Origin of the sequence: Micromonospora sp. NPDC048169 (assembly GCF_040652815.1) — a bacterium.
Lineage (GTDB): Bacteria > Actinomycetota > Actinomycetes > Mycobacteriales > Micromonosporaceae > Micromonospora.
Genome location: NZ_JBEZMS010000004.1, coordinates 1 through 113,019, shown reverse-complemented (window position 1 = coordinate 113,019; position 113,019 = coordinate 1). Strand labels below are relative to the sequence as shown.

General features: G+C 73.3%; 107 protein-coding genes, 1 pseudogene and 1 riboswitch (1 of these 109 only partly in view). Of the genes and pseudogenes, 31 read left to right on the top strand and 77 right to left on the bottom strand.

The window, feature by feature from the left end; genetic code table 11:
• The 5 genes from AB0D28_RS05490 to AB0D28_RS05470 all read right to left on the bottom strand — a co-directional run.
• Window positions 1–298, bottom strand: partial view of a helix-turn-helix transcriptional regulator gene (locus AB0D28_RS05490; protein WP_357382517.1) — the 5' portion only. Its footprint begins 152 nt before the window's first position; 298 of the gene's 450 nt are visible here — the first part of the coding sequence; the start codon lies at window positions 296–298; its stop codon lies off the left edge, out of view.
• Between the two features lie 207 nt (window positions 299–505).
• Window positions 506–1,051, bottom strand: coding sequence for a CinA family protein (locus AB0D28_RS05485; protein ID WP_357382515.1), 546 nt, complete (start codon window positions 1,049–1,051; stop codon window positions 506–508).
• Window positions 1,052–1,152: 101 nt separating this feature from the next.
• Complete coding sequence (gene pgsA, locus AB0D28_RS05480; RefSeq protein WP_357382770.1) at window positions 1,153–1,734, bottom strand: CDP-diacylglycerol--glycerol-3-phosphate 3-phosphatidyltransferase; 582 nt, start codon at window positions 1,732–1,734, stop codon at window positions 1,153–1,155.
• 47 nt (window positions 1,735–1,781) lie between these two features.
• Window positions 1,782–3,284: a 30S ribosomal protein S12 methylthiotransferase RimO gene (gene rimO, locus AB0D28_RS05475; protein WP_357382513.1), complete on the bottom strand. Its 1,503-nt coding sequence runs from the start codon at window positions 3,282–3,284 to the stop codon at window positions 1,782–1,784.
• A gap of 49 nt (window positions 3,285–3,333) precedes the next feature.
• Window positions 3,334–4,257, bottom strand: a complete 924-nt coding sequence (locus AB0D28_RS05470) for an ornithine cyclodeaminase family protein (protein ID WP_357382511.1) — start codon at window positions 4,255–4,257, stop codon at window positions 3,334–3,336.
• Between the two features lie 96 nt (window positions 4,258–4,353).
• A riboswitch (guanidine-III (ykkC-III) riboswitch) is annotated at window positions 4,354–4,419 on the top strand.
• 59 nt (window positions 4,420–4,478) lie between these two features.
• Here AB0D28_RS05470 and AB0D28_RS05465 point away from each other — a divergent pair.
• Window positions 4,479–4,793, top strand: a complete 315-nt coding sequence (locus tag AB0D28_RS05465) for a multidrug efflux SMR transporter (protein WP_357382509.1) — start codon at window positions 4,479–4,481, stop codon at window positions 4,791–4,793.
• A gap of 88 nt (window positions 4,794–4,881) precedes the next feature.
• Complete coding sequence (locus tag AB0D28_RS05460) at window positions 4,882–5,124, top strand: hypothetical protein (protein WP_357382507.1); 243 nt, start codon at window positions 4,882–4,884, stop codon at window positions 5,122–5,124.
• A gap of 84 nt (window positions 5,125–5,208) precedes the next feature.
• On the opposite strand, the gene AB0D28_RS05455 is transcribed toward AB0D28_RS05460, so the two are convergent.
• A complete protein-coding gene (locus AB0D28_RS05455; RefSeq protein WP_357382505.1) occupies window positions 5,209–7,665 on the bottom strand; it encodes a DNA translocase FtsK 4TM domain-containing protein in 2,457 nt (818 codons plus the stop codon).
• Between the two features lie 113 nt (window positions 7,666–7,778).
• Between AB0D28_RS05455 and AB0D28_RS05450 the strand changes: the two genes are divergently transcribed.
• Both AB0D28_RS05450 and AB0D28_RS05445 read left to right on the top strand, forming a co-directional pair.
• Window positions 7,779–8,258 (top strand): YbjN domain-containing protein, encoded by a 480-nt coding sequence (locus AB0D28_RS05450; RefSeq protein ID WP_357382504.1) that lies wholly within the window; start codon window positions 7,779–7,781, stop codon window positions 8,256–8,258.
• Window positions 8,255–9,901, top strand: coding sequence for a YbjN domain-containing protein (locus tag AB0D28_RS05445; RefSeq protein WP_357382502.1), 1,647 nt, complete (start codon window positions 8,255–8,257; stop codon window positions 9,899–9,901). The genes AB0D28_RS05450 and AB0D28_RS05445 overlap by 4 nt, the downstream gene beginning before the upstream one ends.
• Window positions 9,902–9,974: 73 nt before the next feature.
• On the opposite strand, the gene AB0D28_RS05440 is transcribed toward AB0D28_RS05445, so the two are convergent.
• The 6 genes from AB0D28_RS05440 to AB0D28_RS05415 form a co-directional block, all read right to left on the bottom strand.
• On the bottom strand, window positions 9,975–11,525 hold the full coding sequence (locus tag AB0D28_RS05440; RefSeq protein WP_357382500.1) for a S1 family peptidase: 1,551 nt from the start codon (window positions 11,523–11,525) through the stop codon (window positions 9,975–9,977).
• 174 nt (window positions 11,526–11,699) lie between these two features.
• On the bottom strand, window positions 11,700–13,388 hold the full coding sequence (locus AB0D28_RS05435) for a ribonuclease J (protein WP_357382498.1): 1,689 nt from the start codon (window positions 13,386–13,388) through the stop codon (window positions 11,700–11,702).
• 51 nt (window positions 13,389–13,439) lie between these two features.
• On the bottom strand, window positions 13,440–14,366 hold the full coding sequence (gene dapA / locus AB0D28_RS05430) for a 4-hydroxy-tetrahydrodipicolinate synthase (protein WP_357382496.1): 927 nt from the start codon (window positions 14,364–14,366) through the stop codon (window positions 13,440–13,442).
• A gap of 52 nt (window positions 14,367–14,418) precedes the next feature.
• Window positions 14,419–15,156, bottom strand: coding sequence for an FAD-dependent thymidylate synthase (thyX, locus tag AB0D28_RS05425; protein ID WP_357382768.1), 738 nt, complete (start codon window positions 15,154–15,156; stop codon window positions 14,419–14,421).
• Between the two features lie 124 nt (window positions 15,157–15,280).
• Entirely contained in the window at window positions 15,281–15,886 is a 606-nt protein-coding gene (locus AB0D28_RS05420; protein WP_357382494.1) for a DUF2752 domain-containing protein, read from the bottom strand.
• Complete coding sequence (locus AB0D28_RS05415; protein ID WP_357382492.1) at window positions 15,876–17,105, bottom strand: crosslink repair DNA glycosylase YcaQ family protein; 1,230 nt, start codon at window positions 17,103–17,105, stop codon at window positions 15,876–15,878. The genes AB0D28_RS05420 and AB0D28_RS05415 overlap by 11 nt, the downstream gene beginning before the upstream one ends.
• Window positions 17,106–17,200: 95 nt before the next feature.
• On the opposite strand from AB0D28_RS05415, the gene AB0D28_RS05410 reads away from it, so the two are divergent.
• Entirely contained in the window at window positions 17,201–17,746 is a 546-nt protein-coding gene (locus AB0D28_RS05410) for a GNAT family N-acetyltransferase (protein WP_357382490.1), read from the top strand.
• Here the strand turns inward: AB0D28_RS05410 and AB0D28_RS05405 are convergent.
• Window positions 17,651–18,955, bottom strand: a complete 1,305-nt coding sequence (locus AB0D28_RS05405; protein ID WP_357382488.1) for a glycosyltransferase family 87 protein — start codon at window positions 18,953–18,955, stop codon at window positions 17,651–17,653. The two genes, AB0D28_RS05410 and AB0D28_RS05405, sit on opposite strands and share 96 nt — an antisense overlap.
• A gap of 35 nt (window positions 18,956–18,990) precedes the next feature.
• On the opposite strand from AB0D28_RS05405, the gene AB0D28_RS05400 reads away from it, so the two are divergent.
• Window positions 18,991–19,569, top strand: coding sequence for a GNAT family N-acetyltransferase (locus AB0D28_RS05400; protein ID WP_357382486.1), 579 nt, complete (start codon window positions 18,991–18,993; stop codon window positions 19,567–19,569).
• A gap of 113 nt (window positions 19,570–19,682) precedes the next feature.
• On the opposite strand, the gene AB0D28_RS05395 is transcribed toward AB0D28_RS05400, so the two are convergent.
• The 9 genes from AB0D28_RS05395 to AB0D28_RS05355 all read right to left on the bottom strand — a co-directional run bounded on the left by AB0D28_RS05395 (window position 19,683) and on the right by AB0D28_RS05355 (window position 29,731).
• On the bottom strand, window positions 19,683–20,150 hold the full coding sequence (locus AB0D28_RS05395; RefSeq protein ID WP_357382484.1) for a GNAT family N-acetyltransferase: 468 nt from the start codon (window positions 20,148–20,150) through the stop codon (window positions 19,683–19,685).
• A 74-nt stretch (window positions 20,151–20,224) separates the two neighbouring features.
• Window positions 20,225–20,986, bottom strand: a complete 762-nt coding sequence (gene dapB, locus AB0D28_RS05390; protein WP_357382482.1) for a 4-hydroxy-tetrahydrodipicolinate reductase — start codon at window positions 20,984–20,986, stop codon at window positions 20,225–20,227.
• Between the two features lie 52 nt (window positions 20,987–21,038).
• Window positions 21,039–22,379: a pitrilysin family protein gene (locus AB0D28_RS05385; RefSeq protein WP_357382479.1), complete on the bottom strand. Its 1,341-nt coding sequence runs from the start codon at window positions 22,377–22,379 to the stop codon at window positions 21,039–21,041.
• Between the two features lie 154 nt (window positions 22,380–22,533).
• A complete protein-coding gene (locus tag AB0D28_RS05380) occupies window positions 22,534–24,897 on the bottom strand; it encodes a polyribonucleotide nucleotidyltransferase (RefSeq protein WP_357382477.1) in 2,364 nt (787 codons plus the stop codon).
• Window positions 24,898–25,117: 220 nt separating this feature from the next.
• Window positions 25,118–25,387 (bottom strand): 30S ribosomal protein S15, encoded by a 270-nt coding sequence (rpsO, locus tag AB0D28_RS05375; protein ID WP_013284678.1) that lies wholly within the window; start codon window positions 25,385–25,387, stop codon window positions 25,118–25,120.
• A gap of 181 nt (window positions 25,388–25,568) precedes the next feature.
• Entirely contained in the window at window positions 25,569–26,495 is a 927-nt protein-coding gene (locus tag AB0D28_RS05370) for a bifunctional riboflavin kinase/FAD synthetase (RefSeq protein ID WP_357382475.1), read from the bottom strand.
• Window positions 26,496–26,526: 31 nt separating this feature from the next.
• Window positions 26,527–27,411 (bottom strand): tRNA pseudouridine(55) synthase TruB, encoded by an 885-nt coding sequence (gene truB, locus AB0D28_RS05365; protein WP_357382473.1) that lies wholly within the window; start codon window positions 27,409–27,411, stop codon window positions 26,527–26,529.
• 138 nt (window positions 27,412–27,549) lie between these two features.
• Window positions 27,550–28,872: an MATE family efflux transporter gene (locus AB0D28_RS05360; protein WP_357382471.1), complete on the bottom strand. Its 1,323-nt coding sequence runs from the start codon at window positions 28,870–28,872 to the stop codon at window positions 27,550–27,552.
• 244 nt (window positions 28,873–29,116) lie between these two features.
• Window positions 29,117–29,731: a class I SAM-dependent methyltransferase gene (locus tag AB0D28_RS05355; RefSeq protein WP_357382469.1), complete on the bottom strand. Its 615-nt coding sequence runs from the start codon at window positions 29,729–29,731 to the stop codon at window positions 29,117–29,119.
• Between AB0D28_RS05355 and AB0D28_RS05350 the strand changes: the two are divergent.
• Window positions 29,618–30,241 (top strand): annotated as a pseudogene (locus tag AB0D28_RS05350) (TnsA-like heteromeric transposase endonuclease subunit); the annotation flags it as partial. The gene AB0D28_RS05355 and the pseudogene AB0D28_RS05350 sit on opposite strands and share 114 nt — an antisense overlap.
• 576 nt (window positions 30,242–30,817) lie before the next feature.
• Here AB0D28_RS05350 and AB0D28_RS05345 read toward each other — a convergent pair.
• The 10 genes from AB0D28_RS05345 to rimP form a co-directional block, all read right to left on the bottom strand.
• Window positions 30,818–31,027: a DUF6186 family protein gene (locus AB0D28_RS05345; RefSeq protein WP_357382766.1), complete on the bottom strand. Its 210-nt coding sequence runs from the start codon at window positions 31,025–31,027 to the stop codon at window positions 30,818–30,820.
• A complete protein-coding gene (locus AB0D28_RS05340; protein ID WP_357382467.1) occupies window positions 31,027–31,434 on the bottom strand; it encodes a hypothetical protein in 408 nt (135 codons plus the stop codon). Before AB0D28_RS05340 ends, AB0D28_RS05345 begins: the two co-directional genes overlap by 1 nt.
• Window positions 31,435–31,506: 72 nt before the next feature.
• Window positions 31,507–32,526 carry a bifunctional oligoribonuclease/PAP phosphatase NrnA gene (locus AB0D28_RS05335; RefSeq protein ID WP_357382465.1) on the bottom strand — a complete coding sequence of 340 codons (1,020 nt, stop codon included), beginning with the start codon at window positions 32,524–32,526 and terminating at the stop codon, window positions 31,507–31,509.
• The gene (gene rbfA, locus AB0D28_RS05330; RefSeq protein ID WP_357382463.1) at window positions 32,523–33,011 is read right to left on the bottom strand and encodes a 30S ribosome-binding factor RbfA; all 489 of its coding nucleotides are present in this window, start codon (window positions 33,009–33,011) and stop codon (window positions 32,523–32,525) included. The genes AB0D28_RS05335 and rbfA overlap by 4 nt, the downstream gene beginning before the upstream one ends.
• A gap of 172 nt (window positions 33,012–33,183) precedes the next feature.
• Entirely contained in the window at window positions 33,184–33,477 is a 294-nt protein-coding gene (locus AB0D28_RS05325; protein ID WP_099164721.1) for a DUF503 domain-containing protein, read from the bottom strand.
• A 41-nt stretch (window positions 33,478–33,518) separates the two neighbouring features.
• A complete protein-coding gene (locus AB0D28_RS05320) occupies window positions 33,519–34,562 on the bottom strand; it encodes an SAM-dependent methyltransferase (protein ID WP_357382461.1) in 1,044 nt (347 codons plus the stop codon).
• An 82-nt stretch (window positions 34,563–34,644) separates the two neighbouring features.
• Window positions 34,645–37,650 (bottom strand): translation initiation factor IF-2, encoded by a 3,006-nt coding sequence (gene infB / locus AB0D28_RS05315; protein ID WP_357382459.1) that lies wholly within the window; start codon window positions 37,648–37,650, stop codon window positions 34,645–34,647.
• 93 nt (window positions 37,651–37,743) lie between these two features.
• On the bottom strand, window positions 37,744–38,079 hold the full coding sequence (locus tag AB0D28_RS05310) for a YlxR family protein (protein WP_357382457.1): 336 nt from the start codon (window positions 38,077–38,079) through the stop codon (window positions 37,744–37,746).
• Window positions 38,080–38,094: 15 nt separating this feature from the next.
• Window positions 38,095–39,141, bottom strand: a complete 1,047-nt coding sequence (nusA, locus tag AB0D28_RS05305; protein WP_357382455.1) for a transcription termination factor NusA — start codon at window positions 39,139–39,141, stop codon at window positions 38,095–38,097.
• A complete protein-coding gene (rimP, locus tag AB0D28_RS05300; protein ID WP_357382453.1) occupies window positions 39,138–39,788 on the bottom strand; it encodes a ribosome maturation factor RimP in 651 nt (216 codons plus the stop codon). The genes nusA and rimP overlap by 4 nt, the downstream gene beginning before the upstream one ends.
• Window positions 39,789–40,050: 262 nt before the next feature.
• Here rimP and AB0D28_RS05295 point away from each other — a divergent pair, with 262 nt between their 5' ends.
• From AB0D28_RS05295 to AB0D28_RS05270, 6 genes are all read left to right on the top strand, one after another.
• The gene (locus AB0D28_RS05295) at window positions 40,051–40,500 is read left to right on the top strand and encodes a hypothetical protein (RefSeq protein WP_357382764.1); all 450 of its coding nucleotides are present in this window, start codon (window positions 40,051–40,053) and stop codon (window positions 40,498–40,500) included.
• Window positions 40,501–40,553: 53 nt separating this feature from the next.
• Window positions 40,554–40,994 carry a ferritin-like domain-containing protein gene (locus tag AB0D28_RS05290; RefSeq protein ID WP_357382762.1) on the top strand — a complete coding sequence of 147 codons (441 nt, stop codon included), beginning with the start codon at window positions 40,554–40,556 and terminating at the stop codon, window positions 40,992–40,994.
• Window positions 40,995–41,063: 69 nt separating this feature from the next.
• Complete coding sequence (locus AB0D28_RS05285) at window positions 41,064–41,645, top strand: PadR family transcriptional regulator (protein WP_357382451.1); 582 nt, start codon at window positions 41,064–41,066, stop codon at window positions 41,643–41,645.
• A 19-nt stretch (window positions 41,646–41,664) separates the two neighbouring features.
• Entirely contained in the window at window positions 41,665–42,396 is a 732-nt protein-coding gene (locus AB0D28_RS05280) for an ABC transporter ATP-binding protein (protein WP_357382449.1), read from the top strand.
• Window positions 42,393–45,071, top strand: coding sequence for an ABC transporter permease (locus tag AB0D28_RS05275; protein ID WP_357382447.1), 2,679 nt, complete (start codon window positions 42,393–42,395; stop codon window positions 45,069–45,071). The genes AB0D28_RS05280 and AB0D28_RS05275 overlap by 4 nt, the downstream gene beginning before the upstream one ends.
• A gap of 50 nt (window positions 45,072–45,121) precedes the next feature.
• The gene (locus AB0D28_RS05270) at window positions 45,122–45,589 is read left to right on the top strand and encodes a nitroreductase family deazaflavin-dependent oxidoreductase (RefSeq protein WP_357382445.1); all 468 of its coding nucleotides are present in this window, start codon (window positions 45,122–45,124) and stop codon (window positions 45,587–45,589) included.
• 8 nt (window positions 45,590–45,597) lie between these two features.
• Here AB0D28_RS05270 and AB0D28_RS05265 read toward each other — a convergent pair whose 3' ends face one another.
• Window positions 45,598–45,852: a hypothetical protein gene (locus AB0D28_RS05265; RefSeq protein ID WP_357382443.1), complete on the bottom strand. Its 255-nt coding sequence runs from the start codon at window positions 45,850–45,852 to the stop codon at window positions 45,598–45,600.
• Window positions 45,849–46,169 (bottom strand): DivIVA domain-containing protein, encoded by a 321-nt coding sequence (locus AB0D28_RS05260; RefSeq protein WP_357382441.1) that lies wholly within the window; start codon window positions 46,167–46,169, stop codon window positions 45,849–45,851. The genes AB0D28_RS05265 and AB0D28_RS05260 overlap by 4 nt, the downstream gene beginning before the upstream one ends.
• A gap of 214 nt (window positions 46,170–46,383) precedes the next feature.
• Here AB0D28_RS05260 and AB0D28_RS05255 point away from each other — a divergent pair, with 214 nt between their 5' ends.
• Window positions 46,384–47,454 (top strand): helix-turn-helix transcriptional regulator, encoded by a 1,071-nt coding sequence (locus AB0D28_RS05255; protein WP_357382439.1) that lies wholly within the window; start codon window positions 46,384–46,386, stop codon window positions 47,452–47,454.
• On the top strand, window positions 47,439–47,933 hold the full coding sequence (locus AB0D28_RS05250; RefSeq protein WP_357382437.1) for a hypothetical protein: 495 nt from the start codon (window positions 47,439–47,441) through the stop codon (window positions 47,931–47,933). The genes AB0D28_RS05255 and AB0D28_RS05250 overlap by 16 nt, the downstream gene beginning before the upstream one ends.
• A gap of 19 nt (window positions 47,934–47,952) precedes the next feature.
• On the opposite strand, the gene AB0D28_RS05245 is transcribed toward AB0D28_RS05250, so the two are convergent.
• Entirely contained in the window at window positions 47,953–48,669 is a 717-nt protein-coding gene (locus tag AB0D28_RS05245) for a VIT1/CCC1 transporter family protein (protein WP_357382435.1), read from the bottom strand.
• Window positions 48,666–49,523 (bottom strand): type I methionyl aminopeptidase, encoded by an 858-nt coding sequence (gene map / locus AB0D28_RS05240; protein WP_357382433.1) that lies wholly within the window; start codon window positions 49,521–49,523, stop codon window positions 48,666–48,668. Before map ends, AB0D28_RS05245 begins: the two co-directional genes overlap by 4 nt.
• Window positions 49,524–49,617: 94 nt before the next feature.
• On the opposite strand from map, the gene AB0D28_RS05235 reads away from it, so the two are divergent.
• Both AB0D28_RS05235 and AB0D28_RS05230 read left to right on the top strand, forming a co-directional pair.
• A complete protein-coding gene (locus tag AB0D28_RS05235) occupies window positions 49,618–49,932 on the top strand; it encodes an STAS domain-containing protein (protein WP_357382431.1) in 315 nt (104 codons plus the stop codon).
• Window positions 49,933–50,306: 374 nt separating this feature from the next.
• Window positions 50,307–50,930 carry a DUF4352 domain-containing protein gene (locus AB0D28_RS05230; RefSeq protein ID WP_357382429.1) on the top strand — a complete coding sequence of 208 codons (624 nt, stop codon included), beginning with the start codon at window positions 50,307–50,309 and terminating at the stop codon, window positions 50,928–50,930.
• 107 nt (window positions 50,931–51,037) lie between these two features.
• On the opposite strand, the gene AB0D28_RS05225 is transcribed toward AB0D28_RS05230, so the two are convergent.
• The 8 genes from AB0D28_RS05225 to AB0D28_RS05190 all read right to left on the bottom strand — a co-directional run bounded on the left by AB0D28_RS05225 (window position 51,038) and on the right by AB0D28_RS05190 (window position 61,299).
• The gene (locus tag AB0D28_RS05225) at window positions 51,038–52,285 is read right to left on the bottom strand and encodes an FUSC family protein (protein ID WP_357382427.1); all 1,248 of its coding nucleotides are present in this window, start codon (window positions 52,283–52,285) and stop codon (window positions 51,038–51,040) included.
• Between the two features lie 54 nt (window positions 52,286–52,339).
• Complete coding sequence (locus tag AB0D28_RS05220; protein ID WP_357382425.1) at window positions 52,340–56,008, bottom strand: SpoIIE family protein phosphatase; 3,669 nt, start codon at window positions 56,006–56,008, stop codon at window positions 52,340–52,342.
• Between the two features lie 205 nt (window positions 56,009–56,213).
• Window positions 56,214–56,933, bottom strand: a complete 720-nt coding sequence (locus AB0D28_RS05215) for a gamma-glutamyl-gamma-aminobutyrate hydrolase family protein (RefSeq protein ID WP_357382423.1) — start codon at window positions 56,931–56,933, stop codon at window positions 56,214–56,216.
• Between the two features lie 11 nt (window positions 56,934–56,944).
• Entirely contained in the window at window positions 56,945–57,712 is a 768-nt protein-coding gene (locus AB0D28_RS05210; RefSeq protein ID WP_357382421.1) for a 3-oxoacyl-ACP reductase, read from the bottom strand.
• Between the two features lie 5 nt (window positions 57,713–57,717).
• Complete coding sequence (locus AB0D28_RS05205; protein ID WP_357382419.1) at window positions 57,718–59,073, bottom strand: aldehyde dehydrogenase family protein; 1,356 nt, start codon at window positions 59,071–59,073, stop codon at window positions 57,718–57,720.
• Between the two features lie 119 nt (window positions 59,074–59,192).
• Complete coding sequence (locus AB0D28_RS05200) at window positions 59,193–60,557, bottom strand: glutamine synthetase family protein (RefSeq protein ID WP_357382416.1); 1,365 nt, start codon at window positions 60,555–60,557, stop codon at window positions 59,193–59,195.
• Window positions 60,558–60,757: 200 nt separating this feature from the next.
• A complete protein-coding gene (locus AB0D28_RS05195) occupies window positions 60,758–61,006 on the bottom strand; it encodes a flavin reductase (RefSeq protein WP_357382414.1) in 249 nt (82 codons plus the stop codon).
• On the bottom strand, window positions 61,006–61,299 hold the full coding sequence (locus AB0D28_RS05190) for a hypothetical protein (RefSeq protein ID WP_225980672.1): 294 nt from the start codon (window positions 61,297–61,299) through the stop codon (window positions 61,006–61,008). The genes AB0D28_RS05195 and AB0D28_RS05190 overlap by 1 nt, the downstream gene beginning before the upstream one ends.
• A gap of 408 nt (window positions 61,300–61,707) precedes the next feature.
• Here AB0D28_RS05190 and AB0D28_RS05185 point away from each other — a divergent pair, with 408 nt between their 5' ends.
• Window positions 61,708–62,508: a helix-turn-helix transcriptional regulator gene (locus AB0D28_RS05185; RefSeq protein ID WP_357382412.1), complete on the top strand. Its 801-nt coding sequence runs from the start codon at window positions 61,708–61,710 to the stop codon at window positions 62,506–62,508.
• A complete protein-coding gene (locus AB0D28_RS05180) occupies window positions 62,499–62,693 on the top strand; it encodes a DUF397 domain-containing protein (protein ID WP_357382410.1) in 195 nt (64 codons plus the stop codon). The genes AB0D28_RS05185 and AB0D28_RS05180 overlap by 10 nt, the downstream gene beginning before the upstream one ends.
• A 40-nt stretch (window positions 62,694–62,733) precedes the next feature.
• Here AB0D28_RS05180 and AB0D28_RS05175 read toward each other — a convergent pair whose 3' ends face one another.
• From AB0D28_RS05175 to pcaF, 6 genes are all read right to left on the bottom strand, one after another.
• Entirely contained in the window at window positions 62,734–63,111 is a 378-nt protein-coding gene (locus tag AB0D28_RS05175; protein ID WP_357382407.1) for a nuclear transport factor 2 family protein, read from the bottom strand.
• A 30-nt stretch (window positions 63,112–63,141) separates the two neighbouring features.
• A complete protein-coding gene (locus AB0D28_RS05170; RefSeq protein ID WP_357382405.1) occupies window positions 63,142–64,716 on the bottom strand; it encodes an amino acid permease in 1,575 nt (524 codons plus the stop codon).
• A 262-nt stretch (window positions 64,717–64,978) separates the two neighbouring features.
• Window positions 64,979–65,479 carry a DUF456 domain-containing protein gene (locus tag AB0D28_RS05165; protein WP_357382403.1) on the bottom strand — a complete coding sequence of 167 codons (501 nt, stop codon included), beginning with the start codon at window positions 65,477–65,479 and terminating at the stop codon, window positions 64,979–64,981.
• Window positions 65,480–65,567: 88 nt separating this feature from the next.
• Entirely contained in the window at window positions 65,568–67,718 is a 2,151-nt protein-coding gene (locus AB0D28_RS05160) for an EAL domain-containing protein (RefSeq protein ID WP_357382401.1), read from the bottom strand.
• Between the two features lie 4 nt (window positions 67,719–67,722).
• A complete protein-coding gene (locus tag AB0D28_RS05155) occupies window positions 67,723–68,541 on the bottom strand; it encodes an SAM-dependent methyltransferase (RefSeq protein ID WP_357382399.1) in 819 nt (272 codons plus the stop codon).
• Window positions 68,542–68,656: 115 nt separating this feature from the next.
• Window positions 68,657–69,862, bottom strand: coding sequence for a 3-oxoadipyl-CoA thiolase (pcaF, locus tag AB0D28_RS05150; protein ID WP_357382397.1), 1,206 nt, complete (start codon window positions 69,860–69,862; stop codon window positions 68,657–68,659).
• A 99-nt stretch (window positions 69,863–69,961) separates the two neighbouring features.
• Here pcaF and AB0D28_RS05145 point away from each other — a divergent pair, with 99 nt between their 5' ends.
• The 4 genes from AB0D28_RS05145 to AB0D28_RS05130 all read left to right on the top strand — a co-directional run bounded on the left by AB0D28_RS05145 (window position 69,962) and on the right by AB0D28_RS05130 (window position 74,140).
• Entirely contained in the window at window positions 69,962–70,927 is a 966-nt protein-coding gene (locus tag AB0D28_RS05145) for a glutathione S-transferase C-terminal domain-containing protein (RefSeq protein ID WP_357382395.1), read from the top strand.
• A complete protein-coding gene (locus tag AB0D28_RS05140) occupies window positions 70,920–71,588 on the top strand; it encodes a DUF998 domain-containing protein (protein ID WP_357382393.1) in 669 nt (222 codons plus the stop codon). The genes AB0D28_RS05145 and AB0D28_RS05140 overlap by 8 nt, the downstream gene beginning before the upstream one ends.
• A gap of 137 nt (window positions 71,589–71,725) precedes the next feature.
• On the top strand, window positions 71,726–73,006 hold the full coding sequence (locus AB0D28_RS05135) for a dicarboxylate/amino acid:cation symporter (RefSeq protein WP_357382760.1): 1,281 nt from the start codon (window positions 71,726–71,728) through the stop codon (window positions 73,004–73,006).
• 66 nt (window positions 73,007–73,072) lie between these two features.
• Window positions 73,073–74,140: an NADH:flavin oxidoreductase/NADH oxidase gene (locus AB0D28_RS05130; RefSeq protein ID WP_357382391.1), complete on the top strand. Its 1,068-nt coding sequence runs from the start codon at window positions 73,073–73,075 to the stop codon at window positions 74,138–74,140.
• An 88-nt stretch (window positions 74,141–74,228) separates the two neighbouring features.
• Here AB0D28_RS05130 and AB0D28_RS05125 read toward each other — a convergent pair whose 3' ends face one another.
• The 7 genes from AB0D28_RS05125 to AB0D28_RS05095 all read right to left on the bottom strand — a co-directional run bounded on the left by AB0D28_RS05125 (window position 74,229) and on the right by AB0D28_RS05095 (window position 84,435).
• Window positions 74,229–77,714 (bottom strand): ABC transporter ATP-binding protein, encoded by a 3,486-nt coding sequence (locus tag AB0D28_RS05125; protein WP_357382389.1) that lies wholly within the window; start codon window positions 77,712–77,714, stop codon window positions 74,229–74,231.
• 90 nt (window positions 77,715–77,804) lie between these two features.
• On the bottom strand, window positions 77,805–78,398 hold the full coding sequence (locus AB0D28_RS05120) for a TetR/AcrR family transcriptional regulator (protein WP_357382387.1): 594 nt from the start codon (window positions 78,396–78,398) through the stop codon (window positions 77,805–77,807).
• A 10-nt stretch (window positions 78,399–78,408) separates the two neighbouring features.
• On the bottom strand, window positions 78,409–80,559 hold the full coding sequence (locus AB0D28_RS05115) for a YhgE/Pip domain-containing protein (RefSeq protein WP_357382385.1): 2,151 nt from the start codon (window positions 80,557–80,559) through the stop codon (window positions 78,409–78,411).
• Window positions 80,556–81,263 (bottom strand): ATP-binding cassette domain-containing protein, encoded by a 708-nt coding sequence (locus tag AB0D28_RS05110; protein ID WP_357382383.1) that lies wholly within the window; start codon window positions 81,261–81,263, stop codon window positions 80,556–80,558. The genes AB0D28_RS05115 and AB0D28_RS05110 overlap by 4 nt, the downstream gene beginning before the upstream one ends.
• Window positions 81,264–81,356: 93 nt before the next feature.
• Entirely contained in the window at window positions 81,357–82,196 is an 840-nt protein-coding gene (locus AB0D28_RS05105) for a GNAT family N-acetyltransferase (protein WP_357382381.1), read from the bottom strand.
• A gap of 55 nt (window positions 82,197–82,251) precedes the next feature.
• Window positions 82,252–83,478: an MFS transporter gene (locus AB0D28_RS05100; protein ID WP_357382379.1), complete on the bottom strand. Its 1,227-nt coding sequence runs from the start codon at window positions 83,476–83,478 to the stop codon at window positions 82,252–82,254.
• A gap of 138 nt (window positions 83,479–83,616) precedes the next feature.
• Window positions 83,617–84,435 (bottom strand): methyltransferase domain-containing protein, encoded by an 819-nt coding sequence (locus AB0D28_RS05095; protein WP_357382377.1) that lies wholly within the window; start codon window positions 84,433–84,435, stop codon window positions 83,617–83,619.
• A 129-nt stretch (window positions 84,436–84,564) separates the two neighbouring features.
• Between AB0D28_RS05095 and AB0D28_RS05090 the strand changes: the two genes are divergently transcribed.
• Window positions 84,565–85,239 carry a helix-turn-helix domain-containing protein gene (locus AB0D28_RS05090; RefSeq protein ID WP_357382375.1) on the top strand — a complete coding sequence of 225 codons (675 nt, stop codon included), beginning with the start codon at window positions 84,565–84,567 and terminating at the stop codon, window positions 85,237–85,239.
• A gap of 57 nt (window positions 85,240–85,296) precedes the next feature.
• Here AB0D28_RS05090 and ispG read toward each other — a convergent pair whose 3' ends face one another.
• The 6 genes from ispG to AB0D28_RS05060 form a co-directional block, all read right to left on the bottom strand.
• A complete protein-coding gene (gene ispG, locus AB0D28_RS05085) occupies window positions 85,297–86,472 on the bottom strand; it encodes a flavodoxin-dependent (E)-4-hydroxy-3-methylbut-2-enyl-diphosphate synthase (protein WP_216932527.1) in 1,176 nt (391 codons plus the stop codon).
• A 9-nt stretch (window positions 86,473–86,481) separates the two neighbouring features.
• Window positions 86,482–87,726 carry a site-2 protease family protein gene (locus tag AB0D28_RS05080; RefSeq protein ID WP_357382372.1) on the bottom strand — a complete coding sequence of 415 codons (1,245 nt, stop codon included), beginning with the start codon at window positions 87,724–87,726 and terminating at the stop codon, window positions 86,482–86,484.
• Window positions 87,723–88,946 carry a 1-deoxy-D-xylulose-5-phosphate reductoisomerase gene (dxr, locus tag AB0D28_RS05075; RefSeq protein ID WP_357382370.1) on the bottom strand — a complete coding sequence of 408 codons (1,224 nt, stop codon included), beginning with the start codon at window positions 88,944–88,946 and terminating at the stop codon, window positions 87,723–87,725. The genes AB0D28_RS05080 and dxr overlap by 4 nt, the downstream gene beginning before the upstream one ends.
• A gap of 129 nt (window positions 88,947–89,075) precedes the next feature.
• The gene (locus AB0D28_RS05070) at window positions 89,076–89,702 is read right to left on the bottom strand and encodes a Uma2 family endonuclease (protein WP_357382368.1); all 627 of its coding nucleotides are present in this window, start codon (window positions 89,700–89,702) and stop codon (window positions 89,076–89,078) included.
• 269 nt (window positions 89,703–89,971) lie between these two features.
• The gene (locus AB0D28_RS05065) at window positions 89,972–91,201 is read right to left on the bottom strand and encodes a PP2C family protein-serine/threonine phosphatase (protein ID WP_357382366.1); all 1,230 of its coding nucleotides are present in this window, start codon (window positions 91,199–91,201) and stop codon (window positions 89,972–89,974) included.
• A 62-nt stretch (window positions 91,202–91,263) separates the two neighbouring features.
• Window positions 91,264–91,809, bottom strand: a complete 546-nt coding sequence (locus AB0D28_RS05060; RefSeq protein WP_357382364.1) for a GNAT family N-acetyltransferase — start codon at window positions 91,807–91,809, stop codon at window positions 91,264–91,266.
• Between the two features lie 51 nt (window positions 91,810–91,860).
• Between AB0D28_RS05060 and AB0D28_RS05055 the strand changes: the two genes are divergently transcribed.
• Entirely contained in the window at window positions 91,861–92,703 is an 843-nt protein-coding gene (locus tag AB0D28_RS05055) for a YhjD/YihY/BrkB family envelope integrity protein (RefSeq protein WP_357382362.1), read from the top strand.
• Window positions 92,704–92,712: 9 nt separating this feature from the next.
• On the opposite strand, the gene AB0D28_RS05050 is transcribed toward AB0D28_RS05055, so the two are convergent.
• Window positions 92,713–93,882: an alkaline phosphatase PhoX gene (locus tag AB0D28_RS05050; RefSeq protein ID WP_357382360.1), complete on the bottom strand. Its 1,170-nt coding sequence runs from the start codon at window positions 93,880–93,882 to the stop codon at window positions 92,713–92,715.
• 106 nt (window positions 93,883–93,988) lie between these two features.
• Window positions 93,989–94,405: a 50S ribosomal protein L7/L12 gene (locus AB0D28_RS05045; protein WP_357382358.1), complete on the bottom strand. Its 417-nt coding sequence runs from the start codon at window positions 94,403–94,405 to the stop codon at window positions 93,989–93,991.
• Window positions 94,406–94,473: 68 nt separating this feature from the next.
• Here AB0D28_RS05045 and AB0D28_RS05040 point away from each other — a divergent pair, with 68 nt between their 5' ends.
• Window positions 94,474–96,072 carry an NAD(P)/FAD-dependent oxidoreductase gene (locus AB0D28_RS05040; protein WP_357382356.1) on the top strand — a complete coding sequence of 533 codons (1,599 nt, stop codon included), beginning with the start codon at window positions 94,474–94,476 and terminating at the stop codon, window positions 96,070–96,072.
• Between the two features lie 54 nt (window positions 96,073–96,126).
• Here the strand turns inward: AB0D28_RS05040 and AB0D28_RS05035 are convergent, their stop codons facing one another.
• Window positions 96,127–97,716 (bottom strand): Rieske 2Fe-2S domain-containing protein, encoded by a 1,590-nt coding sequence (locus AB0D28_RS05035; RefSeq protein WP_357382354.1) that lies wholly within the window; start codon window positions 97,714–97,716, stop codon window positions 96,127–96,129.
• A gap of 247 nt (window positions 97,717–97,963) precedes the next feature.
• Here AB0D28_RS05035 and AB0D28_RS05030 point away from each other — a divergent pair, with 247 nt between their 5' ends.
• Window positions 97,964–98,188 (top strand): hypothetical protein, encoded by a 225-nt coding sequence (locus AB0D28_RS05030; RefSeq protein WP_081635946.1) that lies wholly within the window; start codon window positions 97,964–97,966, stop codon window positions 98,186–98,188.
• A 78-nt stretch (window positions 98,189–98,266) separates the two neighbouring features.
• Here the strand turns inward: AB0D28_RS05030 and AB0D28_RS05025 are convergent, their stop codons facing one another.
• The 10 genes from AB0D28_RS05025 to AB0D28_RS04980 form a co-directional block, all read right to left on the bottom strand.
• Window positions 98,267–99,517, bottom strand: a complete 1,251-nt coding sequence (locus AB0D28_RS05025) for a DivIVA domain-containing protein (RefSeq protein WP_357382351.1) — start codon at window positions 99,515–99,517, stop codon at window positions 98,267–98,269.
• A 22-nt stretch (window positions 99,518–99,539) separates the two neighbouring features.
• A complete protein-coding gene (rlmN, locus tag AB0D28_RS05020; protein ID WP_357382349.1) occupies window positions 99,540–100,685 on the bottom strand; it encodes a 23S rRNA (adenine(2503)-C(2))-methyltransferase RlmN in 1,146 nt (381 codons plus the stop codon).
• A 104-nt stretch (window positions 100,686–100,789) separates the two neighbouring features.
• Window positions 100,790–102,097, bottom strand: a complete 1,308-nt coding sequence (locus AB0D28_RS05015) for a phosphatidate cytidylyltransferase (protein ID WP_357382347.1) — start codon at window positions 102,095–102,097, stop codon at window positions 100,790–100,792.
• A gap of 254 nt (window positions 102,098–102,351) precedes the next feature.
• Window positions 102,352–102,909 (bottom strand): ribosome recycling factor, encoded by a 558-nt coding sequence (gene frr, locus AB0D28_RS05010; protein ID WP_030504243.1) that lies wholly within the window; start codon window positions 102,907–102,909, stop codon window positions 102,352–102,354.
• Window positions 102,910–102,997: 88 nt separating this feature from the next.
• Window positions 102,998–103,765, bottom strand: coding sequence for a UMP kinase (gene pyrH / locus AB0D28_RS05005; protein ID WP_357382344.1), 768 nt, complete (start codon window positions 103,763–103,765; stop codon window positions 102,998–103,000).
• A 155-nt stretch (window positions 103,766–103,920) separates the two neighbouring features.
• Window positions 103,921–104,748, bottom strand: coding sequence for a translation elongation factor Ts (tsf, locus tag AB0D28_RS05000; RefSeq protein ID WP_357382342.1), 828 nt, complete (start codon window positions 104,746–104,748; stop codon window positions 103,921–103,923).
• 128 nt (window positions 104,749–104,876) lie between these two features.
• Window positions 104,877–105,752 carry a 30S ribosomal protein S2 gene (gene rpsB / locus AB0D28_RS04995; protein WP_357382340.1) on the bottom strand — a complete coding sequence of 292 codons (876 nt, stop codon included), beginning with the start codon at window positions 105,750–105,752 and terminating at the stop codon, window positions 104,877–104,879.
• Between the two features lie 236 nt (window positions 105,753–105,988).
• Window positions 105,989–107,032, bottom strand: a complete 1,044-nt coding sequence (locus tag AB0D28_RS04990) for a hypothetical protein (protein ID WP_357382338.1) — start codon at window positions 107,030–107,032, stop codon at window positions 105,989–105,991.
• Between the two features lie 95 nt (window positions 107,033–107,127).
• On the bottom strand, window positions 107,128–107,667 hold the full coding sequence (locus AB0D28_RS04985; protein WP_357382336.1) for a hypothetical protein: 540 nt from the start codon (window positions 107,665–107,667) through the stop codon (window positions 107,128–107,130).
• Entirely contained in the window at window positions 107,664–107,879 is a 216-nt protein-coding gene (locus AB0D28_RS04980) for a hypothetical protein (protein ID WP_357382334.1), read from the bottom strand. The genes AB0D28_RS04985 and AB0D28_RS04980 overlap by 4 nt, the downstream gene beginning before the upstream one ends.
• Before the next feature lie 152 nt (window positions 107,880–108,031).
• Between AB0D28_RS04980 and AB0D28_RS04975 the strand changes: the two genes are divergently transcribed.
• Genes AB0D28_RS04975 through AB0D28_RS04965 form a run of 3 tightly spaced genes read left to right on the top strand, consistent with a single transcriptional unit; the run spans window position 108,032 to window position 111,088 of the window.
• Window positions 108,032–108,391 carry a YraN family protein gene (locus AB0D28_RS04975; RefSeq protein WP_357382332.1) on the top strand — a complete coding sequence of 120 codons (360 nt, stop codon included), beginning with the start codon at window positions 108,032–108,034 and terminating at the stop codon, window positions 108,389–108,391.
• Window position 108,392: 1 nt separating this feature from the next.
• Entirely contained in the window at window positions 108,393–109,913 is a 1,521-nt protein-coding gene (locus AB0D28_RS04970; RefSeq protein ID WP_357382330.1) for a YifB family Mg chelatase-like AAA ATPase, read from the top strand.
• Window positions 109,910–111,088: a DNA-processing protein DprA gene (locus AB0D28_RS04965; RefSeq protein ID WP_357382328.1), complete on the top strand. Its 1,179-nt coding sequence runs from the start codon at window positions 109,910–109,912 to the stop codon at window positions 111,086–111,088. Before AB0D28_RS04970 ends, AB0D28_RS04965 begins: the two co-directional genes overlap by 4 nt.
• A gap of 5 nt (window positions 111,089–111,093) precedes the next feature.
• On the opposite strand, the gene AB0D28_RS04960 is transcribed toward AB0D28_RS04965, so the two are convergent.
• A complete protein-coding gene (locus AB0D28_RS04960; RefSeq protein WP_357382326.1) occupies window positions 111,094–111,435 on the bottom strand; it encodes a hypothetical protein in 342 nt (113 codons plus the stop codon).
• A gap of 398 nt (window positions 111,436–111,833) precedes the next feature.
• Between AB0D28_RS04960 and AB0D28_RS04955 the strand changes: the two genes are divergently transcribed.
• Window positions 111,834–112,814 (top strand): tyrosine recombinase XerC, encoded by a 981-nt coding sequence (locus AB0D28_RS04955; RefSeq protein ID WP_357382324.1) that lies wholly within the window; start codon window positions 111,834–111,836, stop codon window positions 112,812–112,814.
• The last annotated feature ends 205 nt before the right edge of the window (window positions 112,815–113,019 follow it).

Below are 113,019 nucleotides of genomic sequence, written 5' to 3'. Positions count from 1 at the left end.
GCCCGGCCACCGCTGCCGGCTCGACCCGCTCGTCGGCCACCGGCACCAGCACGCCGGGCATCTGCTCGGCCAGGGCGACCGTGTCGCTCACCTCGCGCAGCAGCTCGGACAGGCGGGCGCCGAGCGCGTCGCAGATCGCCGCCAGCAGCTCGCTGGAGGGTTCCTTCTGGCCGCGTTCGATCTCGGAGAGGTAGCCGAGGCTGACGTTGGCGGCGGAGGAGACCTCGCGGAGGGTGCGGTGCTGCCCTTGCCTGCGCGCCCGCAGCGCGTCACCGATCACCCGGCGTAGCAGGACCATCGCACCTCCCCCTGAACGGGACCACCATGCCCGGCGACCGTGCCGGGCCGGACGCGGCGGACCGCTCCGGCGCCGACGGCGACCGCCGAAGCCTTCCCGCAACCGTACCCGTTGGTCGCCACGACGACATCCCACCCCGCCTCTGAAATCCGGGCGGACCGGCCCGCCCGGCGGTCCCGCCGCCGGGTGTGTCGGCACCTCGCCGGCTCACCGGCGGCCGGCCCCCGCCGCCTGCGCGGCGTCGGTGCCCTCGGGGAGGTCGATACGGTCGGCGAGCAGGCGCAGCGCCTCGATCACCGCGGCCGAGCGGATGTGGTCGCGGCCGCCGTCGATGTCGAGCCGGCGCACCTCGGTGCCGTCCGGCCCGGCGACCGCCACGTAGACCAGGCCGACCGGCTTGCCGTCCTGCGGCTCAGGCCCGGCCACACCGGTGGTGGCCAGGCCCCAGTCCGCACCGCACCGCCGCCGTCCGCCCTCGGCGAGGGCCACCGCCACGTCCGGGTCGACCGGGCCGCGGTCGGCCAGCAGGTCCTCCGGTACGCCGGCGAGCGTCGCCTTGAGTTCGGTGGCGTAGACCACCATGCCGCCCCGGTAGATCGAGCTGACGCCGGCGATCTCCACGATCGCGGCGGCCAGCAGCCCGCCGGTCAGCGACTCGACGGTGGCCAGGGTCTGGCCGCACTCGTGCAGGCGGTGCACCACGGCGGCCGCCGGGCTGCCGGCGGGCCGCTGGTCTCTCGCGTCGGTGTCCATGCCCGCCCCCATTTCCCGCCCCACGCCGGCTTACTCGCCCGCCGCCCGGATCGACGGATCGGTCACCCGGATCGACGGATCCGCCGACCGGTTCGAACGGATCAACGGGCCGGGCGACGCAGCCGCAACGCCTGGGCGATGTAGTCGAACCCGGTGACCACGGTGACCACCACCGCCGCTCCCATGATCCACGGCCCGATCGCGGCCGCCGCCTCCGGCATCGGCCAGAGGTACCAGGTGATGGCCAGGATCTGCAGCGCGGTCTTGACCTTGCCGCCCCGGCTGGCCGCGATCACCCCGTGCCGGATCACCCAGAACCGCAGGCCGGTGATGCCCAGCTCGCGGGCCAGGATCACCACAGTCACCCACCACGGCAGCCGGTCGTAGAAGGAGAGCAGCACCAGCGCGGCGCCGGTGAGCGCCTTGTCGGCGATCGGGTCGGCGACCTTGCCCAGCGAGGTGACCAGGTCGTACCGGCGGGCGATCCAGCCGTCGACCAGGTCGGTCGCGGAGGCCACCACGAAGATCAGGCAGGCCGTCATCCGCCAGCCCGCGTGACTCATGCCGGAGGCGATCACGGTGGCCGTGAAGACCGGCACCAGCATCAGTCGCGCGCCGGTGAGCACGTTCGCCGCGTTGAGCAGCGGTACGGGGGCAGCCGCCGTCGACTCCGCCCCCGTCATGTCCCGCATCGCCCCACGTGGCTTCCCCGCTCCATCAGGGCCCGCCGTCACCGTACCGCGCCGGGCGCCGCCGAGATCATCTCATCCGGCACGGCGACCAGGTCGACGCCCTCGGTCGCCGTCACCGTGGCACGGACCAGGTCACCGGGGCGCAGCGCGGCCAGATCGACGCCGCCGCCGACCGGCGCGACGAGCGTGGTCGAGCCGTCGACCTCGGGCGCCTGGTGGGCGGCCCGGCCCTCCACCACGCCGTCGGCGGTGGAGTCGACGAGCACCTCCACCGTCGCGCCGAGGCGCTCCTCGGCGCGCTGCGAGCAGAGTTCGTCGGCCAGGGCGCTGAGCTTGTCGTACCGCCGTTTGATCGTGGCGGCGGAGACCTTGCCGGTCAGCCCGGCGGCCTCGGTGCCGTCCTCGTCGCTGTAGTCGAACATGCCGATCGCGTCCAGCCGCGCCTCGGTCAGGAACCGGACCAGCTCGGCCACGTCCGGCTTGGTCTCGCCGGGGAACCCGACGATGAAGTTGCTGCGCGCGCCCGCGTCCGGCGCCAGCGCGCGGGCCGAGGCCAGCAGCTCCAGGAACCGGTCGGTGGAGCCGAAACGCCGCATCCGGCGCAACACCGGCTCGCTGGAGTGCTGGAACGACAGGTCGAAGTACGCGGCCACGCCGGGCGTGGTGGCGATCACCTCGACCAGGCCGGGCCGGGTCTCGGCGGGCTGGAGGTAGCTGGCCCGCACCCGCACGATCCCGTCGATCGCGGCGAGCTGCGGCAGCAGCTTCTCCAGCGCGCGGGGGTCACCCAGGTCCTTGCCGTACGAGGTGGAGTTCTCGCTGACCAGCACCAGCTCCCGTACGCCGGTCTTGGCCAGCCACTCGGCCTCGGCGAGCAGCTCGTCCGGGGTACGCGAGACGAACGCCCCACGGAACGCCGGGATGGCGCAGAAGGCGCACCGCCTGTCGCAGCCGCTGGCGAGCTTCAGCGAGGCCACCGGGCCGGTGTCGAGCCGGTGCCGCAGCACCTGCCGCAGGTGCGCCGGGGTGTGCGCGTCGGTCTCCGGTGCGACCCGGGCCGGGGTGCCGTGCCCGGGTAGCGACACCGCCGCGGCGCGGCGCTTCACCGGGGTCAGCGGCAGCAGTTCCCGCCGGTCGCGCGGGGTGTGCGCGCCGATCGCCTCACCGGCGAGCACCGAGTCGAGCCGGGACGCGATGTCCGGGTAGTCGTCGAAGCTGAGCACGGCCTGCGCCTCGGGGAGACTGTCGGCCAGCTCACGGCCGTACCGCTCGGCCATGCACCCGGCGGCGACCACCTTGGCGCCGGTGTCGGCGGCGGCCAGCAGCGTCTGGATCGAGTCCTGCTTGGCCTTCTCGACGAACCCGCAGGTGTTCACCACCACCACGTCGGCGCCCTCGCCGTCGGTGGTGACCTGCCAGCCGTCGGCGTGCAGCCGGGCGGCCAGCTCCTCCGAGTCGACCTCGTTGCGGGCGCAGCCGAGGGTCAGCAGGGCGACGCGGCGCCCGTCGGATCGCGGGGTGGAGGAGGAGGCAGACACCATCCGAGGGTACCGGGCCGGTTCCGGTCCGCCGCGCACCCGTCCGGCCGGGTCAGCGAGCGGGAACCGCCACCCGGGCCAGCCGGTCCAGGAGGAACACCTCGGTGCCGGCCAGGCCGGTGGAGCAGAAGACCGAGATCTGGTCCGCGGTGGTCCGGCCGGGGACCGCGCCGGCCAGCACCGCGCCCAGGTCGCGCAACCGCCCGGCGTAGGGCTCGACGGCGGCGAGCATCGGCGGCACGTACGCGGTGGCCTGGCCGGGTGAGTCGGTGACCAGCAGGTCGGCGGCGTCGAGCAGGTCGGGCCCGAACTCGTGCCGGTCGACCTGCTTGAAGCCGACTGTGTTGACGTGGGTGCCGGGGGCCAGGTCGGCGGCGTCGACCACCGGGACGGTGCTGGTGGTGGCGAGCACCACGACGTCCCGGTCGCGTACCGCGGCGGCGGCCGAGCCGACCGCGCGGGCGGGCACGCCCAGCTCGGCGCGGACCCGTGTGGCGAACGCCTCCCGCCGGGCCGCCGAGCGGCTGTACACGGTCACCTCGCGCAGCGGCCGGACCGCCGCCGCGGCCCAGACCTGGGTCCACGCCTGCCGCCCGGACCCCACCACGCCGACGGTGGCGGCGTCCGCGCGGGCCAGGGCGTCCACCGCCACGCCGCCCAGTCCTCCGGTACGCCGGGAGCCCAGCTCCTCGCCGACGGCGATGGCGCGTACCGCACCGGTGGTGGCGTCGTGCAGCACGACGAGCTGACCGCTCTCCGGGTGGCCGAACGTGTCGTACGAGCGGAAGCCGTACCACTGCCCGGTGAGGTGCCCGGCGGTCAGCACCATCCGGCCTCCGCCCAGCGGCGCGGACGCCCGGGGCGGGGCGATGAGCCGCCCGGCGTGCGCGGCCAGCAGCGCGTCCCGCATGGCCGCCACGGTGAGCGGGGCGTCCACGGCGGCCGCGACGTCGTCGTCGGAGAAGAGCAGGGTCATGCCCTCAATCGTGCAACCTGAAGTTGACGTCAACTCCACTCATGGTGGGCTTTCTCACCCCGCCGCCGGTCCGGCCCGCCCGGTGCTACCGTCGGCCACGACGGCCCGCGGGCCGTCCCGGACGAGTGGTGGGCGTACCCGGTCAGGCCAAGACGCCCCGCGTGACCCGACCGTCGCCCGGCCCGCTGCGCGCCGGGCCCGCCCGTCAGAGGTGATTCACCATGGCCTGGATCGTGCTGGTGCTCTCCGGACTGCTGGAGACCGCGTGGGCGATCGCGCTCGATCGCAGCGCCGGCTTCACCCGTCCCCTCCCCTCCGCCGTCTTCGCCGTCACGCTCGTCGGGAGCATGGCCGGCCTGGCGTACGCGCTGCGCGACATCCCGGTCGGCACCGGCTACGCGGTGTGGGTCGGCATCGGCGCGGTCGGCACCGCGCTGGTCGGGATGCTGGCGCTCGGCGAACCGGTCAACCTCCCGCGCGTGGCCTGCCTGCTGCTGGTGGTGGCCGGCGTGATCGGCCTGAAGTTGTTCGCCTGATCGATACCGCATCCGGTTTGGACGGTGTGGCGGCGGGGGTACCGAATCCTCCGTAGCCACACAGCGAGACCACTCACGGAGGAACCCCATGGCCAACATGCACGCCACCGCCCGCCCGCGCACCAACGCCGCCCGCATCTGCACCATTGTCGCGTTCGTGTTCGCGGCCCTCGCGATCTTCGTGTCCCCGCTGATCTTCGGGGTCCTCGGCCTGGTCCTCGGCATCGTCGGCGCCGTCCTCGGTGACAAGCCGCTGGGCTGGTACGCCGCCGCCGCCAGCGTGGTCGGCGCGATCATCGGCGCCGTGCTCGTCGCCGCGCTGCTCAACTGACCCGGAACCGCCGACGGCGGCCGCCACCCGAGGGTGGTGGCCGCCGTCGGCGTCGTGGGCCCCCGTCGTCCGTGGCGCGGGCCGTCAGTCCTCGCCGCCGCGCAGGCCGGCCAGGACCTCCTCCAGCTCGTCCGGCTTGACCAGCACGTCGCGGGCCTTGGAGCCCTCGGACGGGCCGACCACGCCCCGGGTCTCCATCAGGTCCATCAGCCGGCCCGCCTTGGCGAAGCCGACCCGCAGCTTGCGCTGAAGCATCGAGGTCGACCCGAACTGCGAGGTGACCACCAGCTCGACCGCCTGCACGAGCAGGTCCAGGTCGTCGCCGATGTCCTCGTCGATCTTCTTCTTGCTGTCCTGCGCCGGGGCGAGCACGTCCGGCCGGAACTCCGGCTCCCGCTGGTCCTTGCAGAACTTCACCACGTCGGCGATCTCGCGCTCGGTCACCCAGGCGCCCTGTATGCGCTGCGGCTTCGACGCGCCCATCGGCAGGAACAGGCCGTCGCCGCGGCCGAGCAGCTTCTCCGCGCCGGGCTGGTCCAGGATGACCCGCGAGTCGGCGAGCGACGAGGTGGCGAACGCGAGCCGGGACGGCACGTTCGCCTTGATCAGGCCGGTGACCACGTCCACCGAGGGCCGCTGCGTCGCGAGCACCAGGTGGATGCCGGCGGCCCGGGCGAGCTGGGTGATCCGGACGATGGAGTCCTCCACGTCGCGCGGCGCGACCATCATCAGGTCGGCCAGCTCGTCCACGATCACCAGCAGGTACGGGTACGGCCGCATCTCCCGCTCGCTGCCCGGCGGCGCCGTGATCTCGCCGTTGCGCACCTTGCGGTTGAAGTCGTCGATGTGCCGGACCCCGTTGGCCGCGAGGTCGTCGTACCGCATGTCCATCTCACGGACGACCCACTCCAGCGAGTCGGCCGCCTTCTTGGGGTTGGTCACGATCGGCGTGACCAGGTGCGGGATGCCCTCGTAGCCGGTCATCTCGACGCGCTTCGGGTCGATCAGCAGCAGCCGCACCTCGTCCGGCGTGGCCCTGGTCAGGATGGACACCAGCAGCGAATTGAGGCAGGAGGACTTGCCCGCACCGGTGGCCCCCGCAATGAGAATGTGAGGCATCTTCGCGAGGTTGGCCACCACGTAGCCGCCCTCGATGTCCTTGCCGAGCGCCACCACCATCGGGTGGTGGTCGCTCGTCGCCTCGCGGGAGCGCAGCACGTCGCCGAGCGACACGTTCTCCGGGTCGGTGTTCGGGATCTCCACGCCCACAGCGCTCTTGCCCGGGATCGGGCTGAGGATGCGGACGTCCGGCGACTTCACCGCGTACGCGATGTTGCGGGACAGCTGGGTGATCCGCTCGACCTTGACGCCCGGGCCCAGCTCCACCTCGTACCGGGTGACTGTCGGGCCGCGGGTGAAGCCGGTGACCGCGGCGTCCACGTCGAACTGCTCGAAGACGCCGGTCAGCGCCGCGATCACCTCGTCGTTGGCCTTGCTGCGGCTCTTCGGCTTGGCGCCGGTGCCGAGCAGGTTCGCGGGTGGCAGCGTGTAGTCGCCGGCCAGCCCGGTGAGCGCGAGCTGCTCGGCGCGGGTGGGCAGCGGCGAGTGCTCCGGCGGCTCCACCGACTTGCGGTTGGCCGGCACCTTCGGCGGCTTGCGCGGCAGCACCAGGGTCTCCTGGAGGTCCACGCCGGCGAGCTCGTCGTCCGGGTCCAGCGGCTCCAGCGGCGGCGGCATCCGCTTCGCCGGCCGCTTGCGGGCCGGTTTCACCGGCGCCTCGTCCTCGGCGAACTCCTCGTCGTCGTCCACCCCGGCCGGATCCGCGCGCAGGCCGAGCCGCTCCGGGATCTTGTTGATCGGCGTCGCGGTGACCACGAGCAGGCCGAACACCAGCAGCAGGAGCAGCAGCGGCATGGCCACCCAGGCGGTCACCGCCGACTTCAGCAGGTCGCCGACGCCCGCGCCGATGAGGCCACCGGCGAAGTCGCGCTGGACCTCGTCGACCGGGTTCTGCCCGATGTGCAGCATCGAGGCGGTGGCCAGCATCATCGAACCCCAGCCGACCAGGCCGCGACCGCGATGCTCGGGGTCGGCCGGAGTCCGCATCAGCCGCCACGCGCCGACCATGAACAGCACCGGCAGGATTATCGAGATGGCGCCGACGAAGAGGCGTACGGTGTCGGCCAGGTGCCGGCCCACCGGCCCGGCGCCGCCGCCCCAGATGCCCACCGCGCTGAGGATGGCCAGGCCGAACAGCAGCAGCCCCGCACCGTCGCGGCGGTGCTCCGGATCCAGCTCCCGGGTGGACGCGGCCTGCCGCCCGGCGGCCCGGAACGTCCAGCCGACAGTGTGGGCCAGCCCCATCCAGACAGCACCCACCGCCCGGCCGACGAACGCAGCCGGGCTCGGCCCGGGGGCCGGTCGCCGCCGTGCCGGTTTCCGCGCCGCCGCCTTCTTCGCCGGCTGACGGGCGCGGTTGTTCGTGTTGCCACGCGGCGACGCGCCGCGCCGCCGGCTCGCCTGAGAGGTACGGCCCGCCATAGAGTCACGGTAACGGCGGTACCCGGTGGATCGCCGCTTTTCCGGGTCGTGTCCGCGCGTCGCAGCACGGGTCGGACCGTCGTTTGTGTTATTCGCCTCAGAAGGGATGCCCGATGGCGTCGCCGGAGATCGAGGACGGTCCGGACGGTCCGCTGACCGGACACCCGCAGGAACTGCGCCCGCTGACCGGTGAGCTGATCGCCGCCGTGCTCGGCCACCGGGGGTACGCGGTGGCCGAGGAGCCGGACGGCGCGCTCGTGGGCCGCTGGGAGCGGAACCTGATCTGGTTCCACCGCCGGGGCGAGGCCGGGGAGCTGCTTCAGGTACGCACCGTCGTGGCGCACCACTTCGGCATCGAGCGGGTGCCCGAGCTGCACGCCTTCTGCAACGCCTGGAACCACGACCGGCTCTGGCCGAAGGCGTACGTGCACGTCGCCGACGACGGCTCGGCTCAGGTGTGCGGCGAGGTCACCGCCGACCTGGAGCGCGGGGTGACACCGCACCAGCTCGATCGGCTCGTCGACTGTGGCGTGACCACCGGGTGTCAGCTCGCCGCCGCCGTCAACGAGCTGGCCGGCGGGGCGCTGCGGTGACCACGGCACGCGACAGGGGGCTCGCCGCCGCGCTCGACGACGCCCGGGACCGGCCCGACGGCGCGGAGCGCCGCGCCGAGCTGGAGCGGATCGCGTCGCGGGCGGACGCCACAGGTGATCCGCGTACCGCCCTGTCGGCGCGCTTCGCGCTGGTCGAGGCGTACCTGCACCGGGGCGAGCGGTGGCGCGCGGTGGAGCCGGTCCGGCGGATGCGGGCCACGCTGGCCCGGCACCCCGGGCTGCTGGACGCCCGCCCGGACGAGCTGACCCGGTTGCGCCGGCACCAGCGGCACGCGGTGGAGGCGTCGTTCGGCACGCCCCGGGTGGGCCTGGACCAGTCCCGGTCCCTGTTGGACGCGCTCGCCGACGAGCTGGGCGAGGACGCCGCGCCGGTGGCGGAGCTGCGCTGCCGGCTCGCCGACCACCTCGGCGACGAGCCGGCGGCCCGCCGCGCGTACGAGCGCTGGTCGGCGGCGGACGCCACGGACCCGGTGGGCGGCTGTCCGGGATGCGCACCGGCCCGGCGGGCCGACCTGCTGGCCGGCTGGGGCGAGCCGGAGGCGGCGCTGGCCGCGCTGGCGCCGGCGCTGGCCGGCTGGGTCGAGCCACAGACGCCACCGACCCGGCGGGGCGAGCGGCAGGCGGCCACGGCGGGCGCGGCGGCCTGCACCGACCAGCCCGAACGGGCGCTCGCCGTGGGGCTGCTGCCGTGGCTGCGTACCGGGGCGGTGACGCGGGCGGCCCGGGCACACGTACGCGCGTACCGCCGGCACCGGGGCGAGCGGAGCGCGTTCCCGCTGCTCGCCGCGCATCTGCGCTTCTGCGCGCTGGGCGGCTACCCGCATCGCGGGCTGGAGATCCTGACCGAGCAACTGCCCGAGCTGGACCGGCCGGCCGACGACCTGTCCGCGATGGAGTTCGCCGCGGCGGGCGCGCTGCTGTGCGGCCTGGCCGCCGAAGCCGGGCTGGGCGGGCGGCGGATCCACCGCCCCGGGCACGGCTCCCGGCCCGCCGCCGAGGTGGACGTGGCGACGCTGGGTACGCAGTTGCAGGCGCTGGCGACGGCGCTGGCCGGCAGCTTCGACGCCCGCAACGGCACCGGGCACCAGTCCGGCCGGATCGCCTCCTGGCTCGCCGAGCGGCCACTCGCCGCGCCGGTGTCGCTGGCCGCCGAGAGCGAGTTCGACGAGGAGCCCGACGCCGATCCGGCCGAGCCCGGCCCGCCCGGCCCGGAGGAACCGGCCCCGCTGGACGCGACGCTGCTCGCCGCCGCGCTCGACGCCCGGGGCGAGCCGTACACGCCTGAGCCGGACGGCACGCTCGCCGGGCGGTGGGGCGAGGCCACGATCCAGTTCCGCCGGCTGGGGCGGCGGGGCGACGTGCTGCACGCCCGGGTGGTGGCGGAGCGGCGGCTGCCGGCCGAGCGGCGCGCGGAGGCGTACGCGTTCTGCAACGCCTGGAACCACGACCGGCTGCTGCCCGCCGCGTACGTGCACGAGCCCGGCGACGGAACGCTGGTGCTGGCCGCCGGTGTCTCCACCGACCTGTCCTGCGGGGTGGCCCCGGCTCAGCTCGCCGTGCTGGTGGCAGCCGCGATCCGCACCGGCACCGCGTACGCCGAAGCGGTCGCCGCGCTGCCCTGAGCCTGCCGCAGACGCGGCGCGGCCCCCGACCACAGGGCGGTGGTGGGCGGGGGCCGCGGTCTGGGTGCGGCGGTCAGCGGGCGGAGAACGCCAGCGTGTACTCGCCGGAGCCGGACAACCCGACGACGCGGTACCGGTAGGCGCCGGCAGGGGTCTCGGCGGTCAGCCGGGCCGCGCCGTCGGCGGTGGCCGCGCGGGCCACGGTGCGGAACGCGCCGCCGGTGAAGCGTTGCAGTTCCAGCGCCACCCGGGCGCCGTCCGGCGCGGCCAGGCACGCCTCCTGGGTGCCGCCTGACACCCGGAAGAAGCGCCCGTCCGGCTGGATCTGGGTCCGTCCGGCGGCGATCCGGCCGGTCCGGCTGACCTGGCCGGAGCAGTCGGTGTCGCCGGCCGGCGGGGTGGGCTCGGCGGTCACCGGCGGGGTGGTCTCGCCGCCGCCCGCCGGCGGCTGTGTGGGCGCGGGCTGGTCACCGGCGGTGACCAGGGTCAGGTTGTTGCGCTGGAGGATCTCGTTGACCGGCTGGAAGAACGTGGTGCCGCCCCGGGTGCAGTCGCCGGAGCCGCCGGAGGTGACGCCCTGCGCCTGGTCACCGGAGAGCCACGCACCGCCCGAGTCACCCGGCTCGGCGCAGACGTTCGTACGGGTCAGCCCGGTGACAGTCCCCTGGGGGTAGTTGACTGTGGCGTTCTTCGCCTGGATCAGGCCGCAACGGGTGCCGGTGGTGGAGCCGGACCGGCAGATCGACGCGCCGACCGGCGCCTCGGTGGAGCCGTTCACCGCCACCGTGCCGCCGTCGTTGAAGTCGGTCACCACGCCCTGCGGCGTCCAGTCGGCGTTGACGCGGACGAACGCCCAGTCGTCACCGGGGAACGAGGAGGCGGCGAACGTGCCCTGGGCGACCCGGTTGGACCCGGTGGTGCGGTCCCCCGGCTGCCCGCAGTGCCCGGCGGTGACGAACCCGCCGACCACGGAGAAGCCGACCGAGCAGCGGCCCGCGTTGTTGATCAGGTAGGCGTCGCCGCCGCGCACGTCGAACAGCGGACGCGGGGCCTCGTCAGCGGTACGCACCCGGACCATGGCGGCCTTCGATCCGGCGGCGGCGGCGAACCGGCGACCGTCGGCCTCCGCGCCCGGCCGGGCGATCACCACCACCGCGTTGTCGGTGACGTCGACGTACCAGCCGGCCACGTCGGGGCTGGCGTCGTCGCCCGCCGCGTCCAGCCGGGTCTTCACCGCGTCCAGCTCGGCGACCCCCCGGGCGACCCGCTTCGGGACCGCGCCCGCGGCCCGTACCCGCGCCTCGCCGGCCGCGTCGGCCACCGCCACGGTGAGCGTGGCGCCGTCCGCGCTGAGCCAGCTCCCGCCGTACCCGGCGCCGAGTTCCCCGCGCAGCCGGGTGACGGTGCCGGCCGCCCACCGCTCGGTCCGCAGCCGCTTCACCGCCTGGTCGCGGGTCAGCGCGAGGTCGCGGCCCATCGCGTCCAGGACCTCCGGCGCGACGCCGTCGGCCGCCGGGGTGGCCCGCCGGGGTTCCTCACCGGCGAACGAGGGCAGGGTCACCGCCGCCGTCAACCCGGCCGCCGCCACCACTACGCCGATGGCTGTCATCCGTCTGCGGTCCATCCGCCACGCTCCTCCCGACCGGCGCAGGGGCACGCCGGCCGTCGGGAGGTACGGAGACGGACGCCGATCGGATGAGGGTTACCGGAGGGTTTCGACGCGCCGTGTCGGGGCGTACCCGGAAAGCGACGGCGCCGGCCCACCGCGAAGGGTGGACCGGCGCGCGGCGCGGTCGGGTCAGACCTCGACGACGGTCGGGACGATCATGGGCCGACGGCGGTACGCGTCGTTGACCCAGCGTCCCACGGTGCGGCGGACGATCTGCTGGAGCTGGTGCGGGTCGGTGATGCCGTCCGCGGCGGCCCGGTTCAGCGCCTCTGTGACAAGCGGGACCACCGGGTTGAACGCGGCCGGGTCCTCGGAGAAGCCCTTCGCCGAGACGGTCGGCCCGGCGACCACCTTGCCGGTGACCGAGTCGACCACGACAGTCGCGGCGATGAACCCGCCGTCGCCGAGAATCCGGCGCTCGGTGAGCAGCGACTCGCTGACGTCGCCGACGGCGAGACCGTCGACGTAGACGTACCGGCTCTTCACCCGCCCGACCAGGCTGGCGCGGCCCTCGACCAGGTCGACCACGTCGCCGTCCTCGCAGAGCACGACCCGGTCCGGCGCGACGCCGGACTCGATGCCGAGCCGGGCGTGCGCCCGCAGGTGCCGCCACTCGCCGTGCACCGGCATCAGGTTGCTCGGGCGTACGACGTTCAGCAGGTAGAGCAGCTCACCGGCCGGGGCGTGCCCGGAGACGTGCACCTTCGCCACGTCCTTGTGCACCACCACGGCGCCGGCCCGGGCCAGCCGGTTGATCACCCGGTAGACCGAGGTCTCGTTGCCGGGGACCAGCGAGGACGCCAGCACCACGGTGTCGCCGGGCGCGATGGTGATGTGCCGGTGGTCGCCGCTGGCCATCCGGCCCAGCGCGCTCATCGGCTCGCCCTGCGAACCGGTGGACATCAGCACGATCTGCTCGGGCGGCAGGTTCGTGGCCTCCTCGATCCCGACCACCAGGCCGGGCGGGATGTTCAGCAGGCCCAGGTCGCGGGCGATGCCCATGTTGCGGACCATGGACCGGCCGATCAGCGCCACCTTACGGCAGTGCTCGACGGCCGAGTCGAAGACCTGCTGCACCCGGTGCACGTGCGAGGCGAACGAGGCGACGATGATCCGCCCCTTGGCCTTCGCGAAGATCGAGTCGAGGACCGGGCCGATCTCCCGCTCCGGCGTGACGAACCCGGGGATCTCCGCGTTCGTCGAGTCGGACAGCAGCAGGTCGACGCCCTCGGCGCCGAGCCGGGCGAACCCGGCCAGGTCGGTGATCCGCCCGTCCAGCGGAAGCTGGTCCATCTTGAAGTCGCCGGTGTGCAGCACCAGGCCGGCCGGGGTACGGATGGCCACCGCGAGCGCGTCCGGGATCGAGTGGTTCACCGCGAAGAACTCGCACTCGAACGGGCCCAGCCGTTCCCGGCCGCCCTCCCGCACGGTCAGCGTGTACGGCTGGATCCGCCGCTCGGCCAGCTTCGCCTCGACCAGCGCGAGCGTGAACTGGGAACCGACCAGCGGGATGTCCGGCTTGTGGGCGAGCAGGTACGGCACCGCGCCGATGTGGTCCTCGTGGCCGTGCGTGAGCACGATCGCCTGCACGTCGGCCAGCCGGTCCAGGATCGGGCCGAAGTCGGGCAGGATCAGGTCCACGCCCGGCTGCTCGACGTCGGGGAACAGCACCCCGCAGTCGACGATGAGCAGCTTGCCGTCGTACTCGAAGACGGTCATGTTCCGGCCGATGGCGCCGAGTCCGCCGAGCGGGATGATCCGCAGGCCGCCCTCGGGCAGCGGCGGGGGCAGCTCACCCTCGATGTGCGCCTCGGTCACGCGTCACCTCATTCTGCGACGCCGTCGCGCGGCGTCCGTCGTGTCGTTTGTTCATTCGGGCAGGGGCAGGCCCGCGGCGGCGCAGTCGGCGCGCAGCTGGGCCAGTTCGTCACCGGTGGCGTCGACGAGCGGCGACCGCACCGGACCGGCCGGGCGGCCCTGCGCCGCCAGGCCCGCCTTGACCAGGATCGTGCCCTGGGTGCGGAAGATGCCGGTGTAGAGCGGCAGCAACTGCCGGTGCAGGGTGAGCGCCCGGGCGTTGTCGCCCGCCTCGAACGCCTCGATCATCTGCTTGGTCAGCGCGCCGGTGAAGTGGGTGGAGGTGCCGACCACGCCGACCGCGCCGACCGACAGCATCGGCAGGGTCAGCGCGTCCTCGCCGCTGTAGTAGGCCAGGTCCGTGCGGCTGAGCACCTCCGAGGTGGCGAACAGGTCGCCCTTGGCGTCCTTCACCGCGACGATCCGGCCGTGCTCGGCCAGCTTCACCAGCGTCTCGGTGGCGATCGCCACACCCGCGCGGTGCGGGATGTCGTAGAGCATGACCGGCAGGCCGGTGGCGTCCGCGACGGTGGTGAAGTGACTCAGCAGCCCGGCCTGCGGCGGCTTGTTGTAGTACGGCGTGACCACCAGCAGGCCGTGCGCGCCGGCCTTCTCGGCCTGCGCGGCCAGCTCGACCGTGTGCCTGGTGTCGTTGGTGCCCACCCCGGCGACGATCCGGGCCCGGTCACCGACCGCCTCGACCACCGCGCGGATCAGCGACTCCTTCTCCGCCTCCGTGGTGGTCGGCGACTCGCCGGTGGTGCCGTTCAGGACCAGCGCGTCGTTGCCCTGCTCGTCGACGAGGTATTCGGCCAGCCGGGCGGCGCCGTCGAGATCCAGGCCGCCGTCCGGCGTGAACGGGGTCACCATGGCCGTCATCACTCGCCCGAACGGGCGCGACGCGCCCCGGCTCGGGGCGGCGGAGTGGTCGTGCGTCATGCTCACAACCTAGCGGACGGCCGCCGGTGGCCCGGCGGCGAAGGGCGACGAGTCACTCGGCGTGCGGCGACGCTGCCACCTCGGTGCCGTCGGGCAGGGTGGAGATCTCGAAGTCGGCGAAGACGTTCGGCGCGACACCCTTGAGCTGGCGCAGGCACTCCACGGCCAGCTCGCGGATCTCCACGTCGGCGTGCTCGGTGGCGCGCATCTTCACGAAGTGCCGCCAGGCCCGGTAGTTGCCGGTCACCACGATCCGCGTCTCGGTGGCGTTCGGCAGCACCGCCCGGGCCGCCTGGCGGGCCTGCTTGCGGCGCAGCGTCGGGTTGGGCTCGTCGGTGAAGCGGGCCTCCAGCCCCTCCAGCAACTCGGTGTACGCCCGCACCGCCGCGTCGGTGGCCTCGACGAACCTCTTGTGCAGCTCCGGGTCGTCGGCGATCACCGACGGCTCGACCATCGCCGCGTCCCGCTCGGGCACGTAGCGCTGGGACAGCTGCGAGTAGGAGAAGTGCCGGTGCCGGATCAGCTCGTGCGTGAACGACCGGGAGACGCCGCTGAAGTAGAAGCTCACCGAGCCGTGCTCCAGCACGCTCAGGTGGCCGACCTCGAGGATGTGCGCCAGGTAACCGGCGTTGGTGGCGGTGGCCGGGTTCGGCTTCTTCCAGCTCTGGTAGCAGGCCCGGCCGGCGAACTCGGCGAGCGCCTGCCCGCCGTCGGCGTCGGTGGACCAGGGCACCTCTTCCGGCGCCTGGAACTGGGTCCACGCGATCAACTTGACCTGGGGCTGAACCATCTCCGGCATTCCTGCGACTGTAGTTGGCCCGCGCCCGGCGCGGAAATCGGGCACGCGGCCGGCCAGCGGGCGCTCCGCCCAGGTGTCCAAGATCCCGGACAGCGGAGCGCTCCGGCGGAGAAGGCTAGACGTAGAGCGAGGTGAAGGGAGCCCACGGCAGGTTACGGGCGACCGAGAAGACCGCCCAGGCGGCCAGGAACACGCCGACGACCTTGGGGCTGAACTGCGCCTCGGGCAGCTTCCAGCCGAACGCCCGGTTGCCGGCCCAGGCCACGAAGAGCCAGGTCAGGAACGGCAGCGCGAAGACGAACAGGAAGTGGTGCCGGGCCGCGGCGGGCAGGTCGCCGTGCAGCACGTACCAGAGGGCGCGGGTGCCGCCGCAGCCCGGGCAGTCCAGCCCGGTGGTGAGCTTGAGCAGGCAGGACGGCGGGGCGTCCGGGTCGCTGCGGGTCGGGTCGCTGATCATCGCGTACGCGATGCCGACGCCGACACAGCCGAGCGCGGCGAGCGGCACCGCCCAGCGCGGGGCGCGGGCGTGCAGGCGCAGCACCATCCGGGTGAACCGGTCGGTCTCGACCGGCTGGTACGCCACCGGGTAGGGCCACGACCCGTCGGGAGCCTGCGGCCCGTGCGGGTACGACAGGTGCGGGTGCGGCTCGGTGTCCGGGCGCGTGTGCGGGTCGGTCGCGGTGGCAGGCCGGTCAACGCTCGTCACGCGCTCACCGTACACCCGCCACGCCCACCAGCGCGGCGGCCAGCGGCCCCGCCAGGTCGCCCGCGACGGGCGGGGCGACCGCGTCCAGGCCGAGCCAGCCGGCCAGCCGGTACAGCTCGGCGGCGAGCGCCACGGCGGTCTCCCCCGGATCGGCGCCCGGCTCGACCCAGGCGGCGGGCACCAGCAGCACCCCGGCCTTCCGGTCGGCCTTGAGGTCGACCCGGGCGGTGAAGCGCTCGCCCTGGCGGAACGGCAGCACGTAGTAGCCGTAGACCCGCTGGGGCGCCGGCACGTAGATCTCGATCCGGTAGGTGAAGCCGAACAGCCGCTCGGTGCGCGCCCGCTCCCAGACCAGCGGGTCGAACGGGCTCACCAGCGTGTTGCCGCGGACCCAGCGGGGCAGCCGCGCGTCGGCGTGCAGGTAGGCCTGATGCCGCCAGCCCTGCACCGTGACCGGGGTCAGCTCGCCCGCCTCGACCAGCTCGGCCACCGCCCGCCGCGCCCCGGCGACCGGCAGCCGGAAGTAGTCGCGCAGCTCCGGCTCGGCGGCCACGCCGAGCGAGCGGGCGGCCATCAACACGAGCGTGCGGTGTGCCTCGGCGTCGGCCGGGGTGGGCGCGTCCAGCACGGCGGCCGGCAGCACCCGCTCGGGCAGGTCGTAGCGGCGGGCGAACGAGTTGGTGCGGTCGGCGGCGGTGACCTCGCCGGCCCAGAACAGGAACTCCAGCGCCCGCTTCACCGCCGACCAGTTCCAGCCCCAGTTGCCGGTCTCCCGGGGCGCGTCGTGCTCGATCTCGGCGGCGGTCAGCGGACCCCGGGCGGCCACCTCGTCGCGGACCCAGGCGACCAGCTCGGGCTGCTCCTGCGCGATCCGGCGCATCCCGCCCCACGCGTCGTCGCGAGCCTTCGCCATTCGCCAGCGCAGCACCGGGTGCAGCCCGACCGGCACCAGCGAGGCCTCGTGCGCCCAGTATTCGAACAGCTCGCGGGGGCTGCGGTAGGCGGCGGAGTCGAGCAGGGCCGTCGGGTAGGGCCCGAGACGGCTGTAGAGCGGCAGGTAGTGCGCCCGCTGGAGCACGTTCACCGAGTCCATCTGGATCAGCCCGACCCGGTCGAGGACCCGGCGCAGGTGCCGCCGGGTGGGCACGCCGGTGGGCGCCGGGTCGGCGAAGCCCTGGGCGGCCAGGGCGATCCGGCGGGCCTGGGCAAGGGAGAGCGATTCCGGTGCGGCCATCGTCGGCGACCCTAATCCAGACCTCCGACACGACGGGTCCAGGTCGCCGGGAGCGGCGGCTGGACCGATCGCCCGTCGGGGCATAGAACGGACAGGTGCTCACCATCCGCCGGGAGGAACCGGACGACGCCGAGGCGGTCGCCCGGGTGCACGTCCACGGCTGGCAGGCCGGTTACGCCGGGATCATGCCCGCAGAGGTGCTGAACCGGCTGAACCCCCGCGCCTGGGCGCAGCGCCGGCGCGACCTCGGCACCGCCGACCCGGAGCACCCGTTCACCACGCTGGTCGCCGAGGACGACGGGGTAGTCGTCGGGTTCACCACGTTCGGGCCGTACCGGAACAACCAGGACCGCGGCGACCTCGACCCGGCGCACGGCGAACTGGTGGCCATCTACCTGGAGCCGGCGCACTGGGGCTCGGGGGCCGCCCGGACGCTGCTCGCGGCGGCCCGCGACGGCCTGGCCGAGCGCGGCTGGACCGGGTACCGGCTGTGGGTGCTGGCCGACAACGCCCGGGCCCGCCGCTTCTACGAGCGGGCCGGGCACTCACCTGACGGGGAGGAGTCCACCTACGCGGTGCCGTTGCACGGTGGACGCGCCCCGATCCTGCTCCGCGAGCTGCGGTACACCGCCGGAGGCTGACCCGGCCGGGACGTCCACGCCGTGCCGCTCACCGCCGGCCGGTGTGAGCCAGCGGCGAATCGGCAGCCCCAGCAGCAGCGCCAGGCTGATCCACACGTATGTGTTGCTGCCGAGGAACCCGTCCACGCCGGAGAAGTCCTTCTCCCAGGACCAGACGATCCGGCTGCACAGGAGCGCGTACCCGATAAACGCGGCGGCCAGCAGCAGACGGCGCCGGCGGCTGCGCGCGGGCGCCGCCATGCCGTTGTCGACCAGCAGGATCAGACCCGGCAGCAGCCAGACCAGGTGGTGCACCCAGGTCACCGGGCTGACCAGGCACATCACCGCGCCGGTGAGGGCCAGGCCGGTGGCCTCGTCGCCGGCGGCGACCGCCGCCCGCGACCGCCACGCCCACACCACGAGCGTCAGGAGTACGAGCACCAGCCACGCGATCGTGCTGGGGTGCTGCGGGTCGAGCCGGGCCACCACCCCGCGCAGCGACTGGTTGGAGACGAACGCCAGCTCACCGACCCGGTCGGTGTTCCACAGCGCCTCGGTCCAGAACTCCCGGGAGGCGTCGGGGAACAGCCCGGCCGCCACCAGCGTGGCCACGGCGGCCGTGCCGACTGTCGTCAACGCGGCCCGCCAGCGGCCGGTGACCAGCAGGTAGACGATGAAGATGCCGGGCGTCAGCTTGATCGCGGTGGCCAGGCCGATGCCCACACCCGCCCAGCGGCTGCGCGCCGGCAGCAGCCACAGCAGGTCCACCGCCACCAGGAACAGCAGCAGCATGTTGACCTGACCGAAGTTGACCGTCTCGCGCATCGGCTCGTACGCGGCGGCCAGGCAGAGCGCGACCGCGAGCGCGAACCAGCGGGTCCAGCCGGACCGGCGGGCCACCGGGTCCAGCAGCCGCCAGATCACCACGGCGCTGGCCAGCACCGTCGCGGTCACGCTGACCGTGATCGCCGCGATCCACGGCAGGTACGCCATGGGCAGCATCACCAGCGCGGCGAACGGCGGATAGGTGAAGCCGTACTGGGTGCCGGGGCGCAGGAAGTCGTAGATCTCCCCACCGTCACGAGCCCAGAAAGTCAATGCGCCGTAGTAGACCTGGAGGTCGAAGAAGCCGTGCCGGACCGCCGCCACGGAGAGGAACACGGTGACCGCCGCGGCGAGCGCCGCCACGGCGACGACCTGCGTGATCGTCCGCCCGGCACCCTGCGCCACAGTCACCCTCCTCGCCCTGCGTAGGCTCACGTGCCATGGCTGCAGGCTACGTCCGGCCCGCGCGTCCCGAGGACGCCGGCGAGATCGCACGCATCCAGCTCGCGACCTGGCGGGTCGCGTACCGCCGGATCCTGCCACGGCACGTGCTCGACAACCTCGACGAGGCGTACCTCGCGCGGCGGTGGAGCGCGGCGGTGCAGGAGCCGCCCTCGGGCGCGCACCGGGTGCTGGTCGCCGTCGAACAGGCGGCGCAATCCTATCTGGTGGGGTTCGTCGCCTCCGGTCCGGCCGATGCCGACGCGCTCGCCCCGGACGAGCCGGCCGAGGCGCTCGGCTCGGGCGTCGCGGCGGTGACCGACCTGCTGGTCGAGCCCCGGTGGGGGCGGCGCGGGCACGGCAGCCGGCTGCTCGCCTCGGCCGTGGAGCACTGGCGGGAGGACGGGCTGACCCGGGCGGTGGCGTGGGCGTTCGACGCCGACGCGGCGACCCGCGACTTCCTCGGCTCGACCGGCTGGGAGCCGGACGGCGCGACCCGCGCGCTGGACGTGGACGACATGCTGGTCCCCCAGCTCCGCTTCCACGTGGCGACCGCGGAGGAAGACCCGACCGCGTAGCGATGAGTTCCGCTCGTCTCGCCGGTCCACCCTCACGTGGTGGGCCGGCGGTCCCGGCACGGGGCAGGACCGCCGTCACCCCCGCCCGCACGCGGGCGAGCCCGGGTGACGGGTCAGGCCGGGCGGAGTTCGGCCACCAGCTCGTCGTCCTCGAACGCGCCCGTGGGGCGGAACCCCAGGGCCGTGTAGAGGGCGGCGGCGGGCCTGTTGTCGGGGTGGTAGCTCAGGCGGATCGGCTCGCCCGCCTCGGCGAGCCAGCCGGTGAGCGTCCGCACCGTGGCACCGCCCAGCCCCCGGCCCTGCTCGGCGGCGTCGATCACCATGCCGCCGATCCAGCGCGACCCGTCGTCGTCCACGCCCCACATGACGTGGCCGACGACCGTCTCGTCGGCGTAGACCGCGAGCGAGTTCCAGACGTCCGAGCGCTCGGTCAGCAGCAGGTAGCGGGCGGCGAGCGCGGCCACGAAGGCACGCTGGTCGTCGCGCGGCGCGACGTCCGCCACGGCCCGCCAGTTGTCGTCGTCCACCGGCCGCAGCGTCACCCGGCGGCCGGTGCGGTCGGAGTGTCCGGAATCGATCATGAAAGCAGCCTAGGTCGGCGGCCCCGACCAGGCAAAACGTTTTCCCGCACCGCGCCGGGGGCAGCCGTGACGGGTCAGTCGAGCAGGGCGTCCAGGCCGACCGTCAGGCCGGGCCGGCGACCCACCTCCCGGACCGCGAGCAGCACGCCGGGCATGAACGACACCCGGTCGTACGAGTCGTGCCGGATGGTCAGCGTCTCGCCCGTGGTGCCGAACAGCACCTCCTGGTGGGCGACCAGGCCGGTGGCGCGTACCGCGTGCACGCGTACCCCGTCGATGTCGGCGCCCCGCGCGCCCGCCACCTCGTCGCGGGTGGCGTCCGGCGCGGGCCCCAGGCCGGCGTCGGCGCGGGCGGCGGCGATCAGCCGGGCCGTGTGGGTGGCGGTGCCGCTCGGCGCGTCCAGCTTGCGCGGGTGGTGCTGCTCGACGATCTCGACCGACTCGAAGTAGCGGGCAGCGCGCGCGGCGAACTGCATCATCAGCACCGCGCCGATGCCGAAGTTGGGGGCGATCACCACGCCCACGCCGGGACGGCCGGCGAGCCACTCGCGTACCTGGTCGAGCCGCTGCTCGGTGAAGCCGGTGGTGCCGACCACCGCGTGCACGCCGTGCTCGACACACCAGCGCAGGTTGTCCATGACCGCGTCGGGGGTGGTGAAGTCGACGACCACCCCGGCACCCGCCTGCGCCACCGCGTCCAGGTCGTCGCCCTGGTCGACCGCGGCCACCAGTTCCAGGTCCGCCGCGGAGTCGACCGCCTTGCAGACCTCCATGCCCATCCGGCCCCGGGCGCCCAGCACACCGACCCGGGCCACCGTGTTCTGCTGCTCAGTCACGGGCCACAACCTATCCCAGCGCGCGGCGCGCGGTCCGGCGGACCGGTACGGCTCAGCCCGTGACCGTGAAGCTGCCGGAGTCGAACGGGCCGACCACCGCGAGGGACATCGGCCGGCCGAGCAGCTCGGCGGCGAGTGTGTTCACGTCCGCGAGCGTCACCGCGTCCACCCGGGCCAGCAGGTCGTCCACCGGCATCAGGTTGCCGTAGAGCAGTTCGCCCTTGGCGAGCCGGCTCATCCGCGAGCCGGTGTCCTCCAGCCCCAGCACGAACGAGCCCTTGCTCATCCCCTTGCCCCGGGCCAGTTCCGCCTCGGTGATCCCCTCGGCGGCCACCCGTGCCAGCTCGGCGCGGATCAGGTCCAGCACCTCGTCCACCTTGCCCGGCGCACAGCCGGCGTAGACGGCGAACACGCCGCTGTCGGCGTACTGGCTGGCGTAGGAGTAGACCGAGTACGCCAGCCCTCGCTGCTCCCGGATCTCCTGGAACAGCCGGCTGGACATGCCGCCGCCGAGCACGTTGTTCAGCACGCCGAGGGCGAACCGCCGGTCGTCGGTGCGGTCGATCCCCGGGCAGCCGAGGATGACGTGCGCCTGCTCGGTCTCCTTCGGCTCGACGAGCGTGGCGGCCGGCTTGGTGCGTACCGCCGGGGTGGCCGCCCGGTGCGGCGCCGGCGCGGCCGGGTCGGTGTCCAGCGGGGTGCCGCGCAGCGCCTGCCGGACCAGCTTGACCACTGCGGCGTGGTCGAGGTTGCCGGCGGCGGCGATCACGATCTGCGGGGCGGTGTAGCGGCGGCGGTAGAAGCCCTGGATCTGCCGCCGCGTCATCGGCGTGACCGTCTCCTCGGTGCCGGAGATGAGCCGCCCCAGCGGGTGGTCGCCGTAGACCGCGCGGGCGAACAGGTCGTGCACCTCGTCGCCCGGCTCGTCGTCGTGCATGGCGATCTCTTCGAGGATGACGCCGCGCTCGGTCTCCACGTCGGCGGCGGCCAGCACCGAGTCGGCGACCGCGTCACACATCACGTCGATGGCCAGCGGCAGGTCCTCGTCCAGCACCCGCGCGTAGTAGCAGGTGTATTCCTTCGTGGTGAAGGCGTTCGTCTCGCCGCCCACCGCCTCGATCTCGGCGGAGATATCCAGCGCGCTGCGCTTGTTTGTGCCCTTGAACAGCAGGTGCTCCAGGAAGTGCGCGGCGCCGGCCTGCGAGCCGGTCTCGTCACGCGAGCCGACCGCAACCCAGATGCCGAACGACACGCTGCGCATCGCCGGGATCGCCTCGGTGAGCACCCGCAGCCCGCTGGGCAGCACGGTACGGCGGACGGTGCCGCCGAGCGGGTCGTCGCTGAGCGTGCGGGTGACCGCGCGGGACGCCGAACCCGGCCCGGTCGACGTCACCCCCCGTCCCGTCGAGGCGGCTGACGAACTCACGAGCACCTGCTCTCCGGAGGACGAGGAACGGCGGGACGTACGACGGCTCCAGCTCGCGCGGGCGACCTGGAGCCGTGGGCCGGCCCGGGTGACGCGGAGGTCACCCGGGCCGGTCGGTGGATCAGCTGTGCCGGGTCCGGCGACGCGGACGGGACTCGCCGCCGCCCTCGCCACCCTCGGAGCGACCCTCGCCGCCCTCGGAACGGCGCTCCCGGTCACCCCGGTCACGCGGGCCACGGTCGCCGCCGCGGTCCCGGCCGGACGGACGGTCGCCGCCGGCGGCCCCACCCGCGGCCGGCGCCTCGGCGCCCTCCGGGCGGATCTTGTCCAGGTAGATCTTGCCGCGGGCGTCGATGTCCGCGATCTCCACCTCGACCTTGTCGCCGACGTTGAGGAAGTCCTCGACCTTCTCGACCCGCTTGCCGTCGCCGACCTTGGAGATGTGCAGCAGGCCGTCGCGGCCCGGCAGCAGCGAGATGAAGGCGCCGAAGGCGGCGGTCTTCACCACGGTGCCGAGGAACCGCTCGCCGACCTTGGGCAGCGTCGGGTTGGCGATCCCGTTGATCCGCTCGACCGCCGCCTGGGCGGCCGGGCCGTTCGTCGCGCCGACGTAGATCGTGCCGTCGTCCTCGATCGAGATCTCGGCGCCGGTCTCGTCCTGGATCGCGTTGATGGTCTGGCCCTTCGGGCCGATCACCATGCCGATCTTGTCGACCGGGATCTTGACGGTGGTCACCCGCGGCGCGTAGTCCGACATCTCGGCCGGCGCCTCGATGGCCCGCTGCATCACGTCGAGGATGGTCTGCCGGGCCTCGTGCGCCTGCTGCAGCGCGGCGGCCAGCACGTCCGACGGGATGCCGTCCAGCTTGGTGTCGAGCTGGAGCGCGGTGACGAAGTCCCGGGTGCCGGCGACCTTGAAGTCCATGTCGCCGAACGCGTCCTCGGCGCCGAGGATGTCGGTGAGCGTCACGTACTGGGTCTTGCCGTCGACCTCGTCGGAGATGAGGCCCATGGCGATGCCGGCGACCGGCGCCTTCAGCGGCACACCGGCCGAGAGCAGGCCCAGCGTCGAGGCGCAGACCGAACCCATCGAGGTGGAGCCGTTGGAGCCCAGCGCCTCGGAGACCTGCCGGATGGCGTAGGGGAACTCCTCGCGCGAGGGCAGCACCGGGATCAGCGCCCGCTCGGCGAGCGCGCCGTGGCCGATCTCGCGCCGCTTCGGCGAGCCGACCCGGCCGGTCTCACCGGTCGAGTACGGCGGGAAGTTGTAGTTGTGCATGTAGCGCTTGCGGTTCTCCGGGGACAGCGTGTCCACCATCTGCTCCATGCGCAGCATGTTCAGCGTGGTGACGCCCAGGATCTGGGTCTCGCCGCGCTCGAACAGCGCCGAGCCGTGCACCCGCGGCAGCACGCCGACCTCGGCGGTCAGCGGACGGATGTCACGCGGGCCGCGGCCGTCGATGCGGACCTGCTCGCGCAGCACCCGGTTGCGGACCTCGGACTTGGTCAGCGAACGGAACGCGGCGGAGAGCTCCTTCTCGCGGCCCTCGAACCGGCCGGTCAGCTCCTCGGCGACCTTGGCCTTGATGCGGTCCAGGGCCTCCTCGCGGTCGGCCTTGCCGGCGATCTTCAGCGCCTCGGCGACGTCGGCGCGCGCCACACCGGCCACCGCGTCGTACACGTCGTCCTGGTAGTCCAGGAAGATCGGGAACTCGGCGACCGGCTTGGCGGCCACCTCGGCCAGCTCGCTCTGCGCCCGGCACAGCTCACGGATGGCCGGCTTGGCGGCCTCCAGGCCACTGGCCACGATCTCCTCGGTCGGCGCGGTGGCGCCGCCCGAGATCAGGGCCACGGCGTTCGGGGTGGCCTCGGCCTCGACCATCATGATCGCGACCTCGCCGTCGGCCAGGGTGCGGCCGGCCACGACCATGTCGAAGGTGGCCCGCTCCAGCTCCTCCAGGGTCGGGAAGGCGACCCACTGGCCGTCGACGTTCGCGACCCGGGTCGCGCCGATCGGGCCGGAGAACGGCAGGCCGGAGAGCTTGGTCGACATCGACGCGGCGTTGATCGCCACGACGTCGTACGGGTGCTGCGGGTCGAGCGCGAGGATGGTCTCGACGACCTGGACCTCGTTGCGCAGGCCCTTGACGAACGACGGGCGCAGCGGCCGGTCGATCAGCCGGCAGGTGAGGATGGCGTCCTCGCTGGGCCGGCCCTCGCGGCGGAAGAACGAGCCGGGGATGCGGCCCGCGGCGTACATCCGCTCCTCGACGTCCACGGTCAGCGGGAAGAAGTCGAACGACTCGCGCGGCTGCTTGCCGGCCGTGGTGGCGGAGAGGACGACCGTCTCGCCGAGCTGGGCGACGACGGAGCCGGCGGCCTGGCGGGCCAGACGGCCGGTGGAGAAGGTGATCTCGCGGGTGCCGAAGGCCCCGTTGTCGATCACCGCGGTGCGGGATTCGGTGCCGAGGTTGGTCTCGGTCATGTGCTGTGGTGCTCCTTCGCGTCGTCGGCCGACGACACGGGAACTGCTCAGGCGGCCGGTCTTCGATCGAAGCGCCCGGGATGGCCGGCGTCGTGCCGGGATTCCCGGGGGCCACTACCGGAGACCGGTGCTGACCGGCTCCCTCTTCGGGTGTCGCGCGGCCGGGTTCTTCGGTGGTACCGCAACGGGGGAGCGGCCAGGCGGCCACTCCCCCGTCAGGTCATCGGCGCAGGCCGAGCCGCTCGATGAGCGACCGGTAGCGGTTGATGTCCTTCTTCTGGACGTAGTTCAGCAGCCGGCGGCGCCGGCCGACCAGCAGCAGCAGCCCACGGCGGCTGTGGTGGTCGTGCTTGTGCACCTTCAGGTGCTCGGTGAGCTCCGCGATCCGCTTGGTCAGGACCGCGACCTGCACCTCGGGCGAGCCGGTGTCGCCCTCGGCGGTCGCGTACTCCTGGCGGATCTTGGCCTTGGCTTCCTGGTCGAGCGCCATGTTCTCCCTGTTTCGTGGGTCATTCGATGAGGTCCGGAGCGGTCGTGGTGACCGGTGCAACGGACCGGTTCCTCGCACCCGCGGCGTCGTGCAGGCACGCGAGGCCCCCGTCGGTCAGCCGACGTCTCCGCCAGCCTACCAGCCCTCGCGCCGGACGGCCGGTCAAGGTGGCCCAGGCGGGTCAGAGCACCGCCCGGCGGGTGCGCTCCACGTCCTCGGCGATCTGGGCCACCAGCGGCTCGATCGCGTCGTACGTCCGCTGTTCACGCAGGTGCGCCACGAAGTCCAGGGCCAGCCGCTCGCCGTACAGGTCGCCGGCGAAGTCCAGCGCGTACGCCTCCACCCGCCGCTCCCGCCCGGAGAACGTCGGGTTGGTGCCGATCGACACCGCCGCGGCCAGCGGCTCGCCGTCGCGGCGCACCAGCCGGGCCGCGTACACGCCGTCGGCCGGCACCGCCGCGTACCTGTGGGTCAGCAGGTTGGCCGTCGGGTAACCCAGCTCACGTCCGCGCTGGTCACCACGGACCACCACGCCCTCGACCCGGTGCGGGCGGCCCAGCGCCGCCGCCGCCGCGCCCACGTCGCCCGCGTCGACGCAGGACCTGATGTACGTGGAGGAGAAGACCGTCCCCCGCTCGGCGACCAGCGGCGCCCCCTCGACGGCGAACCCGAAGGTGCTGCCCAGCCGCTCCAGCAGCGGAACGTCGCCCGCGGCCCGGTGCCCGAACCGGAAGTTGTCGCCGACCACCACCAGCGCGGCGTGCAGGTGCTCGACCAGGACGTCGTGCACGAACGCCTCGGGTGGCAGCCGGGAGAACTCGACTGTGAACGGCACCACGCAGAGCACGTCCACGCCGAGCGCCTCGATCAGCTCGGCCTTGCGGGCCGGCTCGGTCAGCACCGCCGGATGCGAGCCGGGGCGCACCACCTCGGCCGGGTGCGGGTCGAACGTCACCACCACCGACTTGACGCCCAGCTCCCGGGCCCGCGCCACGGTGTGCCCGATGGTGGCCTGGTGCCCCCGGTGCACGCCGTCGAAGACGCCGATGGTGACCACCGAGCGGCCCCAGCCGCCGGGTGCCGCCTCGTACCCCCGCCACCGCTGCATGCCGTTCCTCCCCTGTCCGCCCGCGTGCCGTTCAGGCCGGGGCCAGCACGATCTCCGCGCGGGCCCGACCGTCCCGCTCGCTGACGATAGCGATCAACCCGCCCGCCGGGTCGAAGACGGCGTACGGCCCGGTGATCCCGGCCGGCGTCAGCGGCCCGCCGTGGGACAGCACCCGGGCCTCGTCGGCGGTGGCGTCCCGGCGCGGGAAGAACCGCTCGGCGGCGGCGTCAAGCGGCAGGTTCACCACGTCCGGCGCGCGTGCTTCGAGCTGGTCGAGCGTGGCCGCCTCGGCGAGCGTGAACCCGCCCACGGCGGTCCGGCGCAGCGCGGTGAGGTGGCCGCCGACGCCGAGCGCGGCCCCCGCGTCGCGGGCCAGCGCCCGGATGTACGTCCCGGACGAGCAGGTCACGTCCACGTCCACGTCCACCACGTCCGGGGTGTCCCGGCGGATCGCGCGCACCTCCAGCCGGGACACGGTGACGCGCCGGGCGGGCAGGTCGACCGCCTCGCCGTCGCGGACCCGCTTGTACGCCCGCTGTCCGTTGATCTTGATGGCGCTCACCGCGCTCGGCACCTGGTCGATCTCGCCGGTGAGGGCGGCCAGCGCGGCGCGTACCCCGTCGTCGGTGACCGCGCCGGCCGGGGTGGTCGCGACCACCTCGCCCTCGGCGTCGTCGGTGACTGTGGACTGCCCCAGCCGGATCGTCGCGGCGTAGCTCTTGCCGGCGCCGATCACATAGGTGAGCAGCCGGGTCGCCCGCCCCACGCCGATCACCAGGACGCCGGTGGCCATCGGGTCGAGCGTGCCGCCGTGACCGACGCGGCGGGTACGGGCCAGCCGCCGGATGCGGGCCACCACGTCGTGCGACGTCATGCCGCCGGGCTTGTCGACCACGATCAGACCGTCTGTGCTCACGACCGCCAAGCCTGCCAGACGCCGGTGATCGGCCCTGCGGGGGATACCGCCGGCCGCCGGGGCCACCGACGCGGACCGACGCCCTGTACGACCTGGACCGCCCGATCAAGGGCCCCAACCCGTGCTGAGGCCGGGTGGTCAGCGCACCGCGCCGACCACCGCCCACGCGCCCGAGCGCATCCGCAGCAGCAGGCCGGCCAGCCGCAGCACCACGAACAGCGTCAGCCCGGCCCAGATCCCGCCCAGCCCGAGGTCGAACCCGTAGGCCAGCCAGATCGCCGGCAGGAACCCGCCGAACGCGCAGACGATGGTGAGGTTGCGCAGGTAGCGCACGTCGCCCGCGCCGATCAGCACCCCGTCCAGCGCGAACACCACGCCGCCGATCGGCTGGAGCGCGACGAACCAGGGCCAGGCCGTCATGGCCTGCTCGCGTACCTGCGGATCCGAGCTGAACCACGCCGGCACCACGCCGGCGCCGGCGGCGATCAGCACCGCGAAGGCCACGCCGCACAGCCCGCCGAGCAGCGCGACGCGGCGGGCCAGGAACCGCGCGCCGGCCGCGTCGCCGCCGCCGAGCGCGGCGCCGACGAGCGACTGCGCGGCGATGGCCAGGGCGTCGAGCACCAGCACGGTGAAGAACCACAGTTGGACGGCGATCTGGTGCGCGCCCACCGCGGCGGCGCCGAAGCGGGCCGCGACGGCGGTGGCGGACAGGAAGCTGGCCTGGAACGCGACGCCCCGCACGAGCAGGTCCCGGCTGAGCACGAGTTGCTGCCCGATCACCCGGGGCCGGGGACGCAGCGAGACCCGCTCGCGCACCAGCGCCGCCGCGAACAGGACACCGGAGAGCGTCTGCGCGATCGCGTTCGCCACCGCCGAGCCGACCAGGCCGAGCCCGGCCGGATAGACCAGCAGCGGGCAGAGCAGCGCGGAGAGCAGGTTCGGGCCGAGCACGAACAGCAGCGGGCGGCGGGTGTCCTGGATGCCGCGCAGCCAGCCGTTGCCGGCGGCGGCGAGCAGCAGGCCGGGCGCGCCGAGCGCCGCGACCCGCAGCCATCCGGCGGCGGCGTCGGCCACCTCGCCGGGGCCGCCGACGAGGGTACGCGCCAGCGCGCCACCACCGATCCCGATGGCGATCGCCACCAGCACTCCGGTGGCCAGCGCGAGCCACGACGCCTGCACGCCCTCGGCCACCGCGGCGGCCCGGTCCCCCGCACCGAAGCGGCGGGCCGATCGCCCGGTGGTGCCGTACGCGACGACGGTGCCGACCCAGGCGGTGAGCGTCATGACGGTGCCGCCGACGGCGAGCGCGGCCAGCGGCACCCGGCCGAGGTGACCGACCACCGCGGTGTCGACCAGGACGTAGAGCGGCTCGGCGGCCAGCACCACGAGGGCGGGCAGCGCGAGCGCGGCGATCCGCCGGGGTGTGGCGGCGGTGGCGGGGGCGGCGGTCGTGCTCATCGCCGCCGATCCTGGCACGCGCTCAGTAAGGTCCGCAAGCAGGGTGGCTACTTACTGATCGCGGCCAGGAGTCGAGCGGTGTCTCGCTGTCCCGTCCGCGTTGAGTTGGCACCGTCCGGTATGACCTGGCACGGGGTTGGCACTGTCCGGGTTGAGGTGGCACGTCCGGTACGGTGCTGTCCGGTCCCGACGAGTGTGCGTGTGTTTGGTCTCGACCGGCAGTCAGCTGTGTGCCGATCGGGCACTACGGCGCGCCGACTGTCGCGGCAATGGCCGCGTACTTGCGGTCCGGGCGGTCCGGGGACTGCTGCTGCAAGCGCTGAAGTTCGGTGAAACCAGCCTTTGCCAGGCGGGCAGAGAATGTGTCTACGGGCCAGCGGTATGCCGTGTGGACCTTGTGATCGAACGCGGCCACATCGTCGTCGCTGTCGAAGAAGCCGATCACCAGGTTCCCGGAAGGAGGCAGCATCCGGCGGAACTCGGCGAGTACCGCATCCAGTTCCGATGGCGGTAGGTGGATGGTCGAGTACCAGGAGAGGATGCCGGCCACCGAGTGGTCGGGAAGGTCCAGGTCCGTCATTGATCCGAGCTGGAACGCCGGCCCGGGAAAGTGGGTCCGGGCGTAGCCGATGAACTCAGGTACCAAGTCGACGCCGGTCACGTTGGCGCCGAGCGAATGCAGGTAGGCGCTCCAATGCCCGGGGCCGCAACCGAGATCGAGCACGGCGCCGTCCAAGCCGACGAGGTGGTCTCGGACAAGGGCCGTGTCATCCACGTGGGCCTGCCAGTCACCATCGAACAGGGCGATGTACTGCTCGGACATGTGCGAGTAGGCGTCGCGGACCGGCTGGTTGCTCACGGCGCCACTCTAAAGTCTGCCCGCGTTCCGCCCCGAACCCAGTACGCGTCCGGATTGAGGTGGCACGTCCGGTACGGTGCCGGGGTGCTGCGCGCGGTGCCGGGCCTGTGTGGGCCGCTGACGGCTGAGTTCGAGGTCGGCTACGTCGGCGCCGAGGGATCGGAGGTCCGCACCTCCTTGATCGACTCGACGGGGGTGCTGTTCGAGCTGGTCAAGCCGGTACGCGGCTTCCCGTCGTACAAGCGGCAGCGCAACTTCCCGGGCTTGTGGTGGTCGTCGACGACCGGCGCTCACGTCGGGTACGAGTCGTGGCTGGAGCGCGATCACCTGATGCTGCTCGACTTCGACCCGGCGGTGGCCGGGATCGCGTCGCAGCCGTTCTGGCTGTTCTGGGATGACGAGGCTTCCGGCCGGCGCCGTTCGCACGCGCCGGACTACTTCGCCCGGCTGGCCGACGGGCGGGGCCTGGTGGTGGACTGCCGACCAGTCGACCGGATCAAGCCGCGTGACGCCGCGGCGCGCGGAAGTCGTCGGCGCAAGAGGCGGTCCATCCGGGGCGACGGTAGCGCGGGCGGGTTCCCGCGCGGCGGTGACGTCGGCGGCGGGCTGCGGGTGCGGCCCGGCCGGCGTCACCGCCGGACGGCGTACGTCACTGACGGGTGTCCATCGAGGTCTGCAGCGCGCGGCGCATCTGCTCGCGCGCCTCGTCGGTGGTGGTCTCGGTCCGCGGCTTGCGCTTGCTGGGCATCTGAAGGTCCTTCCAGGGTGCGGACCGCCGGGACATGGCGGTCCTACGGGCGCCCGGCGCTCCGGGTCGGCGCGACGACACATCGCGCCACGACCGGGAGTCGTCGGCGGCTGAACGCCCGGCAGCGGTCCGGGATCACCGGAGCGGCTCGCCTGGCAGCGGGAGCCCGGGTCGGTCTGACCCTGGAGGGAGGCGAGGCCGGGTGCGGCACCACCGCCCGTGACCAGCGCCGCGAAGCGCCGGTCCCGCACCCAAATTAACGTTCACTTTCCAGATGCTGCCCACTGTTCCCGAAATGCGGAAAGATCAATGTCGTCGTCCCGCCCCGGCGAGGGCGGTCAGCGGGCCAGGAAGTGCCAGCCCAGCCACCACCAGAACCCGAACAGGCCGATCCGGCCGACCGGCACCGGGCCCACCTCGTAGCGCATCACGAACGCGCAGACGTCTGCCATCGACGGGATCCGCGAACCCTCCCGGCGCGCGGCCCACTCGACGACCGCGAACAGCACGATCGAGACTCCGAACCCGCCGATCGCCAGTGCCCGCATCATCGGCGCACCAGTCCCCAGAACGTGGACAGCCACGCGAACCAGGCCGCCGAACGGACCAGGCTGTCCTCCAGCAGCGGATCGGCCAGCCGGGAGAAGGTGGGGAAGTCGTCGCCCGCCGCCATCACGAACGTCGCCCCCTCGAAGACCCCGAAGACGGTCACCGGCACCAGCCACCAGAGCGCGACCGACGGCAACCGGCGCGGCGCCGGACGCCGGGGCACCCGGTTGCTCAGGCCGACCCAGATCAGCCCTCCGCCGGTGGTGACGATGTAGAGGTTCGCGGCGGTCGAGAAGGACGGCATCTGGCCGCCGACGAGGGACAGGCAGATCAGCACCGGCACGGAGACGACCGGCCGGTCCCAGGCCCGGGGCGCCTCGACGGTGAGCTCACGGGGATGATCCATCAACCGATTGTCCCCAGCGTCACGCACGGCGGAAAGCCCGGCACGCGTCGTGCTCCCCCGAAAACGCGCCGATCAGCTCACACTTGCGGTGGCCAGCTCCGCGCGGATCAGCCCGACCACCTCGTCGAGCGCCCCCCGCCCGGTGAAACCGGCGGCGAACCGGTGCCCGCCGCCGCCGAGCGCCACCGCCACCGCGCTCACGTCCACCGCGCCCTTGCTGCGCAGCGACACCGCCCACTCGGCCTCGCCCGCCTGCTTGACCACGCAGCTCACGTCCGCCTCGGCGGTGCAGCGCACCGAGTCGATCAGCGCCTCCAGCACGTACGCGGGCTGGTCGTGGCGGACCAGGTCGTCGCGGGTGGCGTACGTCCAGACGAGGCCGTGCCCGGCGGCCGCAGCCGGTTCCAGCGTGGCCCGGCCGAGCACCTCGCCGAAGAGGCGGACCGCGCCGAACGGGCGGGTGTCGAAGACCCGCCGGGAGATGTCGCCCGGGCGGATGCCGGTGGCCACCAGGCGCGCGGCCGTCTCGTGCACGGCCGGGGTGGTCGCCTCGAAGCGGAACGAGCCGGTGTCGGTGGCGAGCGCGACGTACATCCCGGTGGCGATCTCCGCGTCCAGCGGCACGCCGAGCCGGTCCAGCAGCTCCAGCGCGACCACCGAGGTGGCGGCGGCGTGCGGGTCGACCAGGCTGATCCGGCCGAAGCCGCTGTTCGAGGCGTGGTGGTCGAGCACCAGCGACGTGCCGGCCGTGTCCAGCCGGTCGGCCAGGTCGCCCAGCCGGGACTCGCTCGCCGCGTCGAAGCAGATCACCAGGTCCGGCGCCGGGTACGCGTCGTCCTGCGGCACCAGCAGATCCACGCCGGGCATCCAGCGGAACGGCTCGGGCACCTCCGGCGGGCCGGGGAAGGTGGCCTGGAGATCACGTACGCCGAGCCGGCGCAGGCCCAGCCCGAAGCCGAGCATGCTGCCCAGCGCGTCCCCGTCCGGGTTCACGTGGCAGATCAGCAGCACCCGCGCGGCGGCGGGGAGGTCGCGTACCGCCGCGACGGCGGCGGCCCACGCGGTCTCGGTGGGCCCGGCGGCCTCGGTCACCGGCTCTCGCCGGCGCGCGGCTCGTCGTCGTCGGCGTCCCCGGCCGGGGCGTCGTCGGCGTCCTCGTCGTCCTCGACCCGGTACGGCTGGGCCTCACCGGCGTACGAGGCCTTGGCGGCCAGCCGCTGCACCTCGGCGTCGGCGGTACGCGCGGCCGCGAGCAGATCGTCGATGTGCTTGACCTGGTCCTGCACGTCGTCGAGGACGAAGGTGAGCGTCGGCGAGTGCCGCAGCCCGAGCGCCTTGCCGACGGTGCTGCGCAGCATGCCGTTGGCGCTCTCCAGCGCGGCGGCGGTGCTCGCCTGGGCCGCCGCGTCGCCGAGCACCGTGTAGAAGACTGTGGCGTCGCGCAGGTCGGCGGTGATCCGGGCGTCGGTGATCGTGATCATCCCGAGCCGGGGGTCCTTGATCTGGCTGCGCACCACCGACGCGACGAGTTCCCGGATGCGCTCCGCGTGCCGGCGCACCTTTGCCTGATCCGTCATGTCCCCCACCTCCGGGATCACCTTTACCCACGACGACGCCGGATCTCCGTGCGATCCGGGCCGTCGGCCGGAGACGGGGCGCGTGGGCGCCGCCGGGTCCGACCGCCCAACGCTGAAGAACACTACCCGCGCCCGGCCGGCGCCCGCGCGGCACGGCCGCAGTGCCGCGCGGTCAGTCGTCCGTGCCGTGCAGGCGACGGCGTACCGACAGCAGCTCGGTCTCCGGGCGGGCGGCGACCAGCCGCTCGCAGGAGTCGAGCACCTCGCGGACGTGGGCCGGCTCGGCGGCCACCACGGCCACCCCGATCTCGGCCCGGCCGTGCAGGTCCAGCGCCCCCACCTCGGCGGCGGAGACCTCGAACTTGCGCAGCGCGGCGACGATCGGCCGGACGTACGACCGCTTGGCCTTCAGGGAGCGGGAGTCACCCGGGAGCAACAGGTCGAACAGCGCGGTTCCGGTATACACGGCGAGCAACGGTACGCCGGGCGGCGCACCCCGGCACCCGATTAAGGCGCGACCGCCACCAGCACGTCCCGCTCGATCGCCTGGTCGACCCGGTGTGCGAAGTCACCGAAACCGGGGCCGTCCAGCACCCGCAGCCCGGCGTCGGCCAGCACCGCCTCCGCCCGCGCCCGCGGCGCCACGTGCGTGTTCCAGGACAGCCCGAGCGCGCCACCCGGGCGCAGCAGCTCCCGCCACACCGGCACGGCGGCGGTGAGCAGCTCCAGCGGGCTGCGGGACAGCCCCTGACCGGTACGGCTGCCGTGCGCCACCCCGTACGGCGCGTCGGTGACGATCACGTCGGCGCAGCGGGCGCGCAACGCCTCGCGGGCCCGGGTGGTGTCGGTGTTCAGCACTGTGATCCGCTGCGTGGCGCCGGCCCGGTGCTCGTCCCGCGACGGTGCGACGACGACCTCGAACCGGCGGGCGACCAGCTTGCGGTCCCGGCGCACCGACGTCGACTCGGTGGTGTGCTTGAGCCGCTTGCGGCGCAGCCAGGTACGCAGGAACGCCGCGTACGCCTCCACGTCCTGACTGTCACGCTCGATGCCGATGCCGTCGTAGCCGTACATGAGCGCCTGGTTGAGCGTGGTGCCCCGGCCGCAGAGCGGGTCCAGCACCACCACCGGCCCGTCCAGCATCCGCGGCGCGGCGGCGGAGGCGAGCACAGTGACGTTGAGCAACAGGCGGGTGAACTGCTCGTTCGTCTTTCCGGCGTACTTGGGGATGGTGATCAGGTCGGAGTCGTACCGGGCCAGCGGGCGCAGCGGCACCGGCCGCAGCAGGTCGTCGCCGACCCGCTCGAACAGCGCGTACGCCGCCGACAGGTTCGCCAGGTAGGCCAGGTCCCGCTCGCCGAGCCCGGGTTCGGCGGTGCCGAACGTCAGGTACTCCACCCCGCCGATCTCCGTCACCTCCGCGTCGGCCGGTACGGCGCCGAGGACGCCGGAGCCGGCGAACACGGCCAGTTCGGCGCGGGCCAGCCGGGCCGCCGCGTCGGCGTAGACGCGGTTGGCGGAGGGGGCGAGGAGTAGTGCGTACCGGATCACGCCGCAGATTGTCGCAGCCTGCGGAGACGGCGACGGCCGGGGCCCGAAGGCCCCGGCCGCCAGCCGGTCGTACGCGTGGTCGTCAGGCGCGCGGCTTCTCGCGCATCTCGAACGTCTCGATGACGTCGCCGACCTGGACGTTGTTGTAGCCGCCCAGCGTCAGACCACACTCGAAGCCCTCGCGGACCTCGGTCGCGTCGTCCTTGAACCGCTTCAAGGAGCTGATCGTGAGGTTGTCCGCCACGACCGCACCGTCCCGCAGCAGCCGCGCCTTGGCGTTGCGGCGGATGAGGCCGGACCGGACGATACAGCCGGAGATGTTGCCGATCTTGGACGAGCGGAAGACGTCGCGGATCTCCGCGGTGCCCAGCTCGACCTCCTCGTACTCCGGCTTGAGCAGACCCTTGAGCGCGGCGTCGATCTCCTCGATGGCCTGGTAGATGACGGTGTAGTACCGGATCTCCACGCCCTCGCGGTCGGCCATCTCGCGGACCTTGTTCGAGGCCCGAACGTTGAAGCCGATGATCGTGACCGCCTCGGACGAGGCGCTCGCGAGCATGACGTCGCTCTCGGTGATCGCACCCACGCCCCGGTGGATGATCCGAAGCTGGACCTCCTCGGGGATGTCGAGGTTGAACAGCGCGTCCTCGAGCGCCTCCACCGAACCGGAGACGTCGCCCTTGAGCACCAGGTTGAGCGAGGTCTTCTCGCCCTCCTTGAGCTGCTCCATGAGCGTCTCGAGAGTGGCCCGGCCACGGGAGTTGGCGAACGAAGCCGCCCGCCGCCGTGCCTGCCGCTGCTCGGCGATCTGCCGCACGGTCCGGTCGTCCTCGGCGGCCAGGAAGGTGTCACCCGCACCCGGCACCGTGGTCAGACCCAGCACCATGACCGGACGCGCCGGACCGGCCGAGTCGACCGGCTTGCCGTTCTCGTCCAGCATGGCCCGCACGCGGCCGTGCGCCCCACCGGCGACGATCGAGTCACCGGCACGCAGGGTGCCCTTCTGCACCAGCACGGTCGCCACCGCGCCACGGCCCTTGTCCAGGTGCGCCTCGATGGCGACACCCTGCGCCGGCCCGTCGATCGGAGCGGTCAGCTCCAGCGACGCGTCGGCGGTCAGCAGCACGGCCTCGAGCAGCTCCTCGATGCCGATGCCGGGCTTGGCCGCCACGTTGACGAACATGGTCTCGCCGCCGTACTCCTCGGCGACCAGGCCGTACTCGGTCAGCTGCTGGCGGACCTTGTCCGGGTTCGCCTCGGGCTTGTCGACCTTGTTGACCGCGACCACGATCGGCACGTCCGCCGCCTTGGCGTGGTTGAGCGCCTCGATGGTCTGCGGCATCACGCCGTCGTCCGCCGCCACCACCAGGATCACGATGTCCGTGACCTGGGCGCCACGGGCACGCATGGCGGTGAACGCCTCGTGACCCGGGGTGTCGATGAACGTCACCGCGCGGTCCTCGCCCTCGTGCGGGACGTGGACCTGGTAGGCGCCGATGTGCTGGGTGATGCCACCCGCCTCGCCGGCCACCACGTTCGCCTTGCGGATCGCGTCGAGCAGCTTGGTCTTACCGTGGTCGACGTGACCCATGACGGTCACCACCGGCGCACGGCTGACCAGGCGGTCCTCCGCGACCTCGGCGTCGAGGTCGATGTTGAACTGCGCGAGCAGCTCGCGGTCCTCGTCCTCCGGGCTGACGATCTGCACGTCGAAGCCGAGGTGCTCACCCAGCAGCTGCAGGGTCTCGTCGGAGCACGACTGGGTCGCCGTCACCATCTCGCCCAGGTTGAACATCTCCTGGACCAGCGAACCCGGGTTGGCGTTGATCTTGTCGGCGAAGTCCGACAGCGAGGCGCCACGGGACAACCGGACGACCTGACCCTGACCGCGGGGCGCGCCCGAGGACATGGTCGGCGCCGACAGGTTGTCGAACTCCTGTCTGCGCTGCTTCTTGGACTTGCGACCACGGGTCGGCCGGCCGCCGGGACGCCCGAAGGCACCCGCCGCGCCACCGCCACGGCCACGGCCGCCGCCGCCGGGACGGCCACCGCCGCCGACCGGACCACCCGGACGGAAACCACCGCCGGGAGCACCGCCACCGCCGCCGGGACCGCCGCGGTAACCACCGCCACCGCCGCCACCACCGGGACCGCCGCGGTAACCACCGCCACCGCCACCGCCGCCGGGACCGCCGCGGTAACCACCGCCGCCGCCACCGGGACGACCGGCGCCACCGCCGGGTCCGCCACGACCGCCACCGGGGCCGCCGGGACGGCCGGTGGTCGGGCGCTGGCTCGGCATGGAGGCCGGGCTGGGCCGAGGCGGCATCGAGGCCGGGCTCGGCCGCGGCGGCATACCGGCCGGGCTGGGACGGGGACCGCCCGCGCCCGCGGCCGGGGGCCGCTGCTGCTGCCCGCCCTGGATACCGAACGGGTTGTTACCGGCGCCACGCGCCGGCGGACGCCCACCGGGCCGGGCACCGGGGCCCTGACCCTGTCCCGGACCACCGGGACGGCCGGCGGCCGGGGAACCCGGACGCGGCGGCATGGCGTTCGGGCCGGGACGCGGGCCGGGACGGGGACCGCCCTCGGCCGGAGGCTCCCGGCGTACGGTCTCGCGCTGCTGCTGGCGGGCGGCCTGGGCGGCCTTGACCGCGGCCTCCTGCTCAGCCTTGAGCGCGGCGGCACGCGCCTCGGCGGCCGCCACTTCGATGTCGTGCGCGCTCGCCGGCTTGGCGACCGGAGTCGCCGGCTGCGGCGGGCCGGGGACCGGGCCCTTGGGCTTCGGTCCAGGGGTCGGCGCGGCCGGACGCCGGGGCGGCATCGGCCTGGCCGAGACCCGGGGGGCACCCGGGGTCGGGGTGGGCGTCGGGGTCGGTGCCGGGCCACTGGGCGCGGCAGCCGGCGGACCGGCGGGCGCCGACGAACCGGCTACGAACGCGCTACGCAGCCGTCGGGCGACAGGCGCCTCGACGGTGCTGGACGCGGACTTCACGAACTCGCCCATCTCCTTGAGCTTGGCGAGAACGGTCTTGCTTTCGACCCCGAGCTCCTTGGCAAGCTCGTGTACGCGGGCCTTTCCTGCCACTGCACTCCTCACTCCGAGGTCGTGCGGGCAGCACCCGCAGCGACCTCACTCCTGCACTTGAAGCCTGGTCATTTCAGGGACTTCATCGTGTGCTCATGTCGGTCGTCCTACCTTGCTAGCGACCCTCGACCGGTCGGGTTGACCGGTCGTCGGGGGTTGCGCGTCGACGTGCTCCGCAAGCGCACCGTGGTCGGGGACCCCGGTGAGGCGCAGTGCCCGCCCGAAGGCGCGGCGACGCACCGCCTGCGCGAAGCAGGCCGGATCAGGGTGCATGTTCGCTCCCCGACCCGGCAGTCTGCGGGCCGGATCGGGCCGGAGGCTGGAATGACCAGCCTCGTCACCGATCGCGACGACCCGCAACAACTCGCTGGCCGGCGCTCGTTTCCGGCAGCCCACACAGGTGCGCTCCGGCAGCGCGCGTCGTGCCACTGAGAAAGTCTACCCCTAGCTGCCCGAGATCGCGCCGCCCGGCTCCCGTACGTGATCAGCTCCGCCCCGGCCACCGCCCGGCGCGGCGGTCTCCGCGTCGGACCGGATGTCGATGCGCCAACCGGTCAGGCGTGCCGCGAGGCGGGCGTTCTGCCCTTCCCGGCCGATCGCGAGCGAGAGCTGGAAGTCCGGGACGGTCACCCGGGCGGTACGGGTGGCCAGGTCGACCACCTCGACCCGCAGCGCCTTGGCCGGCGACAACGCGTTGCCGACGAACGTCGCCGGGTCGTCCGACCAGTCGATGATGTCGATCTTCTCGCCGTGCAGCTCGCTCATCACGGCGCGCACCCGCTGGCCCATCGGCCCGATGCAGGCGCCCTTGGCGTTCACGCCGGGCGTGGTCGACCGTACGGCGATCTTCGTACGGTGACCTGCCTCACGCGCGATCGCGGCGATCTCCACGGTGCCGTCGGCGATCTCCGGAACCTCCAGCGCGAACAGCTTCTTCACCAGCGCCGGGTGCGTGCGGGACAGCGTGATCTGCGGCCCGCGCATGCCCTTGGCGACGTGCACGACCACGCAGCGGATCCGCTCGCCGTGCTGCGGATCCTCGCCCGGGACCTGCTCGGACTGGGGCAGGACGCCTTCCAGCTTGCCCAGGTCGACGCTGATGATGCCCTTCTCCCGGCGCGTCTCGTGCGCCTGCACCACGCCGGTGACCAGGTCACCGTCGCGGCCGACGTACTCGCCGAAGTGCACCTCGTCGGTGGCCTCGCGCAGCCGCTGGAGGATCACCTGCTTGGCGGTCATGGCGGCGATCCGCCCGAAGTCGTGCGGTGTGTCGTCCCACTCCCGGGTCACCGTGCCGTCGGCGTCCAGTTCCTGCGCGAAGACCGAGGCGGCCCCGCTCTTGCGGTCGATCTCCACCCGGGCGTGCGGCTCGGCGCCGTCGGTGTGCCGGTAGGCGGTCAGCAGCGCGGTCTCGATCGCCGCGAGGATCGTGTCGAACGGGATCTCCCGCTCGCGCTCCAGGGCGCGCAGCGCCGCGAGGTCGATGTTCACCTCTCCTCGTCCTCCAGATCTTCGTCGTCGTCGGTGTCGTCACCGAAGTCCTCGTCGGCCAGGTCGTCCAGGCGGTTGAACTCCACCTGGACCCGGCCGGGCCCGAGTTCGGCGTACGGGTGTTCGGCGGGGCCGGCGTCGGTCTCCAGCACCACGCGTTCGTCGTCGGCGGCCGTGATGCGGCCGGTGAGCTGGCGGTCCCCCGCGTCGCCGCGGACGGTGACCTTTACCAGCCGCCCGGCGTTGCGCCGCCAGTGCCGGGGCAGGGTGAGCGGGCGGTCCACGCCGGGCGAGCTGACCTCGAGCTGGTACTCGCCGGCGACGATGTCGCCACCGGCCTCCTCGGCCGCGTCCAGCGCCGCCGAGACCGCGCGGGAGACGTCCGCCACGGCGTCCAGGTTGATCCCGCCGTCGGCGTCCACGATCACCCGGACCACGTGCCGCCGGCCGGCGCGGGAGACGGAGAGGTCCTCCAGGTCGTAACCGGCCGCCGTGACGACCGGTTCGATCACCTCGCGCAGCCGGTTGCGGCGGGCGGCGAGGTCGCCGCGGGGTGCGCCGCTCCGGTCCGTGCCGCGGGGCCCGTCGGACCGGCGGGGCCGCCCGGCGGGCCCCGTCGGCCGGGTGGCACGGCCACGCTGCGTCATTGCGCGCACCTCTCCTGCTGTTGCCACGACCCGCGGGCCGTGTTGTCCGGGCCGGTGCGGGCGTTCGGCCCGCCATACCGGCGCGCCACCGGGGCGTCCGCGCCCGGTGGTTGCGCAGAGCGTAACGCTTGTGGCCGTCGACGGACCCGGCGGCGCACCGAGACCCTGACCCACAAGGCAGCGCGGATGGTGTTGACTCTGTCAGGTGGGGATCGGCAGAACACCAACCAACCAGGTCGGAGCGGGGCATTCCCGGCGCTGGCTGCTACGCGCCGGCGGGCTCGTGGCGCTCGGCGGCGCGACGGCGCCGCTGACCGGTTGTGATCTTTTCGACCGCGACAAGGAGCCACCGGCGCCGGACGCGCTGGAGCCGCTGGCCGCCGAGGCGCTCGCGCTGGAGGCCCGCTACCGGGCCGCCGCCACCGCCGCGCCGGCGCTGGCCGGGCGGCTCACCCCGATCGCCGACGCGCACCGGGCGCACGCCGAGGAGCTACGCCGGGTGATCGGCCGGCCGGCACCCTCCGGCGCCCCGGCGGCCGGGGCCTCGGCGAGCGCGCCCGCCCCCGACGCCGTGCTTCCCGAGCTGCGCCGGGCCGAGCAGGAGGGCCGCGTGAACGCGGCCCGGGCGTGCGCCGAGGCGCCGGCCGAGCGGGCCGCGCTGCTCGGTTCGATCGCCGCCGCGCGCGCCACCCACGTGGAGGCACTCAAGTGAACGAACGCACCGAGCGGAGCGAGGGCCGTGCGGGCACGCCCGGCCGGAACAGCGTGAACCCGACGAACGGCCCGGCCACGGCCCTCGCCGACGCGCTCGCCGCCGAGTACGCGGCGATCTGGGCGTACGGGGTGATCGGCGTGCACCTGACCGAGGCGGCGCGTACGGCGGCCCGCGCCGCCGAGGCGGCCCACCGGTCCCGCCGCGACGCGCTGCTGCTCCAGCTCGCCGAGGGTTCCGGGCAGGTGCCCGCCGACCGGGCCGGATACGCGCTGCCCTATCCGGTGACGGACCGGGCCAGCGCGCTGCGCCTGGCGGTGGAGATCGAGGAACGGACGGCCGGGCACTGGCGGGCCGCGCTGCCGCACACCACCGGCGCGGACCGCAACACCGCGCTTGCAGCGCTCACCGACTGCGCGTTGCGCGCCACCCGCTGGCGCCGCACGGCGGGCGTGACACCGGTCACCGTCGCGTTCCCGGGCCGCCCCGCGTGAGCGTGCGGCCGGTCACCCGGCGGAACCCTCCGGTTGCGTAGCGCATACCAGGTATGCATACTCACGACCATGTCCATCCGTCACGGCCTGCTCGCCCTGCTCGAACGCGGTCAGATGTACGGCTACCAGCTCCGTGCCGCGTTCGAGGAGTCCACCGGGTCGACCTGGCCGCTGAACATCGGACAGGTCTACACCACGCTGGCCCGGCTGGAACGTGACGGCCTGGTGCGCCCGCTCCCGGAGAACGAGAGCGGGCAGCGGCCGTACGAGATCACCGACGCCGGACGCGCGGACCTGGCGCTCTGGTTCGCCACGCCGATCAGCCGCGCCGACCGCCCCCGCGACGAACTGTCGATCAAACTGGCGCTGGCGCTCACCACCCCGGGCGTCGACGTGCGGGCGGTGGTGCAGACCCAGCGCACCGCCACCATGCGCGCGCTCCAGGAGTTCACCCGGTTGAAGTACACGAGCGACAAGCCGGAGGATCTACCCTGGCGGCTGGTGCTGGACGCGATGATCTTCCAGACCGAGGCCGAGGTGCGGTGGCTCGACCACTGCGAGACGAGCCTGGTCCGGCACCGCCCGGCGCCGATCCGGGCGGTCGACCACTCCGAGGCGGTGGACCGGGCCGGCGACGAAGCCCGCCGGTGACCCGGCACGGGAGGCACTGATGGACCCGATCGACGGGGTGCTGGAACTGCGGGACGTACGCCGGACCCACGGCGCCGGCGAGGCCGCCGTGCACGCGCTGCGCGGCGTGAGCCTGACCGTGCGGGCCGGTGAACTGGTGGCGGTGATGGGCCCCTCCGGGTCCGGCAAGTCCACGCTGCTGGCGCTGGCCGGCGGCCTGGACCGGCCCACCGGCGGCGAGGTGGTGGTCGAGGGCGAGGCACTGGTCGGGCTCTCCGCCCGCGAGCTGGCCCGGCTGCGCCGCCGCCGGATCGGATACGTCTTCCAGGACCTGAACCTCCTCGGCAGCCTGACCGCCGTGGAGAACGTGGCGCTGCCGCTGGAACTGGACGGCACCGGCGTACGGGCGGCCCGCCAGTCGGCCCTGGCCGCGTTGCGCGAGGTCGACCTGGAGGACCTGGCCGACCGCTTCCCGGACCAGATGTCCGGCGGCCAGCAGCAGCGGGTGGCGATCGCCCGGGCCCTCGTCGGCGAGCGCCGCCTGGTCCTCGCCGACGAGCCGACCGGCGCGCTGGACTCCCAGACCGGCGAGGCGGTGCTGCACCTGCTGCGCCGCCGGGTGGACGCCGGAGCGGCGGGGGTGCTGGTCACCCACGAGGCCCGGCACGCCGGCTGGGCGGACCGGGTGGTCTTCCTGCGCGACGGCGTGATGGTCGACTCGACCGCCCCGCTGATCGGCGTCGACCACCTGCTCAGCGGCAGCATCCGGTGACCGGCGGCCGCCTCGCCGCCGTAAACGGGTCGTGGCGGACCGCGCTGCGGATCGCCCGCCGGGAGGCCCGGCGGGCCCGGCGGCGCACGCTGCTGGTGCTGGTGATGATCGCGCTGCCGGTGTTCGGCCTCAGCTTCGCCGCGGTCAGCTACGACATGGGCGATCTGACCCGGGCCGAGCGCATCGAGCGCCAGCTCGGCGGCGGCGACGTCGCGCTGCGCTGGGAAAGCCTGGTGCCTGTGACGCAGGACGCCTGGGGCGAGTCGGCCTGGCCGGTCCAGGGCGAATGGGTCGGCCGGACCCGCCCGGCGACCGCCGAGGAGGTGCGCGCGCTGCTGCCCGAGGGCAGCCGGGTCGCCCGCACGCGCTGGTGGATGACGTTCTCGACGCGGGTCGGCCGGCACGTCGAGTCGATCGAGGCGCGCGCCCTGGACCTGACCGACCCGCTCACCCGGCCGCTGGCCGAGGTACGCGACGGCCGGCCGCCGGTACGCCCCGACGAGATCGCGGTCAGCCCGGCGGCGCTGCGCCGGCTCGAGACCCGCATCGGCGACCCGGTACGCAGCATCGACGGCGCCACGTACCGGGTGGTCGGGGTGGTGGAGTACCCGGACAACCTCCGGGACGTGGTCACGATGGCCGGGGTGATCCCGGAGGCCGCGGTCGGCAGCGACACCTGGCTGGTGGACCTGCCCGGCCCGCTGGACCCGGGGCTCGTCGACCGGCTGAACGCGCAGGGCATCCAGGTCGTCGTCCGTGACCCGCTGCCGGGACGGCAGGAGTTCACCCGCGGCATGCGCGTACCGGACGCTGACGAGGCCGGCGTCGTCGGAGTGGTCGGCGGGCTGGGCCTGCTGGAGGTGGTGCTGCTGGTCGGCCCGGCCTTCGCGGTGAGCGTCCGGCGTCGGCGGCGGGACCTCGCGCTCGTCGCGGTGGCCGGTGGCGACGCCTCCCACCTGCGCCGGATCGTGCTCGCCGACGGGGTGGTGCTCGGCGCCGGCGGGGCCGCCCTCGGCCTGCTGCTCGGCATCGGCGCCGCGTTCGCCGGCCGGCCGCTCGTCGAGCAGTACGTGCTCGGGGAGCGCCTCGGGGCGTACCGGATCTTCCCGAGCGCGCTGGTGGCGATCGCCGCGACGGCGGTGCTGGCCGGGGTGCTGGCGGCGATGGCGCCGGCCTGGACGGCGGCCCGGCAGGACGTGGCGACCGGCCTGGCCGGCCGGCGCGACGCGACCCGGCCACGCCGCCGCTGGCTGCTGATCGGGGTGGCGCTCACCGTCGCCGGAACCGCTCTCGCCGCGTTCGCCGCCGGCCGCACCTCGCAGACCGGTGTGCTGGCCGGCGTCGCCCTGGGTGAGCTGGGGCTGGTGTTCTGCACCCCGACGCTGGTCGGGGTCCTGGGCCGGGCCGGCCGGCTGCTGCCGCTGACGCCCCGGCTCGCGTTGCGCGACGCCAGCCGCAACCGGTCGTCGGCCGCGCCCGCCATCTCGGCGGTGATGGCCGCGGTCGCCGGAAGCGTCGCGATCGGCGTCTACGTGGCGAGCGACGAGACCCGCTCCCGGGAACTCTGGCAGCCGGGCCTGCCGCCGGGGAACGTGCTGCTCACCCACTCCGGCGACATCCCGGCGGATCCTCCGTCGGCCGACGTCGTCGCCACCCGGGCCCGCACCGTCCTGCCCGACGCCACTGTGACGCCCGTCGCGATTCCCGGCTGCGCCGGCAGCGTCCGGGAGAAGGACGACTGCGCCGCGTACGCGGTCGTTCCGCCCGAGCAGCGCTGCCCGTACACCTCCTCCGACCCGGTCCCCGACTCGGCCCGGCGCGATCCGCGCTGCGTGATCCCCTTCCAGGAGCCGGTCGACGTGTACCTGCCGGTGCTCGTGGACGACGGCGCCGCGCTGGCCCCACTCACCGACGCGCCCGCCGACGAACTGGCCGCCGCGCGCCGGACGCTCGCCGCCGGGGGCGTGGTGGTCACCGACGCCCGGCGGGTGACGGACGGGCAGGTCCGGGTGGAGGTCAACTACAACTCCGGCGGCCCGCCCACCGGGCGTCTCCTGCCCGGGTACGCGCTGCGCGGCGGTCTCAGCGTCGACCGGCTGGTGCTCTCCCCCGCCGCCGCGGACGCGCTCGGCCTGTCCGCCGTGCCGTTGGGCTACCTGCTGGACACCGCCGGCTCGCCCACCGAGCAGCAGACCGAGATGCTGACCGACGAGCTGTTCGAGATCGGGCCCATGTCGGCGCAGGTGGCGACCGCCGACCCGCCGTCGGACCAGCGGCCGATGCTGCTCCTGCTGGCGGTGGCCTCCGGGGTGATCACGCTCGGCGCCGCCGCCGTGGCCACCGGCCTCGCCGCGGCCGAGGGCCGCCGGGACCTGTCCACGCTCGCGGCGGTCGGCGCCGATCCCCGGGTACGACGCCTGCTGTCGCTCTGCCAGGCCGGGGTCATCGCGGTCCTCGGCTCCGCACTGGGCATCGTCGCCGGGCTCGGCTCCGCCGTGGTCGTCCTCGCCGCGCTCAACCAGCGGTACGCGGACTCCTGGCCGGTGCAGCCGCCGTACCCGGTGACGGTGCCCGGCGTGACGCTCGCCGCGCTGGTCGTGGTACCGCTGGTGGCGATGGGCGGCGCCGCGCTGTTCACCCGGTCCCGCCTGCCGATCGAACGCCGCCTCGACTGACTGACCGTCCGAGGGATGACGGACCACGGTGCGGGCGGCACACTTGTCGGATGTCAGCCCTGGGATCCCTCACCCGCCGTCTCGGTCACCAGCGTTGGTTCGGCGCCACCATGCGCCTGCTCGTCCCGGCCGACCGGCTGGTCGGCCGGATGACGAAAGGGCGCGTGGTCGCCTTCGGGCTGGTGCCCACGCTGGTGCTCACCTCCACCGGCCGCCGCTCCGGCAAGCCCCGCAGCAACCCCCTGGTGTACGTCCCCGACGGCGACGCCTACGTGGTGATCGGCTCGAACTGGGGGCAGCAGCACCAGCCGTCCTGGACGTTCAACCTGATGGCCAACCCGGGCGCCGAGGTGGACGTCAAGGGGCGCCGGATCCCGGTCACCGCCGAGCAGGTCACCGGCGAGGAACGGGAACGGCTGTTTCAGCGGCTGGTGCAGGAGTGGCCCGCGTACCGCACGTACGTCGAGCGGGCCGGTGGCCGCGAGATCCGCGTGTTCCGGCTGGTCCCGAACGCCTGAGCGAGGGCTCACCGTGGCCGGAGTCGCGACGAGCAGTCGCCGTCGTGATCCGGTCGGAGCAGGCAGCGGCGTCCCTCGGCCAGGTTGCGGTCGCAGAAGACCCAGTGCCGCACGTTCTGATCGTCCTCGGGAGAGACGCTGGTGCCGCCTGGTTCGGTCTGCGGGAGGACGTGGCTCCAATGTGCGACCACACGGGCGAGTCGCTGCGCAGACACGAGGTCGTTGACGACCATCGGCAGATGGATGATCCACCGCTCGGTCATCGCTCCTGCTCCTGCTCCCGCCCGGCCCGCGCACGGGCCTGCTCGGACTGCCAGCGCCGCAGGGCGTCCTTCACCCGGCCGGTCTCCCGGCGGCTCTCGGCCAACGCGTCATAGACCGTCGCGAGATCGCCCGCCACCAGGTCCAGGAACTCCCGGACCTGTTCGGGATCGAGCCCGCGTCGGCCCAGCGGTGCGGAGCTGAACGTTCGTTCCCGTACCTGCCAGGGGCGCAGCGTCTGGTACGCCGCAGAGCGATAGCACATCGCATGGCGCTCGGGCCGACGGTCGCGTCGGCGTCGGAACGGGATGATCCTCATCGAACCTGTCCTTCGTCGGTGCCATCCGGCCGTGGAGAGCGGGCCGATTACAACCCGCTCCCGGCACCTGTCGTCGCAGCGTGATCGCGGTACGCCGACAGGGCTCACACGGGCCGCTCCGAATAGGTCGGCGTGGGTAGCATCCCGATTACGCAGAGCAGGGGCAGCGGTGAGCAGTGGGCCCACACGCAAGCCCACAGCCGGAGAGGGCGGCATGGACCGTTTCGGGGACATACTCAGGCAGCATCGGGTAGCCGCGGGTTGGTCACTGCGGAAGTTCGCCGACCTCATCAGGTACGACTTCGGCTACCTCGGGCAGATCGAGCGTGGCGACCGCCCCGCCAACCCTGCCGTCGTGGCCGCCTACGACCGGGCGCTGTCGAAGAACGGCTCGCTCAAGAAGGCGTACGACAGCAGCTGTGCCGACGACATCGACATGCCGAGAAGGTCGGTCCTCCAAGCCATGACTTCGCTCGCCGCTCTTCCCACAGTCGACCGGCTGGTCGGCTGGGAGGCGCTGCGGCACGGCCTCGACACAGCGGTCGACGTCGGCTCCGACGCGTGGGGAGAAATCGTCGCCTCCTACGGCACGGCCTACTATCGCCAGCCACACGACCAGCTGATGACCCAACTCGGCCGGGATCTGACAGTCCTCCAGCATCAACTCGCCGCAGCTGACGATCGGCGCCGCCCACAGCTGCTACGTGCCGCCGCGGCGCTGTCGGTGATCGTCGCGCTCAGCCTCGTCGCGTCGGGACACGCCCTGCTGTCGAGGAGATGGTGGGCCAGCGCCCAGAGAGCCGCCGACGAATCCCGCGATCCCGACACACGAGTCCTGACGCGTGCCTGGGACATCGTCAACGGCTGCTACGACGGTCGACGGCCTGACGCCGTCGTCACGATCTCCGAAGAGGTCCTGCCGCTCGTCGCCAGGCCGTCCGCAGCCACTTGCGGTCTGCTGGCGGGCCGGGCGCAGGCGCTCTCCCTCGCCGGCCGGCACGACGAGGCGGTCGCGACCGTGCGTCATCTGAGCGAGCAGATCGAGAAGCTCCCGGCAACCGTCGTCGGGGACGTCGAGTCGCTGTGGGGCTGGCCGGAACACCGCCTGCGGCCCTGCGGCGGTTCCCGGCGGACGTGCTGGCGGTCGCCGTACACGGTCCGCTCGCGCACGGCGACGACGACGGCGGCGGGGACCGCGAGGTCGGCCTGCTGGTCGTCACCTACCGGCCCGGCGCCGGGCCGCCGCCCGCCACGCGGCGGGTGGACGGGGTGCTCGTCGACCTGACAGTGGCCGGGGCGGACGACTACCTGCGCCGGGCGACGACGATCACGTCCCGCTGGCCGCTGGCAGCGGACCGGTACGTGACCACCCGCGCCCTGCACGATCCGACCGGCTGGCTGCGGAAGCTGCGCGACGAGCACCTGGCGCGGCTGGCGCGGGCCCGGCCGGCCGAGTTCACCGGTGTCGCGCGGCAGGCGTGGTACCGGGGCAGCGCGGCGCACGCCCGCGCGTTGCGGCTGGCCGAGTGGTACGAGACGGACCAGGCGCTGCTGATGCTCGGCGAGGCGCGGCTGGCCGCCGCGACGGTGCAGGGACTGTTCAGCCGCACCTACTTCCGCGACCCGGGGGACGCGGTGCGGCGTACCGGGCTGGCCGGGGCGGACATGACGGAGGTCGGCGCGGTGCTGACCCGGCAGGCCGAGGAGCTGGCCGCCCGGGGACGGCCGGTCGACGGCACCATCGACGACCTGCTGTCCGGTTGACGGCCGGGGTGGCTCAGCCTCAGCCGATACCGCCGCTGACGCCGATCAGCGCGCCGATCAGGTAGGTCGCGCCGGCCGCCAGCGCGCCGAGCAGCAACTGCCGCAGACCGGCACGCCACCAGGCGCGGTTGGTGAACCGGGCCACGATCGCACCGGCGACGAAGAGGCCGACGCCGCCGACGGCGAGCGCCAGCCAGAGGCTGGTGAAGCCGAGAAGGTACGGCAGCAGCGGCACCAGCGCGCCGATCGAAAAGCAGACGAACGACGAGATCGCTGCGGCCCACGGGCTGGGCTGGTCGTCGGGGTCGACGCCCAGCTCCTCCCGTACGTGCACCCGCAGCGCCTCCTCCGGGTTGGCGCGTACCGCCTCGGCGACCTGTGTCGCCAGTTCGCGGGACAGTCCACGGGCGACCCAAGCGTCTGCGAGTTCCCGGGCCTCGGCCTCCGGGTGGCGTTCCAGCTCGCGCCGCTCCTTGGCCACCTCGGCGGCGACCTGCTCGTTCGCCGACCGGACGCTCGTGTACTCGCCGAGGCCCATCGAGATGGCGCCGGCCACCAGGCCGGCCGCGCCGGTGAGCACCACGCTGCGCGGCGACACCCCGCCGCCGCCCACACCGGCGATCAGCGCGATGTTGGTGACCAGCCCGTCCATCGCGCCGAAGACGGCCGGACGCAGCCAGCCGCCGGAGACGTCCGCGTGGTGCGCCTCGCGCAGTGCCGCAGGGGTGTCGGTCACGGCAGCGTCAGGATCTCGTAGCCGTCGTCGGTCACGACGATGGTGTGCTCGAACTGGGCCGTCCACTTGCGATCCTTGGTGACGACCGTCCAGCCGTCGTCCCACATGTCGTACTGGTAGGTGCCGAGCGTGATCATCGGCTCGACGGTGAACGTCATGCCGGGCTCCATCACGTCGGTGGGGCGCGGGCTGTCGTAGTGCGGCACGTAGAGGCCACTGTGGAACGCCTCGCCGATGCCGTGCCCGGTGAAGTCGCGGACCACGCCGTAGCCGAAGCGCTTCGCGTACGACTCGATCACCCGGCCGATGACGTTGATCTGCCGCCCCGGCGCGATGGCCTTGATGCCGCGCATCATCGCCGTGTGGGTCCGCTCGACCAGCAGGCGGGCCTCCTCGCTCACCTCACCCACGCAGAACGTCGCGTCGGTGTCGCCGTGCACACCGTCCAGGAACGCGGTGACGTCGACGTTGATGATGTCGCCGTCCTGGAGCACCGTGGTGTCCGGGATGCCGTGGCAGATCACCTCGTTGAGGCTGGTGCAGCACGACTTGGGGAAGCCCCGGTAGCCGAGCGTCGACGGGTAGGCGCCGTGGTCGCAGAGGAACTCGTGCACCACCCTGTCGATCTCGTCGGTGGTCACCCCGGGCTTGCAGTGCTCTCCGGCGAGCTGGGTGGCCTGCGCGGCGAGACGCCCGGCCACGCGCATCTTCTCGATGGTCTCCGGCGTCTGCACGTGCGAGCCGCGCCACTCCTGCGGGCGCTTCTTACCCACGTACTCCGGGCGCGGGATGTGGGCGGGAACCGCTCGCCACGGGGAGAGCGTGCCGGGGGTCAGCGGCGCACGGACGGTCATGCTCCAAGCCTATCGCCGGGGCGGATGTGCCCCTCGCCACAGGCCCGCCGGGCAGATTATTGCCGTGCCGCAAACGCTGTGCCATTGTTGCTCCGTGGATCAAGGGGGCGCGGCGCCCGTCTTCTCCGTGACGGCGCAGGTCGACGGCGACCAGGTGCGCGTCCAGGTGACCGGCGAGGTCGACATGGCGACCGCCGACACCATGTTCCAGACCGCGCTCCGCGAGCCTGCCAAGCAGCTCACGCTCGACCTGCGGGCGGTCACCTTCTTCGACTCGGCCGCCATCCACGCGGTGGTCCGGCTCGCGCAGCGGTTCCCGGCCGCGCTCACCGTGCTGCCGTCCCCGCAGGTCCGGCGCGTGCTCGACATCTCCGGCCTGGGCGACCAGGACTGGCTCGCCCGCACCTGACCGCGCGGAACCTGTCCGGATTCCGGAGGCGTGCTCGCCCGTTCCGGCCATTCCCCTACGACTGCGGTGGAATTCTCGCGGCCGTCGAGGTCACGGTGCGCGAACTGTTCGGGTGAACGCGGTCGGGCACCGGACAATGAACGATCTATGCGGGCCAAGGGCTATGTGGCAGCGTCGGTGATCGCCTCCGCGGGGCGCGGGGGCACATCTCCTGGGAGCGCATCACCATGACCGCACCGCATAACCCTGGCTCGTACCCGCCACCGCCCGGTCCCCCGGGCTCCTATCCCCCGCCGCCGCCCGGTCCCCCTGGCGCGTATCCGCCTCCGCCCGGTCAGCCTGGCTTCGGACCGCCGCCGAAGAAGAAGTGGCTCATGCCGGTGCTCATCGGTGTCGCCGTCGTCGTGGTGTTCTGCTGCGGTGGACCGGCCCTGCTCGCCCTGACCGGCGACGACAAGAGCCCCGGCGCGGCCGGCAGCGGCGCTTCCGTCGCCCCTGCTGCTGACGGCGCCGGGCTGGCCTCGACCTCCGCTCCCACCTCGGCCGCCGCACCACCGCCGGTCAAGAGCGAGAAGCCCGCCGACGCGCCGAAGGTCTACCGGATCGGCGACACGGTACGCGGTGGTGACTTCGAATTCACCGCACACAGCATCAAGTGCGGCATCGCCAAGGTCGGCAGTGACTTCCTCAACAAGAAGGCGCAGGGCAGCTTCTGCCGGGTCGTCCTGACCGCGAAGAACGTCACCAAGAAGGCGAAGCTGTTCCACGCCGACGGCACCGTCAGCGCACACGACGGACGCGGCCGGGAGTACGAGGCCGACGGTGAGGCGGCGATCTACGGCAACGAGGACGGCGAGGGCTTCCTCGACGAGATCAACCCGGGGAACGCCGTGAAGGCGAACGTCTACTTCGACGTACCGAAGGGAACGAAGCTGGTGAAGCTGGTGTTCGACGCCGGGCTTTTCACCCTCGCCGAGGACGCGGAGGTCATGCTCTGACCGGCACGCCAGCCTGACCTGGACGACGTCTCCTGTGCCGGAGCAGGTCCAAGGCCCAGTTCCCGGTTGAGAGCTGGGCCTTGGACCGCGACTCGGTTGCCCTCCGGCTAAGAGGCCTCTCCCATCCCGGGCGACAGGCCCTGCCCCGGTTCCGGCCGCCCCGGACCCGACGCGGGGTGCCGCTCTCCCGTCTCCCCCGCGGTGTCCGGGGCGAGATCACGACGCAACGACTCGGCGTCGCGCTTGCGCACCCCGCTCGCCCGGATCGTGTTCACCGCGATGATGGTGAGTTCGTTCGCCACGTTGATGCCGCCGACGCGCAGACCGCTGCGCAACGCCTCCTGGGCCAGACGGAGGGCCGACATCGCGGCCCGCTGGGATCGGGAGGGCCGGTCGGTGGACGGGGACCAGCCCGCAGCGACGGTGCGCGCGGCCTCGGCCAGGCACCGCACGGCCTCGGCGAGCGACGGCGGAACGGGCTCGTCGTCACGGATCGCGCGTTCGAGGTTGAGCGCGACGTCGCGGCTGTGCAGCAGGGACCGGATCATGAGGATGGCGCCGTGCCGCCACCCCTGCAGCGCGCTCTGGTTGTGCCACCGTAGCGGCGAGATGCGGACGACCTCGTCGGCTGCCGACAGCACGGTCTCCACGTCCGAGGTGTCGAGCCGGCGCAGGGTGTCGAGGACCTGACGGGCCAGCTCGGCGTCCCGGGCCAGGGCCGCGTCGGCCAGGCGGTCCAGCCCGGCGGCCATCTGGTTGAGCAGGGGCCGGCCGGCCCGCCGGATCCGGTAGATCGGGTTCAGGGGCAGCACCACGACCGCGACCAGGATGCCGACCGCCCCACCGACGACGCCGTCGAGGAAGCGGGGCAGCGCGATGTCGGTCCGGGCCGGGAACAGCACGGCGATCACCATCGCGCTGCCGCCGACCTGGGTGACGAACGCGCCCTCGTCGCTGAGCAGGACGGCGACGAGGATCGCGGCGGCGACGATGACGCCGATCTGTACGTATCCCTGCCCGACCCAGGAGACCAGCAGGTCGCCCAGCATGATGCCCACCGCCACGCCGGCGACCAGCAGCAGCGTACGGCGGAAGCGCTGGCTCACCGAACTGGCGATGGTGCCGACCGCGACGGCGGGCGCGAACAGCGGTTGCGGGTTGTGGATCAGGTCCTTCGCGACCCACCACGCGACTGCGGCGGCCACCCCGCACTGCACCGCCACGAGCAGGCTCAACCGCACCCGCCGCAGCCGATCCCGCACAGTGTCCCGGCCGGTACGGCGAATCGCCGTCCACGCCGCACCTACCGGGTCGTTCCCGCTGCCGTGGGAAGGACGGAACGGCTCACGCCCCATGAGGCGATCCTAGTAATTTCGCCGCATTTGATCCGCTTTACGCGGCAAACAGCCTCAGTCCCGGTCGGTCAGCCGGCGGCGCAGCGTCAACTCGGTGCCCTCCTCGGTACGGGTCACGTTCATCTCCCCCAGCGCCTGGATCAGCGCCAGCCCGCGTCCCCGGAAGCTCGACCCGCTCGACTCCCGCCAGCGCCCGCTGTCCCGGATGGTCGCGGTGACCGTGCGGTCGGCGATCGTCACCTCGACCTCGATCGTCGGTTCCGCCGGGTCGACCGGGTGTTCGATCGCGTTCGCCGCCGCCTCGGACACCGCCACCGTCAGGTCGAACAGGTCGGTCTCGCCGACCTGGTGGGCGACGAGGAAGTCCTCCAGCCGCTTGCGCAGCACGCTGAGCCGGGTCGGGTCGGCGGGCAGGCGCAGCGCGAACCGGTTCAGTTCGGCCGCCTCCAGCGCGAGCACCGCCACGTCGTCGTGCCGGGACCGCCCGGCCACCCGGGCCATGACGGCGTCGACCAGGTCCGCCACGTGCCCGGCGCGCGTCGACGCGTCCGCCCGCAACTGGCCCAGCCCGGCGTCGATGCCGGCGGAGCGGTCCTCGATCAGGCCGTCGGTGTAGAGCAGGAGCCGGTGGCCCGGGGCGATCTCCCCCTCGGCGGCCGGGTAGACGGCGCCGGGGATCGCGCCGATCGGCGGTCCGAGGGCCCGATCGTGCAGGAACGCCACGTCCTCTCCTCGGATCAGCAGGGGTGAGGGGTGGCCCGCGCTGGCGTACCGGATCCGCCCGGTGCGCGGGGAGAAGCCGAGGCAGACCACTGTGGCGAAGGAGCCGCTGCCGGCGGAGTGGACCAGCCGGTTGAGCCGGGTCAGCGCCTCCCCCGGGTCGTAGCCCTCCAGGACGTACGCCCGCAGCGCGTTGCGGAGCTGGCCCATCGCCGCGGCGGCCCGCACGCCCTTGCCCACCACGTCGCCGATGACGAGCACCAGGTCGTCGTCGGGGGTGGCCATCACGTCGTACCAGTCGCCGCCGACCTCCACGTCGGCGCTGCCTGGCAGATAGCGGCTGGCCACCACCGCGCCGGGCAGCTGCGGCAGCGTACGTGGCAGCAGGCTGTGCTGGAGCGTGGTGGCGATGTGGTGCTCGGCCTCGTAGAGCTGGGCGTTCTCCAGCCGTACGCCGACCAGCCGGGCCAGCTCGGTCAGCGCCGCCTCCTCGGTGCCGCCGCCCTCCCGGCGCCACACCAGCAGCTCGCCGAGCTGCTCGCCGGAGGTGCCGGTGAGCGGCAGCACGACGCTCGGCTCGGCGGGCAGGTCGCCGCCGGCGTCCTCCTCGTGGCGGGCCCCGGTGGCGGTGACCCGGACCCGTCCGGCCTCGGCCAGGCGCAGCGCGTGCCGGGCGGCCACCCGTACCACCTCGGCGGTGGACCGGGCGGTGTTGATCTCCACGGCGGCGTCGGCGAGTGCCCGCAGCCGGCGGATGATCTGCCCGCGCAACTGGCCCAGCTCGACGTTGGCCCGCACCCGGGCCACCAGCTCCTGACTGGAGAACGGCTTGGTCAGGTAGTCGTCCGCGCCGGTGGACAGGCCGGCGACCTCCTCGGCGGCGCCGGCCCGCGCGGAGAGCAGCACGATCGGCACGTGCCGGGTGGCCGGCTCGGCCCGCAACGCGGCGACCAGCCCGAAGCCGTCCAGCCGGGGCATCATCACGTCGGTCAGCACCAGGTCGAACGGGGTCTCGACGGCCAGCCGCAGCGCCTCCACGCCGTCCGGCACGGCCACCACCTCGTACGCCGGGGAGAGGAGCCGGCAGACGTGCTCGCGCAGGTCGGGGTTGTCGTCGGCGAACAGGATGCGGCCGGACCCACCCGGCGAGCCGGACGGCTCCGGCAGGCCGGTGGGACGGGCCACCTCGTCGGTCCAGAGTGCCGTCTCGGCGACGTACAGGCGGGCCTGCTCCGGTTCGCTGAGCGGCACCGGCGACAGCGCGGCCACCCGGTCGGCGGGCAGGTGCGCGTACCCGAACGGCAGTGTCACGGTGAACGTGGTGCCGCGGTCGACGACGCTGCGCGCGGTCACCGTGCCGCCGTGCATCTCGACCAGCTCGCGGACCAGCGCGAGCCCGATGCCGGTGCCCTCGTGGGTACGGGAGCGGGCGCCGGCCACCCGGTGGAACCGCTCGAAGACCTGCGGCAGTTCCTCCGGCGCGATGCCGACGCCGGTGTCGGACACCTCCAGGACGGCGGCGCCGTCGGTCGCGCGGACCCGGACCCGGATCTCGCCGTCGAAGGTGAACTTGACCGCGTTCGACACCAGGTTGAGGACGATCTTCTCCCACATGTCCCGGTCGACGTAGACCGGCGCGGGCAGCGGCGGGCAGTCCACCACCAGGCGCAGCCCGGCCCGCTCGGTGGCCGAGCGGAACGTGCTGGCCAGCCGGGACGTGTGGTCGGACAGGTCGGTGGGCTGGTAGCGGGCGGCCAGGCGGCCGGACTCCAGCCGGGAGAAGTCGAGCACCGTGTTGACCAGCTTGAGCAGGCGCAGCCCGTTGCGGTGCATGACGGTGAGCCGGTCGAGGTAGCGGTCCGGCAGCTCCCGGTCGGCGAGCATCTCCTCCATCGGTCCGAGCACCAGCGTGAGCGGGGTACGGAACTCGTGGCTCACGTTGGCGAAGAAGTTGGTCTTGGCGCGGTCCAGCGCGGCCAGCTCGGCGGCGCGGGCGCGTTCCTGCTCGTACGCCCGCTGCTTGCCCACGGCCCGGGACACCTGCGCGGCGACCAGGTCGACGAAGTCGCGGTAGTCGTCGGTGAACGGCAGCCGGCGCGACACCCCGAGCAGCAGTACGCCGGCCGGCTCGTTCGTGGCCGTCAGCGGCAGCAGGAGCGCCTGGTCGGCGGCGTCCGGCGGCACCGCGCCCGGCAGCTCGGCGGTGGCGATCCAGCGCGGCTCGGTGAACGGCTCGCCGTCGGGCAGGCCGGGCGGCGGACCGGCGACGGTGGCCGGATCCACGCCCGAGCAGCCGCCCGGCACGAGTGTGCCGCGCTCGTCGGCGAACCACAGCGCGCTGAACGGCACGTCGGCGCGGTGGGCGTCGAGCACCCGAGTGACGGCTTGGCCCAATTCGAGCAGGCCCGGCACGTCGCCCAGCTCGTTGCCCAGCTCGGCGAGGGCGCGCAGCCGGCGCTCGCCGAGCACCCGGCCGGTGGTCTCGTTGACGAAGCAGAACAGACCGCCGACGGTGCCGTCGGCGCTGCGGATCGGGTCGTACGAGACGTCGAAGTAGACGTCCTCCAGGAAACCGTGGCGGTCGAGCACGAAGGGGTGGTTCTCGCCCCGGTACGGCACGCCGGTGCGGCGCACGCCGTCCAGCAGCGGGCCGAGCACGTCCCAGGTCTCCGCCCAGTGCCGCCGGGCGGGCTGCCCGATCACGGCCGGGTGCTTGTCGCCGATGGTCGGCCGGTAGGCGTCGTTGTAGAAGGCCAGGTGCTCCTCGCCCCAGAAGACGACCATCTGGGCGCGGGACGACAGCATGGTGCTCACGGCGTGGCACAGCGCCGCGGGCCAGCGGTCCGGGCTGCCGAGGGCGGTGGTGGACCAGTCGAAGCCGCGCAGCCGGCCGCCCATCTCACCGCCGGCGGCGAACGCCGCGGCGAGCAGCGGCGGTAGTGACGCCTCGCCGGCCGCGGGGGACGAACGACCGTCCTCCCCGCCCCCGTGGGCCGAGCTCATGTAGCCTCCCGCTCCGGCCATGATCGTGACGGCCGGCGATGCTCCGCCGACCGTCCCCGCCTACTACCCCGACGGAGGAGCAACGTAACGCACCCGCACCGTTCGACGCTGGTTACCTCGGCCTCATCCTGGCGTAACCGACGGCCCGGTGCGACTCGGGCGGTCACCGCCCCGGCGACGGGACCGCCGATCCGCCCGTCCCCACCTACGAAACGCGGGTGTGTGATCTGGCCGACACGGCGGCCCGGACCAGCGCGACCACCGGCCGCGGATCCGGTTCGTTCTCCGGATGCCACTGCACCCCGAGCACGAAGCGCCGCGCCGGATCCTCCACCGCCTCGATCACCCCGTCGCCGGCCCAGCCGGTGACCGCCAGGCCGCCGGGGTCGGCCACCGCCTGATGGTGGTACGAGTTGACCCGGTCCACGCCGGCCATCACCCGCCCGGCCAGGCTGTCCTCGGCGAAGCGCACCGGATGCGACCCGTAGACGCCCGGCGCGGGACGGTGCCCGTCGTGCCCGACCACGTCCGGCAGGTGCTGGTGCAGCAGACCGCCGTACGCCACGGCGAGCAACTGCATGCCCCGGCACACGCCCAGCACGGGCAGGTCGGCGGCGAGCGCGGCGGTCAGCAACGTCGTCTCCCCGGCGTCGCGCTCCGGCCGGCTCTCGGTGCGCGGGTCCGGCGGCTCGCCGTACCGCTCCGGGCCGACGTCCGCGCCGCCGGCCAGCAGCAGCCCGTCCAGCAGCCCCAGCACGTCCGCGTCGAGATCGTCAGGGGGCAGCACCACGGCCCGGCCGCCGGCAGCGGTGACCGCCCGGACGTACGCGTGCGGCACGAGCGTCGCCGGTACGTCCCGCCACACCGCCCAGCCGGCCGGCTCGACGTACGCGGTGATGCCGATGACCGGCCTTCTCGCGCTCACAGTGCGCGCTCTCACAGGGGTGTGACGTAGGCGCCGGTGATGCCGCCGTCGACGACGAACTGCGCGGCGGTCATGAACGACGCGTCGTCGCTGGCGAGGAACGCCACGGCTGCGGCGATCTCGGTCGGATCGCCGAACCGGCCCATCGGCACGTGCACCAGCCGCCGGGCGGCCCGCTCCGGGTCCTTGGCGAACAGCTCCAGCAGCAGCGGCGTGGCCACCGGCCCGGGGCACAGCGCGTTGACCCGGATGCCCTCGCGGGCGAACTGCACGCCCAGCTCCCGGGTCATCGCCAGCACCCCGCCCTTGCTCGCCGTGTACGCGATCTGCGACGTGGCCGCGCCCATCAGCGCCACGAACGAGGCGGTGTTGATGATCGAGCCCTTGCCCTGCCGGCGCATGTGCGGGATGACGTACTTGCAGCACAGGTAGACGCTCGTGGTGTTGACCCGCAGCACCCGCTCCCATGCGTCCAGGCCGGTCTCCAGGATCGAGTCGTCGTCCGGCGGCGAGATGCCGGCGTTGTGGAACGACACGTCCACCCGGCCGTGCCGCTCCACCACCCCGTCGAACAGGTCGCGGACCGCCGTCTCGTCGGCCACGTCGGCGGCCACGAACTCGCCGCCCACCTCCTGCGCGGCCCGGGTGCCGGCGTCGGCGTCGATGTCCACGCACACCACCCGGGCGCCCTCGGCGGCGAAACGCCGTACGGTGGCCAGCCCGATGCCGCTGCCCGCGCCGGTCACCACCGCCACCCGGTCGGAAAGCCGTCCCTGCACTGTGATCACTCCTCGGTGCCGATGAACACGTTCTTGACGTCGGTGAAGGCGTGCAGCGCGTCCGGACCCAGCTCCCGGCCGAGGCCGGAGCGCTTCATCCCGCCGAACGGGGTCCAGTAGCGCACCGAGGAGTGCGAGTTGACGCTGAGGTTGCCCGACTCGACCGCGCGGGCCACCCGCACCGCCCGCCCGACGTCCCGGGTCCAGATCGAGCCGGAGAGCCCGTACTCGGTGTCGTTGGCGAGCCGGATCGCGTCCGCCTCGTCGTCGAACGGCAGCACCGAGACGACCGGGCCGAATATCTCCTCCCGCCAGTGCCGGTCGGCCGGGGAGCCGGCGAGCAGCACCGTCGGGGCGTGCCAGAAGCCGGGGCCGTCGGGGCACGAGCCGGTGAAGGCCACGTCCGCCCCGTCGACGTACCCGGCGACCCGGTCCCGGTGCGCGGCGGAGATCAGCGGGCCCATCTCGGCCGTGTCCCGGGACGGGTCCTCCACCCGCACCGCCCGTACGGCTGGTTCGAGCAGTTCCAGGAACCTGTCGTACGCCTGGCGCTGGACCAGGATCCGGGAGCGGGCGCAGCAGTCCTGGCCGGCGTTGTCGAAGACCGCGTACGGCGCGGTGGCCGCCGCCTTCTCCAGGTCCGCGTCGGCGAAGACGATGTTCGCCGACTTGCCGCCCAGCTCCAGCGTCACCCGCTTCACCTGGGCGGCGCAGCCGGCCATGATCCGGGTACCGACCTCGGTCGAGCCGGTGAAGCAGATCTTGCGGACCGCCGGGTGGGTGACGAACCGTTCGCCGACCACGCTGCCCCGGCCGGGCAGCACTGTGAACACGCCCTCGGGCAGGCCGGCGTCGCGGGCCAGCTCGGCCAGGCGCAGCGCGGTGAGCGGGGTCAGCTCGGCCGGTTTCAGCACCACCGTGTTGCCGGCGGCGAGCGCCGGGGCGAATCCCCAGCCGGCGATCGGCATCGGGAAGTTCCACGGCACGATCACGCCGACCACGCCCAACGGCTCGTGGAACGTGACGTCGAGCCCACCGGGCACCGGGATCTGGTGCCCGGTCAGCCGCTCCGGCGCGCCCGCGTAGTAGTCGAGCACGTCGCGGACGTTGCCCGCCTCCCAGCGCGCGTTGCCGATGGTGTGCCCGGCGTTGCGCACCTCAAGGAGCGCCAGTTCCTCCAGGTGCGCGTCGACCTGTGCGGCGAACCGCCGCAGCAGCCGCCCCCGATCCCCGGGCGCCACCCGACGCCACCCCTCGAACGCGGCGGAAGCCCGCGCGACGGCCGCGTCCACGTCGTCAACGGAGCACCCCGGAACGACCCCGATACCGGCCCCGTCGACGGGCGAAATCACCTCACCCACGCGCGTCCCCCTCCCCCTCGCCCCCGCGATCTTGCACTTGCCGCCCCGGCAAAAGTCGCATGACACCCGCACCCGGGGCCGCAAGTGCAAGATCGGCGCGGAGACTGGGGGCGGACACCTCAGAGGCGTTCGAAGCCACGGGTCAGTTCCCAGTCCGTCACGGCGGCGTCGAAGGCGGTCAGCTCGACCTTCGCCTGGTTGGCGTAGTGGTCGGCCACCTCGTCGCCGAACGCCTCCCGGGCCACTGTCGAACGCTGCCACAGGTCCAGCGCGTCGCGCAGCGTGGTCGGCACCCGCTCGGCGTCCGGGTCGTCGTACGCGTTGCCGGTGCACTCGTCGGCCAGCTCCAGCTCGTTCTCGATGCCGTGCACCGCGCCGGCCACCAGCGCGGCGATCGCCAGGTACGGGTTCACGTCGGCCCCCGGCACCCGGTTCTCCACCCGCATCCCCTGCCCGTGCCCGACCAGCCGCAGCGCACAGGTGCGGTTGTCGGTGCCCCAGCGCAACGCGGTCGGCGCGAACGAGCCGGGCTGGTAACGCTTGTAGGAGTTGATGTTCGGCGCGAAGAACAGGCTGAACTCGCGCATGGTGGCCAGCAGCCCGGCCAGCACCCGCTGCCCGGTGACGCTCAGGTGCGCCGGCCCGTCGCCCAGCATGGCCGAGGAGCCGGACGCGTCGCGCAGCGAGAAGTGGATGTGGCAGGAGTTGCCCTCCCGCTCGTTCGGCTTGGCCATGAACGTGATCGACATGCCCTCCTGGGCGGCGATCTCCTTCGCGCCGTTCTTGTAGATGACGTGGTGGTCGGCGCAGCGCACCGCCTCGTCGTACCGGAACGCGATCTCGTGCTGGCCGAGGTTGCACTCGCCCTTCGCGCTCTCCGGGGTCAGCCCGGCGCCGGCCATCTCGGTGCGGATGCGGCGCAGCAGCGGCTCGACCCGGGCGGTGCCCAGCAGCGAGTAGTCCACGTTGTACTGGTTGGCCGGGGTCAGGTCGCGGTAGCCACGCTGCCACGCCTCCTCGTACGAGTCGCGGTAGAGCACGAACTCCAGCTCGGTGCCCGCGTACGCGGTGAGCCCGTGCGCGGCCAGCCGGTCGAGCTGGCGGCGCAGGATCTGCCGGGGCGAGGCGACCACCGGGCCGGAGCCGTCCAGCCACTCCAGGTCGGCGAGCAGCAGCACGGACCCGGGCTGCCAGGGCGTCCGGCGCAGCGTCTCCAGGTCGGGGCGCATGGCGAAGTCGCCGTAGCCGCGTTCCCAGCTCGACATCGCGTACCCGTCGACGGTGTTCATGTCGACGTCCACGGCGAGCAGGTAGTTGCAGCCCTCGCTGCCGTTCGCGACCACCTGGTCGAGGAAGTAGGGCGCGTGGAACCGCTTGCCCTGCAGGCGCCCCTGCATGTCGGTGAGGCCGAGCACCACCGTGTCGATCTCACCCTCGGCGACGGCGACCCGCAACTGTTCCAGCGAGAGCGGCGTTGGTTTCATCAGGGGCCTCCATCACCAAGGTCTACTGGCAAACCGGATCACCGTCAATGCCCCGGCGGGGCCGGGTGCGAAACCGAGGAGAGCGCATGCGCCGTCGTACCGTCGCGGTCGTGGCCGGCGACGACCGCATCCTCCGCTTCCCGCCCGCCCACCGCCGCGCCACGAGCTGACCCTGGGGTACGCGGACAGCCCACCCGGCGTCAGCCACGAACCCGCGCCCAGTCCAGGAAACGGCGGTGCAGGTCCGGCGCGTGGTCGGGATTCAACTGGGCGAGTTGTTCCCGCGCCTCGGCCATCAGCCCGCCGAGATGGAGCAGCAGCGCGGTGCGGTCCTCCCGGTACTCGACGAGTAGCGACAGCCGGGCCGGCTGGCAGGGCCACTCCGCGCCGCAGTTGCGGCACCGCCAGAGCGGACGCATAGGCAGGTGCGGAACCACGCGACGGCCCATCACCGCAGCCTTCGAGCGATTGCACGCGCCTCGTCGTCGCTGAGCGGAAGGAACCAGAAGAACCGCCTGACGATCTCGGGCGGTTCGGGCCCCTCGACTCGGCCACGCAGATCCCGGATCGCGCCGCGCACGAGGAACGCCATCATCCGGATGAGCGCTGCCGGATCGAGCTGATCGCGCGGAATGCGACGCAGAGTGGGACACGGCCACGGCTCCTGACAGCGCTCGCATTTCCAGTCCGGCTGGTACCCGATGTGCCCGATGGCGCTGAGGACACCGACCAGAGCCGTCACCAACGGCCCCCGTTCGCCCGCCACTCCTGCGCCCGTGTCAGACGACCGGGGCTGCCCGGGCGAACCGTGGGAAACACCCGGGTCGGCTCGCGCATCCACGCCGGCAGGTTGCTGCCGGGGTCGCGCTTCGGCAGGGTGGGCAGCTCCCGGGTACGGCACCGGAACCATCGGACACGCACATCGGCCTCCTCGTTGTATGGAGGGGGCCGCCCGGCATCGTCGGGACCGGGCGGCCCCGGGCTGGAATCCGCCCGTGCTCGCCTGCGACGAGCGGATCCGCATGCGTGACAGTCTGGTGAGGACACCGCTACGGTCGGAAGGCATCGAGCCTGGTCACGGCGCACGAGTGAAGCACCGGGCCGGCCGGCAGATGTCGAATGAAGTTCACGCACGGACTGTGGAGGAACTGTGGAGGAACCGACAGCCGATCTCATCCGATCGCAGCTCCGCCGCCTACGGAACGTTGCCGGTCTCAATCAGGAGGAATTCGGCCGGTTGGTCCACTACTCGCCGTCAATGGTGTCCGCCGTCGAAACCGGCAGCCGTCCGTACGACCGGCTCTTCTTGGCTCGTGCCGACGAGGTGCTGAACTCCGGCGGCCTGCTGGTGTCCCTGCTCAAGATGGCCGAACGCGAGGGCTTGCCGTCCTGGCTCCGACCATGGCTCGATGCCGAACGCAACGCTCGACAGCTCCGGTGCTTCCACCCGACTCTCGTTCCAGCCCTGCTTCAGACGGAGAACTACGCCCGAGCGGTGATTCGCTGTGACGACCTACTCAGCGATGCCGACGTGGAGAGCCGCGTGGCAGCCCGCATGGATCGCCAGGAAGTCCTGCGGCAGCCGTCTCCGCCCCAGCTCGTCGCTGTACTCGACGAGGGAATGCTGCACCGCCGCGAAGAGAGCTTCCGTGGGCTGATGGCTCAGCAGATCGAGCACCTGGTCGTCTGTGCCGAGCGCCCGCACATCAGTATTCACGTGCTTCCACTACAGGTCGGGTTGCACATCGGCTTGTCCGGTCCGTTCACTCTGGCGAGAGGCGCGGAGGGCGGTTGGGTCGCCAGCATGGAATGCCAGCTCACCACGAGCGTGATCGACGGTGACGCCGACGTGGCTACGCTTCTGTCGAGATGGGAGATGATCCGGAGTGAAGCTTTGCCCCGCCGGCAGTCTCTCGAGCTTCTGAAAGAGGTGGAGACGTCATGGATGTGAGCGGCGCGACCTGGCGAAAGGCGACCCGGAGTGGCAACACCGACTGCGTCGAGGTGGCTGACAACCTGACGGAAGTGGTGCTGGTACGCGACTCCAAGGACCGGGACGGCGGGACGCTCCACGTCACCCCGACATCGTGGCGGTCGTTCGTCACACTGGCCAAGCAGATGGGGCCTGCGACCTGACCGACAAAGCCATCGCCAAGATCTCCGGACAGCCCAGCGCTCACATCGGCTGGACCCAGGCGGCTCGCCACTGCGGGGACGGGTCCTGGCCGAGGCTGGTCCAGTACTCCCGGCCCTCGACGATCCGCCCGTCGCGCACGGTCCAGAACGACGCGACCCGGTGCACGCCCATCCCCTCGTGCGGCACCTCCACCTCGGACACCACCGTCTCCCCGGACGCCACCACCCGCAGTACCCGGATCGACCAGCCCTCCGGGTACTCGGCGTTGATCTTCACGTAATTGTCGCGGCCCACGATCCGCTCGGCGCTGGCCGGCCACTCCACCACCACGTCGTCGGCCAGCAGCTCGCCGACACCGGTCCAGTCGCGGGCCTGCATGCGATCCCACAGCGCGCGTACCACCGCTTCCGCATTCATAGGCCGGATCATGGCAGGCCCCACCGACAGCTACGACGGCTCGGCGGGCTCCGGCTCCGGATCCGCCTGGTCGACGGTACGGCGCGGGCCGGTGAACCACTTGCGGGCCGAGGCGTACCACCAGATGGCGACGCCGAGCAGCACGCCACCGATCGCGATCGGCGCGTAGTTCACCGCCGTCCAGCTGAAGTCGGGATTGCCGGGCACACCGGCCGGGACGATGGGCAGCACGAAGTAGACCGAGATGACGGCGATCTCGACCACCGCGATCCAGCCGAGCAGCTTGTAGCGCCGGCCCAGGGTCCACGGGCCCGGAGTGAACCGGTCGCCCATCCGCAGCCGCAGGAAGATCGGGATGATGAAGGACAGGTACAGCCCGATCACCGCGACCGAGACCACCGCGTAGAACGCGACCGGGATGCCGCCGCGCTGGTAGAGCGCGGGCAGCGTGAGCACCAGCCCGGCCAGCGTCGCGCCGATGATGGCGTTCACCGGCGTGCCGTTGCGGTTGACTGTCGACCAGAGCCGCCAGCCGGGCACCGCCCGGTCGCGGCTGAACGCGTACGCCATCCGCGACATCGACGTCACGCAGCTCATGCCGCAGAAGAACTGCCCGATGGTGGAGATGATGATGACGGCCTTGAAGAAGAACGGCGTCAGCGCTGACTCGAAGATCGCCCCGGAGAAGCCGCCCGCCTCGTTTATCGCGTCCACGTCGGTGGCGGCGAACAGGAACGCCAGCAGCAGGATCCAGCCGCCCACCGCGGAGTAGAAGATCGACCGCCACAGCCCCTGCGCGGCGGCCTTCGACGCGCCGCGCGTCTCCTCCGAGACGTGCGCGCAGGCGTCGAAGCCGGTGATCGTGTACTGCGTGAGCAGGAAGCCCAGCGGCAGCACGTAGAACCAGAACGCCAGCCCGCCGGTGTCGCCGTCGCCGAAGCCGGAGTTGTTGAACCGCTCGGTGAAGACGAACTGGAAGCTCTGGTGCTTGTCCGGGACCAGGACCAGGATCAGCACCACGGCGGCCGCGCCGGCCACGTGCCACCAGACCGAGACGTTCTGGAGTACGTCGATGATGTGGTGACCGTAGATGTTGATCAGCCCGTGCAGCGCGAGGATCACCACGAACAGCCCGAACGTCTGGTGCCCGGTCCCGGCCCAGCCGTCGAACAGCGCCGACAGCGTCAGGTTGAGGAAGGTGGCGCAGCCGTAGTCGACCGACGCGGTCACCGCGACCAGCCCGATCAGGTTGAGCCAGCCGGTGAACCAGCCGTGCACCGGCCGGCCCATGGTCGCCGCCCACCAGTAGATGCCGCCCGCCGTCGGGTACGCCGACACCAGCTCGGCGAGGCAGAACCCGATGATCAGGATGAACAGCGAGATCAGCGGCCAGCCCCAGGAGATCGCCACCGGGCCGCCGTTGTTCCACGCCTGGCCGAACGTGGTGAAGCAGCCGGCCAGGATCGAGATGATGGAGAACGAGATCGCGAAGTTGGAGAAGCCGCTCCACTTGCGGCGCAGCTCCTGCTTGTAGCCGAGTTCGGCGAGTCGTCGGGCGTCGTCGTCCATCGGCTGCTCGGCGGTCGGCGCGGGCGTCGTGGCCACTGCACACCTCCTCGAGGCGATCCTCGTGCGAGTGCTCGCAGTGTGCTCCCAGCCGATCAAGCCGGTCAATACGTACCCCGGTAATTGCGTTGTGGCCGGATCCCGCCGCGGGCATCATTGTGGGCGTGACCAGGCCCGACCCGACGGGCCGGCACCGGGCGCTCGGCAACGCCCGGTCCGCGGCGGCGCGCGGCGTCCACCTCTCTCTCACTGATGTACGGCGATCGGCCGTACCCTCCGGACGCCCCGCGCCGCCGCACCTCTAGACGAACAGCAGCCCCGCGACCCACAGCGCGGCGATCATCAGGCCGGCGGTGAACTCCAGGACCATCGACAGGCCGGCCGCCTTCAGCGCCTGCACGGTGGCCGGCCAGGCGAGGCGGGTGTCGCCGAGCCGCAGCCGCTCGGCGCCGAAGATCCCGCCGACGAAGCCGATCGGCAACCCGACCACCGGGATGACGAAGAACCCGACCACGCCGAGCAGCCCGCCGGCCAGCAGCGACATGGTGGGCACCCCGGTCCGCTTCAGATTCCGCCCCGGCCAGAGGTACTTCAGCACGGTGCCGCCGGCGGCGATCACTGTGGCGGCGGCGAGCACCGCCCAGCGGCCCGGCCCGGCGTCGCCGAACAGCGTCCACACCAGCACGCCGCCCCAGCACAGCGGCAGTGCCGGCAGCCCCGGCACGATCACCCCGGCCAGCCCGGCGACGATCGCCAGCGCGGCGACCACTGACACCACGGCCTGCGAATCGGTGAGGCTCACCGGATCTCCCTTCCTCGCCTGCCGCGTGCGCGGAAGGTGTTAAGCGGGGCCCCCTGCTATACCGGAGGCGTTAATAGGGGGCCCTTCCTTACCCGCCCAGGCGGGCACGGATGCCGTCGGCGGGCATGGGGGCGCCGAACAGCCGGCCCTGCCCGGTGTCGCAGCGCAGCGCCCGCAGCCGTTCCGCCTGCACCTCGGTCTCCACCGCCTCGGCCGTCACCGACAGCTCCAGCGCGTGCGCCAGCCGGACCAGCGCGTCCACGATCCGCTCGTCCCGGTGGTCGGCGACCTCGTCCCCGCCGTCACCCCTTATCCCCTCGACGAACGGGCCGGCCAGCTTCACGCAGTGGATCGGCAGCCGCCGCAGGTACGCCAGGTTCGAGTAGCCGGTGCCGAAGTCGTCGATGGCCAGCCGCAACCCGAGGTCGGCGAGCTGGTGCAGCGTCCGCAGCGGCTCCCCGGCGCTGCCCATGACGGCGCTCTCGGTCAGCTCCAGCTGCAACAGCTCGGCCGGCAGGCCGGTGTGCTGCAACGCCTCGGCCACCGTCTCCACGATCGCCGCGTCGTCGGCCTGCCGGGCGGCGAGGTTGACGCTGACCACAGGCGTCGTGTCCGGGTACGCGCGCCGCCACGACTCGGCGTCGCGGCACGCCTGACGCAGCACCCAGGCGCCGAGCCGGACGATCAGACCGGTCTCCTCGGCCAGCCCGATGAAGCGATCCGGCCCGATCAGCCCCAGCTCCGGGTGCTGCCAGCGCACCAGCGCCTCGACCGCCACCATCGTGCCGTCCAGCAACGACACGATCGGCTGGTAGTGCAGCACGAACTCGCCCCGGTCCAGCGCGGCGGGCAGGTTGGCGGCCAGCGCGGAGCGGGCGATGTCGGCGGCGCTGCGCTCCGGGTCGTACACCGCCCACCTGCCCCGGCCCTCCGCCTTGGCCCAGTAGAGCGTGGTGTCGGCGGCCTTCATCAGCTCGCCGGAGCTGGTCTCGGCCGCCGGGCAGTCCACGATGCCGATGCTCGCCGACACGGCGAGCTGCTGGTCGCCGACGTGCACCGGCGCGGAGACGGCGGCCAGGGCCAGCTCGGCGACCTCCACCGCGTCGTCGATGCCGCCGTCGGAGTCGACAAGGATGACGAACTCGTCACCGCCCATCCGGGCCACCAGGTGGCCGCGCCCGGCCACGCAGTCGCTGAGCCGGCGGGCGATCACCTTGAGCAGCCGGTCGCCCAGGTCGTGGCCGAGGCTGTCGTTCACCGCCTTGAAGCCGTCCAGGTCGATGAAGCAGAGCCCGACGCGCTGGTCCGGGCCCGCGCCGTCGAAGACCCGGCCCAGCTCCTCGAAGAACAGCGTCCGGTTGGGCAGGCCGGTCAGCGGGTCGTGCAGCGCCTGGAAGCGCAGCCGCTGCTGCAACTCGTACCGCTCGGTGATGTCCTCCACCATGGCGACGGTGAACCGGGGCCGGCCGTCGTCGTGCCGGATGAGCGAGACCGCGAGGTCGGTCCAGACCACGCTGCCGTCCTTGCGGTAGTAGCGCTTCTCCACCCGGGCGCTGTCCCGCTTGCCCTCGATCAGCTCCTGGTAGACCTCCCACATCCCGGCCGCGTCGTCGGCGTGGAACAACGCCGACACGTTCATCCGCCGCATGTCCGCGACGGTGTAGCCGAGCATGTCCGCGAAGGACTGGTTGACCTCGATGATCTGCCCGTCGACCCCGGCGATGCCGATGCCGATGACAGCGCCGGTGAAGACGGCCCGGAAGCGCGCCTCGCTGTCCCGCAGCGCCTGCTCGACGGTGTCCCGGGCCTGCCAGGCGGAACGGGCGATCCGCTCCTGCTGGCTGAACACCCGGTCGCGCAACGCGCGGGCGAACCCGGCGGCGAACGCGCCCTGGAGCAACGCGACCCGCTCGCGCAGCTCGGGCGACTCCGTGCGGGACGGCAGCACCCAGGGCAGGAACCGGTCACCGAACGCCTGCACCGACCAGTCGAGCACGCCCGGCTCGGTGAGATGCGCCTCGACCAGGGCACGCCCCACCTCCTCCGCCGGGAAGGCGGAGAAGGTGGGGGCGAGCAGGGCCTCGCCGAGCCGCTCGGTGAGCGGCACCAGCAGGCGCTCGGTCTCGGCCGCGCTCAGCGGCACGAACCCGATGCGGCGCACCGCGCGAGCCCACTCGGCTGCGTACGCGGCGGCGCCGGGCCGGCTGACGTCTCCCCCGTCGCTGTCCGGGGCGCGCACGGGTTCAGCCGGCGACGCGGTCGTGCCGGGCCACGCCGCCGAAGGCGCCGAACCGCTCCGGGTGCTCGTCCACGTCCGACGGCGCGTCGGGCCGCCACAGCGGCATGTGCACCACGCCCGGTTCGAGGATCGTCCAGTCGCCGAAGAAGCCGGTGATCTCGGCCCGCGAGCGCAGCGTGATCTCGGTGGCGGTACGCGCCGACAGCCGCTGCGCGTCCAGCATCTCCTGCGGCTGGTCCTCGAACGTGGAGTGGGAGATGACCAGGTAGCTGCCGGGTGCGGCGGCGGCGCGCAGCGTGGCCAGGATGTCGGCCGGGCGGTCGGCGTCCGGCACGAAGTGCACCACGCCGGCGAGCAGGATGCCCAGCGGCCGGTCGAAGTCGATCAGGCCGCTGGCCCCGGCGTGCTCCAGGATCAGCTTCGGCTCGCGCAGATCGGCCAGGATCGCGGTGGCCCGGTCGTTCCCGGCGAGCAGTTCGTGGCTGTGCGCCACCGCGACCGGGTCGATGTCCACGTACACGATGCGGGCGTCCGGGTCGGCGGCCTGGGCGACCTCGTGCACGTTGCCGACGGTGGGAATGCCGGAGCCGATGTCGAGGAACTGGTCGATGCCGGCGTCGAGCAGCACCCGTACGGCCCGGCGCAGGAACTCCCGCCCGGAGCGCATGGTGGCGGCCAGGTTCGGCGTCATGGCCGCGATCTGTTCGGCGAGCTGCCGGTCGATCTCGAAGTTGTGCGCCCCACCGAGGAAGTAGTCGTAGACCCGGGCGGCGCTCGGCCGGGTCAGATCGATCTCGGTGGGCAGGCTCTCCGGCGTCTGCATCGCTCGGTCCCCCAGGTCGTCGTCCGCCGTCGATGGCGGATCATGTGGTCCAGACCACTCTAGGCCGGTACGGCCAGGTATGGGAGATCCACAAGAGGCGATGCTGCCGCCGGTGTCAGGCGTCCGACTCCAGCAGCAGCGAGATGCCCTGGCCGACGCCGACGCACATGGTGGCGAGCGCCCGCCGACCGCCCCGGCGGCGCAGTTCCAGCGCGGCGGTCAACGCCAGCCGGGCGCCGCTGGCGCCGAGCGGGTGACCGAGCGCGATCGCCCCGCCGCCCGGGTTGACGTGCTCGGCGTCCTCCGGCAGCCCCAGCTCGCGCAGCACCGCCACCGACTGCGCGGCGAACGCCTCGTTCAGCTCGATCACGTCCACGTCGGCCAGCGACAGGCCGGCACGGTCGAGCAGCTTCCGGGTCGCCGGGACCGGCCCGATGCCCATGATCCGTGGCGGTACGCCTGCTGACGCGGCGCCGCGTACCCGGGCCAGCGGGGTGAGGCCGTAGCGCTCGACGGCGGCCGCGGAGGCGACGAGCAGCGCGACGGCGCCGTCGTTGACGCCGGAGGAGTTGCCGGCGGTCACGGTGCCGCCCTCGCGGAACGGGGTGGGCAACGCGGCCAGCTTTTCCAGCGTCGTCTCGCGGGGGTGCTCGTCGGCCTCGACCAGCTTCGTCTCGCGCCTGCCGGCGGGCACCGTCACCGGGACGATCTCCTCGGCCAGCCGGCCGTCGGCCTGCGCCTTGGCGGCCCGCTGCTGCGACCGGTACGCGAAGGCGTCCTGCGCGGCCCGGTCCACGCCGAACTCGGCCGCCACGTTCTCCGCCGTCTCCGGCATCGAGTCGATGCCCCAGCCCTCGCGCATCAGCGGGTTGACCAGCCGCCAGCCGATCGTGGTGTCGTACACCTCGGCGGTACGGGCGAACGGCGTGGCCGCCTTCGGCATGACGAACGGCGCGCGGCTCATGCTCTCCACGCCGCCGGCCACCACCAGGTCGGCGTCCCCGGCGACGATCGCGCGGGCGGCGGAGGCGAGCGCGTCCAGGCCGGAGCCGCAGAGCCGGTTGACGGTGCTGCCCGGCACCTCCTCCGGCAGGCCGCCGAGCAGCGCGGCCATCCGGGCCACGTTGCGGTTGTCCTCGCCGGCCTGGTTGGCGCAGCCCAGGATCACGTCGTCGGTACGCGCCCAGTCGACCGAGGGGTGGCGGGCCACCAGCTCGCGGATGACGTGCGCGGCCAGGTCGTCGGGGCGGACCCCGGCCAGCGCGCCGGCGTACCGGCCGATCGGGGTACGGACTCCGGCAACGAGATAGGCCACTGTCATCGCGCGTACGTCCTTCGAGGGTGGGGAAGGGGTCGGTCGGCGGGTCGCGGGGGTACCCGGCGCCAGGATATCCGTGACCGGAGCGGATAGGTTTGCCGCATGTCCGGGGCCCAGTTCAGCGCAGAGACAAGCGGCGGCGGCGCGTTCGTCCGCCAGCCCAACCGGTTCACCGGCCGGGTCACCCCGCACTCCACGTCACCCGAGGGCGGCGGGCCGGACGAGGCGGGACGCTGGCCGCTGGAGGCGGGCCGCTACCGGCTGATCTGGTGCCGGGCCTGCCCGTGGGCGCACCGGGCCCGCATCGTGCGCGGCCTGCTCGGCCTGGACGAGGTGATCTCGCTGGGCACCGTCGACCCGATCCGGGACGAGCGGGGCTGGCGGTTCGCGCTCGACCCGGACGGCTTCGACCCGGTGCTCGGCGTCGGCTTCCTGTCCGAGGCGTACCTGTCCACCGACCCGGACTACACCGGCCGGGTGACGGTGCCGGCACTGGTGGACACGCTCACCGGACGGGTGGTAACGAACGACTATCCGCAGCTCACGCTGGACTTCTCGACCGAGTGGCGACGGTTCCACGCGCCGGACGCCCCGGATCTCTACCCGGTCGAGCTGCGCCCGGAGATGGACGCGCTGATGGCGGAGATCCACCGGGACGTCAACAACGGTGTCTACCGGTGCGGCTTCGCCACCTCACAGGAGGCGTACGACGAGGCGTTCACCGCGCTGTTCGCCCGCCTCGACGCGCTGAGCGAGCGGCTGGCCGGGCGGCGCTACCTGATGGGCGACACGATCACCGAGGCGGACGTGCGCCTGTTCACCACGCTGGTGCGCTTCGACGTGGCGTACCACGGGCACTTCAAGTGCAACCAGCGCAAGCTCACCGAGATGCCGGTGCTGTGGGCGTACGCGCGGGACCTGTTCCAGACACCCGGCTTCGGCGAGACGGTGGACTTCGACCACATCAAACGGCACTACTACGCCACCCACGACATGATCAACCCGACCCGGATCGTGCCGCTCGGCCCGGATCTCTCCGGCTGGACCACCCCGCACGGACGTGGCTGAGGGCACACCGCGCCGGATCGCCGCCGCGTTCGCCGCCGTCTGCCTGGTGGCCGGTGTGACAGCGGTGACGATCGCGGTGGTCGCCGGTCCCGTTCCCGGCCCGTCCGCGTACGTCAGCGAGGCCGGCATCACCGACAGCGGGTACGCCGGGGCGTACCGGATGGGGATCTTCTCGGTGGCCGCGTCGCTGCTGCTGCTCGCCGGGGCGCTGCCGCCGGGGTTGCGCGCGGCGGCCGGCCTGCTCGGCGCCGGCGCGGTGGCCACTGTCGTCTCCGGCGCGGTGACGTGCAGCGAGGGCTGCCCGCTGCCGCCGTTCGAGGCGCCCACGGTGGCCGACCTGGTGCACGGCGGGGCCAGCATCGTGGCGACCGCCGCGGTGGTGCTCGCCATGCTGGTGCTGCTGTTCTCCCCGGCGGCGGACCGGGGGCTGCGGCGGATCGCCACGGTCGGCGCGGCGCTGGCGCTGCCGGTGGCCGCGGTGGTCGCGGCGGCCCTGCTGCTGGTCGGGCGCAGCGCGCTCCTCGGGGTGTCGGAGCGGGTGCTGCTCGCCGTGGTCGCCGCCTGGGGACTGGCCACCTCCGGCTACCTGGCTGTAAGGAGCCTCACCGGCAACGGTCCTTCCCTTCCGGCCCGGGACGGGAGTAACGTGTCGCGACGATGACCAATGTCTGGTGCCTCACCGAGCGCCTGTACGTCGATCTCCGACGGCAGGCCAGCGGCGTCTGTCCGGCGTAGCTCCACGCCCCGACGCCCGCTTTTTCCTCTCCAGACCCTGGATCAGTCCTCATGACCTCCGCCCTGCGCAGAATTCCCTTCTCCGTCCAGATCCTGCTGGGCCTCGTGCTCGGCGTGGCGCTCGGTTTCCTCGCCCGCGCCGCCGACCTCGCCTGGCTGACCAGCACGCTCGACACCGTCGGCGGCCTCTTCGTCCAGCTGCTCAAGCTCGCCGTGCCGCCACTGGTCTTCACCGCCATCGTGGTCAGCGTGGTCAGCCTGCGCGGCGTCGCCAACGCCGCCCGGCTCGCAGTCAAGACACTGCTCTGGTTCGCCGTCACCGCGCTCATCGCGGTGAGCATCGGCATCGGCCTCGGCCTGCTCACCAATCCCGGCCGGGGCGTCAACCTGGACCCGGCCGGCGCCACCGCGCCGAAGACCACCGGCTCCTGGATCGACTTCCTCACCGGCATCGTCCCGACCAACCCGGTCGGCGCGTTCGTCGAGGGCAACGTCCTCCAGATCGTCTTCCTCGCCCTGGTGGTGGGCGCCGCCGCGCTGCTGGTCGGTGACGCCGCCGAGCCGTTCGTGGCGCTCAACCGCTCGCTGCTGTCGATCGTGCAGAAGGCGCTCTGGTGGGTCATCCGGCTCGCCCCGATCGGCACGCTCGGCCTGATCGGAAACGCCGTCGCCTCGTACGGCTGGGACCTGCTCGCCCCGCTCGCCAAGTTCACCACAGCCGTCTACGTCGGCTGCGCGATCGTGCTGTTCGTGGTCTACCCGGTGCTGCTGGCGGTGGCCGGCAAGCTCAACCCGCTGCGCTTCTTCGCCGGCGCCTGGCCCGCCATCGAGCTGGCGTTCGTCTCCCGCTCCTCGGTGGGCACCATGCCGGTGACCCAGCGCTCGGTCGAGCGCCTCGGCGTCCCCCGCGAGTACGCCTCGTTCGCGGTGCCGTTCGGCGCCACCACGAAGATGGACGGCTGCGCCGCCATCTACCCGGCGCTCGCCGCGATCTTCGTGGCGCAGGTGTTCGGCGTGAACCTCGGCGTCACCGACTACCTGCTGATCGCGTTCGTCTCGGTGGTCGGCTCGGCCGCCACCGCCGGCCTGACCGGCGCGATCGTCATGCTGACGCTGACCCTGAGCACGCTGGGCCTGCCGCTGGCCGGGGCCGGCCTGCTGCTGGCCATCGACCCGATCCTGGACATGATCCGCACCGCCACGAACGTGGCCGGGCAGGCGGTGGTGCCGACCATCGTGGCCGCCCGGGAGGGCACGCTCGACCGGGCCGCGTACGACTCGGCCGGCAAGCGCGACCTGATCGAGCCCGCCGAGACCGAGCGGCTCGACCCCGTACCCGCCTGATCCACACCCAACGGGTGCGTCTCCCACCGGAGGCGCACCCGCTGCCCATGACCGGAGGATCCGAGAATGAGCGCCCTGTTCACCCCGCTCGCCCTGCGCGGCGTCACCCTGCCCAACCGGATCGCGCTGGCGCCCATGTGCCAGTACAGCGCCGGCCCCGACGGGCTGCCCACCGACTGGCACCGCGTCCACCTGGGTTCCCGGGCGATCGGCGGGACCGGCCTGGTCATCACCGAGGCGACAGCTGTGGTGCCCGAGGGCCGGATCAGCCCTCAGGACACCGGCCTCTGGTCCGGCGCGCACGTCGACGCGTGGCGGCCGATCACCGCGTTCGTCGCCGAACACGGCGCGGTTCCGGCCGTGCAGCTCGCGCACGCCGGGTTCAAGGCGTCCACGTACCGGCCGTGGGCGCCGGCGCGTGGCGGCGTGCCGGACGCCGAGGGCGGCTGGACCCCGGTCGGACCGGGTGACCAGCCGTTCGTGCCGGACTACCGCACGCCCACCGCGCTGGACGAGGCGGGCATCGCGGCAGTGGTGGACGCCTTCGCCACCGCCGCCGGGCGGGCGCTCGACGCCGGGTTCGCCGCCGTGGAGATCCACGCCGCGCACGGCTACCTGCTGCACGAGTTCCTGTCCCCGCTGACGAACCGGCGCACCGACGGCTACGGCGGTGACCGGGCCGCCCGGATGCGGCTCACGCTGGAGGTGGCCCGCGCGGTACGCGCCACGGTCGGCGAGTCCGTGCCGGTGCTGACCCGGATCTCCGCCACCGACTGGACCGACGACGGCTGGACCGTCGAGGACAGCGTGGTGCTCGCCGGGGAACTCGCCGCCGCCGGGGTCGACCTGGTCGACACCTCCTCCGGGGGCGCGGCGGTCCAGGTGTCCATCCCGGTCGGACCCGGCTACCAGGTGCCGCTGGCGGCCCGGATCCGCCGCGATGCCGGGGTGCCGACCGGCGCGGTGGGCCTGATCGTCGAGCCCGAGCAGGCCGAGCAGATCGTCGCCGGCGGCGAGGCGGACCTGGTGCTGCTAGGCCGCGAACTGCTGCGCGACCCGTACTGGCCGCTCCGCGCCGCCGCCAAGCTGGGCGCCACCCCGACCTGGCCCAACCAGTACGCCCGAGCCTTCTAGCCTTGAGCGTCGATCATGAAGTTGGCGGCGTTCTGCGTCCGATTTGTCGCCGCCAACTTCATGATCGACAGGGCGGAACCCCGGGCGGTCAGCCGGCCAGGTGGTTCCAGCGGGGTTCCAGGTCGGTCCAGGTGCCCTGGTCGGCCACGGTGCCGTCGATCAGCACCACCACGTGGTCGGCCCGGACCAGCGCGGCCCGCTTCGCGGTCGAGCCGACCACAGTCACGCCGTGCTCGCGCAACGCCGCCCACAGCGCCAGCTCCGTGCTGACGTCCAGCGCCGACGACACGTCGTCGGCCACCAGCAGCTCGGTACGCGGGGCGAGCGCGCGGGCCAGCGCCAGCCGCTGGAGCTGACCGCCGGAGAGCCGGGTGCCCTTGTGCCCGATCAGCAGCCCGAGCCCGCCCCCGGCGGCGGCCAGGTCGTGTTCGAGCTGGGCGGTCGTGACCGCCCCGGCGGCGTCCACCTGGTGGCCGAGCGCGATGTTGTCGGCCACCGTGCCGGAGAGCACCCGGGGCAGCTGGCCCACGTACCCGACCTGGTTGGGGCGCAGGAACATCTCCGGCTCGGTGACCGGGTCGCCGTTCCAGCGCAGCTCGCCGACGTGGTGCACGATCCCGGCCAGCGCCCGCAGCAGCGACGACTTGCCGGACCCGACCGGGCCGACGACGAGCACCAACTGCCCGCGCTCGACCACCAGGTCGACGTCGCGGACGGCGAGCATGCCGTCGGAGTGCAGCGCGCCGAAGCCGGACAGCTCCAGGCGGCGCAGCGGGTGCCGGGGCGGCGGCTCGGGCGCGGGCGCGGTGCCGGCGACCAGGTCCAGGCCGGGCACCGGCGCCGCGTAGACGGCCTCGCCGGTCATCGCCACCGTCCGCCTGGTCCACACCCGCGCCGACGGGTACTGCGACACCAGTGACGCGGTGGTCCACGCGAACCAGCGGGCCGCGCCCAGTGTGGACACCGCCACCAGCGTGGCGCCGGCGGACAGCCCACCGGCCAGGTAGAGCGCCCACGCGCCGATCGGCAGCAGGCCGCTGGCGACCGACGGGGTGGACCGGGCCCACACCTGCATCGCGATCTCGCGCCGCTGCCGCTCGCTGCGTACCTCGTCCAGCCGAGCGAGGTGGCGCAGCACCGGGCGGGTCGCGCCGGCCAGCTTCACCGTACGGGCGGCGGACAGCGCGGAGACCAGCGCGGTGGCGAACGCGGCGCGCGCCTTCACCGTGCCGGCCGCGGTGCGTTCCAGCCGGGGACCGAACAGCGTCGCCGCCAGCCCGGAGACCACCATCGTGCCGACGAAGAACAACGCCGGTACGAGGCTGCCGGTCACCAGCGTCATGGTGACCACGATGACCAGCGAGATGAACTGGTCCATCAGGTTGTCGGCCAGGTGCACCACCCGGTCGGTGTCGCCGCCCTGCGCCACCACCTCGGCCGGGGTGTGCCCGCTGACCCGGCGCGCGCCGGTCTGCCCGTGCACCAGCCGGGCGCTGATCCGCAGCATCTGCCGGATCCACCACTGCGGGAACCACAGGTTCGTCAGGTACGGCAGCGGCAGCACCACCAGCAGCGCGGCCACGATGCCCAGCGCCGGCAACCACGGGTCGCCGCCGCCGACCAGGTCGGCCCAGAGCCAGGGCAGGACCGCGCCGTCCATCCCGAGGACAGTCATCACGATGAACAGGCCGACCGAGATCAGGCCGTACCGGGGATCGTTGGTGCCCAGCCGGAGGATCTCCCGCATGGTCCGCGCGGGGGGCGCGGGCGGCGCGGGCGGCGGGTCGGCGCGCGGCACGGCGACCGGCCGCGTCGCGGGCGCGGCAGGCGTGGCGGGCGCGTCGTCCCAGGCGGGCGCGTCGAGCAGTTCCACCCCGCCGCGCCGGGTGCCCACCCCGGCGTACGCACCGGCGTGGCTGGTGGCGAGCAGCTCGGCGAAGCGGGCGGACTCGCGCAGCGGACCGGCCTCCAGCACGGCGCCGTCGGCCATCACGACCACCTCGTCGCAGCGGCGCACCGAGGAGAGCCGGTGCGCGATGACGATGCCGATCCGGTCGGTGAGCAGCCGTTCGGTGGCCTCGCGGACCCGGTTCTCGGTGACCGGGTCGAGCCGCGCGGTGGCCTCGTCGAGGATCACCACGTGCGGGTCGCGGACCAGGATGCGGGCGAACGCGACGAGCTGCTCCTGCCCGGCGGAGAGCACGTAGCCGCCGTCGCCGAGCCGGGTGTGGACCCCGTCGGGCAGTTCGGCGATCCAGCCGGTCAGGCCCAGCTCGGCCAGCGCCCGTTCGGCGGCGTCCAGCAGTTCCGGGTCGAACAGCGCCACGTTCTCGGCGAGCGTGCCGGCCAGGATCTCGGTGCGCTGCGGCACCACGGCGATCCACCGGCGCAGCTCCTCGACGTCCAGGTCGACCAGGTCGGTGCCGCCGAGGAACACCGTGCCACGCGGCACCTCCACCGCCCGGGTGAGCACCTTGGCCAGCGTCGACTTGCCCGAGCCGGTACGCCCGACGAGCGCGTACGAGCGGCCGCGGACGAAGTCGAGGTGCACGTCGCGCAGCGCCGGCCCACGGTCGTCCCCGCCGGCCGGGTAGCGGTAGGTGAGCCCGCGCACGGTCAGGTCGCCGTCGACCGGGGTGGCCCCGCCGTCCGGCTCCTGCGGCGACCCGGCCAGCAGTTGCACCCGGCCCCACGCGCCGAACGCCTGCTGCAGGTGCGGCACCCAGCGGGCGATGTGCTCGACAGTCGCGCCGAACGCGATGGCCAGCAGCCAGATCGCGGTGAGCCGGGCGGCGTCCACCCGGCCGGTGGCGAGCGCCCACGCGCCGCCCAGCACCACGCCGGCGATGCCGACCCGGACCGCGCCGGCGGCGGCCGCGGTGACCCGGGCGGAGAGCCGGAACACCCGGACGCACCTGGTGATCACCTCGGCCGCGCGACGGGCGTAGAGGCGCAGCACGTACGGCCGGGCGAGGCTGGTGCGAACGTCGTCCTGCCCGTGCACCGCCTCCTCCATCACGGCGGCGAGGTCGGACCACGCCTCCTCCTCGGCCATCCGGGCCGGGGCGATCCGGCTGGTCGGGCGGCGCAGCGTCACCGCGAGCAGGGTGGTGAGCGCGATCATGCCGACGCCTGCGGGCCACCAGACGATCAACGCGCTGACCGCCGAGAGGGCGCAGACCGCGAGGCCCTGCGCCAGCCGTACGCCGGTGTTCCGCATCTCGGCGGCGACCTGGTAGACGTCGTTGTCGATCCGGTCGAGCAGTTCGCCGACCGGTGTGGTCTCCAGGGTGGGCAGGTCCTGGCCGAGCGCGACCCGGCAGAGCCGCCGCCGCACGTCGGCCGACCAGTCGGCGGTGAGCCGGGCCATGATCAGGCCGATGAGCAGGTCGGTGACGACAGCGGCGACGAGCGCGACGGCGAGCGCGACGAACCAGCCGGACGAGCGGAGCACCAGCACCGGCCCGGCCAGCGCGGAGGCGGCCGCCTGACCACCGGCGCCGAGCACGATCAGCAGCAGGACCGCCGCCATCCGCCGGGGTGCCGTGGCCCAGAGATCTCGGAGCAGGCGCATGGGAGGTCCTCCGGACTCGGATCGGTGGGGGCGGTGCCCCCACCCTCACCCTTCCGGCGGCCCGGTATCAACCGAATTACCGACCGCTGGTCAGGTCCGGGCGACCCGCCGGACGATGCCGAGCAGCGACTCCTGCACCTCGTCGATCGGCCGCTCCGGCGAGAAGACCAGCCAGTCCACAGCCACCACCAGCCCGACACCGAACAGCGCCGAACTCGCGGTACGCACGTCCAGGTCGGCGGGGAGGTCGCCGCTGTCCACCCCGGCCTGCACCGTGTCGGCGATCACCGCGATGGCCTCGCCGCGCAGCAGCCGCAGCGTCTGCTGCCACTCCCTGTTGGTCCGCCACATCTCCGAGAGCAGGAGCTGGGCGAAGGCGCGGTAGCGGCGGATGTACTCCAGCTGGGCACGGACCAGCGCGCCGAGCGCCTCCAGCGGCGGCAGCCCGTCGACGGCGGCCCGGAAGTCGGCGGTGAGCAGGCCGATGCCGTGCCGCAGCAGCTCCTCGAACAGGACGGTCTTGGACTCGAAGTTGTAGTAGACGGTCCCCTTCGCCACACCGGCCCGGGCCGCGATGTCGTCCACTGTGGTGGCCGAGAAGCCCTGTTCGGCGATGAGGTCCACCGCCGCCACGAAGAGGCGCTGGCGGGTGTCCTCGCGTCGGCGCGTCCGTCCGTCCGTCACCGGCTCATCCTCACATGGTCAGTTCGGGGTGCAGCTTCGACGGGGTCAGCCGGCGGGACCGGCGGGCCGCGCCGACGGTGAGCGCCATCGCGCCCAGCCCGAACGCGAGCAGCACCAGCGCGGCCTCCACCACCGGGGCGGTCGTGCCGCCGTTGATGGTGTGGCGCAGGCCGTCCACCACGTACGTCATCGGCAGCCAGGGGTGGATGGCCTGGAAGAAGCCGGGCGAGGTCTGCACCGGGTAGGTGCCGCCGGAGGAGGTGAGCTGGAGCATCAGCAGCGCCAGCGCGGCCAGCCGCCCGGCCGGGCCGAGCGCCACGCCGAGCAATTGCATGATCGCGGTGAACGCCAGCGAGGTGAGGGCGAGCAGCCCGAATGTCGCCGGCCCGTGCCTCGGGTCGAGCCCGAGCGCCAGCGTGACCACCGTGTAGAGCACCGCGACCTGGGCCAGGCCGATGCCGGCGGCGGGGAGCCACCCGGCGAGCACGACCCGCCAGCCGGGCGCGCCGGACATCACGTGCCGCCGGTTGACCGGCCGCAACAGCATGTACGTGATCATCGCGCCGACCCAGAGCGCCAGCGACAGGAAGTACGGGGCGAAGCCCACGCCGTACGAGCCGGCCGGGTTCTGCGAGTCGCGGATCAGACCGACCGGGTCGCCGAGCACCTCGGCGCGACTGGCCGCGTCGTCGTACCCGGGAAGTTTCCGTTCGCCGGCGGCGAGCCCGTCGGCGAGCTCGCCCGCGCCGCCCTCCAGCCGGGTCAGCCCGTCGACCAGCCGGTTGCTGCCGCTGCCGAGCTGGGCCAGGCCGCCGTCGAGCTGGCGGGCCCCGCTGGAGAGCCGGTAGAGGCCGCCGCGCAACTGGTTCGCGCCGGTCGACGCGTCGCCGAGCCCGTCGCGGAGCTTGGCGCTGCCCTGCGCCAGCGTGGTCAGCCCACCGGCCAGCTCGTTCACCTTGGCCCGGGCGGAGGCGACGTCGTCGGCCAGGTGCGGTGCGGCGGCGGCCACCTCGCGGGCGGTCCTGGCGACGTCTGTCATCTGCTGGCGCAGCGTGGCCATGTCGGTCTTGTTCAGCGCTGCCACCACTGAGCGCGCCTGGGTGACGGCCCGGTCGGCGGCCGTGCGGGCGGCGGCGAAGTTCGGGTCGTCGGCCAGCTCGGGATGTTCCTTCGCGACCGCGTCGAGCCGGTCGCGGACCTCCTCGGCGGTGGCGACCACCTCGGCGGCCTTGCCGGGTAGCGCGTCCAGCCCGGCGGCGAGCTGCTGCGCGCCGTCGGCGACGAGCGTGGCCGCCTTCTGGATCCGGTCGGCGTTGCGGCGCAGCACCGGCTCGTACCTGTCGGCGGCGGCGTTGACGGTGGCCGCCGCGGCCTTGGTCTCGGTGGCCGCGCGGCCGGCGCCGTCGGCGAGCTGGGCGGCGCCGGTACGCAACTGGTCGAGGCCCTTGGCGAGCTTGTCCGCACCCTGGACCGACTGGTTGAGTCCGCCGGCGAGCTGCCCGGCGCCGTCCTCGGCGTCACCGAGGCCGTCGGCGAGCTGGCCCGCACCCCGCTGGGAGCTGCCGAGCCCGTCGGCGATCTTCCCGGCGCCGTCGGCGGCGCGGCCGGTCTCGGCCTTGGCGTCGGTGAAGCCGATCAGCATCTTGTCGAAGTACGTGGCGGCGGTGCTCTGCGCGGCGGCGGCCCGGATCTCGCTGAACGCCGACCTGGCGAGCAGCCCGGAGAGGTAGTTGGTGGCGTCGTCGTTCACCACCTTCAGCTCGCCCTGCCGGGCCGGGCGGTCCGGTTCCGGGCCGGCGGCGAGGGTGGCGGAGAAGTCCTCCGGAATGGAGAAGACCAGGTGGTAGCGCCCGTCGCGCAGCCCCTTCGTGGCGTCGGCCTGGTCGGTGACGGTCCAGCCGAACACCTTGCGGTCGAGCAGCTTCTCGGTCAGGTCGCGGCCGGCGTGCACCTCGCTGCCGTCACCGGCGGTGGCCGGGCGGTCGGCGTTGACCAGGGCGACCGGGATCCGGTCCATCTTCCCGTAGGGATCCCAGAACGCGTACAGGTAGAGCGCGCCGTAGAGCAGCGGGACGATGGTGAGCACGGCCAGGGCGGCGCGCGGCAGCCGGCCCCGGGTCATCCGGCGCAGCTCGAACAGGGCGAGTCGCAGGACGCTCATGCGGGCACCTCGGCGGGTTCGGTGGGCACGGTCAGGACGGGGATCGGCGGCGCCGGATCGCCGATGCGGTGCACTGTGGCGGCCACTCCGGGTTCGACGGCGCGGGCGCTGGCGACCACGGCGTACCCCTGGCAGGCGAGACGTTCCAGCGCGCCCCACATCCACTCCCGCTCGGGACGGTCGGCACCGGCGTCCACGTCGTCGGCGACGATCAGGCTGGGGCCGCCGAGGCTGGCCAGCACCAGGCCGAGCACCTGCCGCTCGACCGGGGTGAGGTCGCGGCCGTACCGGTCGGGGTCCAGGGGCGCGTCGGTGAGTCCGGCACCGGCGATGGCGGCGGCGTAGGCGTCTCGGCGGTAGGCCCGGCGGGCCCGCACCGCCGTCACCGGGACCAGCCGGCGCTGGCGGCGCGGCACCGGGCCGAGCAGCAGCAGGCGTTCGGTGATGTGCTCGGCGACGGTGAGCGTCGGGTCGGGTTCGTGCACGCCCGCCACCTGGCCGAGCGCGGCCGGGCCCCGGCGGCGCAGCTCGCCGTGGTTGTGCGGGAAGCGCCCGGCCAGTGCGAGCAGCAGCGAGGTGCGCCCGCTGCCGGGCGGGCCGGTGACGGCGTGCAGCTCACCGCTCGCGGCGGTGAGGTCGACGTCCCGGTAGACCCAGCCCCGGCGGGTGCGCAGCCCCAGGCCGCTGGCCTCGACGATGTTCATCCCGCTCCCGAATTCCAAACTGACTAGTCAGTATAAAAACATGCCCAGCATAACGCCGGGTGTCCGGTTCGGGACCTCTGGCGGGAGTGATCCTCAGAACAGCACTGTGGCGAGCGTGCCCACCGGGCGGAAGCCGCAGCGCTCGTAGACCCGCCGGGCGGGCAGGTTGAAGTCGTTGACGTAGAGACTCACTGTGGGCGCGACCCGGTCCAGCGCGTCGCGGACCACCGCGGCCATCGCGGCGGTGGCGATGCCCCGGCCGCGCCACTCCGGCGCCACCCAGACGCCCTGCACCTGCGCGGTCCGGCGGGTCACCACGGCAAGCTCCGCCTTGAAGACCACCCGCCCGTCGACGAAGCGGGCGTAGGCGCGGCCGGCGCGCACCAGCTCGGTCACCCGCCGCCGGTAGCCGCGCCCGCCGTCCTCGGCCAGCGGCGACACCCCGACCTCCTCGGTGTACATCGCCACCGCCGCCGGGAACAACCGGTCGACCTCGTTGCCGCGCACCCGGCGCACGTGCGGGTCGGGCGCCACGGCGGGCAGCGCGTCAGTCGCCAGCAGCGGCTGGTTCGGGCGTACGTCCCGAGCCGGCCCCCAGTGCGCGGAGAGGCGGTCCCAGAGGCCGAGCACCGCGTCGGCGCGGCCCACTATCGAGGAACAGAGCCGCTCCTCGGCGCTCAACTGGTCGGCGAACGCGGTCACCGCCGACTCGGACGCGAGCACCGGGGTCAGGTTGCCGCCCAGCCAGCAGATCGACTCCAGGTTGCGGCGGGCGCCGTAGCCGAGGATCCGCGCCTCGGCCCGCCACCACGCCAGCCCTCGTGCCGCCACCCGCTCGGCGACCTGCGCGCCGGCGTACGGGTCGAGATCGAGCAGCCGCTCGACCGCGCGGCGCTCCGACTCCCCCAGTTGGCGTACCGGCATCGTGAGCACGGTTACCAGCCTGCCAGATCCACCCCGGCACACGCGGCCCGACCGGGCACCCCGCTCAGGCGGCCGGCACCGGCAGCGGCTCGGGTACGGCCGGCCGGGTCCGGGCGGCCCACCGCACCACCGGCGGCACCAGCGCGCCGAGCAGCAGGAAGACCACGCCGAGCACCAGCCAGCCGGGCACGCCCCACCCGATCGCCAGCGTGGTCACCACCACCGGGGCGACCATCGAACCGAGTTGCATGCCCATGCCGTACGCGCCCTGGTACTGGCCGTGCGCGTGCGCCGGGGCCAGGCCGAAGGAGATGCCCCAGCCGGCCGCCGCGTGCCACAGCTCCCCCACGACGTGCACCAGCGCACCGGCCAGCAGCAGCGGCACCGCCACCGTCACCGGCACGCCGCCCCCGGCCGCGAACAGCACGCAGGCACCGGCGAGCAGGATGCCCGCCCGGCGGGCGGCCCGGCCCGCGCCGGTCAGGTCCTCGGTGCCCCGCGAGGCGCGGACCTGGAACAGGATCACCACCACCGTGTTGACGAGCAGGCAGACGGAGATCAGCCAGTTCGGCGCCGTGGTGTGCCCGGCGATCCACAGCGGCAGGGCGATGTTGATCAGCGAGAAGTGCATGGACATGAGCCCGTCCAGCACGGTGAAGGCGAGGAACGGGCGGTCCCGCAGCGCGATCAGCCGTGGCCCGTGCGCCGGGGCGGGCATCGGGGGCACGGGCGGGAGCCGCAGCAGCACCGCCGCCGCCAGCACATAGGTGGCGGCGTCGAGCAGGATCAGCGTGACGTACGCGCCGCGGGTGTCGGCTGCGAGCGCGAACCCGGCCAGCACCGTGCCCACCGAGATCCCGACGTTGGTGACCGCGCGGAGGTAGGCGCGGGTGCGTACCCGCTGGTCGGGCGGGACAGCACCGGCGATCAGCGCGCCCCGGGCGCCCCGCGTGCCCGCGTCGGCGACCGCCATCAGCACACCGACGACCAGGAAGCCGGCGAACGAGCGCACCGCGACCAGCGCGACGGTGCACCCGGCCGAGGCGAGCAGCGCGGCCAGCTGGAGCCCACGCGGGCCGAGGCGGTCGGCGAGGTAGCCCATCGGCGTGCTCGCCACCAGGCTGACCAGCGCGGTGAGCGTGAGCGCCACACCCACCTGGGCGACAGTGAGCCCGACCGACCGGGTGAGGAACAGCGCGCTGGCGGTGAGCCACGTGCCCCGCCCCACGGTGTTGACGAGCGTGGAGAGGGCGAGGGTCCGGGACGGGCCCGGCTCAGGAAGCAGGCGCACGCCAGAAGCTTAACAGTACGTACGTACGGTTTGCAGCCGAGTTCTGCGGGCGTCTTGTCCCTCTCCGCCATCCGCGCCGAGTCCGGGTGAGCACCGCTGCCGCGACGGCACACCGGCCGGACGGCGGCCGGCGTGCCGTCAGGCGCGGCGCGCGGTGACGAGCAGGTACTCCCAGCGCATCACGCCGCCGTCCAGGTGCCGGGCGGCCAGGTCCGTCAGCGCGCGGTCGAGCCCGGCCGTGCGCTCCGGGTCGCCCGCGTTCGCCCGGTAGACCGCCACCGTGGGGCCGTAGTGGGTGGCGAAGAAGTCCCGGAACTGTCCCGGAGTCGCGAACCGGTTCACCACCACGGCGTCGCGCCCCAGCGTGAGCGCGTCCACCCGGTCGCCGAACAGCTCCCGGACGTGGTCCTCGTCGCCCCAGAGCGGGGGCGGCTGCGCGCCCGGCGGCGGTGGCGGCGCGTACGGCCGCATGGCCGCGAACAACTGGCCGACGAAGCCCTCCGGAGTCCAGTTGACCAGGCCGATCGTGCCGCCCGGCCGGCACACCCGCAGCACCTCGTCGGCGGCGACCCGGTGCCGGGGCGCGAACATCACGCCCACACAGGACAGGACCGCGTCGAACGCGGCGTCGGCGTACGGCAGCGCCTCCGCGTCCGCCTCCTCCCAGGCCAGCGTCAGGCCCTCCCGCTCGGCCGACGCCCGCCCGACCGCGAGCAGCTCCGGGGTGAGGTCACTGGCCACCACCTCCGCACCGGCCCGGGCCGCCGGCACCGCCGCGTTGCCGGTCCCGGCCGCCACGTCCAGCACCCGCATGCCCGGCGCCACCCGTGCCGCCCGGACCAGCGTCGCCCCCAACTGCGGGATCACCTGCGCGGCCACGGCGGAGTAGTCGCCCATCGCCCACATCGCGCGGTGCCGGGCCTTCACCCCCGCGTCCCGCTCCCGTTCCTCGATCATCAGTCGCTCCTCACCTGTCGTCTCTGCCAGGTACGCTAGGCAGCGGACGACCCGGCCCCCAGTACGAGATCTGTACCGCTTCCGACAGGCAGCTGGCCGGACCTTCGGGCCGGGCGTAGCGTGCCCGCCATGGGGGCCTCCTACCACCAGTTCTGCCCCGTGGCGAAGGCCATGGAACTGCTCGACGAACGGTGGACGCTGCTCGTGATCCGGGAGCTGGTAAGCGGCTCGGAACGCTTCAACGAGCTGCGCCGGGGACTGCCCCGGATGTCGCCCACACTGCTGTCCCGCCGGCTGCACCAGCTCGTCCGCGCCGGGGTGGTGGAGCGGCGGGTCGACGGCGTCGGCGTGCGCTACGTCCCGACCGCCGCCGGGCGCGAGCTGCGGCCCGTGCTGGAGGCGCTCGGCGCCTGGGGCGTGCGCTGGATCGGCGAGCTGGGCGACGCCGACCTGGACCCGAAGCTGCTGCTGTGGGACATGCACCGGCACGTCGACCACGACGCGGTCCCGCCGGGGCGTACCGTCGTGCGGTTCCGCTTCCGGGACGTGCCGGCGGCGCAGAGCGACTGGTGGATGGTGATCGCCGGAGGTGAGGCCGACGTCTGCGACGTCGACCCCGGGCACGACGTGACGGTGACCGTCACGGCGGACCTGCGCGCCCTGGTCCAGGTCTGGCTGGGCGACCTGGAGTGGGCCGCGGCGCTGCGCGGCGGCGCGGTGGAGGTCACCGGGCCGGAGGCGCTGCGGCGCGCCGCGCCCGGCTGGTTCACCCTCTCCCCCTTCGCCGCCGTGCCCCGGCCCTGAGACGGCGCGTGCGGCCGTCCCCGAGGGGGAACGGCCGCACGGCGACGCGGAAGTGGATCAGTGCACGGTGACTGTGGCGCCGCCGGGCACCAGGTCGCGCAGTTCCTCGGGGATCTCGGCGCCCATCTCGTCGGCGATCCGCAGCGCCTCCTCGATCAGCGTCTCCACGATCTGCGCCTCGGGCACGGTCTTGACGACCTTGCCCTTGACGAAGATCTGGCCCTTGCCGTTGCCCGAGGCCACACCGAGATCGGCCTCCCGGGCCTCACCCGGGCCGTTCACCACGCAGCCCATGACCGCGACGCGCAGCGGCACCGGCAGGCCCTCCAGACCGGCGGTGACCTCCTCGGCCAGCTTGTAGACGTCGACCTGTGCCCGGCCGCAGGACGGGCAGGAGACGATCTCCAGGCCGCGCTCACGCAGGCCCAGCGACTCCAGGATCGCGGCGCCGACCTTGATCTCCTCGACCGGCGGGGCGGACAGCGACACGCGGATGGTGTCCCCGATCCCCTCGGCCAGCAGCGCGCCGAACGCCACCGCCGACTTGATCGTGCCCTGGAACGCCGGGCCCGCCTCGGTGACGCCGAGGTGCAGCGGGTAGTCGCACTTCTCGGCCAGGAGCCGGTACGCGCGGATCATCACCACCGGGTCGTTGTGCTTGACCGAGATCTTGATGTCCCGGAAGCCGTGCTCCTCGAACAGCGAGCACTCCCACAGCGCCGACTCCACAAGCGCCTCGGCGGTGGCCTTGCCGTACTTGGCCAGGAGGCGCTTGTCCAGCGAGCCGGCGTTGACGCCGATCCGGATCGGCACGCCCGCGTCGCCCGCGGCCCGCGCGATCTCCTTGACCTTGTCGTCGAACTGCCGGATGTTGCCCGGGTTCACCCGCACCGCGGCGCAGCCGGCGTCGATCGCCGCGAAGACGTACTTCGGCTGGAAGTGGATGTCGGCGATCACCGGGATCTGCGACTTGCGCGCGATCGCGGGCAGCGCCTCGACGTCGTCCTGCGACGGCACCGCGACCCGGACGATCTGGCAGCCGGACGCGGTCAACTCGGCGATCTGCTGGAGCGTGGCGTTGACGTCGGCGGTGAGGGTGGTGGTCATGGACTGCACCGAGACCGGCGCGCCACCACCGACCGGCACCGAACCGACCATGATCTGGCGGCTGGCCCGGCGCGGGGCCAGCGGCGGCGGCGGTACGGGGGGCATACCGAGACTGACAGCGGTCACTTCAGGCACTCACCTTGAGAAGAGCGTGATGGGGTTGATGACATCAGCGGTGATGGTCAGCAGCGTGAACGCGCCACCGATCAGGATCACCGCGTACGTGAAGGGCATGAGTTTGAGGTAGTCGACGCGGCCGGGGTCGGTGCGGCCGATGCGCGCGTAGAGCCAGGACCGCGCCCGTTCGAACCAGGCGATGGCGATGTGGCCGCCGTCCAGCGGCAGCAGCGGCAGCAGGTTGAACACGCCGATGAAGAAGTTCAGCGACACGAAGAGCATGAAGAACACCATCCAGGCGTTGTTCTCCACGGCCTCGCCGCCGAGCCGGCTCGCGCCGACCACGCTGATCGGGGTGTCCATGTCGCGCTCGCCGCCGGTGATCGCGTTCCACAACGCGGGCACCTTCTGCGGGATGCGCTGCATGGCGTGGGCCGTCTGCACCGCCATGTTGCCGGTGAAGTCGGCGGTGGCGCCGAACGCGGCGATCGGGCCGTACTCCACCCGGGTCGGGGTGCTGGGCGAGAGCGCCACGCCGAGCGCGGAGACCGACGAGGTGGCCCCCTTCGGGTCGTTCAGCGGCGGGCGCTGCACCGCGGCCAGGTCGACCTTGGCGTCCTGCGACCGGCCGTCGCGCACGAAGGTGACGGTGGCCGTGCCGGGCGGGGTGGCGCGGACCACGTCCTGCATGTCGCCCCAGGTGGAGACCGGCTTGCCGTTCACCGCGGTGATCCGGTCGCCGTCCTTCAGCTGGGCCCGCGCGGCCGGGCTGGCCGGGTCGCCGGACTCGCAGGCGCGCACCTTGTCCACCGTGACGCACGGCGTGAGGGCGACCACCGCCGGCTCGGCCCGGTAGCCGGCCTCGGTGCTGGGGAACTTCGGGTTCGGCAGCCCGACCGACACCGCGATGATCCAGAGCGCGATCAGGGCCAGGGCGAAGTGGGTGATCGAGCCGGCGGACATCACGATCGTCCGCTTCCACACCGGGTAGCGCCACATGGCGCGCTTCTCGTCACCCGGCTCGACGTCGTCGTCCTGCGGCGTCATCCCGACGATCTTGCAGAAGCCGCCGAGCGGGATGCCCTTGACGCCGTACTCGGTCTCGCCCCGCCGGAACGACCACAGCGTCGGGCCGAAGCCGACGAAGTAGCGCGTGACCTTCATCCCGAACGCCTTGGCGGTCAGCATGTGACCCGCCTCGTGCAGGCTCACCGAGATGAGAATCGCCAGGGCGAACAGCACCACCCCGAGCAGATAGCTCATCGAGCTCCTTCCCCCGACCCGACGATGATCTCCTGGGCGTGCGCCCGTGCCCACGACTCGGCGGCGAGCACGTCCTCGACGGTACCCGGTTCGTCGAAATCGGGAGCGTCCTCCAGCACTCGCTGGAGGGTGTCGACGATGCCGAGGAACGGCAGCCGACCCGCGACGAACGCGGCCACGCACTCCTCGTTCGCCGCGTTGTAGATCGCCGGACGGCAGCGCCCGGCCTCACCCGCCGCCTTGGCCAGCGCCACCGCCGGGAACGCCGCGTCGTCGAGCGGGAAGAACTCCCAGGTGTGGGCGGTGGTCCAGTCGACCGCCGCGGCGGCGGCGGGTACGCGGTCCGGCCAGCCGATGCCCAGCGCGATGGGTAGCCGCATGTCCGGCGGGCTGGCCTGGGCGAGCGTGGAGCCGTCGGTGAACTCGACCATCGAGTGGATCACCGACTGCGGGTGGACCATCACCTCGATGTCGGCGTACGGCACGTCGAACAACTCGTGCGCCTCGATCACCTCCAGCGCCTTGTTGACCATCGTGGCGGAGTTGATCGTGACGACCGGGCCCATGTTCCAGGTCGGGTGCGCCAGCGCCTGCTCCGGCGTGACCGCTGTCAGCTCGTCGCGCCGCCGCCCCCGGAACGGGCCGCCGCTGGCGGTGACCACCAGCCGCCGCACCTCGCCCCGGGCGCCGCCACGCAGACACTGCGCCAGCGCCGAGTGCTCACTGTCAACAGGAACGATCTGGCTGTGACCCGGATGTCGCGAGAGCGCGGCCTTGACCAGCGGGCCGCCGGCCACCAGGGACTCCTTGTTGGCCAGGGCGAGGGTACGCCCGGCGTGCAGCGCGGCCAGCGTCGGCGGCAGGCCCAGCGAGCCGACCACGCCGTTGAGGACCACGTCGCACGGCCACTGCGCCAACTCGGTCATCGCGTCCGGACCGGCCACGATCTTGGGCAGCTTGAAGTCGCCGGTGGCCCAGCCACGCCGGCTCGCCTCCGCGTAGAACGCGAGCTGGAGATCCTGCGCGGCGGACGCGCGGGCCACGCCGACCGCCTCCACGCCCAGCTCCAGGGCCTGCGTGGCGAGCAGTGCCACGTTGCCGCCACCCGCGCCCAGCGCCACCACCCGGAAGCGGTCCGGGTTGCGCTTGACGATGTCGATGGCCTGGGTGCCGATCGAGCCGGTCGAACCGAGCAGCACGAGATCTCGGGGAGTGGTCACCGGCCCATTGTTCCCCAGCGCCTCACCCCGGTTCGTCCCGGAGTGCCCGGCGGCATGATCGACTCCACTTCACCGAGGTGGCGGCATCAGCGGCGCCGCGATGCCACCACTTCGGCGAATCGGTGTTGATCACGCCTGGGGTGCCTCCTCGTCGAGCAGGTCGGCCGGATCGACGCTGAACTCGAACGGCTCCCGCATCACGAACGTCGTACCGGCCGCCGCGGCCGCCAGCGGCCGGTACTCACCCTCAGCCAGTTCGTAGAGGGCGAGCGCCGGCACCCGGTTGCGCAGGTCGACCCGGAGGAAGTACGGCACACCGGCGGCCGCGTACTCCCGTGGCCGGTCGATCACGTCCTTGCGCCGGCTGCCGGGCGACACGATCTCACCGAGGAGCACGGCCTGGCCGATGTCGACGGCGGATCGACCACCGCCCGAGGACCGCAGCACGGCGATGTCGGGGATGAACAGATCCTTGCCGGAAACCAGGTTGATCTCGGGGTAGACCCAGAGCCCGCTGCGCCGGGCGGCCCGGTGCAGCCGATACGGCAACTCGCGTTCGACCGACTGATGGTCGATGCCGGCATGTGGTGTCACGATCACGCTTCCGCTCAGGACCTCGACCTTCGGGCCGTTGGTCTCCGGCAGGAGATCGAGAGCGAGCTGCGCGGTCCAGGGCTCGTCGCGCCAGCGGAGCACGTCGAACGACGGCTCGGCCGGCTGCGGCGCCGGCTCGGGCGCGAATGCGGCCTGGGCCATCAGGCTCACCCCCTCAGCGGATAATCGTGCTACCACTCACCCTAGCGGCGCTGTCCCGTTCCGCCCTGCTCGCACACGTTGTCCGTCCCCTCCCGGCCATCACCACCGCGTACACCCTCGGGGTGCCGGTGGCGAACTCGCGCGCCCACAGGCCCCATCGACCGGCGTACGGCGCTCAGCGCTCCCGCCACAGCCGACCCGATCGCACGCCTCGGCCGGGGTCGGTCATCCGCCCGTGGCGCACGTGCGGCTGGCGCTGCAGGACGAGGCTACGGAGACACGATCGTCCTGTCGGGCGCGGTGAGGTGCTCCAGGTGCCCCAACGGCAGGTGCGGGGGCTGCCACTCCAGGAACATCGCGGTGGCGTCGTCGTCGAGCTGGTCCTGCTGGTAGGCGAGGACGGCGCGCACCAGCCGGCGCATCGTCTCGGGGCTGGGCAGCCGGTCGTTGAGGGCACGCTCGACGAAGTCGACAAGTCGGTCCAGCCCGAACCGTTCACCGTCGTCGCCCCGGGCGTCGGTGATGCCGTCGGTGTAGGCGAGGACGCGGTCGCCCGGGTGTAGCGCCTCCTCGTGCGCCCGCGGACGCCGCGTCGACAGGTTGCCCAGCCCGAGCGGCAGCGCGGTCGGCCCGGGCAGTGCCCGGACGGCCTTGCCGTCCCGCAGCAGCATGGCGCCGGGGTGGCCGGCGTTGATGATCCGCAGCAGGCCGGTCCGCCGGTTGAGTTCGGCGAGCAGCGCGGTCGCGAACATGCCGGGGTGTTCGGAGCGGACCCACCTGTCGATGCTGATCGCCGTGTCGATCAGGTCGAGACCGGTGCGCCGGGCGTTGCGGTACGCGCTGACCACGAGCGAGGCCATCGCGCTCGCCTTGATCCCGTGCCCGCAGGTGTCGAAGAGCCCGACGCTGAGCACGTCGCCGTTGAGCGCGTAGTCGAAGATGTCCCCGCCGACGTCGTAACACGGTTCGAGAACGGCGGTGACCACCAGGTCGTCCGTCGCGAAGGTCAACGGCGGCAGCAGCCCCCACACGATCTCGGCGGCGACCTGCATCGGCAGGCGGCGGCGGATCCGTTCCACGACGTCGCCGTAGAGCCGGCGGTTCACCAGGACCTGGGCGACGGCGACCGCCACCTCCCAGGCCGGCCGGTCCAGCGCGGGGTCGCTGGCGCGCGACGACACGATCTCCAGCGCGCCCAGCCGTTCGCAGCCGAGCAGCAGTGGCACCCAGAGCCGGTCCGGGTGGTCGGGAGCGCGCTGCACCTGGAGGCCGGTGAACGCCCGACCGGCCAGCGTCGTCTCGATCGTGAGCTCGTCCCGAGGCGCGCCCGCGCCGACCAGGGGTACGAGCGAGGACTGTGTGTAGTCGGCCAGGTAGATCACCATGTCGGTGGCCCCGATGGCGGGAGCGACCCGGTTCACCAGGAGCGACAGGTCGTCCGGACCACCCCGGGCGGCGTTGAGGTGCAGCCAACGCGCCGCGTCGCCACCGTCGACCATCCGCGCCTCCCCCGTGTCTCCACCACCGTAGGAGGCCGAGGGCGAACTGCCAACGGCGCGGCTCAGGTCGGGCGTTCCAGGACGAACGTCTCCAGTTCGGCGCCGCCGTACCAGTCGGTGCGCACACCCACGTGCGTCATGCCGAGCCGCCGGGCCACCGCCATCGACGGGTCGTTCCCGGCCATCACCACCGCGTACACCCTCGGGGATCCGGCGGCGAACTCGCGCTCCAGCACCGCACGGGCCGCCTCGGTCGCGTAGCCGTTGCCCTGGGCGTCCGGGTGCAGATGCCAGCCGACCTCGATGTCGTCGGTCAGGGTGACGCCGTCACGTCCCGGCAGCGGCTTGAGCAGGACGCTCCCCGCCACCGGCCCACCGTCGCGCGGCTCGACCGCCCACAGACCCCAGCGACCGGCGTACGGCGCCCAGCGCTCCCGCCACGACCGGACCCGCTCGCACGCCTCGGCCGGGTTGGTCATCCGGCCCTTGCCGCCGCCCAGCCAGCGCATCACCTCGTCCCGGGAGTAGATGTCGTAGACCCGGGCCAGGTCGTCCGGCGACTCGGTCCAGTCGCGCAGCACCAGCCGGTCGGTCGTGGCGATCGTCATGCCGCCGGATCGTAATGCGTGGCGCGGTGCCGTACGGGGAACGACAGGGCGATGGGCGACGGGTGGGAGCGGACGAAGCGGATCACGGCTGCGGCGTTCCGGCCGGTCCGCGGCCGGGACCTGTCCCTGCACGCCGCCGCGATCACCTTCTACGGCGCGATCGCCGTGGTGCCGGTGGCACTGCTGGCGATCTGGCTGACCGGGCTGCTCGCCGGAGCGGACCGGGTGCGGCGGCTGACCGGGTACGCGATCGACACGCTGCCCACCGAGATCGGCGCGAACCGGGCGGTGGCCGCGCTCGTCGAGGCCGGGCTGGGGCTGACCCCGCTGCTGGCGCTGGCCTCGCTGCTGCCCGCCTCGCTGTACGGGGAAGGGCTGCGCCGCGCGTTCGTCTCGGTGGCCGAACCGCGCGCCGAGTCCGGTGCGCTGGTCGGCTGGCGGGGCCGGCTGCTGCTGCTCCCGCTGCTGGCACCGGCCCCGGCGCTGCTGCTGTCGATCCTGCTGGCGCTGCCGCTGACCACCCGGCTGGTGCGCCAGGGCGGCTGGCTCGGCGCGCTCGGCGTGGTGTTGTCGTTCCTGGCGGTGTGGCTGGTGCTCACACCGGTGCTGATCTGGGTGTTCCGGGTGGTCGGCCCGGCCTCGCCGGACTGGCTCTCCACAGTCGGCCTGGGCTCGTTCACGGCCGCGAACCTGTCCGGCTTCCTGCACGGGTTCGTGCTGTTCTGCTCGCTGCCGCTGGACCTTGGCGTGCCGTTCGGCGGCTTCGACGAGATCGGCGGCGGCGTGGCGGTGCTGCTCTGGCTCTACCTGTTCCACGTGATCGTGCTGTCCGGCTACTCGGCCACGCTGGCGGCGAGCCGGTGGCGGGCCGCCCGGGTGGCGGCCCGCGCCTGACGGCTGCGGTCAGCGCCGGAACGGGCCGCGCACCTCGTACGTGATGCCGCCGGTGCCGGCCCGGGCGCCGCTGGCGCCGCGTTGCGAGGAGAAGTAGAGCCGGCTGCCGTCCGGGGAGAACGCCGGACCGGTGATCTCCGACTCGGACTGCCCGAGCAGCCGCAGGAACGGAGCCACCACACCGGCCGGCGTGATCACGTTGATCTCCATGTTGCCGCCGTCCTCGGCCACGTAGAGGTCACCGCCCGGGGTGCCGGTGATGTTGTCCACCCCGGTCAGGGGCGCGGCACCGGCCGGCACCAGCGAGTCGTCGTACGCGAGGTCGAGCCGCTGGTTCGCCGCGTCGTACGCCCACACCCGGTTGTCGCCCTTCGTGGTGAACCAGCAGGTGCCGTCGGCGTACCAGCAGCCCTCGCCGCCGTCGAACTCCTGCGCCGCGCCCACCTGGAAGCGGGTGGGCACCGGGAACCCGTCGCGGTCCGGCAGGTCCCGCCAGGTCACCGGGCCGGTCACCTGGCCGTCCGGGGCGCAGAGCACCTGGACCTTGCCGGTACGCAGGTCACCCCAGGTGTCCGGGACGAAGCGGTAGAAGCAGCCGTCCGGCTCGTCCTCGGTCAGGTAGACCACCCGCCGCACCGGGTCACAGGCCGCCGCCTCGTGCTTGAAGCGGCCCATCCGGGTCCGCTCCTCGCCAGAGCGGCCGCCCTCCGGCCACGTCTCGAACACCCGGCCCAGCGGCACCTCCTCGCAGGACAGCCACGTCCCCCACGGGGTCGGCCCGCCGGCGCAGTTGACGTTGGTGCCGCCGAGGATCCGGTACGCGGCGGCGATCGTGCCGTCGGCGGCGAACCGCACCGCCGAGGCACCGCCGACGAGCGGGACCTCGGAGTTGGAGACGTAGATCCAGCCGTCGCCGGACGGGAAGCAGGCGCCGCCGTCGGGCGCCGGGTGCCAGGTGTACGAGGTGCCGGCGACCCGCTGCCCGGAACGCGCGATCACCCGGCTGGTGAAGCCCGCCGGCAACTGGAGGCCGTTGGCGTCGGCGGCGAGCAGGTCGCCGTACGGGCCGGCGCCGGGCTGGGCGGGCTGGGCCGGGGCGGCCGCGGCGGCCCAGAGACCACCGGCGAGAGCGGCGGCGCCACCGGCGGCGGTGGCACGCAGGACGGTACGACGATCCATCGGGGGGTGACCTTCCCGGAGGCGGTGGGTGTCTCCTCGACGGTAGAACGGAAACGCATCGACCGCCGCCACTACAGGGTGAACGACTGGTGACGGCGCTCCGGGGTCAGAGGCTCTCGACGTACCGCTTGGCGTCGGCCAGCGACATGTGCGTGTGCTCCCGTACCACCTTGATCGCCTGGATCTTCTTCCCCCGGTGCAGCAGCCGCGCGGCCTCGGCCCGCACCGCCTCGTCAACGCCCTTTCCGGGCGCCGGGGCGCCGGGCGGCCAGGTGCCGCCGGCCGCCAGCGCGTCCACCGCCCGCTTCGCGTCCAGCAGCGACAGCCCGGTCTGCTCGCGCATCACCTTGACCGCCTCGACCTGACGACCCGCGTGGATCAGGCGGAGCACCTCGGCCTGCCCGCCGGCGGGACGATCAGCGGCGACCAGATCCCGGGGACGGTCGCGCCGCAGCACGAGCAGGAGGAGGAGCACCACCACGACGAGCGCCACCGCGAGCGCGACCTGGACAGCCGGGGACATGCCGGGAACGGTAGCGCCCCGCCGCGAGCCCTCCCGCCGGGGTCCCGCCGCAGTTACGCTCCGATCCTATGAGCGACGCGAGTGAGCTGCCGTCCCGCGCCGACGTCGTGGTGGTCGGCGCCGGGCACAACGGCCTGGTCTCGGCGATCCTGCTGGCCCGCGCCGGCCTGGACGTGCTGGTGCTGGAGGCGTCAGGCGTGATCGGCGGGGCGACCCGCACCGAGAACCCGTTCCCGAAGGTGCCGGGGCTGCGTCACTCCACCGGGTCGTACCTGCTCGGGCTGATGCCGCCGGAACTGCTGGCCACGCTGGACGTGAGCATCCCGGTGCTGCGCCGCGACCCGCACTACTTCCTGCCCACGCCGGGTGGGCTCGGCTCGCCGTACCTGCTGGCCGGCAGCGACGTGGCGGCGAGCCGGCGGCAGCTCGCGGAGATGTTCTCCCCCGCCGACGTCGCCGCCGACGACGCGCTGCACGCCGAGCTGGCCCAGCTACGGGAGGACCTCGCCCCGGCGTGGCTGGCCGAGCCGCTGCCGGTCGAGGAGACCGCCGAACGCTACGTGCGGCCCGCGCTGCGGCGGGTCTTCGTCGACCTGGTGCGCGGCTCGGTCGCCGACCACCTGGCCCGCTTCGACTTCCGCTCCGAGCTGCTGGTCAGCATGTACGCGGTCACCGACGGCCTGTCCGGGCTCAACGCCGGGCCGGACGACCCCGGCACCGGCCACAACTTCCTGGTGCACAACATGTGCCGGCTGCCGGGCGCGGACGGCACCTGGATGATCACCCGGGGCGGCATGGGCACGGTGTCCCGCACGTTCGCCGAGGCCGCCGTGCGCGCCGGGGCGCGGATCGTGGCCGACGCGCCAGTCACCGCGATCCGGCTGGCCGGAGGCGCCGCCGCCGGGGTGACGCTCGCCGACGGGCGGGAGGTGGACGCCCCGGTGGTGCTCGGCGCGTGTGACCCGTACCGGCTGATGGAGCTGCTGCCCGACGGCGCGCTCCCGGCGGAGCTGGGCGCGCGGATGGCGGCGGTCCGCCGCCCCGGCACCACACTCAAGCTCAACCTGGCGCTGACCGGGCTGCCGCGCTTCTCCTGCCTGCCGGAGGACGCGCCGAGCCCGTTCGGCTCGACCATCCACCTGCTGCCCGGCTCGGCGTCGCTGGTCGGCGAGGGCGGCGAGTCACCGATGGCCGCGCTGCGCGGCATGTGGGCGGACGTGCGGGCCGGACGGCTGCCGGACGAGCCGACGATCGAGTGGTACCTGCACACCACTGTCGACCCGTCGCTGTCCGACGACGCCGGGCACCACTCGTCGGCGCTGTTCGTGCAGTCGGTCCCCTACGAGCTGGCCGGCACCACCTGGGAGGCCGCGCTGCCCGGCTACGTCGAGCGGCTGATCGCGATCTGCGAACGGTACGCCCCGGGCGCCGGTGACCTGGTCGCGGACGCGGTGCCACTGCCGCCGCCGGGCATCGAGGCGCACTTCGGCATCACCGGCGGGCACATCCACCACGTCGACAACACGGTGTCGTTCACCGACCGGATGCCGTACGCGACCGGTGTGGACGGCGTGTACGCGGGCAGCGCCGGCTGCCATCCGGCGGGCAGCGTGATCGGCGCGGCCGGGCACAACGCGGCCCGCCGCATCCTCGCCGACCTGGGTTGAGTCCTCCCGGCCGTCGGGCGCCTCCTGGCCGGCGGACGGCGGCGGCGGAAACCGTCAGACGGCCGCTTCCCCGGCCGGCGCCGGGGTCTCCGCGTCGGCGCGGTGCGCGCGGATCTTGTGCCCGACGCTGGTCAGGCAGCGCCCGCTGGCCAGGTCGAACTTCCAGCCGTGCAGCTGGCAGGTGAGCTGGTCACCCTCGACGATGCCGAACCGGCTCAGGTCCGCCTTCAGGTGCGGGCAGCGCCGCTGCACCACCCAGCCGTCGAGCGTGATGTCCTCGGCGTCGACCGCCCGCTCGTGCTCGTCGTACCAGCCCTCTGCGTACTGGAGGCGCTCCTCGGACAGGCACTTGAAGAAGGCGTAGACGAACTCGTTGTACTGGCCGATGCGGGCCGCGGAGAAACGGCAGGAGAGGAAGAGCGAGTTGACCCAGTCCACCTCGCCGATGTGCAGCAGGTGCTCGATCAGCGCCCGCTCGGTACGGAAGCGGTAGCGGACCTTCTCGTCCGCGTACGGCCGGACCTCCTTGCCCGGGAAGTCCACCACGATGGATTCAATGGTCTCTCCGCCTGTGCCGTCAGTGCCGACCAGGTCGAAGCGGACCGGCCCGCCGACGCCCTTGGCCAGGTAGATCGACTCGTCGAGCAGCGGCTCGATCCGGCGCTTCATCTCGCCCAGCACGTCCACCTCGGGGTGCCGCCAGGACGCCTTCTCGGCCTCGATGACCGGGCGCTTGCGCTCCCGCATCTCCTCCAGGTGGGCGACCTTGTTCGCGAAGAACTCCTCCACCGGCACCGGGTGCGTGGTGGTCGCGCCCTCGGTGGTGATCTCCGAGACGCTGCCGGGCAGCAGCACGACGCCGTTGGTGCCGCCGACCTTGGCGTACTCCGACAGGAACACCGACTGGTCGGGGAAGATGTTGCCCTCGTCGCCGAAGATGTCGTTGAACTGCCACAGGTCGTCGTCGAGGAAGCACGGCGGGCCGGCGATCGGGAAGACGTGGTCGGCCTTCAGGTCGTCGATGTAGCGCCAGGTGCGGTCGAACTGCCGGTCCCGCTTCTGCTTCCCGAACGCCGTCTTCGCCGCCTGCGGCAGCTCGTAGACCATCGGGTACCAGATCGCGCCGGAGAACTGGAGCATGTGCGCGTGCACGTGGCCCAGCTCGGCGAACACGGTCAGGTCGGTCGGGCGGGCGTCGTTCTGGTTGAGCAGCCGGACGCCGTCGTACTCGACCCAGAGCGAGGAGTCGCCGATCGGGCCGTCGGTCGGGCTGGTCAGCGCCTGAATCATGATCTTCAGGCCGCCGGGCAGCTCCACCACCTGCTCGTTCGGGGCCTTGAGGAACTTCGTGAAGCCCAGCTCCCGGAACTCGTCCTCCATCTCCGAGGTGGGGAACTCGGGCAGCAGGACGGTGGCGTCCTTCGACACGAAGTCGCGCAGGTGCTTCGCGTCGAAGTGGTCCCGGTGCAGGTGCGACACGTACAGGTAGTCGACCTGGCCGAGGGTGGCCCAGTCGAGCTGGGAGTTGTCCGGGAAGGGGAACCACGAGGCGAAGTAGGCGGGGTTGACCCACGGGTCGCACAGGATGCTGCCCGCGGCCGTGTCGATCCGCATGCTGGCATGCCCCGTACCGGTCACTCGCACCGCAGTCCTCCTCAAAAAGGCATCAGGTGTACGTCAAGACGCTACCGGAGGCAGTGTGCTCGCCGTTCCGCGACGCCGGTAGTGGTCTTCCGCCCCGACCGGGACGGGACCAACGACCCGGGCCGGCCGGACGGTCCGCTGTCGCCCGCCCGGGTCATCCCCGGCACAGGAGGTCGGACCCTGCGCCGGGCCCGGTTACCGGCGTGCCAGACTGATCGGAGATCCGATCGCGAGGGAAGGACCGACAGTGGCAGGAGACGAGCCGGTAACCGCGCCAGATCAGCACAAGCCCGGACACCGCAAGTCCGGACGGATCGGTGCGGTGCTGTCGGCGTTGGCCTTGGTTCTGATGGCGTTCTGCGGGATCGAGGAAGGCCGGGTGGAGCACATCTGGCTGTTCGGGATCGCCGGGCTGCTGATCGCCATCGTCATCGGCGACGCCGTGCTGCGCCGCAACGGCCTGCGGTCCTGACGCGCGGCGCCCACGGTAGTGCGCGAAGGGCCCGCCCCCTGTCCGGGGGGCGGGCCCTTCGTCGTCTCGTGACCGCCGTCAGCGGCCGAGCAGGATGTCCTGCACGTCCTTGAGCGCGGCGTCGACCTCGGCCTCGAAGTAGCCACCGGGCACCAGCCCGAAGCGCAGCGTGTCGAGTTCCTTCGGGCTCACCGGCATCGGGTTGCGCCCCTGCATGCCCCCGAGCAGCGTCTCGAAGAACCGGTCGACCTGGTCCGGGTCGTACCCGCTGCCGAACCGGCGGACCTGGAAGCTGCGCCGGATCTGGTCGACCCGGTGCAGGTCGCTGCCGGGCGGGCCGGCCATCGGCGGCCCCACCATCGGCGGACCGGCGACCGGCGGACCCACGAGCGGCGGGCCGGTCATCGACGGGCCCGGGCCGTAGCCGTGGTCCGGCGGACCGTAACCCGGGTCCGGCGGGCCGTAGCCGGGCTCGGGAGCGCCGTAGCCCTGCTGCGGCAGCGCGGGCGGACCACCAGGGCCACGACCACGCAGCTCGCGCTCGGGCATGCGGATCTCGGCGGTCATGTCGGCCCGTCCCCGCCGGCCGGCCTCGAACCCGTCGAAGCGGTCCTCCGGGCCGCCGTATCCACCGGGGCCGCTGTCCGGACCGTAGCCGCCCGGGCCGCTGTCCGGCGGACCGTATCCACCAGGGCCGTTGTCCGGGCCGTACCCACCGGGGCCCTTGTCCGGGCCGTACCCACCGGGACCGTTGTCCGGGCCGTAGCCGCCCGGGCCGGGCGGCAGACCGCGCGGCGGCGGGCCGCCGTGCCCCATCGGCGCACCCGGGCCCATCGGGCCGGGGCCACCCGGGCCACGCGGGCCGTCGTAGCCACCGCGCGGGCCGTCGTAGCCACCGGCGAACGCGCCGGTCGGCTCGTCGTAGCGGCTGCCGTAGCGGTCGGCGGGCGGGCCGGGCTGGGCCGGCATCTGCCGGGGCGGCATCGGCGGCTGCGGCACCGGCGACATGCCCCGGTCGTCGCGCATCGGTGGGCCCAGCCGGTCGGCCATCCGGGGGTCGCCACCGCGCCCGGCCGGTGCGCCACCGCGCTCCTCCAGCTCGGCGAGCTGCCGCTCGACCCGGTCGAGGTGCAGGTCGACCTGCCACTCGTCGTAGCCGTTGAACCGGACCCGGAAGACGACGTCGTGGACCTCCTGGGAAGCCACGGGCGCGCCGACCGGCTGGCCTTCGAGTGTCGCCTCGACCCGGTCCAGGAAGGCGTCGACCTCGTCGACCTTGTAGCCCCGGCGGAGTGCCTTACGCCGGAAACGCTGACCCTGACTCGCCACTATGTCTCCTGGTCTCGTACCGCTACGCCGTTGCCGCGCGTGAGTCGCCGTCCGTGTCCTCGGCGGCGGCGAGCTGCCCACAGGCCCCGTCGATCTCGCGTCCCCGGGTGTCGCGCACCGTGGTCGACACACCGGCGTCGCGCAACCGCCGGACGAACTCCCGCTCGACCGGCTTCGGGCTGGCGTCCCAGCGGCTGCCCGGGGTCGGGTTGAGCGGGATCAGGTTCACGTGGGCCAGCTTGCCGGCCAGTAGCCGCCCGAGCAGATCGGCTCTCCACGGCTGGTCGTTCACGTCCTTGATCATCGCGTATTCGATGGACACGCGACGTCCCGTCGTGGCCGCGTAGTCCCACGCCGCGTCCAGCACCTCGGACACCTTCCAGCGCTGGTTGACCGGGACGAGTTCGTCGCGCAGCTCATCATCGGGGGCGTGCAGCGACAACGCAAGGGTCACCGAGAGGTCTTCGCTGGCCAGTCGGCGGATCGCCGGCACCAGGCCGACTGTCGAGACCGTGATGTGCCGCTGCGACAGGCCCAGCCCCTCCGGCGCCGGGGCGACCAGCCGGCGGATCGCCGCCACCACCCGCGAGTAGTTGGCGAGCGGCTCGCCCATGCCCATGAACACCACGTGCGACAGCCGCGGCGGGGACCCGGCCACCACGCCGGAGGCGGCCACACCGGCCAGGTAGACCGCCTGGTCGACGATCTCGGCGGTGGACAGGTTGCGGGTCAGCCCGGCCTGGCCGGTGGCACAGAACGGGCAGGCCATGCCGCAGCCGGCCTGGCTGGAGATGCAGACCGTCACCCGGTCCGGGTAGCCCATCAGCACGCTCTCCACCAGCGAGCCGTCGTGCAGCCGCCAGAGCGCCTTGCGGGTCGCGCCGTCGTCGCAGGCCAGCTCGCGCACCGGGGTCAGCAGCGTGGGCAGCAGCTCGCCCGCCAGCCGGTCCCGGGTCGCCGCCGGCAGGTCGGTCATCCGCTCCGGGTCGCGCACCAGGCGGCCGAAGTAGTGGTTGGAGACCTGCTTGGCACGGAACGCGGGCTCACCCAGCTCGGCGACGAGCGCCTGCCGGCCGGGCAGGTCCAGGTCGGCGAGGTGGCGGGGAGGCATCGAGGGCCGGCGGCCGCGGGCGTCGGGGTCTACGGAGATCAGCGGGAGACTCGTCATGGCGCGTCCAGTCTGACACGCTCCCGCCCGGACGCACCCGTCCGTACGTGTCGAATCGCCCCCGGCCGGCCGGGCCGCCCCGGCTCGACGCCGTGATTCATGCCTCAGCCCGTCACCGGGACGAAGACCGCGAGCAGCAGGTACGCCACCGGCACGGCGAACAGGATCGAGTCGAGCCGATCCATCAGGCCGCCGTGCCCGGGCAGCAGGTTGCTCATGTCCTTGACGCCGAGATCCCGCTTGATCATCGACTCGGCGAGGTCACCGAGCACCGCCGCGACCGAGATCGCCATCCCGAACAGCGCACCCCACCAGGGGGCCACGTCGAACAACGCCCACAGCAGCGCCGCGCTGCCCGCCGCCGCGGCGGTCACCGAGCCGGCGAAGCCCTCCCAGGACTTCTTCGGGCTGATCGTGGGAGCCATCGGGTGCTTGCCGAACGACACGCCCGCGGCGTACCCGCCGGTGTCGGAGAGCACCACCGCCGCCAGCGTCACCAGCACGCGCAGGGCCCCGTCGCCCGGCGCCGCCGCGAGCATGGCCGCGAACCCCGCGAGGAACGGCACGTACACCGCGATCAGGGTGGCCGCGGTGAGGTCACGCTGGTAGTCACCGGGCCCGTCGCCCAGCCGCCAGATCATCGTGCCCAGCACCGTGACCAGCAGCCCGAGGCAGAGCGCGTCGGGCCCCGCGTACCAGGCCAGACCCACTGTGATCACGCCACCGGCGACGAGCGGCGCCAGCGGGGGGTGGGCGCCGCTGCGGCGCACCGCGCGGGCCATCTCCCAGATGCCGATGCCCACCGCGGTCGCGAGCACGGCGAGGAACGCCGGCATGAAGAAGAACAGCGGCACCACGACCGCCGCGCCGAGGGCCACCCCGACACCGATCGCCGCCGGCAGGTTGCGCCCCGCCCGGGACGTCTTCGGCGCGACGGTCGGCGGACGCTCCGGGCTCGCCCGCCGCCGCCCCCGGCCCCGGCGACCGGCCGGCGGCTCGGGCTCGGGCACCGGCGCGGGCTCGTCGCGTACCGCCGGGATCTGGTCGGTGGGCTCGTCCCGCACCGGCGCGATCTGCGCGGTCGGGTACTCGTCGTCGCGTGCGGGCTCGCCCCACGGGCCGTCGTGCTCCGGCCCGGTGGGCCGCCCACGGTCGCCGGCCGGCGGTCCGTCGTACCGGCCCGGGCCGTCGTGGTGCCGCGAGGTCGTCGGGTACGCCCCGGCGTACGTCTCCGTACCCGGGTAGGTGTCCGGGCGGGCGTAGGTGTCCGGCTCGGCGGGTGAGGTGTGCGCGGCCGGGCCGGGTCGCCAGGGACCGGGCTCCAGGTCGGTGTCCGGCCAGGGCAGGGCCGGGGCGGCCGGGCGGTCCCAGCCGCGCGGCTCGGTGCTGCCGTAGGGGTCGGGGTGGGACATCACGCACCGGCAGCCGGTACGAGAGCCACCACATGACGCAAGACCAAGACCATCCCCTACCGGCGTGAGACTTCCTGTTTACCGACCGACGGCCGGGCGACTCCCGCCGTTCACCCCGTGGTGGTCGGGAATCGTGCCGAGCCTACTGCACCCGCCGGAGCGCCGAGGGTGTGCGCCGCCGGGCACGACGACGGCACCGGGCCGCCGCCCCGACGGGCGACGGCGGCGCGGTGCCGTGCGAGGTACGCGGGTGCTCAGACCTCGAGCAGCTCGCTCTCCTTGTGCTTGACCAGCTCGTCGACTCCTGCGACGAAACGGTGGGTCAGGTCGTCCAGTTCCTTCTCCGCGCGCCGGCCCTCGTCCTCGCCGACCTCGCCATCCTTGACCAGGCGGTCCAGCTCCTCCTTGGCCTTGCGGCGGATGTTGCGGACGGCGACCTTGGCCTCTTCGCCCTTCTGCCGGGCGACCTTGATCATCTCCCGGCGCCGCTCCTCGGTCATCTGCGGCAGGACGATGCGGAGCTGGTTGCCCTCGTTGTTCGGGTTGGCCCCGAGGTCCGAGTCGCGGATCGCCTTCTCCATGGCGCCCAGCTGCGAGTTGTCGTACGGCTTGATGATCACCATGCGGGGCTCGGGCACCGCGATGGAGGCCATCTGCGGCAGCGGGGTCGGGCTGCCGTAATAGTCGATGACGATCCGGGAGAACATGGCGGCGTTGGCGCGTCCGGTACGGATCCCGCCGAACTCCTCCTTGGCGTGCTCGATGGCACGCTCCATCTTCTCCTCCGCCTCGAGGAGGGTGTCGTCGATCACCGGTCTCCTCGCCTCCTTCTGTCGCTCGTCGGGTGTGGTGCGGGTGCTGCCGTGGCAGAGAGGGACCGTTGCCGGTCCGGCGGGCCGGTCAGGCCGTGATCAGGGTGCCGATCTTCTCACCGCCGACGGCGCGGACGATGGTGTCGTCGCCCTGCGCGCCGAAGACCAGCATCGGCAGGCCGTTCTCCATGCAGAGGCTGAACGCGGCGGCGTCGGCCACCCGCAGGTTACGGCGCAGCACCTCGGAGAAGGTGATCGAGTCGAGCTTGCTCGCGGTCGGGTCGATCCGGGGGTCGGCGGTGTAGACCGCGTCCACGCCGTTCTTGCTCATCAGCACCACGTCCGCGCGGATCTCCAGCGCCCGCTGGGCGGCCACCGTGTCGGTGGAGAAGTACGGCATGCCGGCGCCCGCGCCGAAGATGACCACGCGGCCCTTCTCCAGGTGCCGGATCGCGCGCAGCGGGATGTACGGCTCGGCGACCTGGGCCATGGTGATCGCGGTCTGCACCCGGGTCTCGATGCCCTCCTTCTCCAGGAAGTCCTGGAGGGCCAGGCAGTTCATGACCGTGCCGAGCATGCCCATGTAGTCGGCGCGGGCCCGGTCCATGCCGCGCTTCTGCAGCTCGGCGCCGCGGAAGAAGTTACCGCCGCCGACCACCACGGAGACCTGCACGCCGCGGCGCACCACGGTGGCGATCTGCCGGGCGATGCCCTGCACGACGTCGGGGTCGACGCCGATCGCGCCGCCGCCGAAGACCTCGCCGGAAAGCTTCAGCACCACCCGGCGGGACCGACCGGGCGGAGGTGCGGTCGGATCCTCCACCGCCAGGTTCCGGTCACTCACAACCTGCGTCATCCGCCCCGCCCCTTCTCCCCGCGCATCGCGCGGTGTCGCGTACGTGCCCCTGCCGACCCTATGTGACGAGGAGGCCGCGGTGCCTGTCGCGTACACCGGCGGCCTCCTCGTCGACGTCTCCCCTGTGCCCGGGCCGGACGGCCCGGCGCGGCGGCTCAGGCCTGGCCGACCTCGAACCGCAGGAAGCGCGTCACCTCGATGCCGGCGTCGGCCAGCACCTGCTTGACGGTCTTCTTGTTGTCGGCGACCGACGCCTGCTCCAGCAGGACGAAGTCCTTGAAGAAGGCGTTGACCCGGCCCTCGACGATCTTCGGCAGCGCCGCCTCGGGCTTGTTCTCCTCGCGGGCGGTCTGCTCGGCGATGCGCCGCTCGGACTCGACGGTCTCGGCCGGCACCTCGTCGCGGGTGAGGTACTTCGGCCGCATCGCGGCGATCTGCATGGCCACGGCGCGGGCATCGGCGTCGGCCGCCTCGTCGCTCTTGCCGGTGAACTCCACGAGCACGCCGACCGCCGGGGGCAGGTCCTGGCTCTTGCGGTGCAGGTAGACGGCGGTGGTGCCGTCCAGCTTGGCGAAGCGGTTGAGCACCAGCTTCTCGCCGATCTTGGCGGACTGCTCCTGGATCAGGTCGGCCACGCTCTTGCCGTCGATGCTGCTGGCGAGCAGCTCCTCGGCGTTGGTGGCGCCGCTGGCCACGCCGTGCTCGACCAGCTGCTGGGCCAGCGCGATGAAGGCGTCGTTCTTGGCGACGAAGTCGGTCTCGCAGTTGAGCTCGAGCAGCGCCTGGCCGGAGTGGGCGATGAGGCCGTTGGCGGCGGTGCGCCCGGCCCGCTTGCCGACGTCCTTGGCGCCCTTGACGCGCAGGATCTCGACGGCCTTGTCGAAGTCGCCCTCGGCCTCGGTCAGCGCCTTCTTGGAGTCCATCATGCCGGCGCCGGTGAGGTCGCGGAGCTTCTTGACGTCCGCGGCGGTGAAGTTGGACATGACTCTCTCTTCGGTGTCAGTGAGGTGGTCTGGGGTGCTGGTTACCCGTTTCCGGGCCGGTGCTGCCCGGCGTACCCGTCACGTCCCCACCGCCGGCGATTCCCGGCGGTGGGGACGCGACGGCGAGATCACTCCGCGGCGGCGGTCGCCGGCTGCTCGGCGGCAGGCGCGGCGGGCTCGGCCGGCTCGGCGGCGGCGGGCTGCTCGTCGGCCTTCTTCGGCTCCTCGAGCAGCTCGCGCTCCCACTCGGCCAGCGGCTCGCCGGCGGCGACCTGGCCGGCCTCGGGCTTCTCGTCCGCGCCCCGGTTACGGCCGGAACGGGCGATCAGGCCGTCGGCGACGGCGGCGGCGACGACCTTGGTCAGCAGCTCGGCCGAGCGGATGGCGTCGTCGTTGCCCGGGATCGGGAAGTCGACCTCGTCCGGGTCGCAGTTGGTGTCGAGCACGGCGATCACCGGGATGCCCAGCTTGCGGGCCTCGTCGACGGCGATGTGCTCCTTCTTGGTGTCGACGATCCACACCGCGGCCGGGAGCTTCTGCATGTCCCGCAGACCACCGAGGGTCTTGGTCAGCTTGATCTTCTCGCGGGAGAGCTGGAGCGTCTCCTTCTTGGTGTAACCGGCGGCGGTGCCGCTCAGGTCACCCAGGGCCTCCAGCTCCTTCATCCGCTGCAGCCGCTTGTACACGGTCTGGAAGTTGGTCAGCATGCCACCGAGCCAGCGGTGGTTGACGTACGGCTGGCCGACCCGGGTCGCCTGCTCGGCGATGGCCTCCTGGGCCTGCTTCTTGGTGCCGACGAACAGGATGCTGCCGCCACCCGCGACGGTGGTGCGGACGAACTCGTACGCCTTCTCGATGTAGTCGAGCGTCTGGCGCAGGTCGATGATGTAGATACCGTTGCGCTCGGTGAAGATGAAGCGCTTCATCTTCGGGTTCCAGCGCCGGGTCTGGTGCCCGAAGTGCACACCGCTTTCCAGCAGCTGACGCATGGTCACGACGGCCATGGTGGGTTACTCCTACGTTGTCCCTGGTTGTCCGTCCGGCCGGCGGCCGGACGCCTGGCGCCCGGTCGCCGGCCAGGGTGGGCCCGGTACGTCATACCGGGACCAGGGAGGCCGTCGCCCCACGGAGAGACCGTGGAGAGGGCACGCGAGGTCGACCGCGCGAGGCGGTCGCCAGTCGACCAGTGTACGCGCCCTCTCCGCTGCCCGGCCCCCGGGTGCGGAGCACGCCCGCCCGGTCAGCCGGCGGCGAGCGCGGCGGCCAGGAACAACACCAGCCCGACGGTCAGGTACGCCGTCGGCGGGCGCAGCCAGCCCCGGCTGCCGTCGGCGAGCGCCAGCCCTCCGGTGCGCAGCCCGTACAGGCCGGTGCCGAAGATCGGCAGGCCCACCACCAGGAACATGCCCACCACGACGTGCGACGTCGACACCGGGTCACCGAAGATGCCGTGCAGCAACACCCGCACCGCCGGCACCTCCAGCACCAGCACGAGCACCGCCAGCAGGACCGCCAGCGCCGGGCGCCGGGTCCGGTAGACGCCGTCACCGGGCGGCGGCCCGTCCGGGCGCGGCAGCACAGCGGGCATCGGACCGGTCGGCATCTCCAGCGGGTGCGGGGTCGCCGCCGGCTGGGCGGGACCACCCGGGCGCTCGCCGATCCGCAGCGGAGTGGGCTCGCCGGGGTTCAGCCGACCGGCGGCGGAGGGCTCGGCCCCGTCCGGGCCCACGGCGCCGGGCGCGGCCGGCTCGACCACCGGGTAGCCGCCGACCGGGCTGAGCCGGGGCTGGTCGACGCCGCCGACCGCGCTCCGGGCGTCGGCGCCGCCGGCCGGGTCGCTGCCGTGGGCGATGAGGCCGTACGGGTCGGCGCCGGCCGGGGAGACGCCGGCCGGGGCGGCCGTCGGCGTACCGAGCGGGCTCGCCAGCGGGTTCCCGTGCGCGGCGGTGCCGAGCGCGTCGACGCCGCTGCGGGACACCGAGCCGAGCGGGTCGGCCGACTCGCGCGCCGCGCGGCGGGCGGCTCGCGACCCGGGCAGCTCCCCGGAGACCTCCGGGTCGTCCGGCCGCTGCGACCGCCAGCTGCTCGTGTCGTCCACCAGCGGATCGGCGGCGGAGTACCGGCCCGGCTCGGCGTACCGGTTCTCACCGGCCCGCTGCTCAGGCGTGCGGTAGTCGTCGTCGCGGTAGCGGGGCTCACCCGCGGCGCGCCAGTCCGACTCGTATCCGCGGTCGCCCCAACGCGACCCCTGCTCATCCTCGGAATAGCTCCGTCGTCCGTCCACGACCGGCACGGTATGCGACACGCACCAGCCGCGCCATTCGGACACCCGGCGATATCGGCCCAGGTCAGCACCGATATCGAGGGGTCGCCGCCGCACTACTTTGGGTAGTCGTGCGATGTGAAGGTCGGTGCGGCACCCGGGTACGGGAAATCGTCGGGGAAGGCGGTCACCACGGCTTCGCGGTTGAGCACGTCGACCAGGAAGTGCGCCAGGCAACCGTCGAACAGGTGCCACTCGTCGAAGTCCCGAGCGCCGTTCACCGCGATGCGCCACCGATCCGGCGCGTCGCCCGGGTCGCGCACCCAGTAGACGGTGTCTCCGTTGTCGGTCAGGGCCACCGCCGTCAGACCGTCGACCGGTGCGGGTAGCGCCTCCCCGCTGGAGGCGTACGCGCGCAGCACTTCGGCGGCCTCCGCGACACCGCGCGCGAGGTCCAGCCGCGCAACCGGATGGCCGGGCGCGAGCAGCGCCAGGAAGTCGTCGAACTTCCCCGGCCCGTACCGGTCGACGAGATCCTTGTAGTCCCCGGGGAGTGCGGAATCGAGCGAGCGCTCCACCGCCGGCCAGTCCGGCGGCGCGCTCAGGCGGGCCGGAGGCGGCACCATCCGCACGAGCCGCTCGACGTACCTGTTCACGCGAGTCTGAAGTCACTTCTGGTGACCCCGTACCGGTCGGGCACCACCAGGCAGCTGAAACGCCGGCCCGCAAGGCTGGACTGCTCGACGCCCAGATTCAGGGCGAGCACCGCCGCATCCGTCCTCCGAACCCTGGATTCGGCGTCCGCCTCGCGGAACTCCGCGATCCCGCCGCAGGCCGAAGCGTCGAACGACGTGTTCCGAGCTGCCACGGCACTCCACTCTCGCTGTCGGACCGGCTCATCATGCCTGTCCCTAGCAGATCGACAACATGATCGTCGTTCCGTCCACAGGCCCACCCCTGTCCACAGGTCACCGGACCGGGCCACCCGCGATCAGGGACGCCGGTCGCATCCTGACCGGCATGACGAACCGGAACCGAGCCGTCGGGGCGTACGGCGAGCGGTGCGCGCTGCGGCACCTGATCGAGACGGGCCTGCGCCCGGTCGCCCGCAACTGGCGCTGTCCCGAGGGCGAGATCGACATCATCGCCTGGGACGGCCCGGTCCTCGCCATCTGCGAGGTCAAGACCCGCCGTACCGAGCGGTTCGGCTCCCCCGCCGAGGCCGTCGTGCAGGCCAAGGCCCGTCGGCTGCGCGGCCTGGCCGCCCGCTGGCTCGCCGAGACCGGCACCACCGCCGACGAGGTCCGCTTCGACGTCCTCTCCGTCCGGCTCCCGCTCACCGGCCCCGCCCGCGTCGAACACCTCCGCGGCGCGTTCTGACATGGGGTACGCGAAAGTGCTGAGCGTCGGCCTGGCCGGAGTCGCCGGGCACCTCGTCGAGGTCGAGGCCGACCTGGCTCCCGGACTGCCCGCCGTGATCATCTCCGGCCTGCCCGACACCGCCCTGCACGAGGCGCGCGACCGGGTCCGCGCCGCGATCGTCAACTCCGGCCAGAAGTGGCCCAACCGTCGCATCACCCTCAACCTGCTCCCCGCCACCCTGCCGAAATACGGCTCGGCGTTCGACCTCGCCATCGCGCTCGCCGTCCTGGCGGGCTCGGGTGAGCTGCCGCCGGTGGCCCTGGACGCCACCGTCGTGCTCGGCGAACTCGGCCTCGACGGCGCGGTACGCCCCGTCCGCGGCACGCTGCCCATGGTCGCCGCCGCCGCCCGCGCCGGGCACACCCGCGTCGTCGTACCCGCCGGCAACGCCGCCGAGGCGGCGGTCATCCCGGGCGTACGGGTGCACGCCGTCGACACCCTGCACCGGCTCGTCGCCCACGTCCGCGACGGCAGCCCGCTGCTCACCCCACCCGCCCACGTCCCGGGCGGCGGCACCGTCGGGCCCGACCTGGTCGACGTGGCCGGGCAGCCGCTCGGACGGCGCGCACTGGAGATCGCCGCCGCCGGCGGCCACCACCTCGCGCTGCTCGGTCCGCCCGGCGCCGGCAAGACCATGCTCGCCGAGCGGCTGCCCTCGATCCTGCCCGAACTGGACGACGAGGCAGCTCTGGAGGTGACCGCGCTGCACTCGATCGCCGGCCTGCTGCCACCCGGCGGCGGCCTGCTGCGCCGTCCCCCGTTCCAGGCGCCACACCACACCGCCACGGTGCCCGCGCTCGTCGGAGGCGGCTCCGGGCTGGCCCGGCCCGGCGCGGTGTCGCTCGCCCACCGCGGGGTCCTGTTCCTCGACGAAGCGCCCGAGTTCAGCAAGGGCGCGCTGGAGGCGTTGCGGCAGCCGCTGGAGAGCGGCCGGGTGCGGGTGGCGCGTACCCGGGGCGCCACCGAGTACCCGGCCCGCACCCAACTGGTGCTGGCGGCCAACCCCTGCCCCTGCGCGAAGCCCTCCGGTGACGTCGACTGCGAGTGCCCGCCGCTGACCCGGCGGCGCTACCTGGGACGCCTGTCGGGTCCGCTGCTCGACCGGGTGGACGTGCAGGTCCGGTTGACCGCGGTACGCGCGGCGGAGCTGCTGCGCACCGACGCCGCGCACGAGTCCTCGGCCACCGTCGCCGCCCGGGTCGTCGCCGCGCGGCACGCCGCCGCCGACCGTTGGGCGGCCACCGGGCACCGGGTCAACGCCGACGTTCCCGGCCCGTACCTGCGCCGGCCGCCGTGGCACCTGCCCGCCCGGGTCACCACGGATCTGCGCCGCCGGCTCGACACCGGTTCGCTGTCCGCGCGCGGCTACGACCGCGTACTCCGTCTCGCCTGGACCATCGCCGACCTGGACGGGCGGGATCGGCCCGGCCGCGACGACGTGGCGGAGGCCATCCAGCTCAGGACGGGAGAGGTCGCGTGAGCGCCGACGACCACCGGCTGGCGCGGGTCGCGCTCACCTGGCTCGCCGAGCCCGGCACCCGGTCGGTGTACGCCCTGGTCAAGCGGATCGGCCCGGTCGCCGCGCTCGACCTGCTGCTGTCCGGCGAAGCGCCGGACCGGGCGCTGCGGTCGGCCGTCGCGGCGCGCGGCGCCGCCGGTGACGCCCGGACGGTCGCCGCCGACGCGCTGGCGCGCGGCGAACGACTCGGCGCCCGGCTGGTCACCCCGGACGACGACGAATGGCCCACCCAGGTCGGGGACCTGCGCCGGCTGGCGATGTCCGGGGCCACCCGGCGGGTCGACGTGGAGACCGATCCGCCGCTCTGCTTCTGGGTACGCGGCGCGTGGCCGCTCGACGAGGCGCTGGCACGCTCGGTGGCGGTGGTCGGCGCCCGGGCGGCCACCCCCTACGGCGCGCACATCGCCACCGAGCTGGGCTACGGCCTCGCCGATCGGGAGTGGACAGTCCTGTCCGGTGGCGCGTTCGGCATCGACGCCGCGGCGCATCGCGGGGCGTTGACAGCGGGCGGGCGCACCGTCGCCGTGCTCGCCTGCGGCGTGGACCGCCCGTACCCGATGGGCAACGCCGCGCTGTTCGACCGCATCGCCGACACCGGCCTGCTGGTGAGCGAGTGGATTCCCGGCGCGGAGCCGCTGCGCCCACGATTCCTCATCCGCAACCGGGTCATCGCCGCGGCGACGAACGGCACGGTGCTGGTCGAGGCCGCCGCCCGCAGCGGCGCCACCCAGACGCTCAACCGGGCGCTCGGCCTGCACCGCCCGGCGATGGTGGTGCCGGGCCCGGTGACCTCGGCGATGTCCGTCGGCGGGCACGAGGTGCTGCGGGAACACCCACGGGCCCGGCTGGTCACGAACGTCGCGCACGTGCTGGAGGAGGTGGGGCGCATCGGGTACGACCTGGCCCCGCCCGCCCGGGCCCCCGAACGTCCACGGGACCGGCTCGACGAGGAGGCCACCCAGGTGCTGGAGGCGCTGCCGCGCCGCCGGGCGCTGGACCTGGAGAGCGTCGCGGCACGCGCCGGCGTGGACCTGCGCACCGCCATGCGCAAGCTGTCCATGCTGGAGGAACTGGCGATGGTGGTACGCCGCGACGACGGCTACGCGCTCGCACCCCCACCGGCCGCCCGCACGTGACCGCCTCAGTCGCCCTCGAACCGGATCTCGGCGTCGCGGCGCTCGGCACATCGGCGGACGAGCCGGGCCAGCCGGTGCACGTGGTCGACCTCCGCCTGCGCCCGGGCCACCTCGGCCAGGCACCGCAGCTCGGCGAGCAGGTGCGGCATCCGCTCGGTGCCCACTGTCAGCTCACCGAGCGGGTCGACGCGGTCCAGCAGCGGGGTCCGGCCACCGCCGCGCACACGCTTGAGCAGGTCGAGCAGCAGATCCTGCGGATCCGCCACGACCTCGATCGAGACGTACGCGGGCCGGCGACGGCTGTCGCCCGCCGACACCTGCCGGTAGAGGACGGCGTCCACTCCCACTCTCGGCCCTCCTCGTAGCGGCGTCACCGACGCGGGGACGCGTTCGTCTGATCGCGGCCGGATCGACCTCCGTCGGGGCCGGTCCGGGCCACGCTGCCCGCCGGTCGCCGCACCGGAGCGTGCCGCAGCATGAGTTTCCCCTGTCCAGACCCGCTTTTGCCACCCCACTCAGCGCGTCGGCGGGTAATCCACGCCGGGAAGAAGCGGACGGCAGTGGCGGACGGCACAACGCACGGGCGACGGCCCGGCCCACCGCGAGGACGGAAACGGTAGCCGGGCGGCACGGCGAGCGGCGGGGCGGCGGCACGGCGAACGTGGGCGCTCCGGCCTTACGCTGGGGCGGTGATCGCTGTCCGCCACCGCCGCCGCGACCGGGTGCGCCCGGACCGGACGCCGCGATGAGTCAGCGGCGGCGTGGCACGCGGGACGCGCACGAGGAGCTGCCCGCGTCGATGCGCGAGGCGGTGGACGACTTCGCCGACCACCTGTCACGGGTGCGCAACCGCTCCGTCCACACCGTCCGGGCGTACGTCACGGACCTCGTGTCGCTGCTGGATCACGCCGTCCGGATGGGCTGCGCCGACCTGCCGGAGCTGGACCTGGCAATGGTGCGTAGCTGGCTGGCGAAGCAGCGGACCATGGGCGCGGCCCGGACGACCATGGCGCGGCGTGCCGCCTCGGTCCGCACGTTCAGCGCCTGGGCGCACCGGACCGGCCTGCTCGCCGACGACGTGGCCGCGCCGCTGGCCAGCCCCCGGGCCCGGCGGGAACTGCCCACAGTGCTGCGGGCCGACCAGGCCGCCGTCCTGATGGAGGCGGCCCGGCCCGCGGACGCCCCGCAGCCCGTGGAGACGGCGGGTGCGGACACACCCGCTGCGGTGCTGCTGCGTGACCGGCTGCTGCTGGAGCTGCTCTACGGCACCGGGGTACGCGTCAGCGAGGCGTGCGGCCTGGACGTCACCGACGTCGACCAGGCCCGCCGGGTGGTACGCGTGCTGGGTAAGGGCGGGCGGGAACGCTCGGTGCCCTACGGGGTGCCGGCCCAGCGGGCGCTCGACACCTGGCTGCGCGACGGCCGGCCCGTTCTGCTGACCCCGGGCTCGGGCCGGGCGCTGCTGCTCGGGGCTCGGGGCGGACGGCTCAACCCGACCACGGCGCGACGGATCGTGTCCGGCTGGGCCGGTGCCGCGGGGGTGCCGCGGGTGACGCCGCACGGGCTGCGCCACTCCGCCGCGACGCACCTGCTCGAAGGGGGCGCGGACCTGCGGGCCGTGCAGGAGTTGCTGGGGCACTCGTCGCTCGCCAGCACCCAGATCTACACGCACGTCTCGGTGGAGCGGCTCCGCGCCGCGTACCGCCAGGCGCACCCCCGCGCCTGACCGCAGAAAGCGTCGGTGGAACGTCATGGGTGTCCGCGGGGCCGGGAGACACCCATGACGTTCCACCCGAGCGGGCGAATCCGGCCGGGGCATGATCCATCCCGGGCTAGTACTCCAACGTCACTTGGCTTTGGCGTTGGGCGTGGCGCGGGCATGAAGACGGCCACCGCGTTGATCATCGATGGTTTGTGAGGACAACCGAAGA

Coding starts and splice junctions, on each gene's coding strand:
- AB0D28_RS05485 (WP_357382515.1), bottom strand. CDS start 1,051: ATGGACACCGACGCGAGAGACCAGCGGCCCGCCGGCAGCCCGGCGGCC.
- pgsA (WP_357382770.1), bottom strand. CDS start 1,734: ATGACGGGGGCGGAGTCGACGGCGGCTGCCCCCGTACCGCTGCTCAAC.
- rimO (WP_357382513.1), bottom strand. CDS start 3,284: ATGGTGTCTGCCTCCTCCTCCACCCCGCGATCCGACGGGCGCCGCGTC.
- AB0D28_RS05470 (WP_357382511.1), bottom strand. CDS start 4,257: ATGACCCTGCTCTTCTCCGACGACGACGTCGCGGCCGCCGTGGACGCC.
- AB0D28_RS05465 (WP_357382509.1), top strand. CDS start 4,479: ATGGCCTGGATCGTGCTGGTGCTCTCCGGACTGCTGGAGACCGCGTGG.
- AB0D28_RS05460 (WP_357382507.1), top strand. CDS start 4,882: ATGGCCAACATGCACGCCACCGCCCGCCCGCGCACCAACGCCGCCCGC.
- AB0D28_RS05455 (WP_357382505.1), bottom strand. CDS start 7,665: ATGGCGGGCCGTACCTCTCAGGCGAGCCGGCGGCGCGGCGCGTCGCCG.
- AB0D28_RS05450 (WP_357382504.1), top strand. CDS start 7,779: ATGGCGTCGCCGGAGATCGAGGACGGTCCGGACGGTCCGCTGACCGGA.
- AB0D28_RS05440 (WP_357382500.1), bottom strand. CDS start 11,525: ATGGACCGCAGACGGATGACAGCCATCGGCGTAGTGGTGGCGGCGGCC.
- dapA (WP_357382496.1), bottom strand. CDS start 14,366: ATGACGCACGACCACTCCGCCGCCCCGAGCCGGGGCGCGTCGCGCCCG.
- thyX (WP_357382768.1), bottom strand. CDS start 15,156: ATGGTTCAGCCCCAGGTCAAGTTGATCGCGTGGACCCAGTTCCAGGCG.
- AB0D28_RS05415 (WP_357382492.1), bottom strand. CDS start 17,105: ATGGCCGCACCGGAATCGCTCTCCCTTGCCCAGGCCCGCCGGATCGCC.
- AB0D28_RS05400 (WP_357382486.1), top strand. CDS start 18,991: ATGGCTGCAGGCTACGTCCGGCCCGCGCGTCCCGAGGACGCCGGCGAG.
- AB0D28_RS05395 (WP_357382484.1), bottom strand. CDS start 20,150: ATGATCGATTCCGGACACTCCGACCGCACCGGCCGCCGGGTGACGCTG.
- AB0D28_RS05380 (WP_357382477.1), bottom strand. CDS start 24,897: ATGACCGAGACCAACCTCGGCACCGAATCCCGCACCGCGGTGATCGAC.
- rpsO (WP_013284678.1), bottom strand. CDS start 25,387: ATGGCGCTCGACCAGGAAGCCAAGGCCAAGATCCGCCAGGAGTACGCG.
- AB0D28_RS05370 (WP_357382475.1), bottom strand. CDS start 26,495: ATGCAGCGGTGGCGGGGGTACGAGGCGGCACCCGGCGGCTGGGGCCGC.
- AB0D28_RS05360 (WP_357382471.1), bottom strand. CDS start 28,872: ATGAGCACGACCGCCGCCCCCGCCACCGCCGCCACACCCCGGCGGATC.
- AB0D28_RS05345 (WP_357382766.1), bottom strand. CDS start 31,027: ATGCGGGCACTGGCGATCGGCGGGTTCGGAGTCTCGATCGTGCTGTTC.
- AB0D28_RS05340 (WP_357382467.1), bottom strand. CDS start 31,434: ATGGATCATCCCCGTGAGCTCACCGTCGAGGCGCCCCGGGCCTGGGAC.
- rbfA (WP_357382463.1), bottom strand. CDS start 33,011: ATGACGGATCAGGCAAAGGTGCGCCGGCACGCGGAGCGCATCCGGGAA.
- rimP (WP_357382453.1), bottom strand. CDS start 39,788: ATGACGCAGCGTGGCCGTGCCACCCGGCCGACGGGGCCCGCCGGGCGG.
- AB0D28_RS05285 (WP_357382451.1), top strand. CDS start 41,064: ATGTCCATCCGTCACGGCCTGCTCGCCCTGCTCGAACGCGGTCAGATG.
- AB0D28_RS05280 (WP_357382449.1), top strand. CDS start 41,665: ATGGACCCGATCGACGGGGTGCTGGAACTGCGGGACGTACGCCGGACC.
- AB0D28_RS05270 (WP_357382445.1), top strand. CDS start 45,122: ATGTCAGCCCTGGGATCCCTCACCCGCCGTCTCGGTCACCAGCGTTGG.
- AB0D28_RS05265 (WP_357382443.1), bottom strand. CDS start 45,852: ATGACCGAGCGGTGGATCATCCATCTGCCGATGGTCGTCAACGACCTC.
- AB0D28_RS05260 (WP_357382441.1), bottom strand. CDS start 46,169: ATGAGGATCATCCCGTTCCGACGCCGACGCGACCGTCGGCCCGAGCGC.
- AB0D28_RS05255 (WP_357382439.1), top strand. CDS start 46,384: ATGGACCGTTTCGGGGACATACTCAGGCAGCATCGGGTAGCCGCGGGT.
- map (WP_357382433.1), bottom strand. CDS start 49,523: ATGACCGTCCGTGCGCCGCTGACCCCCGGCACGCTCTCCCCGTGGCGA.
- AB0D28_RS05230 (WP_357382429.1), top strand. CDS start 50,307: ATGCCGGTGCTCATCGGTGTCGCCGTCGTCGTGGTGTTCTGCTGCGGT.
- AB0D28_RS05225 (WP_357382427.1), bottom strand. CDS start 52,285: ATGGGGCGTGAGCCGTTCCGTCCTTCCCACGGCAGCGGGAACGACCCG.
- AB0D28_RS05220 (WP_357382425.1), bottom strand. CDS start 56,008: ATGAGCTCGGCCCACGGGGGCGGGGAGGACGGTCGTTCGTCCCCCGCG.
- AB0D28_RS05200 (WP_357382416.1), bottom strand. CDS start 60,557: ATGAAACCAACGCCGCTCTCGCTGGAACAGTTGCGGGTCGCCGTCGCC.
- AB0D28_RS05195 (WP_357382414.1), bottom strand. CDS start 61,006: ATGGGCCGTCGCGTGGTTCCGCACCTGCCTATGCGTCCGCTCTGGCGG.
- AB0D28_RS05180 (WP_357382410.1), top strand. CDS start 62,499: ATGGATGTGAGCGGCGCGACCTGGCGAAAGGCGACCCGGAGTGGCAAC.
- AB0D28_RS05175 (WP_357382407.1), bottom strand. CDS start 63,111: ATGAATGCGGAAGCGGTGGTACGCGCGCTGTGGGATCGCATGCAGGCC.
- AB0D28_RS05155 (WP_357382399.1), bottom strand. CDS start 68,541: ATGCAGACGCCGGAGAGCCTGCCCACCGAGATCGATCTGACCCGGCCG.
- pcaF (WP_357382397.1), bottom strand. CDS start 69,862: ATGACAGTGGCCTATCTCGTTGCCGGAGTCCGTACCCCGATCGGCCGG.
- AB0D28_RS05145 (WP_357382395.1), top strand. CDS start 69,962: ATGTCCGGGGCCCAGTTCAGCGCAGAGACAAGCGGCGGCGGCGCGTTC.
- AB0D28_RS05130 (WP_357382391.1), top strand. CDS start 73,073: ATGAGCGCCCTGTTCACCCCGCTCGCCCTGCGCGGCGTCACCCTGCCC.
- AB0D28_RS05125 (WP_357382389.1), bottom strand. CDS start 77,714: ATGCGCCTGCTCCGAGATCTCTGGGCCACGGCACCCCGGCGGATGGCG.
- AB0D28_RS05115 (WP_357382385.1), bottom strand. CDS start 80,559: ATGAGCGTCCTGCGACTCGCCCTGTTCGAGCTGCGCCGGATGACCCGG.
- AB0D28_RS05110 (WP_357382383.1), bottom strand. CDS start 81,263: ATGAACATCGTCGAGGCCAGCGGCCTGGGGCTGCGCACCCGCCGGGGC.
- AB0D28_RS05095 (WP_357382377.1), bottom strand. CDS start 84,435: ATGATCGAGGAACGGGAGCGGGACGCGGGGGTGAAGGCCCGGCACCGC.
- AB0D28_RS05090 (WP_357382375.1), top strand. CDS start 84,565: ATGGGGGCCTCCTACCACCAGTTCTGCCCCGTGGCGAAGGCCATGGAA.
- AB0D28_RS05080 (WP_357382372.1), bottom strand. CDS start 87,726: ATGAGCTATCTGCTCGGGGTGGTGCTGTTCGCCCTGGCGATTCTCATC.
- AB0D28_RS05070 (WP_357382368.1), bottom strand. CDS start 89,702: ATGGCCCAGGCCGCATTCGCGCCCGAGCCGGCGCCGCAGCCGGCCGAG.
- AB0D28_RS05065 (WP_357382366.1), bottom strand. CDS start 91,201: ATGGTCGACGGTGGCGACGCGGCGCGTTGGCTGCACCTCAACGCCGCC.
- AB0D28_RS05060 (WP_357382364.1), bottom strand. CDS start 91,809: ATGACGATCGCCACGACCGACCGGCTGGTGCTGCGCGACTGGACCGAG.
- AB0D28_RS05055 (WP_357382362.1), top strand. CDS start 91,861: ATGGGCGACGGGTGGGAGCGGACGAAGCGGATCACGGCTGCGGCGTTC.
- AB0D28_RS05050 (WP_357382360.1), bottom strand. CDS start 93,882: ATGGATCGTCGTACCGTCCTGCGTGCCACCGCCGCCGGTGGCGCCGCC.
- AB0D28_RS05045 (WP_357382358.1), bottom strand. CDS start 94,405: ATGTCCCCGGCTGTCCAGGTCGCGCTCGCGGTGGCGCTCGTCGTGGTG.
- AB0D28_RS05040 (WP_357382356.1), top strand. CDS start 94,474: ATGAGCGACGCGAGTGAGCTGCCGTCCCGCGCCGACGTCGTGGTGGTC.
- rlmN (WP_357382349.1), bottom strand. CDS start 100,685: ATGACGAGTCTCCCGCTGATCTCCGTAGACCCCGACGCCCGCGGCCGC.
- AB0D28_RS05015 (WP_357382347.1), bottom strand. CDS start 102,097: ATGTCCCACCCCGACCCCTACGGCAGCACCGAGCCGCGCGGCTGGGAC.
- pyrH (WP_357382344.1), bottom strand. CDS start 103,765: ATGACGCAGGTTGTGAGTGACCGGAACCTGGCGGTGGAGGATCCGACC.
- tsf (WP_357382342.1), bottom strand. CDS start 104,748: ATGTCCAACTTCACCGCCGCGGACGTCAAGAAGCTCCGCGACCTCACC.
- rpsB (WP_357382340.1), bottom strand. CDS start 105,752: ATGGCCGTCGTGACCATGCGTCAGCTGCTGGAAAGCGGTGTGCACTTC.
- AB0D28_RS04975 (WP_357382332.1), top strand. CDS start 108,032: ATGACGAACCGGAACCGAGCCGTCGGGGCGTACGGCGAGCGGTGCGCG.
- AB0D28_RS04970 (WP_357382330.1), top strand. CDS start 108,393: ATGGGGTACGCGAAAGTGCTGAGCGTCGGCCTGGCCGGAGTCGCCGGG.
- AB0D28_RS04955 (WP_357382324.1), top strand. CDS start 111,834: ATGAGTCAGCGGCGGCGTGGCACGCGGGACGCGCACGAGGAGCTGCCC.